The organism is Pseudomonas sp. CFBP 5748, from assembly GCF_053850495.1.
The window spans coordinates 1-106,996 of sequence record NZ_JBSPTN010000018.1; the positions used below are offsets into that span (position 1 = coordinate 1).

Genomic DNA, 106,996 nt, shown 5'->3' on the forward strand with positions numbered 1-106,996 from the left:
GCGGTAGTTCAGTCGGTTAGAATACCGGCCTGTCACGCCGGGGGTCGCGGGTTCGAGTCCCGTCCGCTGCGCCATATCTGCTTCGAGGCCCACTGAACGCCTTGAAGCTAAGAAGAAGGCTGAAAAGCTATCTTCTAGTCGATAGCAAAGACCCTGGTCGAAAGACCGGGGTTTTTTGTTTTCGGGATTTGAAAGATTGGAACAAGCCTGTGGCGAGGGGATTTAGCGAAACGTCGCACCGCCCCGCAGGGCTGCGAAGCAGCCCTTTGATGATGTGTGGTTCTCAGAACCCCAATTTATCCCGCAACCCGTAATACCAAGCCCCCATCGCCGCAAACGGCGTACGCAACAACTGACCGCCGGGGAAGGGGTAGTGGGGCAGGTCCGCAAACGCATCAAAACGCTCAGCCTGACCACGCAGCGCCTCAGCCAGCACCTTGCCCGCCAGATGCGTATACGTCACGCCATGGCCGCTGCAGCCCTGGGAATAATAAATGTTATCCCCCAGTCGCCCGACCTGCGGAAGACGCGACAGCGTCAGCAGGAAATTTCCAGTCCAGGCGTAATCGATCTTCACATCCTTGAGCTGCGGGAATGCCTTGAGCATCTTCGGCCGAATGATCGCCTCAATATTCGCCGGATCCCTCGCGCCATACACCACGCCGCCACCGAAAATCAGGCGCTTGTCACCCGTCAACCGGTAGTAATCGAGCAAGTAGTTGCAATCTTCAACACAATAATCCTGAGGCAACAGGCTGCGAGCTAGCTCCTCTCCCAACGGTTCGGTAGCAATCACCTGGGTGCCGCAAGGCATGGACTTGGCCGCCAGCTCCGGCACCAGATTTCCCAAGTAGGCATTGCCGGCCACGATAATGAACTTGGCCCTGACCTTGCCCTGCGGCGTATGCACAACCGGACTGGCACCGCGCTCGATGCGCACCGCCGGCGACTGTTCATAAATCACCCCGCCAAGGGACTCCACAGCAGCTGCTTCGCCCAATGCCAGATTAAGCGGATGAATATGCCCACCGCTCATATCGAGCATCCCGCCTACATACTCATCACAAGCCACCACCTCGCGAATACGCCGCTGATCCAGCAACTCCAACTGGGTATGCCCGAAACGCTCCCATAGACGCTTCTGCGACTCCAGATGGCCCATTTGCTTGGCAGTGATGGCCGCGAATACACCGCCGTCTTTCAAATCACACTGAATCTGATACTTCGCCACCCGCTCGCGAATAATCCGCCCACCCTCGAACGCCATGTCGCCCAACAACTGCGCCTGTTGAGGGCCAACGCTACGCTCGATCACATCAATGTCGCGGCTGTAGCTATTAACGATCTGCCCGCCATTGCGACCCGAAGCCCCAAAGCCCACCTTCGCCGCCTCAAGCACCGTCACCTTGAAACCGTTCTCCAGCAAAAACAACGCAGAGGACAGGCCGGTGTAACCAGCGCCGATCACGCAAACATCTGTCTCGACGTCATCCTGCAGGGCAGGGCGCGGAGGGACCGGGTTGGCTGACGCGGCGTAATAAGACTCTGGATACGGTGTGTTCGCCATTCTGCAACCTCTGTTTTATATTTTTTACGAATGCGCCGATCCTACCCGAGATAAAAATAAGCCGCCAGCCACCGCAAAATCTTCGTCGCATTGGCGAAATTAAATATTTTGCATATTCATAGGGTTAGGTGAAAAAAAGGTGTTGACACCCCTCCGGAATTCCGTAGAATGCCGCCTCACAGCAGGCACGTAGCTCAGTTGGTTAGAGCACCACCTTGACATGGTGGGGGTCGTTGGTTCGAGTCCAATCGCGCCTACCAAACAAAATCCGCTCTGCTGGGCGGTCTAGAAGGGCTCACCGAAAGGTGGGCCCTTTTTTGTTGGCGCACATAAGGACATGGTCATGCGGGTTGTCACTTCCGTAACTTTTCTTTCTATAGCACTTGCTGGTTGCTCTGGAATACCTTCAGTTCCATACGAGGAGCCTGCTCAATCAGAGGGAATGGCGCGTGTTCGCGTTATCACGAACTCCGATGTGTATGGAGACAGCATCGTCGGCAGTTGTGCTCCTGCTACACGCCATAAGATGGCTGAAGCCGGACGTTTCGGGTCGGATGGTACGGCGAGCATCAACTATCCGCAGTATCCCCTGAAGTCGGCGAGCATTGGCATACCGAAAAGAGTTTGGCCCAGTCTTATCCAGTACATCCCTGCAATTCGGATGGGGGAAGGGGCTTACAAAGAGGTCGTAACCGAGTATCGCGTTAGGGCGGATCTGCCATTCCAAATTGCAACCCTGGGCGCGACCATTGCGGGCAACGGCAGCTCTTACCGGACCTGTGGTGGCCAGGCGTTCGTTTACAAGCTGGAACCAGGGAAAGACTACGAAGCAGTGGTAGGGGTGGATGGCAGACCAAGCAAAGATGGCGAGCCAGCGCTAATTTGCATGTTGGCGGTTCTCGAACTTACCACTTTGCCTGGCACTTCGATTGTGATTCCCCAAAAGCTGACGCATGCTGCGCCTCCGCAGGCGGTCTGCAAAAACTAATAAGCACAGCCCGTCATCGAGCGGGTTTTGCGTCTAGCAGAAACGAGAAAGCCCCGACTTAGGTCGGGGCTTTTGCGTTGCGGCGGATAAAGATAGGGCGACCTCAGGTTGTGGGCGAACACGTCCTGAAGCCACCAGATCGTAGAACCGGCCTGCAAGCCAGCCAAGGCCCTCCGCTGCGCGAGCGAGCAGGGGGCGGTACCGTGGTTCTCCTTTCAGAAGGAAAACGGGGATAGGTCACGATTATTAGATGGGCCGATTACAAGTGAGCTCAAATCGTGGTCTGTCCCCAGCTTCTGTGGCCTTACTTGTCGCTTTTACGGATAAGCGTGGACTCGAAGCGGTGGGTTCCTTTGATGAACGTTATTTGCTTAAGCGTCCCGTCTTCGTTGATAGCAATCACGTTCGGTGTCTTGGACTTATGATAGGGGTGGTCATAGAGGTCGGGCTTATTGCTGTAGGCGAAGGCGGTAAAGTGAAGACCGTCGCTTTTCCAACTAACACCGTTGAACAGGTAGACCCAGTTCTCGCTGTTTGATTGATAGAGATATGCGTCGCTGCCTTTGTCCCTACGGACCTCAAGCTGGACATCCCCTTGCTCATTTGCCCACTGGCCGATGTATCGGTTCAGGTCGGTGTGTGGAGGTACAGTAGGCGCGGGAACGAAATCCTTCACTTGGTACGGAGACTTCCTGGCCTCTTCGGCAGCGTCTACTACGTACGAAGCGCACAATGGGGCGATTTTTTGCACCTTCTGATAGCTAAAGATCAGGGGGTAGCCTGACAGCGTCATGCTCAGGCGCATAGCAGTCGGCGTCAGCGAAAGAATCTCAAGATCGAAGGTATCGTTCGGCGACTCGATATGGATCGACTTACCGTCATGAGCAAGGGTGTACTTGGATACTTCAACCTCCCCTTGGACGTTTGGCTCGGTGCAGTTAAATGAATGCAATGCCACTGTTCCATCTGGTAGATATTCCGCTACGTTGGCGATGCCGTTGCGTAGGGGCGCCATTGCCCAGGCTCCTAGAAGAGCCGTGTGGTCGGCTTTCGCCGATGAACCGGCCGCAGGATCTGATGCTTGCATTGCATGAGCGCCCAAGGACAGGGCGGCGAAAATCAAGGGGTAAAGCTTCTTCACTGAGTACTCTTCCATAGTGGCGTAAAAGACGTTCCTGGGCCGAAACGCACACCCCATTTTGCATGAGTTGTACGCTTGAAAAGCGGGGCCGTTCGATGTTCGGTTTTCCACTGTGTCGGTAGAGCCAATGTCATCTTTAGTCTCGACAGCAGGCCCGGTAAGCGTATCGGTAATGAGGTGGCCTGATTACAGGCGAACTGAAGAAAACGGGGACAGACCACAATTATGAGACGGACCGATTAGAAGGGCCAAAAATTGTGGTCTGTCCCCGGTTTCCCATGAAGGCCAATGTGGTGGTCATCCAAGCGCTCGAGGCGCAGATCGCCGAGCTAGACGCGCGACTGCTTCAACAGGCCAAGCTACGACCTGAATATTTGTTGCTAAAAACGATGCCAGGCGTGGGTGAAGTACTGGCAACGATCATCATGTTGGAAACCGGTGACATAGACCGTTTTGCAGAGGTCGGCAACTTCGCCTCTTACGCTCGCTGCGTAAGAAGTGCGCATTACTCCAACGGAAAAAAGAAAGGTGAAGGCAACGCAAAAAATGGCAACGCTTACCTCATTTGGGCTTTCATTGAAGCAGCCAATTTTGCCCGGCGTTTCAGTGACGATGCCAAACGATTTTTCGAGAAAAAGAAAGCCAAGACAAACAGCGTGGTCGCGACCAAAGCACTGGCTCATAAATTGGCGCGTGCGAGCTACCACATACTTAAGGAGAAACAGCCTTTTGACGCTAAACGCTGTTTCGCCTGAAGGGCGAGTTAGGTGATGGCCGGCCAACCAAAAGGGGACTGGGCATGAACCACGAAATCCGAGTGGCGCCCGACCATCACCGCCTGAGTGTGTTGTAACCGGGTCGTCCGCCAAGTGAGCCAGTTGAGACTGGACGTGCGTGCCACGCGCGAGCCACAGTTCTGCGACACGTTTTGGACACATTGGCGGCACCAACGTTTCTCTGGGGCAGTTCACTGCCAGGGCGGTGCGTGCTGTATCGCTACCGCTTGATCCAAATGGGTGTCTGGCACGACTCGGTCGTAGCCATTGATGAGGAAACGGGGACGACAGGTTCAACCAGGCAGGTTGAGATAAAGGGGAACCCTACAGTTAAAAGCTGCAGGGCGAGTTGGCTTTTAGCCTTGACTTGAGACCGGCTAATGGGCGTCCCCTTTTCCCAGCGAAGTGCCTGCCATCTCCAGCGCCGGCGGCGTGGTTCATGGAAGAACAAGAGCCCAACTTGCCCCTGCGCATGCTCAACGAATTGTCGCCATCACGAGTGATGGCGATCAAGGATTGATCGCTCTGGCGGTGCGCCAAGCCTATGTAAAAGAAGAGTCCGCGACAAAGTAAAAGAGCGGCCAGCCTAGGTGCGTCAACATCCATGCTGGCCACCGAACGACAAATTATCCCTGGAAGCCCCGCAAAGTTGATCTCTGCATACAGTAGAGGACAATAATCCATTGATAGTTGATTGCAATCATTACTCTTCTATTTCATATCCAAACTTCATGATTACTGATAAAGTTGTGCCGCCGCCGGCTGTAGGTGTTTGTGGTTGCCAAACAATATTCCCGTCTGGGTTTTCTGGCTTATTATCATCGCTTGAGCTAGGGATGCACGTATTTTCCGCCCCTGCTGCCCAAGGTACATTCCAGGATACTTTTACCCATCTGTCATCTTGGCCATAAATGGAATAAGTAATAGAGCCCTCCGTACCAGAGGACGTATTATCCCTGCCTTGAGCGACTAAGACTTGAATTGTTGTTTTGGGCGGGACTTGAGCTACAGGGCCAGTATCGACTCTTCCCCAGTCGAAGCTTATGTCTTTATAAATGAGAGTTTTAGTTTTGGAATCATTAACAATAGTTAGGTAGAATTTTTCAGATGCGCCCATGATAAAAATCTCCAATTGCATCAGAGTGAAGTACTGTTGTTTTCTATTGCTCGCTGCCAAAAGATGATAATGGTTATGAAGTCATGATGGGTTTCTCCTCCCTGGAGATAATATTTAATGATAGTGCTGCAATCCTTTTGCAGTTATCATTTTTCCTTTAGCAAATAACAACCTGTTGCGCCGCCTGAGGAATTGCATTTGTAGGCGTATGCCTCTGGTTCTGACGGCCATACATTTGAATGTAAGGGCGTCATTCAAATTGTTTGGAAGATTAACTAATTGTATTTCGGATGATTTATGATCAAGAAAGCCATCCCGGAAATCGGAGAAGGCGTTTGCTTGCGTTGGTTTTTGTCTGGAGGTTGTTGTGTGGGCAGGAGGTCAAAATAGCAGTCAAGGGTATTGGCAATGCGCTTGAGGCGAATTTTCTTGCGAAAGACATATGCTTGCTCCTTTTGATAGGCTTTTGGATTATGGTGACAATCCACAAACGGGGTGATTAACCAACCTCGTTTTTTTTTGTAACCATCCAAACTTTGCCAGTATTGCTCCATTCAAACTTTGTCCAGAATGACTCCATTTTATTTACGCTACATTCTGGGCTTTTCAACAGTCTTCATGACTATAGATCCGAATAATTGACTGTCAAAGCTGGTGGGTTGAAGCTGGGGAGGGATAAGACGAACGGTAGGACAGTCCTGTCTGGGAGGGGATTGTGTTCGGTCGGCAGGACGCCGTGGAGGGGAAAGCACTGTAGGAATGTCCAACGCTAACTTTCTGATTCTTATAGGGAAATCTTGCTGTTTTGACGCTGGATCTGGGTGTTTTCATTTTTTCAATAGGTTATGTCTTCTCCCCGAAATTCCTGGATCTGTCCGAATTTCACTGCTTCAAGCTCCCGACACCCCCTGGACGCATACTCTCGCACCGCTGGCGTTCGAAAGGACGTAGGTCACCATATGATGGCAATTGGGTGGCATTATTAGGTCTCACCTAAGGAGAGACGCATGCAATTTTTACAAAAGGAAAAACGCCATTACTTGACTGACGAATTCATAGGCACGGACGAGGGGTGCGGCATATTCATACCGGCCAACAAAGCGCTCTATGGCTTTGTGCGAGAGAATCCCAGTCATACAGATCACGCGCAGGTGGCTTCAAAGGCGCTGATCATTGGCCGCAGCCTGGCTGCATCGGTCGAGCGCCGCAAAAAGGGCGACGAGGACGACGAGGATGGTTATGAAGGCTCCACGGGAGGCTTTTATGAGCGGTTGGCTAAATCTATTTGCAGCTCGGATGTAGGTTTGGAAGCGTCCTTTCTCCCGGCGGGGGAGCGGCTTGCTGGATCTGTCTGTACGGCGGTGAACAAAGTGCATTCCCGGCTCTGCGAGGCCATCAGTGCCGTCACTAATAAGGACGCGAGCAGCTTCGCTTCGAAGTATCTGCACTTCCATTTTCCGACTCTGTTTCCAATGGTTGATTCGCGAGCCAGGGAGGCGCTGAAGTGGATCGCGAATGAGGAGGGGCTGGTTTTCGCGCCGACCACGGCGGGTATGTCAAAAAACTATGCGACTTACATAGACTTCTACATACGCGTTCGTAGTCTGTTCGAAGAAGAACTTGGCCGGGAAATCAGCCTTAGGCAGATGGATAATATTCTGCTTAATCGCTACGACAACTGGGTTTAGTTACCACTTAAAACCCGCTTCGGCGGGTTTTTTGAGAAAGCAAGAGAACGGGTTTACCGTTGCGGTCCCTTAAGTGCGGAAGGCCGTTTTTATCGGAGCATCTGAAGCGCTAAGGTCGTCTTGTGGGGCTCTGTCTCGTAGTGGCGAAGTAATGGTGCTAAATTCTGCGCATTTCAGGTGTGCGCTCGTCTGGCTCGGCGGGAATCTCTACTCTGTCTCAACCCATTTTATGGATATGGAAATTCAATGAAAAAAACCAAGCTCTCGATTTCGCTGTCTAGCGCCGTTGCCATTTTGATGCTGAGCGGATGCGCTGCCTCTGTGAAAAGCGGTGGAACTGAAATGCTGGTCATCCAGGAGTCAGCCAAGCAGAACCTGGTCGTGAATCTCCAAGGAAACAGCAAGGTTCAACAAAACGAGGACTGGCCTCGCTTGAAGCGAGAATGGAGTGACGCTCTACAAGTTGAAGCGACTCGCGCCGGTTACAGCCTTACAGAGGGCCAGACATCAGGCCCTGAGGGTAAAGACGGTGTTGGTATCAAGATCAACGTGACCAATTTCCGTTACCTCACCCCAGGCGCACGCTACGGAGCCGGGGTCATGGTAGGAAATGCATGGGTCAACTCCAGTGCAGATTACTCGGACTTGAAATCAGGCCGCCTGATTGGAACTCGGACGTATGACACGTCGTCGTCTGCTTGGGAGGGCGTCATGTCGGCTATGACCCAAGAACAGGTTCAGGCCATTTCTCAGAAAATCATAAGTGACATCAAGAGCGCAAAAGCCAAGTAGTCGGATCCTGGAGAACCAGCTCCGGTGCCGAGGCTGACGTCGATCTGACGCATGTTGCCGTGAAATTTTCGGAAAACGGGCGGGAAGAAGAGGCCATCGAACTGATGGAGATCGCCGCCAGTTTTCAGGAAGTCGAGGATCGATTTGGTTGCTATGCGAATGATGTCATGAACGGACGAATAAAGCGGGCTGCGGAAGAGCACGGATGACTCAATGGAAAGCACAGGGATTTTGGAGCAAAGCTTGGATCAACTAGCTGTCGGCTAGAAAATAAATCTGTCCCCCTTTTCCAGCGCATTGCGGGCCAAGTCCTATAAGTTAGCGCTCTGTCAGTGATAACCTACGAGTACTTCTATAAATGATATTGGATACCGTTATGAAAAGCTGTTTGAGGACGCTCGGAGCTAGCTTCGCTAACAGCATAGTGATCCCCGCCGCTTGGTTATCGGGGCTTGCGACGATAGGACTCTTGTGGGGCGTGATAGAGTTTTCGCCCGGTAAGCTTACAGTCGAAGGACGTCAGCTCTTCCTGGCTTCTGTTTCTATTTTTTTTCTCGCCATATGGCACTTGATACGGCGCAAGAGACGAGCAAAAGCACTTGTAGCATCCATCAACCTAAAAGAAGGTCTGAGCCTTGACGATACTCAGCTGCTCGGCTATCCAAGCCCCATATTTCTTGCTTTTGACCTCTCCAACAAGAAACTCGCTCAATGCCAAAGCGCCACCGGCGACTATCAAATTCGAGACTTCACGTGGGTAACAGGATGGCAGTGTGAGTGGCAACGGATTGACAGCAGGGTGTCGGGCGGGGTTCTTCAAATAGTCGATGGGGCGGGCATGAGCGTTCCAGCCGACGAGATTCGGCGTAGATTCATAGGATTCTCACTGGTTTTGACGGTTGCCGATACAAGTCATCCTCCCCTCCGTTTTCCAATGAACCGGAGCGCAGCTGAAGGGTGGTGTAGCCGGTGCAATGTATTTTTCAAGTGCTAAACACGAAGCATCACGCCAGAAGATAATTATCTTTAGCAGGGAACCGGGGACAGACCAAGATTATGAGTTCATCTGGAATCAGTGCATCCCACAATCGTGGTCTGTCCCTATCTCCTCATCGTCACTCGCCTTATGGGCCGCGGATGCAGGGAAAACGCGGGCAGGTCTGTTTATCATTGAGATAAAAATGTGGATTGTTTCCTGTTTTGCTACTCGAGTTAAATAAAATCAAAGGATGGAAGGGTAATGAAATTTTCTGTGTTAGGTATTATCTGGCTTCTATCATTCAGCTTGTTTTTTGCCGGGTGCGCATCTTCAGTTTCGTTTCAAACGCCTGCTTCCAGTTCTGGGGAGTTATCTTATCCAGCACCGGATCCTATCGAAGCTGCACAGCGGGTTGAAGTTTTTTCGACAGTGAAGGTCAGCTATGCAACGAACAGAAGAAAAGGTCCGGATGGCGGTCTATTAGCTGAGCTGAATGTGTCCGATGCCCCCCTGTCTTATGGTCAGGAGACCGTTCTGATTCCTCTTGAAAGGGATGTAGGGAGTTTTAAAGATTCGCATAGCTCCACATTTAAAGTGTTAATGAGGTTTGGGGTTGTGGATGATCAGGATGATCCCATTATTACCTTGCTGAATGACAAATCACTAACATTGTCTGAGGCTGACTTCTTTAAGCAGTTCAAGTCAACGAATGCTGTTAAAAGCGGCGATGTATTGCTTTTTGTACATGGCTTTAACGTAAAGTTTGAAGACGCTGTTAAGCGTGCAGCTCAGGTTTCCTATGATATTAATCCTGATTTGCAACCTGTAGTGTTCAGTTGGCCTTCTATTGGGGATCCATTGAAGTACAATCGCGATTTCGGTAGGGCGCTGGACTCCATTGATGACTTCGAAAAATTTATGTTAAAGCTGGTGGCCTCTACGCAGGGAAAGAGAATTCATATCCTGGCGCATAGCATGGGGTCAAAAGTAGTCATTCCTGCACTGGGCAGGCTCTACTCCTCTCATTCAAAGCTATTGGACAAGAAACTGGGTAATATCATACTGGCTGCACCTGACTTTCCCAGGGAGACGTTTATTTTAAAATATAAGGCTGCGTTTAGTAAGTTTGGTCGCGCAACAATTTATATGTCGTCGGAGGATAAGGCGCTCAGAGTTTCCTCTAGCACCTATCTTGCTGATCGAGAAATGCTTGGCTTTAGTGGCTCTGACGGTTTTTTCTTTCCCGGAATTGACTCTGTTGATATAACTCATGCGGGAGGGGTTGATGATCTTCTTGGCCATTCAAAGTATGGTAGTTCGGCTCGTGTACTAGTGGATATGCACGATATGATCGGGAGTAATTTGAGGGCCAACAAAAGAAAAGGTTTTATCGTTGTGCCTCCTTACAAGTATTTTTTTCTACAGCCGTAGTGCTTTTGGGGCCTGGGGGCGTGGGTAGACTACGATGATTAGAAAGTCATAACGTCTAGACCCGCAGAGTCTAAACAGTCCACTGGCTAACGGCGCACCCGAGGCTGCCTGCGTCCCGATTCGTCGGGGCGCAGGCAGAACCCGTTCAACCAATACTCTGTTCCAACAACCACTCACTAAAAGCCCGTACCTCCAGTTGCCGCTCCCGCCCCGGCACACACACCACCGTATACCGAGCACCCACCAAGCGAACCTCAGGCCGATAGCCAACCAGTTCCCCACGCACAACAGCCTCAGCAACCAGCACATTGCTCGCGAGCACCAACCCGTGCCCGGCAATCGCCGCCTGCAGCGCATGTTGTTCCTCGTCATATCGCCGGAACCGCGCATTATCCAGCCAGCCCAAGGTGCCGGCCTTGGCGCACCATGCAGGCCAGTCGACCGCCACCTTTGCGCTGCTCAGCCACGGCACGTCGATCAATTCGATGGGCGAGCCCGCTATGGGCGGTTGCCAACCGGGGCGGCAATAGACGCCAAAATACTCGTCCAGCAACGGCTGCTCGAACAGTTGCGGATCGGGCGTGAACAGGGCGCGGATCGCCAGGTCGATGCTGGCGTCACGCTTCAGGTCCACCACGTCGTTGCTGCTGTGCAGGCTGACGTCGATGTCCGGGTGCAATCGATGAAAATCCCCGAGCCGCGGTATCAGCCACAGGCTGGCGAATGCCAGTGTCGTGCTCACCACCAGGGACTGTGCAGCACACGGCGGCGACAGCACCTGCAGGCCATGTTGGATATCCAGCAGGGCGCGGTGCATGAAAGGTTGAAGGCGCTCGCCGTCGGCGCTCAGGCGCACGTTTTGGCTGGAGCGTTCGAACAGTCGTACGCCAAGGAAGGCTTCAAGGCTTTTGACTTGGTGGGAGATCGCCGCCGGGCTGACATTCAGTTCCTGGGCTGCTGCCTTGAAGCTGCCTAGTCGTGCGGCAGATTCGAAGCCGCGCACGGCGGTGAGAGGCAGTTTGGCGAACATGGGCGAGTAGGTTACTCAGGTTGAGCGTGGCTCAATTTAGCTCAATTGTGCGCGGGCGCTCAACTTGCCACGCTGTGGTCTTCCAATCCAACCCAGGAGCCCACCGATGCAAGGCACGCCCCGTAAAATCCTCCAGGCCATACTCTACGAAGCTGGCGGCGTGCTGTTCGTGGCACCGGCGCTGGCGCTCACTTACGGCCAGGGTATGGGCTATTCAACCTTACTGTCGCTGGTGATTTCTGCTGTCGCGCTGGCCTGGAACATGCTCTTCAACGGCCTGTTCGAGTGGTGGGAACGTCGCCAGCGCAGCCGCCATCGTAATTGGCTGCGACGACTGCTCCACTCCCTGGGATTTGAAGGCGGCTTGACGCTGATTCTTACCCCGGTGATTGGGGCGTGGCTAGGCATCAGCCTGTGGCTGGCACTGGCGACCAACTTGGGGCTGTTTGTGTTTTTCTTCTTTTACTCGCTGGTTTTTCAATGGGGGTTTGATCGAGTGTTTGATGTTCCACTTTCGGCGCAATCTGGTCAGGGGCCTTTATCCAACGCCCCATGAATCAGTTGCATGAGCTGTAATCTTTAATGAAGAACTCTTCGGCTTTCTCCAATCCGGATTCGATCGAGTGCCCTGTTTAACGCATCTAAGGCATCGAGGAGGGCTTTGGCCTCAGCTTCTCGACCATCGCCCCAGAGGCGCTCGGCCATTTTGTTCAGTGCCTGGATAGAGCGCTCGATTTCAGCAGCAGTCGCCGCTTTGGTTTCCTGATGTTTTTTTGGCATCGATTAGCACTTTGTCAGGGCATTGGTTAATGAGCGTCAGCGCGAGTTCACCAGGCGCTCTATTCCTGGCCGGAAGTCGTTACAATTAGGGCCAGCGCGGGCATTCGCAACGCACCGCATTCATTTGATTAAGGAAGCACTACGTGAAACGGAATTTCTCCCTGGCCCTTGTCGTCCTGGCAGCAACGCTCGGTGGCTGCGCCGCCAACACGCCAGCCAATGATCCATCCTTGATTGGTTCATGGAAAGGCCTGCGGGCGGAAAACGGCAAATGCCAGTTCCTATCCTGGAAAAATAACTTCAAGCCCGACGGTCGCTTCACCATCACTTTTTTCCGGGATGCCCAGCAGACCCAGCCGATTCAAACCGAACATGGCACCTGGTCTGCTGCCAATGGCAAGAACGAATTGAGAACCGATGGCGTGCGTTTGCCTGATGTCTACACCTACAAGTTGATCAACGCCGACACGGTGCATTACGTCAATGTGGCGTCAGACCCTTCCGGCGATTGCCAGGAAGATTATGACTTCACTGAGCGCCGCATTCGTGGTTAGACCCATTTGACATGAGATTGCCTTATCGACGACGTTTTTTGTGCAAGAGACATCCACTCGTTGGCCTGAGCCTGTTTGATCTTGCGTGAATAAATGAGGCTGGTAAGGTGGCGCCTCGTTTAAATCAGCATTCTAGAGGGATCTCTTATGCACTCATTTTTCGCCAAGACTTTTGGCGGTCTGACTACCAGCTACTACATCCGTCAGTTTCTTTTTGGGCTGGTGTTCACTGTGATGATTATCTCCCTGGCGGCTAACAGCCCTGGAGGAATCGGCGCGAAGCCTGGGCTGATTGTGTTGGCGATCATCAACACATTGCTGTATCCGTACTCTCGATTCGTCTACGAAAGCGTTGTCGGCTACATCATGGGCAACAATGTTTTTTTCGTGAATGCACTGTTCATGCTGATAGTGAAGGTTTTCACCATGGCGATGTGCTGGTCGTTCGCGATTTTCGTGGCGCCGGTGGGACTGGCGTACCTGTTCTGGCGCAACAGCCGTTCGGCCGTTGAATAGGTCAATCGCTCAACGCGTTTGCAGTTGAAAATGGGTGTGAGCAACGTCTTTTGACGTGCCCGTTTCCTTAACTCCCCCTTTTTCAGTCCCCGGATAAAAATCGTCTGCTGATCAGTTCTACTGCATCCGACGGAGTTATCAGGGCTGTGTCTATGTTGAAGGGGGCGTTATCCCACGCCTCATATTCATGATCCAGCACAGACTTCCAAGTGGGGGGCATCAGCCCGGGAATATCAATTTCCCGGGTTTCTACCCGCCGCTGGTGTTCACGTTTATCAGAGCAAATCACCTGGATATTCACCAATGGAACACCCGCGCGCGTGGCGATTTCGCTCCACGCCTTACGGCTTTCGATGACGGGGTTAACACAGTCAACGATAACCGTGCTGCCGAAACGAAGATTACTCAGGGCAAGCTCATAAGCGACCATGTAGCCGCTGCGTCCCACGTCTTGTGCCAGGGCTCCGGAATTGCGGATAGCCTGCTCAATCGTATCGATTCGCAGGTATACGGCACGTGTTCTGTTGGCAAGATCACTTGCGATAGTCGTTTTTCCGGTCCCCGGAAGGCCGCTGAAGACAACGAGCATCCTATGTCCTTTGGTGAGTGAGTTAACCTAGTCTAGGTGGTTGTCGATTATAGGTTCAGCCGGGTCGCCCATGCGCTGTTCCGCCCGTATACCGATGGCCCTAACGGGTGTGAGGGGCGGTCAGCTTTTTTGTGGGAAACAGGAAGGCTTTGAAACTGCGATTCAGAAACAGAAAGCCCGCACACTCATGACGAGGTGCGGGCTTTTGATTAGCCATGCCTGTAATCAGAAACGCATGCCCTGGAACGGATTCCAGCTTTGTTCGCCTTTCACTTCTTTGAGGTAGTACGAGTAGTTGGCGATGAGCGCATAGGTCATGGAGAAAGCAACACCCAGGCCGGTGCTCAACGGTCTGGGGAAGTCCATGCCCAAGATCGCAAAAATCACACTCAGCACGATATTGATCGTCAGCATGATGCCGAGCAGGGCGAGGTTTTTCTTCCAGAGACCCAGGACGAACAGGTAAATGGGGCCGAAGAAGAACGCAATCACGTTAGCGTTAACCAGCAGTTTTTTCTTGAAACCTGGCAGCTCCTTGATTGCGACCTTGTATCGTGGGTCGCTCGGGGCACCGTAGGTGTCAAAGAAGTTAAAGCGTTCTTGCCATTTGGCACTGTATTTACCGCTGCTTTGCACTTGTTCATTCGTGCTCATTTTTGCTGCTCCTGATATTCCATGAGGTGATGTTTGTTCTTCCGAGATGTCCTGTATTGCTGTTTTTATTAGTTTTTTTGGCGAGCGGATTGTATAGGTTTATTGCAGGGCGGGCTCACGCAGATTTCCTGATGTATTTGCCCGTGCGCTTTATAAGCGGTTACGTGAAAAAATACTGTACTGGCGGCTTAAGCGGTCATCGGATCTGTGACGAGCATCACTCTGTCCTGCGGATTCGGGCGCAAAGACTTCAGGCTGGATAAGGGCAGGCCAGCATGCCAATCCGATGGCCGCCCTTAAACCCTCTGGATCAGCCGTGTAAACTGTGGGCTCAATCAAGGAGTTGTCGAATGTCTTTAGTAAGGATCGCTAGCCTGTCCCTCTTGCTGAGCGCGTGCGGATTTACCGGTAGTGTGCTCGCCAATCAAGTCGTTGAAACCCATCGTCTTGCCGTAACGCTTGTGGCGATGGAGCATCTCTGCAATAAGGCAAACCCGGGATTAAACGGGTCTGTCGAAAATGCCATGGCCAGCGATCCCAGCATAGACGAACCGACCAAGGCTGAAGTCCGAAAAATAAGTTCAGACCCTGCCTACAAAGGCGAAGTCGAATTTATGATGCAGTCCCTCAACAACTCGGGCTTGGCAACGATGGCGCAGGATCTCTGCAAAAGCTACGCGGCCAAGTAGTTCGGCGCCCTTGGCGAGTTTCTTTAGCTATCGTCCATGGGCAAATATTCAAGCCCGGGTGCTGCGCGAATCCTTGTCATTGGTTTTCGCGATCCTGCGCCAGTTCGCATACCGTGGGCCTTTTACACTGCGGCAATATTAGAAGAGGCGATGTCTTGTCGAACGTTGAAACGCATCTGCATGAGTTAAAGCTGCAACACATCGTTGACGGCTTCAGACAGTTAATCCCCATTTCTCTTTTCGTCGTCGTGTTCGGCGTCGCTTTCGGCCTGGCGGCTGCGCAAACCGGCTTGAGTGATACGTCGGCCGTGCTCATGAGCACGCTGGTTTTTGCCGGCGCGTCTCAATTTGCCGCGCTGGATCTGTGGGGGCAGCAAGTCCCCGTCGTTCCGCTGATGATCACGGTCTTCGCCATCAACGCCCGGCATCTGTTGATGGGCGCGACACTTTATCCGTGGCTGCAGGAGTTGCCCGTCGCCAAACGCTACGGTGTCATGCTGGTTGTCTCGGACGCCAACTGGGCCATGGCGATGCAGGCATTCAATCGTGGCAAGCCGGGGCTCGGGATTTTATTCGGCGGCGGCATTGCCCTCTGGGTCACTTGGATCCTGGGTAGTTGGCTGGGGCTTCATTTTGGCAGCGCCATTGAGAACCCGGTCAGCTTCGGGCTCGATATGGTGATGGGCTGTTTCTTGTTGGCGATGGTCGTGGGCGGGAAGAAGAACCTGCGCATGTTCATCATCTGGACCGTGGCGGCCTGCTCATCGCTGTTGGCCTACTGGTATTTGCCGGCGAACAGTCATGTCGTGGTTGGCGCTTTGGCGGGGGGCGCTCTGGGCGCGCTGTGGATGGAGAAACAACAATGAATATTGAAACGGCGGGTTATGGCACGTTGCTCGTCATCTTGATCATGGCCGTCGTGACATTGGCAACTCGGTGGGGCGGTGTTTTCGTGATGTCGTTCGTGCCGATCAACTATCGGGTGCAGCAGTTCATCACGGCCATGTCCGGTTCGGTATTGGTGGCGGTTCTGGTTCCGATGGCCGTTAAAGGTGATAACGGCGCACGGCTGGCTTTGCTGACCACGGCAATCGTCATGTTGCTCCTGAAAAAGCCGCTGCCTGCGATTGCGGCCGGCATACTGGCTGCCGCGTTAGTCAGGCATTTTTAAGGCGTCAAGTCGCCCGCTCACAAGCGGGCGATGAGTTCCAGTCAACATCCGGGTTAAAAGCTCAGGGCCGCGGTCTCCCCAAATGAGTGATCCTGAACCGCAGCCATGAAGTGCAGCGGCATCTGCGGTTTCGCCTCAAGGGGCGGAATTTCGAAACTCCCCACTACTTGACCGTGAAGCGCACTCAGCCGTATCGACTCTTCTTCCTTTGCCTTTGCCATTCTCGCGTGGTTCGCTGCGATTTCGTTGAGAGTTGACACGGTACATCTCCATTGGCTGACTAAGCATTGATAAAATTGCCGCCGCGTCAGAATTACGTCGTTCTTGGCTGCTAACACAGGCCAGTGCAAACCCTAAGCCAGACGTGGCCGCCTATCAGGTGCTACGTTTAACAGGCGACGAGTGGTGGGGCTGCATGTCCATGAACGCCCGGAAAGACGTTCAGCGCCGGCAATGTTTCAACCATGCCTCAACAATAAGTCACTGATAATACAAACTCGGTGAATGCCGCTCAGTCAGCGTCTGTGCCGTAGATCTCAGGCCCGGTTGACGCCTTTCCATGCAATACCACCACGCCAATACCGATTACGCTGGTGGCGAACGCCAGCAGCAGAATCAGCTGCTGTGTTCCCACAGGCGCGGCCAGCACCGCGACCAGCAGGCCCGCCAGTGGTTGCGACAGGTTGTTGAGTAGCGTAATGACGCCAACGGTCTTGCCGAAATCCTGGGGTGGGATGACTTGTTGGCGCAACGTGCGGAAGTAGACGTTGAACATCTTGTCGAAGCCGACGATCAGCAGGAAACCGACGGCATAACCCCATGTGCTCGGGCTGAACGCGGTGATGAAAGCGCCAGCGGCGATCAGCGTATAGGACAGCGCTCCCAGGACTTTCAACGGCAAGCTCACCCGCGCCAGGAAGAACAGAATGAGGATGGTGGTAATCGCCCCGGCCGCCTGTAACCCGGCGTAGTAATCCTTACCGGCGCTGTATTGGCCGATCACCATGGCGGCCGAGGTGGCGAGGGTGACGCCGATGATCAGGTTGACGCCCACCGCCAGGCCGATGATTTTTTTCAGCTCCGCCAGGCGGCGGATGTGGCCGAAGGCGATGCGCAGCGGGTTCAGCCAGACGTCGTGATGCTGCTCGAAGGTTTCCAGCGTGACCGAGCTGGTGCGTTGCCAATAGCCCATGGCCAGGTCCGCCAGCAGGAACAGTCCGGCAATCGCCAGCACCACCCAGTGCCACGCCCACACTTCGAGCATCAATGCGGCGATCAGCGGGCCCAGCACCAACCCGGTCTGGTCGGCTATTTGCGAGTAAGCGAGGGTCTTGGTGTAGGTGTAGTGCTTGAAGATGTAAGGCATCACCACTTCACGCGCCATGATGCCTTGGGTGGTCAACACGCCGCATAGGGCCGAGAGCGCCACGATCCAATAGATACCGCCGAAGACGCCATAGAGCACGACCGCCACGCCGCAGGCGACAGCGCGATAGACCTGGCTGATGTGCAGGATACGAATGGGCGGGAATTTGTCGCACAGCGCGCCGCAGATCGGAAACGATAAATAGCGTGGCAGCGATTCGACGAAAAACGCCAGGCCCGCCCAGGAAACGCTGTTGGTGGTCTGGAAAACAATCAGCGGAACGATGAACAGCAAAATCTGATCGGCCAACCGGGAGAGGAACATCGAGACGAAAAAAGCCAGGTAATCCTTGCGCATGGAACTCCTTGATTGCCGGTTGAAAGTATCGTCCTGTCTGGCAACGACGCACAGCGTGATATGGAACTAATATCACCCATAGTCTCTATATCTTTACAGGGGAACATCCCCTCTTTGAGAGAACTGCCATGTTTAAATCGCGCTCGTTGATTGCTGCAGTGACCTGTTTCGCCCTGGCGGCGGGCCCTGGGATTGTTGTCGCGGACCCGGGCAACGGCAAGGGAAACGCTCAATTCGATCAAGGCCCCGGTCAGGGACAGGGAGGTAAAGGCGGGCAGGGCAACAAGGGGGGAGGGCAAGGCGATCCTGGCAATAAGGGTAACCAGGGTGGCAAGGGCAATCCGTCCGGTGGCGATTGGCACAACGGCCCGAGCATTGATCGTGGCGGCATTATCGGCCTGCTTGGTGGCCATCGTGATTATTGGAGCCCCGGCCCGCCGTTGCCACCGGGTATCCAGAAGAACCTCGCCCGGGGCAAGCCGCTGCCCCCAGGCATTGCCAAGAAGCTCGACGGGCGCCTGTTGGGGCGGTTGCCGCACTACGATGGTTATGAGTGGCGGCAGGCGGGCACCGACCTGATCCTGGTGGCGATCGCCAGCGGCATCATCTATGAAGTGCTCAACGGTGCGTTCGATTGACCCGGTGTTTCAACGAAATGGCAGCCTCTTCGGAGTAGTGCCTCTCAGTTGAGAAACGGAACTTGTGGGAGCGGGCTTGCTCCCACAGTTTTTCCGAGTTGTCTCAGGTATCGCATTCACCACAGGTTTCGTATCAGTTTTCCAGTTGGCGCAGGCGTTTGTACAAGGTATTGCGGCTGACCCCCAGTCGTCGCGCCAGGTGCGAAATATTCCCGCCCACCGCCTGCAACTGGCGGTTCAGATCTTCGACATCGTTCAGGTCCACGGTCAGTGGTTCGGGTGTTTCCACCGGCTCCATTTCAAGGTCGACGAAGAAATCGTCGGGCAGGTGTTCCGGGCGGATCGGTTGTTCCTCGGCCATCGCCAGGGCCACTTGCAATACGCTGCTGACCTGGCGCAGGTTGCCCGGCCACGGATGGCGTTCGAACAGATCCACGACCTCGCGGCTCAAACCGGCCCACTGGGTCGGTTCGCGATGGTGTTCCCAGAGGCGTTTGAACAGGGCCTGCTTGTCGCTGCGTTCGCGCAGCGGTGGCAGTTCCAGGGTCAAGCCGCCGATGCGGTAATACAAGTCTTCGCGGAACCGACCCAACTGCACCTGTTCACGCAGCGAGCGGTTGGTGGCGGAGATGATGCGGATGTCCACCGGGAACAGCTCGGCGCTGCCCACCGGTTGCACGCAACGCTCCTGCAAGACCCGCAACAATCGAGCCTGGGTCGGCAGGGGCATGTCGCCGATCTCGTCGAGAAACAGCGTGCCACGGTCGGCCTTGCGGATCAGGCCGATGCTGCCCTTTTGGTTGGCGCCGGTGAAGGCGCCTTTTTCGTAGCCGAACAATTCCGATTCCACCAACTCGGCGGGAATCGCCGCGCAGTTGACGGCAATGAACGGCTGCTTGCAGCGCGAGCTCGCCTGGTGCAGGGCTTTGACGAACACTTCCTTGCCCACCCCGGTCTCGCCGTGGATCAGCAGCGGAATGTCCTTTTCCAGCAAGCGCTCGGCCTGGCGCACGGCTTTTTCCACGCGGCTGTCACCGAAGTGCAGGGTGTTGAGGCTGATGACGTGGCTGGCGGGGGCAGGCGCGGGTGATGGTTCGGCGAAGACCCGCGCCTTGATCGACACCTGGCTCGGGCGCCTGAGCACGCACTGGAAACGATTGCTTCCGGACGCTTGCAGGGCGAACGGCAGGCCGTCGGGTTGGTTCAGCAGCTCCAGCAACGAGACCTTGAACAGGCTTTCAATGCTGACCCGCGACAGGCTCAGGCCCAGCAGGTTGTCGGCGCGGCGGTTGGCGGAAAGGACCTGGCCGCTCTCATCGAAAATCAGCAGCCCGGCCCATTGGCTGTCGAGGTTGTTCAAGCCGGTGTTGAAGGTCAGTTGGAAGTGTTCACCGCGAAACAGGTTGAGGATCAGCCGGTTTTCCACGGTCTGGCTCATCATCTTGACCATGCCCAGGGTGTGGGACGGCGGCAGGTAGCTGTCGCTGGAGACGTCCAGCACCGCGATGACCTTGCGCTCGGCGTCGAAGATCGGCGCGGCGGAGCCAGTCATGAAACGGTTGGCCTTGAGGAAGTGTTCATCGTGTTCGATGTGCACCGCCTGTTCACAGGCCAGCGCGGTGCCGATGGCGTTGGTGCCGGTGCAGCGCTCCCTCCAGCTCGCTCCGGCGCTGAAGCCATGGGCCAGTTTCGGCTCGATGAAGCGCTGGGTGCCCCAGGAGGTCAGCACCTGGCCCAGGTTGTCGGCCAGCATGATCAGGCAATTGGAGTTGCTCAGGATGTTCTCGTAATACGGCAGGACTTCCTGGTGGGTGGTCTGCACCAACGAATGCTGGCTCTCCAGCAACTGGGCGATGCCTTCGGCGGGCAACTGATCGAAGGCCGGCACGCTCTGATGGTTCAGGCCAAAGGCGCGGCAACGGGACCAGGAGGCCTGGATGATGGCCTCGTGGGACAAGGCAGGAGCAGGTGCGGCCATGGGGCACTCTCGCAGGAGCTGTTTTTATTGTTGTGATCAGTCTCGCACATCCTCCTTGTGCTGGGGCAAGCCTGAATACCACTTCATACACAGACCCTTGTGGGAGCGGGCTTGCTCGCGAAAGCGTTGGATCAGCAGCATTTATGTTGACTGACACACCGCCTTCGCGAGCAAGCCCGCTCCCACAGGATCGCTGCCAGGCTAACCGGAAACGTTCATTCAGTGTTGTTCAAATTTGTTCATTGTCAACCGATGAATTGTTCAGTTGTTCATTCCTGCCTGTTCATTTGTGTTCATCAACGAATGCACTTTTTTGAATAAATAGAGAAAAAATTAATAAAATCAAAGGCTTGTGATTTATGGCACGGCTTTCGCTTTTAGACTCGGGTCGCTTGACTCCAAATAATAAAAAGGCCGAGCCATGTCATTAACGCTTGAGCACATCTGTCGCACCGTCGAAGGCCAGACCTGGATCGACGATGCCAATCTGAGTTTCGAACCCGGATCCTTCAATGTCCTGCTGGGCCGCACGCTGTCCGGCAAGACCAGCCTGATGCGGCTGATGGCCGGACTCGACAAGCCCGACAGCGGTCGCATCCTGATGAACGGCGTCGACGTCACCAAGCGCCCGGTGCGGCTGCGCAACGTGTCGATGGTCTATCAGCAGTTCATCAACTACCCGACCATGACCGTTTTCGAAAACATCGCCTCGCCCCTGCGCCAGGCCGGTGTGTCCGATGAGGTGATCCAGAGCAAGGTGCTGGAAACCGCGAGGATGCTACGGATCGAGAAATTCCTGCAGCGCCATCCGCTGGAATTGTCCGGTGGCCAGCAACAGCGCACAGCCATGGCCCGGGCGCTGGTCAAGGACGCCGAACTGATCCTGTTCGACGAGCCGCTGGTGAACCTGGACTATAAGCTGCGCGAGGAACTTCGCCAGGAAATGCGCGAACTGTTCCAGGCCCGCCACACCATCGCCGTCTACGCCACCACCGAGCCCAACGAAGCGTTGGCGTTGGGCGGCACCACCACGATCCTGCATGAAGGGCGGATCATCCAGAGCGGCAAATCGTCCTCGGTGTATCACCAGCCGCAAACCGTGCTGGCCGCCGAACTGTTTTCCGAACCGCCGATCAATCTCATGCCCGGACGCATTGCCGGCAATGAAGTGAGCTTCGCCAATTTCGTGCACTTCCCGTTGAATGTCGACCTGCGCCCGGTGGGCGAGGGCGAGTTCCGCTTCGGTGTGCGCCCCAGTCATATCTCCCTGGTGCCCAGCAACGATGACGACCTCGAACTGGCGGTGACCGTCGAGGTGGCCGAGATCAGTGGTTCGGAGACGTTCCTGCACGTGCGCAACGAGCATTTCCTGCTGGTGCTGCACTTGCCTGGGGTGCATGAGTACGACGTGGACGCGCCGATCCGCATCTACATTCCGACCCACAAACTGTTTGTTTTCGATGCCCAGGGCAAGCTGGTCCAAGCCCCTGGCCAGCGTATCGCGAGGGTTGCCTGATGGCCGAAATTCGTTTGCAGAACCTCGCCCACAGCTACACCAGCACCCCGGCGGGCCCAGAGGACTACGCGATCCGTGAGATGAACCACATCTGGGAGCAGGGCGGTGCCTATGCACTGCTCGGGCCCTCGGGCTGCGGAAAATCCACTTTGCTCAACATCATTTCCGGATTGCTCAGCCCCTCCGAAGGCCAGGTGATGTTCGACAGCACTGTCGTCAACGACCTGACTCCGGAGCGGCGCAACATTGCCCAGGTGTTCCAGTTCCCGGTGGTGTACGACACCATGACGGTGTTCGACAACCTGGCGTTCCCGCTGCGCAACCAGGGCATGGCCGAGGCGAAGATTCACACCAAGGTGCAGGAAATTGCCGAGGTCCTGGACCTGCAGAGCCTGCTGGACAAAAAGGCCCGCAACCTTACCGCCGATGAAAAGCAGAAAGTCTCCATGGGCCGTGGGCTGGTGCGCGACGACGTGTCGGCGATCCTGTTCGACGAACCGCTGACGGTGATCGACCCGCACTTGAAATGGAAACTGCGGCGCAAGCTCAAGCAGATCCACGAGCAGTTCAACATCACCATGGTCTACGTCACCCACGACCAGTTGGAGGCGTCCACCTTCGCCGACAAGATCGCGGTGATGTATGGCGGCCAGATCGTGCAGTTCGGCACGCCTCGGGATCTGTTCGAGCGCCCGAGCCACACCTTCGTCGGTTACTTCATCGGCAGCCCGGGAATGAACCTGATCGAGGTCACGGCGCAGCCCGGAGGCGTTGGCTTCGGCTCGACTCATTTGCCCCTGTCCTCGACCTTGCAACAGCGCATTGTCGAGGCTCAAGGCAAGAGCCTGAAGGTCGGGATTCGTCCGGAGTTCGTCCACGTCTGGGACGGGCCTTACGACGATGCGATGCGCGCCGATGTGGTCCACGTCGAGGACTTGGGCACCTACAAGATCCTGACCCTCAACCTCGATGGCGCGCCGCTGAAAGTGCGCCTGGCCGAAGACAAGCCGGTGCCCGAAGGCACGGCGTACATCAGTTTCCCGGCCCAATGGCTGATGGTTTATGCCGATGAATACTTGCTGGAACCATTGAGCGAGGTGCAGCCATGAACAAGGTGCAGAACAACAAGGCCTGGTGGCTGGTGTTGCCGGTGTTCCTGCTGGTGGCGTTCAGCGCCGTGATCCCGATGATGACCGTGGTCAACTATTCGGTGCAGGACATCTTCGACCAGTCCAGCCGCTACTTCGTCGGCGCCGACTGGTACCGGCAAGTGCTGCTGGACCCACGGCTGCACGATTCGCTGTTGCGCCAGTTCATCTACTCGGCGTGTGTGCTGCTGATTGAAATTCCCCTGGGCATCGCCATCGCCCTGACCATGCCGACCAAGGGTAAATGGTCGTCGCTGGTGTTGATCATCCTGGCGATTCCGTTGCTGATTCCGTGGAACGTGGTGGGTACCATCTGGCAGATTTTCGGTCGCGCCGACATCGGGTTGATGGGCTCGACGCTCAACGCCATGGGCATCAGCTACAACTATGCGGCCAACACCATGGACGCTTGGGTCACGGTGCTGGTGATGGACGTCTGGCACTGGACTTCGCTGGTCGCGCTGCTGTGCTATTCGGGGCTGCGGGCGATTCCGGATGTGTACTACCAGGCTGCGCGGATCGACCGGGCGTCCAACTGGGCAGTGTTCCGGCACATCCAGTTGCCGAAGATGAAGAGCGTGCTGCTGATCGCAGTGATGCTGCGCTTCATGGACAGCTTCATGATCTACACCGAGCCGTTCGTGCTGACGGGCGGCGGGCCGGGTAACGCCACCACGTTCCTGAGCCAGACCCTGACGCAGATGGCCATCGGTCAATTCGACCTGGGCCCGGCGGCGGCGTTTTCCCTGGTGTACTTCCTGATCATTCTGTTGGTGTCGTGGCTGTTCTACACCGCCATGACTCACTCCGACGCCAACCGTTGAGGCCCGCGCCATGAGCAAGAGAAAGCTGATACCACTGCTGATCTACATCCTGTTCCTGCTGGTGCCCATCTACTGGCTGCTGAACATGTCGTTCAAGAGCAACACCGAGATCCTCGGCAGCCTGACCCTGTGGCCCCACGATTTCACTTTCCAGAACTATAAGGTGATCTTCACCGACCCAAGCTGGTACACCGGTTACCTGAACTCGCTGTACTACGTGAGCCTGAACACGGTGATTTCCCTGGGCGTGGCGCTGCCGGCGGCCTATGCGTTTTCCCGCTACCGGTTTTTGGGGGACAAGCACCTGTTCTTCTGGTTGCTCACCAACCGCATGGCGCCTCCGGCGGTGTTCCTGCTGCCGTTCTTCCAGCTGTATTCGTCCATCGGGCTGTTCGACACCCATATTGCCGTGGCCTTGGCCCATTGCCTGTTCAACGTACCGCTGGCGGTGTGGATCCTCGAAGGCTTCATGTCGGGGGTGCCGAAAGAAATTGACGAGACCGCCTACATTGACGGCTACAGTTTCCCCAAGTTCTTCGCCAAGATCTTCATTCCGTTGATTGGCTCGGGCATCGGTGTCACGGCGTTCTTCTGCTTCATGTTTTCCTGGGTCGAATTGCTGCTGGCGCGCACGTTGACGTCGGTCAATGCCAAGCCGATCGCGGCGGTCATGACCCGTACCGTGTCGGCCTCCGGTATCGATTGGGGCGTGCTGGCGGCGGCGGGGGTGTTGACCATCCTGCCGGGCATGCTGGTGATCTGGTTCGTTCGCAACCACGTGGCCAAGGGCTTTGCCCTGGGCCGGGTCTGAGGAGTCGATGATGGAATGGATGAATTGGACCGCCCCCACGGCGGTGTTCTTTGGGGTCATTGCCTTGCTGCTGGCAGGCATGACCACGTGGGAACTGCGTTCGCCGAGTATCCCTCGGCGGGGTTTCCTGCCGATTGCCACCACCCGTGGCGATCGGTTGTTTATCGGTCTTCTCGGTAGCGCCTATCTGCATCTGCTGGTAGTTGGCGTTACCGACTGGAGCATCTGGATAGCGTTCGCGTTGTCCTTGGTGTGGCTGTTGGCAGTGATGCGGTGGGGCTAAGTGGTCTGTGTGGCTAATTCGAGTACTCAAATTAACCGTACAGGCCACGTCGAAGGTTCGACGACCAGGCTCTTAAACCCAAACAGGAGGTCTCTATGTTCGATAAAAACAATAAGCTGCGACATAGCGTTTCATTGGCAGCCGTGCTGGCACTCAGCGGGTTGAGTGCTTCGGCCTGGGCCGACGCCTATGAAGACGCCGCTAAAAAATGGATCGGCAGTGAATTCAAGCCGTCAACCCTGACAGCCGATCAACAGCTCGAAGAACTCAAGTGGTTCATCAAGGCGTCCCAGCCGTTTCGCGGCATGAAAATCAACGTGGTGTCGGAAACCATCGCCACCCACGAATATGAATCCAAGGTGCTGGCCAAGGCTTTCAGCGAAATCACCGGGATCCAGCTGACCCACGACCTGCTGCAGGAAGGCGACGTGGTGGAGAAGCTGCAGACCCAGATGCAGTCGGATAAAAATATCTATGACGGCTGGGTCAACGACTCGGACCTGATTGGCACGCACTTTCGCTACGGCAAGACTGAATCGATCACCGACCTGATGGCCAACGAAGGCAAGGACTTCACTTCGCCGACACTGGACCTCAAGGATTTTATCGGTACATCGTTCACCACTGCGCCGGATGGCAAGCTCTATCAACTGCCTGACCAGCAGTTTGCCAACCTGTACTGGTTCCGCGCCGACTGGTTCGAGCGCCCCGAGCTGAAGGCCAAGTTCAAGGAAAAATACGGCTACGAGCTGGGTGTCCCGGTGAACTGGTCAGCCTATGAAGACATCGCCAAATTCTTCTCCGAAGACGTCAAGGAGATTGACGGCAAGCGCGTCTACGGGCACATGGACTACGGCAAGAAAGACCCATCCCTGGGCTGGCGCTTCACCGATGCCTGGTTCTCCATGGCCGGTGGCGGCGACAAAGGATTGCCCAACGGCTTGCCGGTGGATGAGTGGGGCATTCGTGTCGAAGACTGCCATCCGGTTGGTTCCAGCGTGACCCGCGGCGGCGATACCAACGGCCCCGCAGCCGTATTCGCCACCACCAAATACGTGGAGTGGATGAAGAAATACGCGCCACCGGAAGCGGCGGGCATGACCTTCTCCGAATCCGGGCCGGTACCGTCCCAGGGCAACATCGCCCAGCAAATCTTCTGGTACACCGCTTTCACGGCTGACATGACCAAGCCGGGCTTGCCTGTCATGAACGCCGATGGCACGCCGAAATGGCGCATGGCGCCATCGCCGCGCGGTCCATACTGGGAAGAGGGCATGAAGCTGGGCTATCAGGACGTGGGTTCCTGGACCTTCCTCAAGTCCACGCCTGAGAAGCAGCGATTGGCGGCCTGGCTCTACGCGCAGTTCGTGACGTCGAAAACCGTGTCGCTGAAGAAAACCATCGTTGGCCTGACGCCGATTCGTGAGTCGGACATCAATTCCCAGGCCTTGACCGACCTGGCGCCGAAACTCGGTGGCCTGGTGGAGTTCTACCGCAGCCCGGCCCGCGTGCAATGGACCCCGACCGGGACCAACGTGCCGGACTATCCACGGCTTGCACAACTGTGGTGGAGCCACATCGCCGAAGCTGCCAGCGGCGAGAAGACCCCGCAACAGGCGCTCGATGGGTTGGCCAAGGATCAGGACGCGATCATGACCCGTCTGGAACGCTCCAAGGCCCAGGCCACCTGCGCACCGAAAATGAACCCCGAGCGCGACGCGCAATACTGGTTCGACCAACCGGGCGCTCCAAAGCCGAAACTGGCGAACGAGAAGCCTAAAGGCGAAACGGTGAACTACAACGAGCTGCTGAAATCGTGGGAGGCGGCGCGTAAGTAAAACGGCATCTGCAATGAATGAACGGCACCGAAAGGTGCCGTTTTTGTTCCTGCGTTGCAGGTAAACGCAATCCTTGTGGGAGCGAGCTTGCTCGCGAAGACGTCGGCACATCCCACATCGATGCAAACTGACCCACCGCTATCGCGAGCAAGCCCCCACCGGTTTTGTGTGCATTAACCCGCCTTGGCCGCCCCGCCCAGGGGTTGTCCGGCCACGGGCGATGGCTTGGCGGTCATCAAAGCATCCAGCGCCTGCCGGTAGGTTCTGCCCGCCAGGCTCATGCTGTTGTTGTGAGTGGCGCCAGGGACCAGTAACAGACGCTTGGGCTCCTGGGCGGCGTTGTACAGTTGTTCGCTGAAACGCGGCGGTACGTAGCGATCGGCGGAGCCGTGCACCACCAGCAGTGGCATGTTGATCTCGCCGATTTTGTCGATGGAGTCGAACTTCTGCGACAGCAGCCAGCGTACCGGCAAGGACGTGTCCGCCATGGCGGTGGCGACATCGCCCAGGGACGTGAACGTGGATTCGATGATCAGGCCTCGGGCCGGCACGACACTGCCGTTCTTCGCCGCCTTCTGGCCGAGTTCCGCCGCGAGATCCACCGCGACGGCACCCCCCAGGGAATGACCATAGATCAGCCGCCGGGCCGGGTCCGGTTGCAGCACTTCAAGACGCTTCCAGGCGATGCGCGCGTCTTCATAGACGCTGGCTTCCGACGGCAGATCCCCATGACTTTTACCGAAGCCACGGTAGTCGATAGCCAGTACCGAAAAACCCAGGGCCCGCAACTGCTGGATACGAAACAACTGCCCGGTCAGGTTCCAGCGCACCCCATGCAGATACAAAATCGCCGGCGCGTTCTTGCGTTCGGCCGGCCACCACCAGCCGTGGATATTGTCCCTGGCCTTGAAGCTTTTGGGCTTGAGATCGAACTCCTGCACACTGCTCGGCAAGCCACTGAACCAGCGCGCGGTTCCCGGCTCGATCCGAAATACCAGCTCCCGCTCCTTGTGCTGCAACACGCTGCAGCCCACCGGCAGCCCGACCACCATCATGGTCATGATCAGGAAAGCCAACCAGCGCTGCCGAAGGCGGGAGAGTAAAAGTGAAGGCATCGACGCGATTCGCTACTCGAGACTGAAGCTGCTTTTTATCAGATTCGCTCGACGGGTGGAGGGATTTTGGATAGCCGTTGGCGGCTGCCTGGACGTGTGGCGAGGGAGCGAGCCGTCTCGCCACACGATAAATCACTGCACATCCCCATACTCGGCCAGCAGCAACACCGGTGCCATCCCGCCATACGCCACCTTCGGTACTCCGGCCAGACGGCTGTGCAGCACGTGGGTCAGTGAGTTTCCCGGCACCAGGCTGGCATCACCAAAATCCCCATCCAGGTGCAGCGGATGAACGATGACTTCCAGCGAACCGTACTCCGGTGGCGCGGCGTGATGCAGGTCGGCCGGTGTGCAGACGTAGTCGGCCGTGGCTCCGCACAGGTTGCGCAGGCGACGGTTGAGCAGAGTCTTGAAGATGCGCTTGGGCAGGTTCAGGTTCGCTCCCAGGTTGCGCGCCAGTCGAATGGGCACGCCCTGTCGGGCCGCGAAGCGGGCCACCAGTTCGCCGATGGGCCAGATGTTGTGCACGTGTTGATGGGAGTCGAGGTGGCTTGGGCGCAAGCCATGGTCGAGGCAGCACTGCCATTGTGCCTGCAGTTCGTCTTCCACGGCCGCCAAGTCCTTTGCGCCCAGGCGCAGGCGATAGCGCGACAGGTTCAGGTCGAACTCGCCATGGGTGTCGCAAAACGCCGCTCGTGATGCGATCGCCTTGCCCTGCGGCGAGCCGTAACTGAGATTGAAGTGCAGGCCGATGCGCCCGTTGAGCAACGGATGTCGGGCCATTTCACAGGCTTGCTCGAACCCCGGCATGTTGGCCATGGCTGTGGCGGAACTGATCACACCCGCCTCGAAAGCCTGCAGGATCAGCGCATTTTCGCTGAAGCTGAGCCCGAAGTCGTCAGCGTTGACGATCACTTGGCGGGGCATCCTCATTCTCCTGGTGCTTGGGGGTAGATGATGCTGTCGTTGTCGTGGTTTGTCCGGCAGGGCGTTTGCGCAGTAATGGCTTGAGGCTTTTCCACAGGCGCAAGCCGAATCCCAGGAGCAAGCCTGCGGGCTGCCACGAATAGAAACTCCAGCGCCAGTGCTCCAGTTGTCCGGTCATGCGTTCATGCAGTTGATGACTGGAATTCTCCAGGCTGACCCGCGATGCGTCGATCCACCGCCAGTTGTCGTCCAACCCCCAGCGAATCCACTCTTCGAGCAGCACCCGGCCACTGCCCAGGTCGGCATGCTGCGGCACAAATGCCAGGTTGTAGTCGTACAGTCGCCCCTGGTCCAGCAGCCCCAGGCGGTAACTGATGCAGCGACCGTCCAGCTCCAGCATCACCACCCGCACCAGGCCCTCGGCGGCAAGGGCGGTGAAGGCGTGGTTCATCCATTGTCGACGCCTGGGATCGGCGAAGATGCCGACACCTTCTTCGCCTTTCCAACTCACCGCCTCGACTTCGGCAAGGTCGTGCAACAGCAGGCCCATGCTGATGGCATCGGGCGTCACCCGGCGAATCTGGGCACCACAGGCGGCGATGCGCTTGCGCGCCCGGCGCAACTTGTAGCGCGGGTCTCCGGAAATTTCCTGGTGGTCGCTGTCGCTGATCAAATGCACCGGCACCCGGCAACTCAGGCGTCGCTCTCCGGTCGAACTGAGCGCCATCCAGGCGCTGAGGACGCTTCCTTCACCCACCGGTTCGGTGACTTCGTTCAATTGCAGCAGCGCATGGGGCAGGTGCTGACGGATCTGCATCAGCGCCTGGCTCATGCCCTCGGCGTCCAGGCGCACCAACAGGGCAATACGATCGGCCAATGGGTAGCCCAGGTGACGCAACACCCGGAACCGCAGGCCACCGATGCGTTCACGTGCCGATACCAAAGGCAGGCACAGGCACAGCGTCTGGTCTTGCCAGCCCAGCAACACATGCACTTGCTGGTCCGGCAGCAGGGCAAACTCCGCCGCCTGCAGCCAGGCCAGGGTGTTGAAGGGGGTCGCGTCGGGCACCTGGGTTCGCAGCTGTTCATAAGCCGTTATCGGAAAGTCCGCGGCGCCCAGGGAGCGACACCATTGGAATCGGACCGCCATGGACGTCAGGCAGCCGCAGTCGATGTAACCGGCTGAGCCGGTTTACGAAAGCCGTCCAGTACTGAGTCGCGGTAGAACGTGTCGCGGAAAAACCGCCAGCGACCGAACAAACGATAGACGTGGGTGATCTTGCCGCGTTCCTGGAAGCCCATGCGCAGGTGCATTTTGATCGCCGGGATGTTTTGCAAGTCGCAGACATCGACCATCATGTTGCAACCTTTGCCCGCCATGACTTTCCACACCTCCAGCTGCATGTCCGCCGACATCGCGGAGCCCCAGTAGGCACGGATCATCTCGCCGCCGAACTGAAAGTACTCGCCGGGGCTGATCGGGAACGTGCAGCCATAGAAATGGCGGTCGAAATAGTCTCGCATACTGCCCCAGGCGAAACCGACTGTGTCGCCCTGGTCATCCAGGTACATCAAGCCTGTGTAGCCTTCGGCTGCCAGCTCGCGCATGGTTTCGACGCGGTCGCCGAAATGCCGGGCAAAAGCGTCGGCATTGCTGGTCGTGATGAACTCCAGGCGCATCGGTGGGTAGGGTTTGAGGTTATGCGGCGGTAGCGGGGTCCGCACATCGTGCTCCAGCCACACCAGTTCAGAATGGGAAAACAGGTAGCGGCGCAGCAGTTGTTTGAGCACGGCGCGCAGGCCTTTCTTCTGGATGCGATCACGCAGTTTTTGCAGAACGTTCATGGTGCCTCCTGATGGGTGGCAGGTTGGGGAGAAGAGGATGCGGTCCAACTCAGGGCAAACAGGGTTTCCCCGGGCAAGAGAAAACGGATCTGTCCGGCCTCGCAATTGAAGGCGGCGCTTTGGCTGCGGTTGTCGGGGCCGAAATACACCAGCTCGGCGTTCACCTGGGGACAGAACGCGCCATCCAGGCTGACCTGTTGTGGGCGCGTGCTTTTGTTCACGCCCAACAGGGTGCGCCTGGCATCGCTGGCCATGGCCAGCACGTCGACTTCAAAGGCGTCGTTATCCAGGCGCAGTACCTGGTCGAGCCAATGCTGCTGGATGAACTGCTGCGCCAGGCCCACCGGCTTGAGTTCGAAGCGCTGGTTTTCCAGCACGCGGACCATGCCTTTCGGGTACTCCGGCTCGTCGGCGGACTGGAACCAGTTGAGCATGTCCAACAGGCCATCCGCAGAGGCGTTGATCACCACGGAGGTCCACCACAGGGCGGCGTAGTGGGTTTCTTGATCGTAGGGGCTCAGGCTCGAGCCGCTGGATATATTGGTCTGGTCCAGTAGCAAAGCCTTGCGCGGTCGCCCGTTGTTATCCAGGCCCACCAGGTCGGCGGCCCGGCGCACGCTGTTGCGGTAGACCCGGGTAGCCAGCAGATCGCGGATCATCCATTCATGCCAGGCCAGGGCGTCGACCTGGTCGCCGAATTTGGCCAGCAAGCGCTGCGCCCAGTCGATGCCGCGCTTGTCAGCAGCGTTTTCGGCCAAGGGGCCATTGGTGAACCGCGAGCTGGCCGGGATGGCGATGCGCACCCCGGCGCGGGCGTTGGCGGGATTGGCGCGGACCTGGTCGGCCATGCTCTCGAACAGTTGCTGGTAGCTGGCGAAGTCGGCGTAGTTGAGGTTCGGCTCATCGGCGAAGCTGAGGTAGTGCAGGCCTTTGCCGCCCATGGCGCGGGTCGATTGGAGCCAGGCCTGCAAGCCACTCATGCTGATCCGGTCGGCTCGCAGGTCGGCCTGGCGTTGGCTGCCGGCCAGCAGGGTGATGTCCCGGGTGATGCCGAAGCGGTCCTGGTACAGGCGCCGGAAACGATCTTCGTAGTCCGGTTTGCCGGCGGTGATATCCACCAGGCTGTAATAAGTCGCCGCCTGGGGTTTGAGCGCCTCGATGACGGCGTAACTGGACGGCGGCGGCATGACGTAGGGCAGGGAAATCCCCAGTTTGGGTGTCGGTCCGAGGACATTGTTGACAAGGGTCAGGCGGACCTGCCCTGGGTCCTGGCGCAGCGGTTGCAGTTGCGCCGGGGTCTGGGCGAACAGGTTCGCGGTGCCGTCCAGCCAGAACGCGACCTTGCCATTGCCCTGCAAATGCAGGCGCCAGATTTGCTCGACGTTGGCGACGGGCAGGGCCACTTGATCGAATTGCCAATAGGCACGGTACGGTTTGAGGGCCAGCGTTAGCTCTTTGTTGTCGCCCACGCGTCGGGCTTGCAGGCCGCGCACGCCGCCGTGGAACTTGCCCGCCAACACCGCCTGTTCACCGGGCTGCACTTTGAAATACAACTCATCACCGTCGTGGGCTTCGGCACTGAAGTGCACCTTGGCCGGGGAGAACAGGGCCCGGGTGCGGGCATCGTGCTCGATGGCGTAGCGGCGGAAGCTGTAGCCGGGAATCTCCAGTCGATAACTGGCGGCCCCAGGTAGCAACGGCCATTGCTGCTCGCCACGTTCCTGGTCTGCCTTGATCAAACGCTCACCCACCAGGTGGCCCTGACCGTTGAGCAGGTACAGGTGTTCTGTATTGGCGTCGGCCTGCCAGGCCGGCACCCAGCGCACGGTCAGGCTGTCCGGCCGGTCGGTCTGCAGGTACAGGCTGCCGTCGCGGATACCGGTCCAGGCCATGGACGCGCCCTGGGCTGAAGATGCCAAAAACCAAAGACACAGGCACGAGGCAATATGTGGGAGCGGGCGTGCTCGCGAAGAGGGTGTCAGATCCAACATCACTGCAAGCTGACCCAGCGCTTTCGCGAGCAAGCCCGCTCCCACAGGGACATCGCTAAACCCTGTGGGAGCGAGTCTGCTCGCGATGGCAGATGGAGGGACGAAAAAACTCATGCCGATTTTCCCATCAGCATCTGGCGCATCGGCAGCAAATCACTGGGCAGGATGATCAGCGTCTGCCACAGCGCCACGCCGCTCAGACGGCAATATATCGTCAGCAGCGCCAGGGTCACGCCCAGGTAGGCAATCGAAGACGCCGCGGCGGCCCCGACGATGCCATAGCGTGGAATCAGGATCAGGTTCAGCGCCAGGTTCAACAATGCGCCCACCCCCATCAGCAGCGACACCGTGCCGGGCCGATCTTTTCCCAGCAGGTCCAGGCGCAGGATGCTCGCATAGCACAGCCCGAACAGCCCCGGCAGCAAGGCGAGCAAGGCCGGGTAAGCCGGCTGGTAGGCAACGCCGAACAAGGTGACGATCAGCCATTCACCGATCAGCGCCATGCCCAGGCAGGCGCCGAGCATCACCGTGGCGGTCAGGCGCAGGGCCAGGGGCGTCAGGCGCTGCATGTCGCGGTCCTGCTGCAGCAGGCGTTTCATCAGCGGCGTGGTCACGGCTTCCGGCACGATCAACAGCAGCTCGGCGGCGGCGCTGGCCATGGCGTAGTGACCCAGTGCCGTGCTGCCCAACAGGGCTCCGATGAACAAGTAATCCGAGCGCAGCATCACCTGCTGGAACAGCAGGTCCGGATGACTGCGGGCGCCGTAGCGCAGCAGCTCGTTCTGACCGGCGCGATCCCATTGCAAGGTGACGTCCTGGCCCCGCCGCAGCCAGACCCAACCGGCCAGCACCACCAGGCTCAGGCCCGCCAGCCAACTGATCAGCGCCGCTTCCAGGGCCGCGTCTTTCCACAACCAGAACAACGCCAGGAACAGCACCAGGGGGGCCAGGGACTCCATCAGGCGCAAGGCATTGAAGGCACCCACGCCGCCGGAAGCGTTGTGCAGCGTCAACAGGCCGCTCTTGAGCACGGTCAACGGCACGGCCAGCAACAGCAACCAGGCCAGCAATCCCAATTGCGTGGTGATGTCCAGTTGCGCGCCGAACTCGCGCGCCAGTGCCACCACCACGATTGTCAGCAACCCGGCCAACAGGCAGCCAAAGACCAGTACCTGGCTGAGCAATAAACCCATCGAACGCTGCTGCGCCGCCTGATAACCCACGGCGGAATTCAGGCCACCGCTGGTGGCGGCGCTGATCAGGTCCGGCAGGGTGCTGAGCAGTGCAAACAACCCGCGCTCACTGGGCCCCAGAATCCGTGCCAGCAATACGTTGCGAAGCAGGCGCAGGCCGATCATCGCCAGGCGCGTGCCCATGCTCAGCAGCAGGTGTTTGAGGTAATGAGCGCGGCTCATGGGTGTGTCCCTCGGCGAATGCGCCAGGCCAGCAATTCAGGATGTTGGGCATTGCGCTGGCTGACGCCGAAGCGCGGCAGGTTCAATGGATCGCCGTCGTGGCGATACAGCCCGGTCTCGGTGCCCAGGCCGAACGCATAACCGTGGGCCGCGACGAACTGGCGCACCCGCTCGTCGTTATCGCCGTTGGGGTAGCAATACACCGGCAGTGGTTGGGCGCAGCCATTTTCCAGGGCGGTCCGGCTGCGGGTCAGTTCTTCGTGCAGGCGCTGGTCATCCAGCCCGGTGAGAATCGCGTGGCTGGCGCCATGGGGACCGAAGCGGATCAGCCCGGAGTCTTCCAGCATGCGCACCTGGGACCAGTTCAGGGCCTGGGGCTGGGAACCGGGCGGGCAGGCTTGGGTGAGGTCGCTCAACACCTGGGGTTCGAGGGTCTTGAGGCTTTGCAGGTAGTGCAGCAGCGACAGGCTGCGGCGCTCGACGTCCAAGTCATCGAGCATCACCGGCAAGGGCTTGCCGACGTGTTGCAAGTGCTCGATCAGCGAATGCCGCGCCACTTGGCCGTGGCTGCCCCACAGGGTTTCGCCGATGCTCTCCCACCAGAAGTGCTGGCGGCTGCCGATGAAATCGGTGGACAGGAAAATACTCGCCGGCACCTGATATTGGCGCAGCAGGGGAAACGCATTCACCGCGTTGTCGCGCCAGCCGTCATCGAAGGTCAGGGCCACCCGCGGACGGTTTGGAACGCTTTCCGGGTCGGCCAGCAACAGGCTCATCAGCGGCACGCATTCGAAGTACCGTTGCAACCAGATCAGCAGGTGCTCGAAGGCTTCAGGTCCCACGCACAGCTCGTTGCGATGGGGCAGTTCGGCTGCCCGGTCGTTGGTCAATACACGGTGCAGCATCAGGATCACGCCGGCGCCACGCAGCGGGCCGCGACCCAGTGAGGTGTTCAGGTAGAGCCAGCCGCCGGTGCGCTTGAAGACCTGTTTGATTGACATCGGCCATTCTCCTTAGCGGTTCTGTTCCGGATTCCATTGGCTGTAGCGTTGGCCGCGCAGGAACTGCCACAGACCGATGCTCATGCCCACCAGTGTTACCAGTACGAATGCGGCCAGGCGAAAGGGCCGGGGCAGGCGATGACCGGCGTCCAGCAATCCGGCCAGCGCCATGGTGTAGCCGAGCAGTTGCCCGGCCAGGCTGAGGCGATAGAACCCATGGTCGTTCCACAGCCACACATTGCTGAGCAACAGCGGTAGCAGCAGCACCGGCGCCAGGCGGCGGATCAATTTGTGGCTGATCAGCCCGATGGCATAGAGCCCGTGACGCAGGGGATTGAGCAGCTCCCGGCGTTGGGCCAGGCTCTGCAGGCCGCCGACCGTGACCCGTTGGCGCCGGCGAAATTGCTTGTCGGCCTCGTCCACGCCCTGGTCGATGACCCGAGCCAGTGGCGCGTAGACGATGGTTTTGCCGGCCGCCGGCGCGCAGGTGCTGAGAAAGAAGTCATCGTTGACCTGCGCCGGGATCGGCTGGAACAGTTCCCGCCGCAGGGCCAGCAGGGCGCCGTCCGCCGAGACCATGCAGTCGGTGCGGCTCTCCATTTGACGCAGCCAGCCTTCGTAATGCCGATACAAGCTGTCGCCCAGGCTCAGGCCCTTGCCCGGCACGGGGATTTCCATGTGCCCGGCGCAGGCGCCGACTTCCGGATCACCCAGTGGCGCCAGCAGGTGTCCGAGGGTATCGACGGCCCATTGGTTGTCGGCATCGGTGAACACCAGGATCTCGCCACAGCTATGGGCCACGCCGGCATTGAGGGCGGCCGCCTTGCCCTGGCGTGGCAGGTCGAGCACGGTGATGCGCGGGTCGATCACCTTGCGCGCGCAGGCCACCGTGTCGTCGGTGGAGCCGTCGCTGGCGAGGATGATTTGCAGCGACTGTGCCCGATAGTCCTGGGCGAGCAAGGTCCGCAGCTTTTCTTCGATGTGCCGCGCCTCGTTGTGGGCGGCAATGACAATGCTGACGTCCATCGGTAATGCACTGCCGTAGCGCCGGATCGGAAACAGTGGCGCCAGCAGGCTCAACATCAAGGGGTAACCGAGGTAGGCGTACACCGGCAGCAACAGGCACGACCAGTAAATGAATTCAGCCACGGGCAGGCCTCCCGACGTTCCAATGACAAAGGTTGAGCAGCAACGCCGCGCCGGTCAGGTGCAGGCGCACCCCATGCAAGGCCCACAATTGCAGGGTCAAACGCGGGTCGCGCCGGCTCTGGCGCACGCTGAGAAACAAGGCCGGCAACGAGCTAACCAGCAACAGCATCAGTGCAAGGTGTGGTTGGCCTTGGAGCAGGGCGAGCAGCGCCAATAAATCCAGCCCCCAGATACCGACGGACAACGCCGGGAAGCGCAGCAGACGCAGGCTCGGGCCGTGGCTGCGCAGCAATTGCACATGACTGCCCTGGCGCCACAGTTCCTTGCTCATCCACTCGCGCCAGCTGCCTTCGAAGCCCCAGTGCAGGGCGATGCTTTCGGTGACCAACAACAATTGCGCACCAGCCTGGCGCAGGCGCAGAGAGAAATCCTTGTCTTCGCCGGTGCGCAGGGTTTCGTCGAAACCACCGACCTGTTCGAACCAGGAGCGGCGCAGCAACAGGTTGGCGCTGGGCAGCCATTGCACCCGGTGCAGCGGGCGCGAGCCCGGGCGTTGGCTGCGACGCTGCCAGGCTTCGGCGAACCATGGCGCCTGCTTGGGGGTGTCCAGGTCCAGGGCCAGTACATCGCCCTGGCTTTGCAACTCCAGCAACAGCTTGAGCCAATCGGCCGGCATTTCGATGTCGGCATCGATGAACGCCAGCCACTCGCCATGGGCGATGGCGGCGCCACGGTTGCGCAGGGCACCGATGTGCACGCCTGGCACGATCAGCACCCGCGCGCCCAGTTCGTTGGCGATGCGCGGGCCATGGTCGTCGGAACCGTTGTCCACCACGATCAACTCGCATTCCAGCTGCGCCTGGCGAGCGGCTTCCCGGGCCGCCAGCAACGTGCGGCCGATGTGTCGAGCCTCGTTGTACATCGGGATCACAATGCTCACACGGCTCATGGACGGGCCTCCTGTGGCGCGGCCTGTTCGGCGTCGTAGCGCAACACGCTGGTGAGGGCGAGCATGATCCAGAGCAACTTATGGTTCGGCGCACTGAGGAACATCAAAAACAGCGTCAGCGACAGGAAGCTCATGCCCAAGTGCGTCAGCAGGTCCGCCTGTACCCAGTCCCGGCGTTGCAACCAGAGCTGGCGGGCGCGTAGCAGGTTGTACAGGCCCAGGCCCAGCATGCCGACGAACATCAGCCCGCCCGGGACGCCAATTTCGCTGAAAATTTCCAAATAGGTGTTGTGGGCCCGGCGATACAGATCCCCCAACTTGCGATTGGCCGAGAACGCCTTGGCGTAGCCGGTGGGCGCGTAGTGCAGCGGGAAAGTCCCGGGGCCTGTGCCCAGCACCGGATGCTCGCGGATCATCTGGCTGCCGACCAGGATGTACGAGGCGCGGCGGCCCAGGGATTCATCCTGGTGGGCGCTGGCGCCGGCGCTGAGGATGCTCAATGACTGGATGCGGGCGACGTAGCCGGCCGGCATCACCGCGATCGCCAGGGGGATCACAATCGCCAGCCCGAGCATGGCAAAGCCCAGGTGCCGCGGCCGGATACGCGGCAGCTGCGCGCGGTAGTGATACAAGCCGATCATCAGGCTGAGCATCAACACCACCAGGCCCGAGCGCGATTCGGTCTTGGTCATGCCGCCCAGCAGCAGGATGAAACAGCCGCCCCAGAACAACCGGTGCAGCAGGGTCTGGCCTCGTATCACCAGCAGCAACGCCAGCGGCACGGTAAAGGCAATCAGCAGGGCAAAGGAGTTCGGGTCTTCCAGCAGGCCGGACGCACGGCCCTGGTCCTGGTATTTGGCCGAGAACATCGCCAGTACGCAGGTGGTGGTGACGCTCAATGTCACCAGGCGGCAGAACAGGTCCAGATTCAATTCGCGACCGATCAGCAGGGTGATCACGAACAGAATCAGGCCCACCGCCAGTTCGCGAAAGTGCGTGGTGGACAGGCCGAAGTTTTCCGACAGCATCAGGCTCAGGCCGTAGAGCAGCATGAAGCCGATCAGCGGACGCCAGATGTTGCTGCGCAAGCGTGCACCAGGGATCTGGTGCAAGGCCAACTGCAGCATCAGAATCAGAATCAGCGCCACGCCGAAGAATTTGCTTCCGGAAAATGCGTTCTCCTTGAACAGGCCTTCGAACGGCACCAGCGCGGCAATGCCCAGCAAGCCCCAGCTGGGCTTGCGGTACAGCGCGGCGACGCCCACCAGGCCCAGCACCGCCCCCGGCGCCAGGAACGGATAAGGGCTGGCCAGTAATGCCAGGCACACCAGGCCCAGCAGACTGACGATCGAAAGCGGGACAATCATGGACGAGCCTCCCGTGCCGTGCGGATGTAAAGCTGCGACCAGCGTTCGGCCAGCGTTCGCAGGTCGTAGCGGTCCCGTTGGGTGCGACGCGCGTTGTCGGCCAGGATCCGCGCCAGAGGCGGTTCGCTGAACAGTGTTTCGATCTGCTGGGCCAGTTCGGCGCTGTCAGCCGGGGTGGCGAGCAGGCCGTTATGGCGGTCCTGCAGCACGTCGGGAATGCCGCCGACGCCGAACGCCACTACCGGCACGCCGGCCTGCATGGCTTCGAGCAGAATCATCGGCGTGCCTTCGGTGCGCGAGCTGATCACCAGGGCGTCGAGACGACTCCACCAGGCGTTCATGTCGGTCTGGTACCCCGGCAGCTCGATGCGCGTCGGCAACCCGGCTTCGGTGATGCGCTTGAGTAGGGCCTGGCGTTCCGGACCGTCGCCGAGCATCACCGCATGCAGCGATGCGTGCCGTTGGCACAGCGGGATCATGGCGTCGAGGAACAGGTCCGGACCCTTCTCGCTGCTCAAACGGCCGACGTAGCCGACCCGCCAGCGCTGCCCGTCGTCGCGATGGGCCAGCGGTGCGTTGACCGCAGGCAGGCCGTTGGGGATCACGTCGAGCTTTTCCGCCCGCACGCTGGCCTGGCGGTGTAGCGCGGCGATGCTTTCGGCCACGCAGACCACCCGCTTGACCGAGGCGGTGCGGCACAGTTGCAAACTCAACCACGTGTAGAAACGCTGCTTGGGGCTGCGGGGCGTGAAGCCATGCTGGGTAATCACCAGCGGCAGGCGCAGCAGCGTCGCCGCCGCCCAGCCGAACAGCAGCCCCTTGAAGTTGTGGGTGTTGAGCAGCGGACGCTCATCCCGGCGTTGGCGCAAGTGCTGCAGCAGCTCGGGCCAACTGGCGCAATGGCGGCAATCGACCCCGGCCTGGCGAAAGCGCGTGATCAAGGTCGGCGGCGCCGCCAGGAACAGCACCTGGTGCTGCCCGGGCGTGGCCAGGCAATGATCGAGCAACATCCGCTCGGCCCCGTAGAAGCCGCCGCTGTCGAGCAAGTGAATGATCGACAGGGGGCTGCTGTGGTGGGTCGGGCCGAACGGCGCGTTCAATTTCGCACCCAATGGACAAGGCTGGGCAGGCTCCAGTTGCGATGCGGGTTGACCTGGTCGGGGGACTGCTCGTTGATCACCAACAGCACGGGCACATCCAGTTGTTGGGTGATTTGTGCCGGATGCTTGAAGCGATGGTCGAAGAATTCACGCACGTAGACCAGGGCAATCGCCAGCAGCATGCCGCTGAACAGGCCGAACGCGATAATCAGCATCGGCTTGGGAAATGCCGCTGCGGTCGGTTCGAACGGTGGGCTCAGGATCCGGGCGTTGGACAGGTCGTTGTCCAGCGAGCGGGCGGTGCTGCTTTCGGCGAACCGTTGGGCATAGGTGGAGAACGCCGCGTGCAGGGCATTGATCTCGGTGTCCATCTGCCGCAGCTTGCTCTGGGTTTCCTGCAACTGATGGATGCGTTCCTTGAACGCCGCGATGCGCTCGACCTTCTGGTTGATCACCGAGCTGACAACCGCCAGGTCGGTGGTGCGTTCCTGGATCCGGTTGTTCACCACTTTCAGGAACTGCTGGCGGGTCCGCACGATCTGCTCCCTAGCCAGCAGCATCGGCTCGCTGCCGGCCTGGAAGATCGCCAGGTCATTCATGTAGCGGCTGACCTGGCTGGTCAGTTGCTCGCCCAGTTGTCTGATTTCCCGGTCTTCGAAGGCAATGTTGTCCACGGTGGTGGTGAAGGTGAACGGGAAGGTGTAGTCGTTGAACCGCGAGCTGTTCGCCGCCGCCAGGCTGGTCTTGAGGTAGTCGAGCCAGCGCCGGCTTTGCAGCAGGCGATCCTGGTACAGGTTCAGGGCCTGCTCTTCGGTATTGATTGCGTTCAGGCGGAAGGTGATTTCTTCCTTGGGGTCGGATGAGCCGACGCCTTCAAGCAGCGTCAGCCGGTTACCTTCCAGACCGTCGAGGCGAGTCTGGTACTGGCTCTTTTTCTGTTCATAGAAGGCTTGCGGCAGCTCGATCGATTGCAGGTCCTGGCGGCTGGAGAGGTAGTTCTGCAGCAGTTGCGCCACGAACCGGGTGCCCTGGGCCGGGTCGCCAAAGCTGTAGACGATGGAGATGACGTTGGAGCCGGGCAGGGTCTCGATCTTCAGGTTCTCGATGGCTTCGTCGGTCAGCGTATCGAGCATCGTGTCGCGCACCGGATCGACCTCCAGCCCCAGGCCATCGCGCAGCGGGTTGATGACGTATTCGCGCAGCGGTGTTGTGAGGTAACGCTTGAGCGGTTCGCTTACCCACTTGTTGAAGATGCCCGGACTGGGCGTGTACTCGCCCTGGTCGCGCAGGGTGGCGATGGTCTGCCGGATCAGCGCGGGCGAGCGCAGGATATTGCTCTCGGTTTCCATGTCCGCCAGCGACGGTGGAATGAAGGTGGCGTTTTCCTGGTTCAGCGACGTGGTGGCGTCGCCCTGGGAGAGTTTTTTCGACTGTACGATGACCTGGGCGGTGATATCGAAGCTCTGCTTGAGCATCAACGGCAGCACCAGGGCGATCACGGCGAAGATCAGGAATACACGCTTCACCCACTGCTTGTTGGCGAAGAAGATCCTGAAGAACTCATGCAAATAGTTTTCCTTGGGGTTCATGATCGATCACCTGAATTTCAGTTGTCGCTGCCTTTGTTGTCGACGCGGTAGCCGAAGCTGAACCCCACGCCCTGGAACAGCACCACGTCGGCCAGTTGCCTGGCCAGTTCGCCGGCGCTGGCGAGTTTGGTCTTGGGCACGAAGAGCATGTCTTCGGGTTGCAGGTAGGCAATTTGCGACGCGTCACCGCTCAGGGCCTTTTCCACGTCGTAGTGGCGGGCTTCGACCTGGTTGCCGGTGCGGCGCATGATCACCACCGAGTCGAGCCGTGCCTTGACGTTCGTGCCCCGGGCCAATGTCAGGGCCTCGAGCACCGAGATCGGCCGGCGGATTGGGTACGACCCTGGCTGGGCCACTTCACCGAGGACGTAGATCTCGTTGCCAGCGGTGGACTTGAGCAGCACATCGACGGTCATGCGCCCCGGCAGCTTGGCGTAGCGTTCGTTGAGGAAGGTTTCCAGCTGATTGACGGTCATGCCTTGCAGCGGCACGGAACCGATTTCCGGGAAGCTCGCGTAACCATCCCTGCCCACGGTGATTTCCCGGCTCATGCCGGTGCCCGGGTGGGTCAAGGTGTTCCTCAGGTTCGTCTCGCCGGCCAGGGGGCTGGTTACCAGCACGGTCAACTGGTTGCGATTGGGCTGGAACAGCATTTTCTGGTCATAGGCACGCTGTACCGCCAGGCGGGCTTCGTCGGTGGTCAGGCCGGCGACTTTCACCGAGGTGTTGGCCCCCGGCAGTTCGATACTGCCGTCGGGCATCACCTGTTGCGTGCCGTTGAGCTGGCTGGCGGCGGTGAAGTTCAGGGCCACCTGGTCGCCTGGCTGCACCCGATAGGCCTGGGAGCCGGTGGTACTGATGTGAAAAATCACATCCAGCACGTCCTGGGGCCGCAGGGTCTGTTCGACCTTGGGCATGTCGGTGGCCTGGGCGTTGGCCGGCGCGGCCGTGAGGATCTGCACCGGCATCGAGCGGGTATCGGAGGTGCTGGAGCAACCGGCAAGCGGCAGCAACAGCAGGACAAGCATTCTGGCGTTCATCTCGTCATCCTTTTGCAGGCTTACAGGTTGTTGTAGAGCCACTTGGGCATGTAGTACTTGCGGCGGTTGAACACGCTGCCCACCACTTTCGCACCGGCCTGGGACAAGCGTTGGCGGGCGGCCTGGGCCACTTCCCAACGGGTGTCCTCACTGCGAACCACCAGCACTACGCCGTCCACCTGGGTACTCATGACCAGGGTGTCGCTGGCCGAATACACCGCGTCGGCGTCGATCACCACAAAGCGGTACTGCGCCGCCAGTTGCTTGAACAACGGGCGCAGTTGCTCGGGGTTCAGGCGTTCGGCATTGCGGCCCAGGCGGCCGTGGGGCAGCACGTCGAAGGGCAGGCTGGACGTCTGCACCACGCAGTCCTGCAACAAGGGGGGGGTGAGGCTGTTGAACAGCAGGTCGCTGAAGCCGCGCTCTTTGTGCAACGACAGTTGCTGGCTGAGGTTGTGCGGCGACTGGCTGGCGTCCACCAGCAACACGCGGCCACTGCTCATCTGCGCCAGTTGAGCGGCCAGTGCCATGGCGCTGGTGCTGGTTCCGGTACCGGTGTTGGCGGCCGTCAGAAGCAGGATCCGCAGGGATGGGTCGAGCACGGTCGAGGTCAGGTTGGTCTCGCTCGGGCTTGCTATGGTCAGGATATTCGTCGAACCGTCCATTTAACTCGCTCCGTGGCCGCTGAAAACTTTGAAGGGGGTAATCATCAGGATCTTCAAATCCAACAACAGGCTTTGTTCAGCGATGTAGCTGAGGTCCAATTCCACGCGCTGGTCGAAGTCGATATTGCTGCGCCCGGAGATCTGCCACAGGCCGGTCAGGCCGGGGTAAATGCTCAGGCGCACAAGATGGTTGTCCTTGTAGCGATAGGCGTTGAACGAGGTCGGCCGCGGGCCCACCAGGCGCATGTCGCCGGTCACCACATTGATCAGGTTCGGCAGTTCGTCGAGGCTGCTTCGTCGCAGGAACCGGCCGATGGGGGTGATGCGTGGATCGTTGTCGATCTTGAAGTCGATCGCGTCGACGCCGTGTTTGTTGAGGTGGCGCAGCGACTCCTTGAGGGCTTCGGCATCGGCGACCATGGTGCGGAACTTGTACATGCCGAAGACGCGGCCGCGATAGCCGGTGCGTTTCTGCACGAACAGCACGGGCCCCGGGCTGGAGAACTTGATCAGCAGTGCCAGGCCCAGCAGCAGCGGGCAGAGCAGCAGCAGAATCGCCAGTGCGCCGAGGCAGGCCACTACTCGATTGGTGCGCGAGACTGTCCAGGGTCGACCGCCGTCGCGACCGGTCAACCAGCCACGGCCTTGGCGGTGGATGGCGGCGTCCAGGCGCCTGCGGTGCTCGGGGTCGACGCGCTTGTCGCCCCCACGAGTGCTGACAGGGATGCCTTGTTCATGTCGGGTCATAAGCTCCTCCGCTTAAGTTCAGCCGCAAGCGGCGTGTGGGCGATAGGCAGTGCGTAGTAATCGAGAAACCAGTCGATGAAGCGTCCCAGGCCATCGTCCAGTTCAACGCGCGGCTGGAAACCGGTGGCCCGGGCCAGGTCGCTGGCATCGGCGCAGGTGTTGAGCACATCCCCCGGTTGCAGGGGCAGCAGTTCGATGCGGGCGGTTTGGCCCAGGTGCTTTTCCAACAGCGCCACATAGGTGCGCAGTGCCACCGGGTGCTGCCCGCCGATGTTGTAGATCCGCCAAGGTGCCGGGCTGGTGGCCGGGTCCGGTTGTTCGCGGTCCCAGTGCGGCGTTGCCTGGGGCGGGCGTTCGATCAGGCGGGCGATGCTCTCGATGATGTCGTCGATGTAGGTGAAGTCGCGCTGGTGCTCGCCGTGGTTGAACAGCTGCAACACACGACCCTCGGCGATGGCGCGGGCGAACTGGATCGGCGACATGTCCGGCCGGCCCCAAGGGCCATACACGGTAAAAAAACGCAGGCCGGTGCACGGGATGCCGAACAGATGGCTGTAACTGTGGGCCATCAATTCGTTGGCTTTTTTGCTTGCCGCGTACAGCGACAGCGGATGATCCACGTTGTCCTGGACCGAATAAGGCGTGCGCTGGTTGGCGCCGTACACGGAGCTTGAGGAGGCATAGATCAGGTGCTTGACCGGATGCCGGCGGCAGCTTTCCAGGATGTTCAGGAACCCTGTGAGGTTGCTGTCGACATAGGCCCGCGGATTTTCCAGGGAGTAGCGAACACCGGCCTGGGCGGCGAGGTGAATCACCACGTCGGGGCGGTGCAACTGGAACAGGGCATCGATCGCCGGCGCGTCGGTCAGGTCCACCCGCGCGAGGGGGAATTCACCCACCTGGTCCTTCACCCAGGCCACACGGTCGTGCTTGAGCTGCGGGTCGTAGTAGCCGTTGAAATTATCCAGGCCGCACACGCTATGGCCGTCGCGCAGCAGGCGCAGCACACAATGGGCGCCGATGAAGCCGGCCGCGCCGGTCACCAGGATATTCACGCTTGCGGCCCTTGCGCTGGCAGGGTGTGCCGCAGCCCGATGCCGCGATACAGCAGCCCGGCGGCGGCCAGGTGTTCGGGGTTGTACAGGTTGCGTCCATCGATGATGATCCGGGCGCGCAGCTTGCTGGCCAGCAGGTCGAAGTCCACCACGCGGAAATTTTTCCACTCGGTGCAGATCACCAATGCGTCGGCATCCTCCAGGGTGTCATCGCGGGTCGCGCACAGGTTCAGGTCTTTGCGATAGCCGTAGAGACGGCGGCATTCGGACATGGCTTCCGGGTCGTAGGCCTGGACCCGGGCGCCTTCGCGCCACAGCGCTTCCATCAGGTAACGGCTGGGCGCTTCGCGCATGTCATCGGTATTGGGTTTGAACGCCAAGCCCCAGATGGCAATCGACTTGCCGGCCAGGCCGTCGGGGAATTGCTTGGCCAGTTTCTCGAAAAGGATGTGGCGCTGGCTGTCATTGACGTCGGTGACACTGCGCAGCAGGCGCAGCGGCATGCCGCTCTGTTCGGCGGTGTGCAGCAGGGCGCGCAGGTCCTTGGGAAAGCACGAGCCACCGAAGCCGCAGCCAGGGTAGATGAAGTGATAACCGATGCGCGGGTCCGAGCCGATGCCTTTGCGCACCGCTTCGATGTCGGCGCCCAAGCGTTCGGTGAGGTTGGCCAGTTCGTTCATGAAACTGATGCGGGTGGCGAGCATGGCATTGGCGGCGTACTTGGTCAGTTCGGCGCTGCGGTTGTCCATGAACATCAGTTTTTCGTGGTTGCGGCAAAAGGGCGCGTAGAGCTCTGTCATCTGGTCGCGGGCCAGCGGGTCGGCGGTGCCGACGATGATCCGGTCCGGGCGCATGCAGTCGGCCAGGGCGCTGCCTTCCTTGAGAAATTCGGGATTGGAGACCACGCGCACGGCAAGCTTTTTCAGGCCCCGACGATCCAGGACCTGGCGCGCGCACTCGGCCACTTTGTCGGCCGTGCCTACCGGTACCGTGGACTTGATGATCAGGGTGCGATCGCTGTCCATGAAATCGGCGATTTGCCGGGTGACGCCCAGTACATGGCTGAGGTCGGCGGAGCCGTCTTCATCGGCGGGCGTGCCGACGGCGATGAAAATCAGTTCGCCATGGTTGACCGCATCGCTGGCTTGGGAACTGAACGACAAACGCCCGGCCTTGATGGTGTCTTCGAGCAACCCGGACAGCCCCGGCTCGCTAATGGTCGGTACCGCTTGTTGTAGCTGCCGGATCTTGTTTGGGTCGATGTCGATGCACAAGACCCGGTGTCCGACGTCGGCTAACGCAGCGGCCTGGATCAGCCCCACATACCCTGTACCAAATACGCTCACGTCCATTTTTGGCGTGCCTCGCAAACCGAATGATGTAACTCGGATGAAACTGTTTAGAGGGGTATAGCGCAGCTTCATAAAATCGTGTCAGCAAAATGACAGTTGTCAGTGTTGGCAAAACTAGAAAGAACCGGGCCTTTTGATATCAAGTCCTTGACTGACTTAGAAAAGTGCCGGTTTTAAAGGGCTATATGGACGTTTTAGAATGCGATGAACGGTCGTAATCCATAGTTTTTTCAGTTTTTTGTTAGGTAAAGGTGTCATTTTTGGGGTAACTTTTTTTTGACGCGTTCTTCGGGTGTCGCCTTTCTTGCGCTTTGAAAACCTGCTGCTAGTGTGCAGAAAGCGAACCCCTCCCTAACGTCGCGATAGCGTCGAGATCGACATGGCCCGATACCTCAAGGAACTGTTGCTGGTGCTGTACCTGGTGCGGGGGTACGCCGACTACCTTGACCGTGTAGGGGCGCTGGGTTTGGGTTTCGCCACGCTGTTGTACGGCGCGATGTTCGTGGTATTGGTGGTGGCTTTGTGGATGAGCGCGTACATCCGCCAAACCCTGGTGCGGCACCTGTTCGCGCTGGTGATGTTTGCTTCGGCGGTGTTTTTCGAGGTGTACGCCCGGGTCACCGACAGCTACCTGACCTACAGTCAGTTTGTGTCGCTGGTGTATTCCGGCGGCTTTATCCAGGAGGCGGTCTATCAGTACCGCGAGGTGATCATCAGTGCCGGGCTCGGTGGCCTGTTGTTACTGTTGGGCATCGGTCTCAAGCCTCGCCGTCGGCTGCCAGTGCCGGTTTATTTGCCCATCGCCGCGCCGTTGGTGGGCGTACTGTTGCTCAGCGGCGTGTTGTTCGTGCGGGCGGGTGAGGGCGCACGCGGGTTGCCGGTGATGTACACGCCGCTGGCCTATCTGAACCTGTTCACCTACGAGGCTCTGCACAACACGGTTGGCCCTCGTGAACCGGTGCGCATCGCGCGGCTAACTGCTGCCATCGAGCACGACATTGTACTGATCATCGATGAAAGCATTTCCGGCAACTACCTCGACATCAACACCCCGTTCGGCGTGTACACCGGCCTGAAGACGCCACCCATGGGCGTGGAAATTTTCAATTTCGGTTACGCGGCCTCCATCGCCAATTGCAGCGCCGACACGAATGTCACCCTGCGTTACGGCGGTACTCGCGACGATTACATCCGCATCAACAGTACCCTGCCGTCGATCTGGCAGTACGCCAAAAAGGCCGGGTTGCGTACCGTCTACATCGACGCTCAACGCACCGGTGGCAACCTGCAGAACCTGATGACTGATCTTGAGAAACAGGACATCGACGAATTCGTCCAATTCGACCAGGTCAGCGTGCGCGACCGTGACATGGCGGCGGCGGCGAAGTTGATCGAGCTGCTGGGCGACGACCGTGCCGAACTGGTGGTGATGAATAAGGTGGGCGCGCATTTTCCCGTACATGACAAATACCCCGACGACTTCATGAGCTACCGCCCGGCCTTGCCGCGAGGGCAGTTCCAGGAAGTGGCCGACACCGGCGAGCGCGACGGCTTCAATGGCCAGAAGGATGACTGGATGTTGTACCGCAACGCCTACCAGAACACGTTGCTGTGGAACGTCGGCGAGTTTTTCAAGCGAGTCTTCCAACAGGCCGATTTGAGTCGTGCGGTGTTGATCTACACCTCCGATCACGGCCAGGACCTGCATGAGCGCGGCAATCCGGGGCTCAACACCCATTGCGGCGGCGATCCGGTGGCGGAGGAAGGGCTCGTGCCGCTGGTGGTGATAGAGGGCGCGCAGTCGCACACGCTGGATTGGCGGCGTGCCTGGGCGCAGAACAAGGACCGCTCCAGCCACTACAACATCTTCCCGACACTGTTGCAGTTGATGGGCTACGAACCGACCGGGATTGAAGCCAATTATGGCAAGTCCCTGAGCCAGCCGACCGAAGACGCCTTCACCTTCAACTACCGCTTCAATGCACGGCTGGGGGCGATGCCCGAATGGAAACACATCGACCTGAACCACATCGTCACACCGGGGCCGACACAGGCACAGATGGCGGCGGGGCAGTGATCCCTGTGGGACCGGACTCGGCCTCCCACACGGATTCTCGGGCTTTCACAAATCTCCTCCCTCAGTTTTTTCCGGGTCGTACACAGATAATGCATGCGCCACAACTCCCCGTGGCTGCTATCTCGTCGTGGCGATTGGCCCGGGGTGGGCGGGGTCGTGCAGCAGTGAAAAGCCTCGGTCGCGTAGCGTGCGGCCAATGAAGCGTGAGCCCACATCATTCAAGTGTGCGTCATCGCGGTACAGCAACTGCCCGTCAATGATCGGGCTGCACAGCCCCGCCGGGCAGATCACTTGATTGGGGTCGATAAAGCGCACCTGGGTCAGCCGGGCGCGTATGCCTTCCCAGTAAGGCGCCGTGATATCCAGCGGTGCCGAGCATGGGCGATCGCTACCGAACATCAGGCGACGTACCGGGCAGGTCGCGGCCTTATCGATGTTCTGGTTGCTGAGAATCACAATGACCTGGCCAGTGTTGTCCGCCACGGCCTTGATACTTGCTTCGACAATCGCCCCGGCCGCCGTGTCCTTGGGCCAAGCCCCGGCCAATACGACGTAAGGATAGTGGTGTTGATTGATCAGCTCGAACACCCGTTTGTTGCGTCCCGCGCAACGGGCACCATACGCCGTCGATACCTCGGCGGTGTAGCCGAAGATCGGTGGGCAGGCATCCAGGGTGTAGTCCATCAGCCTGATGCCGTCGGGGGCGGCCAGGATGTCGACCATGCCGGTGAAGTGATTGGCGAACGAGTCGCCGACCATGATCCCGTCAAGTTGCTCCTTGCGCGCCCCGAGCCGGCACTTGGGATTGGGGTCGCTGCCGTAGCGCGCATTGGGCATGTGGCAGTCGCTGCGAAGCTTGTTCGGTTCCACCAGGGTCATGGCTTCCAGCGTCGACACTTCAGGCGCAAAGCGCTGCGGGAAGCCATTCAATTGCAGGCTCAACGCCGCCAACACGGCGAGCCCCAGGGTGGGAGTCATGAATCGCTGAGTGAGCACGCGGGAAAACGGCAACTGCACGCCGGAGCGTCGGAAGGGGATCTCGACATAACGCCAGGACCACCAGGACAGCGAAATCGACACCACCAACAGCGCTGTCCCTACGGTAAGCGTCATGGCGATGCCCAGGTAATTCAGGTAGGCAATCAACGGCCAATGCCAGAGATAAAGCGAATAGGAAATCAGGCCGATGAACACCATGGGCCGGTTGGTCAGCAGGCGGGAACGAACGCTACCGCTGCCGGCCAGAATCAGCAGTGCCGCGCCCAGGCAAGGCATCAGCGCATTGAGGCCTGGGAAAGGCGCGTCCGGGCTCAGGGCGAACAACGAAAAACCGATCAGCCCGGCCCCGACCAGAGCAGACCCCTGGGCCGCTCGCTGACCAAGCGAACATGGTCGATAGAGATAAATACCCAGCGCGCCGCCCAGCATCAATTCGAAAAAGCGCGTGGGCAGCAGATAGTAGGAGGCGGTGGCAAAGACGTTCGTGGCGTACTCGGAAAGCCCTATCGCCGCAACAATGCCAACCCCCAGCACGGCCAATACATAACGTGGCGCCAGCCGATACAGCGCCAGAATGAGCAGCGGCCAGATCACATAGAACTGTTCTTCGATACCCAGTGACCAGGTATGCAGCAACGGGGCTTCGCTGGCGTCCGCCGCGAAATAGTTTCCGTACTTCACCCAAATGTAGATGTTCGAGACGCCCAGCAGAGAGAGCAGCGCGCTGACGTTGAGTCGGGTCAGGTCGGCCGGGGAAAGAATGAAGGCCCCAGCGATCACGCTCGCCAGCGATACCGTCGCCAATGCGGGCACGATGCGGTTGATTCGCCGTTGGTAAAAACGCTTCAGTGAAAAGGTGTTCTGCCTGATCTCGGAAAACACCTGGGAGGTGATGAGAAAGCCCGAGATGACGAAGAAAATATCGACCCCGACGAACCCGCCTGGGAGCAGGCCGGGATTGAGGTGATGGATGAGCACGGCGATTACCGCAACAGCGCGAAGCCCGTCGATATCGAGGCGATACTGGGTGTGAGGCATGTCGGCGATCGTCCTTGAGAAGGAGGCAATCCAGGGTCGTCATATTTGTGACGATTACGCCGACAGCATTAAACGGCGGGTATTAGTTATTGATTGATAGCCGAAAATTTACCCGACACAAGTAAGTGGATCCAATAAGGTTGGGCAAGTGACAAACGGTAGGGGGCGGTTGCCCAGGTTCATCCCTTGGTGGGCCGGCACTTAACTCCGCTATCCTGAGCCTCACGTTTATCCATCGAGCCTTTTCATGCTTGAAGTGCGCGAAGTGTTTAAAAGCTACGTCACCCCCCAGGGCCCGTTGCCGGTGTTGCAAGGCATCGATCTCACGCTGGCCCCCGGCAGTAGCCTGGCGCTGATGGGGGAGTCCGGCAGCGGCAAGAGCACTTTGCTGCACTTGGTCGCCGGGCTGGACAAGGTCGATCGCGGCAGCATTCGCAGTGGCGAGTATCGGCTCGACGCAATGAGCGAAAGCCAGCTGGCGAACTGGCGACGCAGCGAAATCGGCCTGGTGTTCCAGCAGTTCAACCTCATCAGCAGCTTGCCGGTGGAGGATAATCTGGCTTTCCAGGCGCGCCTGTGTGGCCGCCATGACCCTGTCTGGCAGGCTCATCTGGTGCAGCGGCTCCGGCTCAAGGATTTGCTGCGGCGTTACCCGGAACAGCTTTCCGGTGGGCAGCAGCAACGGGTGGCGCTGGGCCGGGCGCTGGCCTCGCGACCGCCCCTGTTGCTCGCCGACGAACCCACCGGCAGCCTCGACGAAGCCACCAGCGACGAGGTGTTGCAACTGTTGCTGGAACTGTTGGATGGCAGCCCCACCAGCTTGCTGATGGTCACTCACAGCCCCCGGGTGGCGGCCCGTCTGGCCCGGCGCGTGGTCTTGCAGCGCGGCCGTCTGGCCCAGGTGGCCCAGGGGTGATGATTTTTCGCCAGACCCTCAAGGCGCTGCTCAGCCATTGGCGCCAGCATCCGGTGCAGTTTTTCAGCGTGTTGACCGGGCTCTGGCTCGCCACCAGTTTGCTCACCGGTGTGCAGGCGCTGAACAGTCAGGCCCGGGACAGCTACGCACGGGCCAGTCAGCTCATCGGCGGCGAACCCCAGGCCAGCCTCAGTGCGCCCGGCGGCGGCACCTTCCCTCAGCAATGGTTTGTCGATCTGCGGCGCCAGGGTTGGCCGGTGTCACCGGTGTTGCAGGCGCGAGTCATGCTCAAGGGCCACGAAGACCAGCGCCTGCAACTGATGGGCATTGACCCGGTATCGCTGCCTCCCGGGGCGGCGCTGGCGGGGCAGGCGCGGGAGATAACCGAACGGGTGGCGTTTTTCACGGACCCTGGCCACACCTGGGTCGCTGCGCAGACCTTGCAAGCCTTGGGGCTGGGGGAGGGCGACCGGCCTCGGACGGTGGATGGGCAATTGCTGCCGCCACTGCATGTCCAGGTGGACATGGCGCCGGGCATGCTGTTGATGGACATCGGTTTTGCCCAGCAGGTCCTCGGGTTGCCGGAGCAGCTGTCACGGCTGTTGCTGCCCACCACGTTCAGTGCGGCGTTACCGGAGGCGTTCAACGGTCGGCTGCAACTCAAGCACGCCGATGAAGAAAACAACCTGTCGCGCCTGACCGAAAGCTTTCACCTGAACCTCGACGCCCTGGGATTTCTATCCTTCGTGGTGGGACTGTTCATTGTCCACGCCGCCATCGGCCTGGCCCTGGAACAACGCCGCAGCCTGCTGCGAACCCTGCGGGCCTGTGGCGTCAGTGCGCGGGTGCTGATCACCAGCCTGGCCCTTGAGCTGGGCGCGCTGGCCTTGCTCGGAGGGATCGCCGGGGTGCTCAGCGGCTATTGGCTGGCGAGCCTGTTGTTGCCCGATGTCGCGGCGAGCCTGCGGGGTTTGTACGGCGCTGAAGTGGCCGGGCATCTGAATCTCAGCCCGTGGTGGTGGCTCAGCGGCGTCGGCCTGAGCCTGCTTGGTGCGCTGCTGGCCGGCGCCGACAGTTTGCTGCGCGCCGCGCGCCTGCCGTTGCTGGCGCTGGCCAATCCCCAGGCCTGGCATCAGGCCCATGCGCGATGGCTGCGGCGTCAGGGTTGGGTGGCGACATTCGCGGCGTTGATCGCCGTGTCGGCATTGATCTGGGGTGACAGCCTGGCCAGCGGTTTTGTCCTGATGACCACCTTGTTGCTGGGCGCGGCGCTGGCCTTGCCGGTGTTGCTCAATCGCGCGCTGAACCTGCTGTTGCGCCGCAGCCGTTCGGTACTTGGGCAGTGGTTTCTCGCCGATTGCCGCCAGCAACTGCCGACGCTGAGCCTGGCGCTGATGGCGTTGCTGCTGGCGCTGGCGGCGAACATCGGTGCCGGCAGCATGACCGCAGGCTTTCGCCAGACCTTCAGCAACTGGCTCGAACAACGACTGAGCGCCGAGCTGTACATCAATCCGCAAACCCCCGCCCAGGCGGGCGAGCTGCACGCCTGGCTCAAGCAGCAACCGGCGGTTACGGCGGTCGTTCCCATCTGGCAGGTATCGGTCCCGTTGCAGGGCTGGCCGACGGATATCCACGGCATCATCGATCATCCCCACTATCGCCAGCATTGGCCGCTGCTGGAGTCGGCCAGCGACAAGCCTTGGGAGCAACTCGCCGCTGCCGACACGCTGATGCTCAGTGAACAACTGGCCCGACGCCTCAAGGTGAGCATTGGCGATCAGTTGACCCTCCCGACGCCGCAGGGGCCGTGGGCGCTACGCGTCGTTGGGGTTTATGCCGACTACGGCAATCCCAAGGGCCATGTGCTGGTCAACGTTGATCACTTATTGGCGCACTGGCCGCAACTGACGCCAAACCGTTTCAACCTGCGCATCGAACCGTCCGCGATCCCGGCGCTGCTGACGGCGTTGCAAGGTCGGTTCAGCCTGGATGACAGCCGTATCGTCGATCAGGCCCGGCTCAAGGGCTGGTCGACCCAAGTGTTCGAGCGCACCTTTGCCGCCACCGCTGCCCTCAACAGTCTGACCCTGGCGGTGGCCGGAGTGGCGTTGTTCATCAGTCTCTTGACCCAGAGCCAGAGTCGCCTCGGCCAGTTGGCGCCACTGTGGGCGTTGGGGGTGACGCGACGGCAGTTGATGTTGCTCAACCTCGGCCAGACCTGGCTGCTGGCGCTATTGACCCTGATGCTGGCCTTGCCCCTGGGCATCGCCCTGGCCTGGTGCCTGGATGCGGTGATCAATGTGCAGGCCTTCGGCTGGCGCCTGCCGTTGCAGGTATTCCCGTTGCAACTGGCGCAGTTGCTGGCCTTGGCGATGCTCGCCACGCTACTGGCATCGGCCTGGCCGCTGTATGCGTTGTACCGCACGCAGCCGGCGGATTTGCTGAGAACCTTTGCCCATGAAGATTAAAGTCGGCCTGATGTTGCTGGTGTTGCTCAGCGGCTGCGGTGAACCGTTACCGGAGAAGGGCTTTGCCGGCCTGGGCGATCAGGCTGCCGCGTTCACGCCAGTGGTGCCGGGGCGGGTGTTCAGTTTCCCGGCTGACCACGGCATTCATGAGGGTTTTCGCATCGAGTGGTGGTACGTCACCGCCAATCTCAAGGATGCCCAGGGCCGCGATTTCGGTGTGCAATGGACGCTGTTTCGCAGCGCCTTGAACGCCGCGCCCCAGGCCAACGGCTGGCGCAACCAGACGATCTGGCTCGGTCACGCGGCGGTCACTTCTGCCGCCGTCCATCATGCCGCCGAGCGCTACGCTCGGGGTGGTGTGGGGCAGGCCGGGGTGCAGACGACACCCTTCGAGGCCTGGATCGACGACTGGCGCTTTGGCACTCAAGCGTCAGGCGCCGACCCTCTGGCGGATATGCAACTGACGGCCCGAGACCCGCGCTTCAGTTATGCGTTGCGGCTCACTTCGGCCCGCCCGCTGGTGTTGCAGGGGGATCAGGGTTTCAGCCAGAAATCCGAACAGGGTCAGGCGTCGTACTACTACAGCCAGCCGTTTTTCCAGGCCAGTGGCGAATTGGAAATTGACGGCCAGCGCTATCAGGTCAACGGTCCGGCCTGGCTTGACCGCGAGTGGAGCAGCCAGCCCCTGACGGCCAACCAGACTGGATGGGACTGGTTTTCCCTGCACCTGAACAGCGGTGAACACGTGATGCTCTATCGTATGCGCCACAAGGACGGAGCGCCGTACCTGACGGGCACCTGGATCGATCCCCAGGGCCGGGCGCAGACCCTGCACGCCGGGGAAATCAGCCTCGTGCCGCTGGACACCGCCAAGGTCGCCGGGCATTCGATGCCGGTGCGCTGGTCGCTGAAGATTCCCGGCAAGCAGCTCGACGTCACCACCCAGGCCTTGAACCCCAACGCCTGGATGAACCTGCGCATTCCCTATTGGGAGGGGCCGGTGCAACTGAGTGGCAGCCACGGCGGTAATGGCTACCTGGAAATGACCGGCTACTGATAATCGCCGGAACTCCCCGCGAACCTCGACCCTCATACTTTATGAATGCCTCGCTGGAGTCCGTCATGAGCGATGACCTCAAACTTTCGTCGCTGACTTACCGGCTGCAGCCGCCCGATGCCTGATTCCAGGCTTGGAATTCCAAGGAGTTCGCCATGAAGCACAGCCCTGATCAAACGCCGCAGAACCCGGACGAGCCAGGGATGCCCGGTGAAGTGGAGCGGGACAACGACGCCCTGCGCCCAAACGATCCGGCCAAGCGCAAACAGCAGCAAGGGGACCCTGAAGCGGGAGACACCGACGCGCAAAAAACCGGGCGGCGTGGTTGAGGCCAGATGCACCGTCCGGCATTAAAAAAATTTCAATGGCTGTTAAGTTGCTGTGAGGCATGTTGCATGCCTCGGCTGATAACTTTTGTACTTGTCTATTAATGTTGTATAGCTGTTTGTACAGTTTTATATACATCGGAATGTGCCCAAAACCGTGGCGAGGGAGCCTGCTCCCGCTTGGTCGCGTAGCGGTCGCTCTGTTTTTGGGCTGCTTCGCACCCCAGCGGGAGCAAGCTCCCTCGCCACGGGATACCCTTCACACCCCATCAAATGTAACTGCACGAACGAGTGAGTGTTGATCAGTCGTCGATAGTTACAATTGAAGATGAAAAATTATTTAAAGCGCGACGCGGAAATATTTTGAAAGTTCCACTATTATTGTGCCCGTTCGCCCAGTGTCAGGCTCTTTACCAGTGCATGGAATGCCGAGGCCGTCGCACTGGGCGAACACCCTCTCGGAGTCAATCGTTACCGTTCACTTCAATGCACATCGGCCAGCAGACCTGGCCGGTGCATTGACGGCTGCGCGGACTTAACCGGCGACCGGTACACGCCAGTCATCGGAGCCCATCGTGCCGCAGACTTCGTGATTCCAGGTGATCTTGCGATATGAGAAGTGCACGTCTTCCAGATGGGTGAAATGTGCGTTTACCGGGTCCTGGCAGTTGAACATGTAGTCCTTGATTTCAACAATGATCGCGTCGAACAGCGTGGTGGTGAAGTAGTGTTCCTGAGTGCCAGCCGCCGAAGTCCGGAGCCAATGAATCACAATTTCCTCCAGGCGTTCACCGCTGGTGAGGGCGCCCTGCAGCAGAGGCGTGGCCTTGTCGAACACTTTGGTGATGATGAGGGGGTGATGCACGCGTTGGCCGGTTGGCTGGCCGGATTGAGGATCGCGCGGGACGGTCACCTGATGCTGGAAACCTTGCACCATGATTTTGTCTTCACGACCTTCCTGATAAATATTGCCAACCGAGTCGGCCGTAAACGCGCCAGCAGTGATCAGACCTTGTTTGATGCCTTTGATGATCATATACGCGGGGGTAGCCAATGGGACGCTCTCCTTCCTGGATAACTTAGGGGCCTGGGACGGTTGTTGTCCCGAGGTGCCCTGACGGTTATCAAGAGCCATGCCATTTTAGGAAAAGCAAATTAGATCAATGAGTTATGTTTTGTCTTCATGAGCCATTACCTCGAACCGAGGGAAATGCGCGTAAGGCGCCGTCCAGTGCCGCGCACCTTCCTGCGCTTTGGGGCTGACGCTGCAGCCCCTCAGGTAAAACGAGTTGATTATCGAGCTTCACGAGCAGGTTCGTAGTGCAATCTCTTTCACAGTCGCCCTTCGGCTTGTTCCTGCACGCCCAAGGCAGCCCTGCATTCCTCAATGGAGCGCTGTTGGATCTGCGCATACAGCCCCAACTCATCGATGGTCGCTCGCCCCAGCGCCTCTTCAAACGCCTGGCGATTGGACTGCCCGGCGTAGTGACTCTGGGCGGCATCGCCGAGGTTCGACTGGAAGATGCCGGCGGCGCTGACCGGCAGGAAGTCTTCGTACACCAACGGTTCGGCACGCAGGTATTGCTGCTCCAGCAAGCGTTCCAACGAGGCCGTTTGCTCAAGGGTGCCCTTGGCGGCAAGGCCTTTTTGCGTCACGAAATAACGGAAGTATGCCAGTGCCTGTCGACGCAGTTCATCGTGGGTGTCAGGGAATTGGGCAAAGTGTTCGCTCATCAGCGCGTTGTAGCGCTCGGCGTTGGCTTCATTGGGGAATGCCCCCAGTGCATCCCGCGCCGCGTTCAGCAATTGGTCATAGAGCGCGCGACCCTTGGGCGTGAGCGCTGCGCCCCGTTGCTCGATTTCGCCAAAGCGGGCGCTGTGGCTGCCTTGGGATTGCGCCTGGTCGGTGAAGCTGACGGGCTCGTCGAGCGCCTTGAAACTGGTCTGGCGCAGCAGGATCGGGCAATGACGGCGGGGTGGGCCTTCGATCACTGCTTTGGGCGTGATGCCGTGCACGGGCATCTGCGCCTGGACGATGTCGATGTCCAGGGTGCGTGGCGTCAGGTGATTGATGTGCGGCCCCTTGAAGGCCACCACGTCGGCGATCAGACGATGTTGGGCGCTCAACTGCCGGTACTGCTCGGCCGTGACAGTGGCGCTGTGGTGCCAGCGAAACGTCTCCAGGGCCTGGAGGACGAAATCCTCGGACTGGGGCTCCGTCAAGCCGCCCTGGCGTTCGGCGAGATCGATGAGCTGAAGGGCGGTGGGGGTGAAGATCTGGCGCTTATCCAGCACCGATTCGGCAAAGGCCCGAAGTTCGGTGTTTTCGATCAGTTCCAGGCGCAGCAGCGAGGTGAACACTCGGAACGGGCTGACCTGCAAGGCACTTTCATGCACGGCGCGAAATGCCGTGGAATGCACCGGCACCCCGGCCGGCGTGAGGTCGTAGTAACCCACCGGCTGCATGCCCATGACCGCGAACAATCGTCCGAGGGTGGCCAGTTCCGCGGCAGTGCCGACGCGGATCGCGCCGTGGCGTTCCAGGTCCAGGCGCTGGAGCTCACCAGTGCTGCGCAGGTGTTCGGCCAGTTGTGGGTCTTTGCCCAGCACCTGGGCATTGGTTTGCTCCACCAGATTCATCAACGCGCCGTAGAGCGGCACCTCGTCGCGGTACATGTCGGACATCGCTTTGGAAAAGCGTTGGCGGATCAGGTCGGGACTGACGAAGCTCATGGTGAGAGTTCCTGGTTTGGGCTGTGGGAAAGTTGAACGAAAGATCGCAGCCTTCGCCAGCGTCGACAAACGAAGAATCTTCAGGACTTCATTCTGTCAGGGACTGACCCTCCCACCTGATCCAATGCCATGTGGCGAGGCATCCGCTCACTGCCCCAGTCCCTTGAGAAACTCCTGATACAGCGCTGCCGTTTTCCCGGGTTTTTCAATCATGGGCAGATGACCGACCCCGTCCCAGATTTCCACCCGCAAATCCGCGAGGCCCTTGCTCCACACGGGCACGCTGCTGACGTCGATCACCCGGTCCTGGCGACCCCAGAGCAACAGCGAGGGCGCGCGGATGTCGGCCAGGCGTGGCTCCATCGAGGGGCTGGCGCGAAAGTCGGCGTAGATCTCCGCCAGTTCTTCGCGATGTTGCACGTAGCGCTCGGCCACCGCCGCCATCACCATGACCGGAACCCAGGGCGGCGAGGCCATGGTCATTGCGTAGAACGGCGCGAACTCCTCCCGCGAGTGCACCAGGGATGGGTTGCGGCCGGCGGCCAGTTGGCGATCCATGTCGCTGGGTTGGGGCGAAGTGACGCCAGCCGGATCGAGCAGCGCCAGGGTCAGCACCCGTTCAGGCGAAGTGGCCGCCAGCCATGCCGCGAGATGCCCGCCCATGGAGTTGCCGATCACATGGACTTTGTCCAGGCCGCAGGCGTCGAGCAACTCGATCACCCGCCGGGCCTGGGTCGGGATGTCATAGCCGCCGCCGGCCTTGAAGCCGGTTTCGCCATGACCGGCCAGGTCGGGAATCACCACCCGATAGGCACCGACAAAATGCCGGGCTACGCGCAGCCAGAGGTCTTTGTCGCCGCTGTAGCCATGGAGCATCAGGATGCTGCCGGCAGCTTCATAAGGCCCGCCTTGCCAGGTCGATACGGTCATTTCGCTGATCGGTACGTTGATTTTGCGCAACCGATAGAGGCGTGCTTCCAGGGCCATGCTCATGTCGTACAACACCTGGCCAATGGCTGGATACGTCAACCAGCTCCAGGCGATAAACACGGCAAGAATTATCCACAACACCAGCATATTTTGCCCTCCATGGGTCACGACAGAATGTGATCGTCCAGCCTGAACCGACGGGTCAGGCGGTGATAAGTGAAGCTGAAGCCGGGGAACATCGCGATGACATGGCCGCTTTTACTCTGATACCAGCTATGGCATCCGCCGGATTTCCATACGGTGCGCTGCATTTCCCGATGGATCATCTCGGTGTAGCGTTGTTCGGCCGCCGACTGTACTTCAATGCTACGCAGGTTTCGCCGGTTCAGGGTGCGGATACAGTCCAGGATGTAATTCATCTGCGACTCTATGATGAACAGTGCCGAGGTGTGGCCGATGCCGGTGTTGGGCCCGGTCACGATAAACAGGTTGGGGAAGTCCGGCAGGCTGGTGCCCAGGTAGGCGCGGGGGTACTGGGCCCAGGCGTCACGAAGCCGGGTACCATTCTTGCCGGTCACGGGATAGGAAATCACCCCATCGGTGGCATCAAAGCCTGTGGACCAGACGATCAGGTCCAGCTCGATGTGCTGGCCGTCCCGGGTGATGATGCCGGTTTCATCGAGGGCGGCGATGCCTTGCTCCTGGCCATGCACGCTGACATTGGCCCGGCACAGGGCCGGGTACAGCGTATTGGACAGGATGACGCGCTTGCAGCCGATCAGGTAATCCGGGGTCAAGCGGCGCCGCAGGGTTGGGTCCGGTACTTGGCACTCCAGCAGCCTCAAGGCTTGGCGCTGGACCATGCGAACCGCCGACCGTGAGTACTTGAAGGCAATCACCCGGGCTTCGAATTGCCAGTAGATCGACCAGCGCAACAGGGTGTGCAGTGGTGCCTGGCGCAGCAACCAGCGCTCGAAGCGATTGAAGGTGTGGTCGCGGCGGCGCAGCACCCAGTGAGGCGTGCGCTGGAACACATGCAGGTGCTCGACTTCCGCGGCAATGGCCGGGATCACCTGGGCGGCACTGGCCCCACTGCCGACAATAGCGACACGTTTATGACGGTAGTCGTAGGCGTGGTCCCAATGATTGGTGTGAAACGTCTTGCCCTTGAAGCGTTCCCGACCTTCGAACGGTGGGATCACCGGCTGACTGAGGGGCCCCGTGGCATTGATCAGGAACTGCGCCCGGTAGAGGCCCTTGGCGGTATGGACAAGCCATTGCCTGGTCTGGTCATCCCATTCCACTCGCTCGACATTCGACCCCAGTTGCACCTTGTCCCGCAACTTGAAGCGCTCGATCACGTGTTGGGTGTAGCGATGCAGTTCCTCTTGTTCGGCAAACATCCGGCTCCAGTCGTAGCTGGCAAAGGACAGCGAATACAAGGGTGACGGCACGTCCACCGCTGCGCCGGGGTAGGTGTTCTGGCACCAGGTGCCGCCGAAAAAATCCCGGCGCTCAAGCAGCAGGAAATCCTCGATGCCTTCCTTGAGCAGATTGACCGCTGCGCACTGGCCCCCGAACCCGCTGCCGATGATCAATACCTGATAACTGCCCATGGACCTCCTTTCTGATCGTTTGCGGATCGCCCTAGTCATGTATAGCCAAAATCAGCGCCGAGCCCTGCATTTGGCAGAGAATAAATACCCCTTCATCAGTAGTGGCTATTTGATGCTGCCCTGATAGACTCCAGGCATCCCCTCCCAGAAAGACTTGGGAAACCCGCGATGCAGAGGTCTCTATGCAAAAAACGGGACGAAAGGGACGCACGCTCGCCAGGAGGCTTTATATATCTCGCATCCTGGGCCTGACGCTGGGGTTGGTGTTGGTGAGTGCTGCCCTCCATCCCCTCGAGCCGGCGCCGTGGGTCTGGGGATTCATGTTGTTCAACGGGTTGCTCTGGCCACACTTGTCCTATTGGTGGGCCCGGCATTGCAGGGCGCCGTACCACGCAGAACACCTCAATTTACTGATCGATGCGTTGCTCGGCGGCTTCTGGGTCGCGGCGATGCAGTTCAATCCGCTGCCTGCGGCAGTCACGTTGGCGATGATGGCGATGAACAACGTCGCCATTGGCGGCCTGCGTTTCCTGCTCATTGGGGCGGTGGCTCAAGCGGTGGGCATTGTCGTCGGCGAAATGATCTTCCCGCTGACCAGCGTGCCCATGACCAGCCCGGCGCAGCTCTACGCCTGTTTGCCGCTGCTGTGCCTGTACCCGATGGCGCTGGGTTGGTTCTGCTATCGCCAGGCCTACGCCCTGGGCCGGCAAAAGCGCGATTTGCTGGCCCTGAGTCGCACCGACAGCCTGACCGGGTTGCTCAACCACGGTGCCTGGAAGGACCGCCTCAACGAGGAGTTCCAGCGTTGCCTGCGCCACCCAAAAGACGGGGCAGCGCGTGGCGCAATTGCGCTGATCGACATCGATCATTTCAAAGCCATCAATGACACCTATGGCCATGTGGCTGGCGACATCGTGCTGCGCCAGCTCGGCAAGATGCTCAAGCAGAACCTGCGCACCGCCGATGTGGCCGGGCGTTATGGCGGTGATGAGTTCTGTGTGATTCTGCCGGACCTGACGCTTTACAACGCCGTACAGGCCATGGACGGTTTGCGCGAGCGCTTTGCGACGCTCAGCTACGAACAGAACCCGGCGCTGAAGGTGAGCCTGAGCATTGGCTTGGCGGCCTTCAACCCGGACTATGGCGATGCCACCCATTGGCTCAATGACGCCGATCAGGCACTTTACGAGGCCAAGACCGGCGGGCGCAATCGGGTTACTTGTTACCGGAATCGGCAGGTGTTGGAGGAATCGGTCATTTCCCTTTGAGAGGTTAGGCGGGCGTCTGCGGCCTAGAGCCTTGGACCATAGTCGGGTAGGGTTGCCTGAGCACTCTCCCGATACGGAACAAGGATGAATCATGACGATTACTGCTCTTCGCTCCCGTCTGGCCGTCAGTCTCGGCCTGAGCCTGGCCCTCGGCGCCTTCGCCCCGGTTGCTTTCGCGCAGCCCCACCCACAAGTTCTGAGCGACGCCGAACAGTACAAAGGCGAGGCCCTGAAACTGCTGGAACGGCTGGTGAACATCGACTCCGGCTCCGGGTATGTGCCGGGGTTGACCCAGGTCGGTGACATTGCCATCGAAGAATTACAGAAGTTGGGCGCCACCATTGAAAAGGTGCCCAACTCGGACGGCACCCAGCACATCCTGGCGACCCTCAAAGGCACCGGTAAGGCGAAGATCCTGCTGATGGCACACATGGACACGGTGTTCAAGGAAGGCTCGGCCGCCGAGCGCCCCTTCCATATCAAGGACGGCCGGGCTTATGGCCCGGGAGTGATGGACGATAAGGGTGGCATCGTCGCTGGGATCTATGCGTTGAAGGTGCTCAAGAACCTGGACTTCAAGAATTACGCGCAGATTACTTTCCTGCTCGACGCCAGCGAAGAAACCGGCTCGGATGTCGCCACCGACCTGATCAAGAAAACCGCCAAGGCCCATGATGTGACCCTCAACCTTGAACCGGGTCGCCCGGCGGACGGCCTGGTGGTCTGGCGCAAGGGCAGTGCCACGGCGCTGGTGGAGGTCAAGGGCAAGGCGTCCCACGCCGGGGTCGCGCCGGAACTGGGGCGCAACGCGGCGATGGAAGCGGCGCACCAGATCCTGCAACTGGGCAAGCTGGGCGATGCGGAAAAGAAAACCACCATCAACTTCACCGTGCTCAAGGCCGGTGACCGGACCAACGTGATCCCCGACCAAGCCAGCGCCAAGGCCGACGTGCGGGCGGCGGTACCGGAAGAGTTCGACCGCATCGAAAAAGACCTGGCCCGCGTGTCGCAAGACAAACTGATCGCCGACACTGAAGTCACCACCAGCCTCAAGCGCGGCCTGCCGCCGATGCCGCAAACGGCGGAATCGGATCGTTTGATGGCCATGGCCCAAGGCATCTATGGCGAACTGGGGCGCAAACTCACTGAAGAGGGCAGCGGCGGCGCGGCGGATGCCAGCCTCTCAGCCGGCGTCGGCACACCGACGCTGGATGGCTTTGGTATTGTCGGTGGCAACATTCATACGCCTGAGGAATACGCGGAAGTTGAGAGCGTGGTGCCGAGGATTTATCTGTTGTCGCGGATGATCATGGAGTTGGCGGGGCGGTAATAGTGAGCCTGGCACAAACCAAACCCGTTGTGGGAGCAAGGCTTGCCCGCGATGAAGGCGATGCGGTCTCTTGAGGAACCGAGGCGTCTGCATCGCGAGCAAGCTTTGCTCCCACAGGCCTCTGGTGTTCTCCAGAGGCCAGTTTCATTTTGTGAGTCGGCTAGCGCGGCTCGACGTTATCCAGCGCCCGGTTCGCCAATAATCCGCCCAGTTCGATCAACTGCTGGATGCCCAGGGCCACGTGCCGCCTGGAACCTTCCAGGTCGAAGGCCAGGTCGTTGACCATGGCATTGGCCGAGGCCAGGGTTTCGCTGAGGTTGGCGAGCAGGGATTCGGTGTCGATGCCGTTGACCACCGTGAACAGTTGGCTGGGGTCGGCTTCGGCTTGCGTGGGTTTGGGCTTGAGGTAGAAGTCGAGGGCGCGGTCGGCGGCTTCGTCGAGTTTTTTGGAATGGCTTTTTTGGCGTGAGGAAGTCGGATCGGTGTCCGGCGGGTTGGGAGTTGCTTTGAACATAGTTGAAGCTCCGATGCACTTGAAAAGGAGCCATCACCTGCTCGCTACCAAACGAATTGGGTGGTGGCCATACGAAGGTTGGTAGACCGGGCATCGGAGCCGGCGCCTCCGAAGAGACCCTGCGCATGGCCACCAAAAAGCGCAGTGCATGACTGCACTTGCAGAGGTGACGCTATGCACCGACAACCCGGGCTACCAAACCCGATCGCTGATTCGTCAGCGACCGGAAAACGATAAAGCCCGACCCCAAGGCGCACAAGCCGGCGGATTCTGGCGTAGTTGTAGGCAACGGCGCAAGGCGAGGCAGCTTGGTCCTACACCGAAATTAACAGGATAAACATCAAGCCTTTGTGGCGAGGGGATTTATCCCCTCGCCACAAAGGCCGCGCAGGCTTTCGACTGTTAGTAAACCCAAACCTCCACCCGCCGATTCCTGACCCTGCCTTCATCCTCACTGTTGGCCGCCACCGGCATCAATGCCCCAAACCCCCGTACCTCCCGCAGCGCCACGCCGTATTTGACCAGCTCACGGCGCACCGCCATGGCCCGCAATTTGGACAACAGATCCGCGCGCGCCGGGTCGTCCTTGGCGTCGCCAAACCCCACCAGGGTCACGCGCCGGTCGAGCTTGCCATGTTGCTTTATATAGTCGAGTACCCGGCCCAGGTCTTGATGGGCCTTATTGTCGAGGTTGGCGCTGCCTTCTTCGAAGCGAAAATTCACGCTCAGGCGTTGGGCATGGCGGCTCAGGGCCTGATACCCCTCCGGCATCAGCGCATTCGGCGTGACGGCCATGGCCTGGACGGTTTGGGCGATGAACCCATTGGCCGCGACGATGGCCTGTCCCTGGTCGCTTTGGGTGAATTCAACCAGCGCCTCGGCCCACGGGTTGGTTTGTTGAGGGGGCAGGTAAAAGAACAGCCTGCGGGACAAGGGATAATCCTCGGTGGCGATCAGATTGTTCAACGGCAACATGGGCTGGGAAGCGCCGTCGACAATCGCCAAGGCCTTGGCCTGGCGCACGTAAGGCAAACCGATGAAGCCAATGCCTTGCGGGTCCTGACTGACGGCGTCGGACAACTGTTCGCTGGATTCGAAGCGCCGCGCTGAAGGATCCAGCCGTTTGCCCTGTCGGCTAAGGACCAGTTCCTTGAAGGTATCGTAGGTGCCGGACTGTTCGTCCCGGGCGTAGAGATGAATGGGGCCGCCGACGCTGCCGACCGCTTCCCAGGTTTTCGCCTCGCCGCTGAATATTCGCGCCAGTTGTACGGTATCGAGCTGACGCAACGGGTTCTGTGGATGAAGAATAATCGCCAGGCCATCGATGGCGATGACCTGCTCGGCGGTGGGACTTTTCAGATCACCGAGGGAAGATAATTCCTTCAGCTCGCTGTCCTTGATCGGCCGGGAAGAGGCGGCCAGGTCGGCGCTGTCTTGCTTGAGGGCGGCGAACCCGGTGCTGGAACCGTGGGCGGCAATGTCGATTTCCACCCGTCGGCCGTCAGCGGTCTGGCCGATAATCCGCTGTTCGTTGTCCCGACCGGTGATTTCGGCGCTGACCTTGAGCAACCCTTGCTCGACCATCAAGCCCTTGACCAAGGCCGGTCCCAGTGCCGCGCCGATGGTATTGGAGCCCTGAAGGCGCAGGGCTGGACCGTGTTCGGGAACCGGCAAGCCGCTGGCCCAGACTGCGAGCGGCAGCCAGAGGCCGATGAAAAAAACAACGCGCAGCCGCATGCCGGCACCTTCTGAACCTTGGGAAGTGCCGGAAGATTAAGTCAATCAGGTTACTGAAAGGTGACAGGGTTGCGACTTGTCAGGCGTAGCACAGTGGTGCGGGAGCGGTGTGTTGTGGGAGCAAAGCTTGCTCGCGATACAGGCGACCCGATTTAACGGCGGGACCGTGTCATCGTTCATCGCGAGCAAGCTTTGCTCCCACAGGCTCGCTCCCACAGGGGGATGCCTCGGGTTCAGCTCAATTCCAACCAGATCGGCGCATGGTCCGAAGGTTTTTCCATGCCCCGCAGCTCATAGTCCACACCGGCATCCTTGACCCGTGGCAGCAGGCCATGGGAGGTGAGGATCAGGTCGATGCGCAGGCCGCGCTTGGGCTCGTCCTCGAAACCGCGACTGCGGTAGTCGAACCAGCTGAAGCGGTCGGTGACGTCCGGGTTCAGGTGGCGAAAGCTGTCCACCAGGCCCCAGTTTTTCAGGCGGGCCATCCACTCGCGCTCTTCCGGCAGGAAGCTGCATTTACCGGTTTTCAGCCAGCGCTTCATGTTGTCCGGGCCGATGCCGATGTCGCAGTCTTGCGGGGAAATGTTCACATCCCCCATCACCACCACTGGCTGGTCGTTGCTGAAGCGGCTTTCCAGCAGTTGCTGCAAGTCGCTGTAGAAACGTTCCTTGGCCGGGAATTTGGTCGGGTGGTCGCGGCTTTCACCTTGTGGGAAATAACCGTTCATGATCGTCACCGGCACGCCGTTGGCATCGGCGAAGGTGCCCCAGATGAAGCGCCGCTGGGCGTCTTCGTCGTCGCCCTCGAAGCCTTTGTACAGGCTCAACGGTGCCTGACGGGAGAGCAGGGCGACACCGTAGTGGCCCTTTTGCCCGTGGTAATGCACGTGGTAACCCAGGGCCTGAACCTCGGCCAGGGGGAACTGTTCGTCGTGGACCTTGGTTTCCTGCAGGCCGATCACGTCCGGCTGGTGCTTCTCGATCAGCGCCGCCAGCTGATGGGGACGGGCGCGCAGCCCATTGATGTTGAAGGAGACGATCTTCATGGTCGGCTGTCCTGGCAAAACTGCGATGCTAGCTGACATGTCGGAAGGGGGCCAGCGTGGCAGTAGGACAAATGCGCTGCTAATGTCCTTTGCATGTAGGAACGATCACGAGCCTATTGGGTTCGTACTCAATAAGAGCGGGGCCTTACCGAGCCTCGCCCAGGAGATCTGCCGTCATGCCCGAAACCGCCACCGCCATCGCCGACATCCATATGCTCGACAGCGGTTACTCCCGCGAAGCCCGTTCATTGCTGTATCAGGCTTATCGCCATGAGCCGACCTTCAGCTTCCTGTTCGAGTCCGAACGTCCCGGTTATGAACATCGGGTACGGGCCACGGTGCGCGAGTTGGTCAAACAGCACTTTCTCCAGGATCTGCCGGCCATCGGCTTGCTGGTCAACGATCGTCTGATCGGTATCGCCCTGATCGCCCCACCGCAGCGGCGCCTGGGCATCACCGAAAGCTGGGCCTGGCGTCTGCGCATGGTGTTGAGCACTGGTTTTCGCTGCACCCGGCGCTATTTGGACTACCACGCGGCGGTGGCGGCCTGCCTGCCGTCGGATGCGGTCCATGTGTTGCCACTGTTGGGGGTTCATCCACAGTTTCAAGGCCAGCACTTTGGCGAACAGTTGCTCGAAGCGGTGCATAACTGGTGTGCGGTGGACGAAAACTCCCAAGGCGTCGTGCTAGACACCGGCAACCCACGTTACCTGGAGTTTTATAAACGCCAGGGTTATGAGGAAATCGGTGAGATTGCGGTAGGACCCGTCCGTGAACACGTGTTCTTTCATGCCAACCCCCAAGTGCTGCAAAGCGCAACCGCATAATCGGCCGAACTTTTGGGAAATGTCTGGCTCTATCAGGCTTCCAAGCTCGTGATAGCATCCGCGCCATGAATTTCCCAGGACGAATGACCAGTGGCGCGCTCTTGCTGTCCCTCAGCTGCGCGGCGCTGGCACAAAGTGAATTGGATGTACGCGTCAAGCCGTCCAACGACGAACTCAAAGCCAACGTAGAAGGTTACATCGGCGGTGTGGGTGATCGTGACGAAGAAGCCTTGCTGCGCTTCAGTCGTGGCGCCGAGGAACAGGCGCGCAAAGCCGCCCAGGCCCTGGGTTATTACCAGCCGCAGATCGACAGCGAGGTCAAGGGCGGCAAGGTGCCGCGCCTGGTGCTGACCATCGACCCCGGCGAGCCTGTGCACTTGCGCAATGTTACCGTGCGCATCGACGGCCCGGCGGCATCGCTCAAAGCCTTTCGCGTCCCCGACAACGCGGGCCTCAAGCCTGGCGCGGTGCTCAACCACGGCCGTTACGAAGACGCCAAGCGGCAGATCCAGAACCAGGCATCGCGTTACGGTTTTTTCAGCGGGCGCTTCGTCAGCCAGAAGCTGCTGGTGGATCCCCAGGCTGGCGTCGCCGATATCGAGCTCATCTATGACAGCGGCCCGCGCTATGCCTTGGGCCCGGTGAGCTTCGAAGGGGACACGCCGTTCGACGAAGAGCTGCTGCAGCGCATGGTGCCGTTCAAGGCCGGGACTGCGTACGACTCCGAACTCATTGCCGAGCTCAACCAGGCCCTGCAATCGAGCGGTTATTTCGAAGGCGTGCGGGTCGATGCAGCGCCCACTGCCGCTACCGGTAACGTGATCCCGGTGGCGGTCAAGCTCGACACCCGCAAGCCACGCACCATGGGTTTGGGCTTGGGGTTCTCCACCGACGTCGGCCCACGGGCCAAGGCCAATTGGACGCGCCACTGGGTCAACGCCCAGGGCCACAGTTATGGCTGGGAGACAGAAGTGTCGGCGCCCCGGCAGAACGTCGGCCTGTGGTACGACGTGCCGTTGGATCCGCCACTGACCGACAAGCTGCGCTACGCCGGCGGCTATCAATATGAAGAACTGGCCGACACCGACAGTCTCAGCAAACTGTTGACCGTGGGCCCTGAATGGCACAGCAAGTTGCCCAGCGGCTGGCAGCGGGTGGTGTCGCTCAAGTGGCAGCACGAAGAGTATCGCCTCGGCGACGATTCAGGCCTGAGCACGTTGCTGATGCCGGGTGTCAGCTATTCCTACCTGCGCAGCGACAACCGCATCGACCCGCACAACGGCTACCGCCTGCAGTTCGACACCAAGGTTGCCAAGGAAGGGCTCGGCTCGGACAACAACCTTTTATACGGCACGGCCATGGTCAAGGGCCTGACCACGGTGTTCGACAAGCATCGCCTTTTGGCCCGAGCCCAGGTCGGTGGCAGCGCCACCAATGGCTATAAATCGATCCCGCCGTCCTTGCGTTTTTTCGCCGGTGGCGACCAGAGCGTGCGCGGTTACGACTACCAGAGCCTGTCGCCGGAAAACTCCGAGGGCGATCGCATCGGCGGGCGCTACATGGTGGCCGGCAGCCTCGAATATCAATATTCCGTCGCTGAGAAATGGCGGCTGGCGACCTTCGTCGACCAGGGCAATTCCTTTAACAGCCTTGAGCTGCCGAGCCTCAAGACCGGCGTGGGCGTTGGCGTGCGCTGGGTGTCGCCGGTCGGCCCGATCCGCCTCGACCTGGCCCATGCGCTGGACGACGAGGGCGGTATTCGCTTGCACTTTTCCATGGGGCCCGAGTTGTGAATCGTGGTGTGAAGATAACGCTGTTGGCACTCGCTGGGTTGCTGGCGTTGGTATTGCTGGCCTTGAGCGCCATGCTGGGCACTCAATCGGGCAGCCGCTGGGCCCTCGGCCTGGTACCGGGGCTGAGCGTAGAAAATTTCCAGGGACGGTTGGGTGGGCAGTGGAGTGCTGACCACGTGCTGTGGCAGCAGGACACCCGCAAAGTGGAGCTCGATCAGGTGATATTCGCCTGGTCGCCGCTGTGCCTGACGCGCATGACGCTGTGCATCGAACAGCTCAAGGCGGACAAGGTCAGTCTGCAATTGCCGCCCTCTGCCGACGCGCCCAGTAGCGGTCCGATCAGCCTGCCTGATTTGGACTTGCCGGTGGCCATCGAACTGGGCGACGTACAGGTCGGCAGTCTGTTGTTCAACGGCAGTGAACAGCTCGAGGGCCTGCAACTGGCCGCTCACTGGACGGCCGAGGGCTTGCTGATCGACTCGGTGCAATTGCAGCGCGACGCGCTGAGCCTGAAGCTGTCCGGCCTGCTGAAACCGGGCGGCGACTGGCCGCTGAAGGCTGAAGGCCGCTTGACCTTGCCGGCGCCGGGTGCCACGCCGTGGGCGCTGGACCTGAAAGTCGACGGCGATCTGCTCAAGACCCTCAACCTCAACGCCGACAGCCGCGGCTACCTGCAAGGCCGCTTGGTCGGTGAGCTGCAACCGCTGGCAGACAATCTACCGGCCAAGGTGCGCATCAGCGCCGACGGCTTCAAGGCCAGCGCCGACCTGCCGGATACCCTGTTGCTCAATCAACTGGAACTGACGGGCGAAGGCGATCTGAAAAACGGCTATCAACTGCTCGGCAAGGCGACGCTGCCCGCCGAAAAAGGCCCGGTGGCGCTGCTGCTCCAAGGCAAGGTGGATGCCAGCGGTGCACAGATCGCCGGCCTCGACCTGAATGCCGGCGACCAGCAAAGTCTGAAGCTCACCGGCCAGCTGGATTGGCGCGAAGGCCTGAGCGCCGAAGCGAAAATCGCCTGGTTGGATTTCCCCTGGCATCGTCTCTATCCGCTGATCGACGAACCGCAGGTGACCCTGCGCAGCTTCAACGGTGAGGTGTCGTATACCGACGGTAAATACCTGGGCAATTTCCAGGCTGCATTGGACGGACCCGCCGGGGCCTTTACCCTGGGTAGCCCGTTCAGCGGCGACCTGACGCAAATCCATTTGCCGCAGCTTGAGCTCGCGGCCGGGCAGGGCAAGGCCCAAGGGCATCTGAACCTGCAATTCGCCGACGGCATCGCCTGGGACACGGCGCTGGAGTTGTCGGCCATCAACCCGGCGTACTGGCTCGGCGAACTGCCCGGCACCCTGGCGGGGCCGTTGCGCAGCAAAGGGGCGCTGAAGAACGACAGCCTCAACCTCGATGCGGACCTGGACCTCAAGGGCAAATTGCGTGGTCAGCCGGTGCTGTTCCAGGCCAAGGCCAGCGGCGCCGGCGAGCAGTGGAACCTCAGCGCCCTGGACATCCGCCTGGGGGATAACCGCATCAACGGCACTGGCAGCCTGCAACACAAACTCAGCGGCCAGATCGACATCAAGCTTTCGCGCCTGGCGCAGCTTTGGCCGCAATTGCGCGGCCAGGTCATGGGCCGTATCGAGGTGGCCGGGACACTGAAGGCCCCGCAAGGCAAGCTCGGCCTGCAAGGCACGCAACTGGCGTTCCAGGATAACCGCCTGCAAAGCCTGAACCTGGACGCGACCCTCGACAGTGCGCAACGGGGAAAAGTCGACCTCAAGGCCAGCGGTATCCGCGCTGGCGAAACCGCACTGGGCGTGCTGACGCTTAGCGGGCAGGGCGACATCAAGCAGCAAAAACTCACCCTGGATCTGCAAGGGCCGCAGCTCGACACCACTCTGGCGCTCGATGGCGCCCTCGACCAGGGCAACTGGCGCGGGCGCCTGGCCAGCGGCGAGGTGCAGGCCGGCGGTCAAGCCTGGCGCCTGCAAGCCCCGGCGAAGCTGGAGCGCCTGGCCAATGGCACGCTCAATTTTGGCGCCCACTGTTGGCGTTCCGGCCAGGCCAGCCTGTGTGGCGAAGACCAGCGGTTGATGCCGGAGCCGAAACTGCGTTATCACCTCAAGCAATTTCCCATCGAAAGCCTGGCCCAGTGGATGCCCAAGGATTTTGCCTGGCAGGGGCGGCTCAACGCCGACTTGCAGCTGGATCTGCCGGCCAGTGGCCCGAACGGGCGGATCCTGGTGGACGCCAGCGGCGGTACGTTACAGGTTCGGGATAAGGCGAGTGACAAAGCGCAGTGGCTGGACTTCCCGTACCAGACCCTGACGCTGGACAGTCGCCTGACCCCCAAGCGGATCGACACCAGCCTGAATTTCGTCGGCGCCAAACTTGGCGAGCTGATGCTTCAGGCACAGATCAATCCGATTCCGGCCAGCAAACCGCTGAGCGGCTCGTTTCGCCTGACTGGGCTGGACCTGTCGGTGGCCCGGCCGTTCGTGCCGATGGTGGAAACCCTCACCGGCCATCTGAACGGCAGCGGGACGTTATCCGGTGGTTTGCTCGCGCCCCGGGTCAACGGCAACCTCGTGCTCAGCGACGGCGAAGTGTCCGGCCCGGAGCTGCCCATCAGTCTTGAAGCCTTGCAGATGCGGGCGATGATTACCGGCGAAGCGGTGCAACTCAACGGTGACTGGAGAAGTGGCAAGAACGGGCAGGGCAGCCTGAGCGGTAACATCGGCTGGGGCGAGACCCTGACCATGAACCTGGCCCTCAAGGGCTCGCAACTGCCGGTCACCGTCGAACCCTATGCGGTGCTGGATGTAGCGCCGGACCTCAACATCACGATGCAGGGCGAGCGGCTTTCCATTGCCGGCAAGGTCCTGGTGCCCAAGGGCGAGATCACCATCCGCGAACTGCCACCGTCAACCGTCAAGGTGTCGGATGACACGGTGATCGTCGGCCACCAGACCGAAGAGGGCACCACGCCGATCGCCATGGCGATGGACATCGACGTGATCGTCGGCCAGGAAAAACTCGCGTTTACCGGCTTCGGCCTGACGGCCAACGTAAAGGGGCAGGTACACATCGGTGACAACATGGACACCCGCGGCGAACTCTGGCTCAACGACGGTCGTTATCGGGCCTACGGGCAACGGCTGACAGTGCGTCGGGCGCGGCTGCTGTTCGCCGGGCCCATCGACCAGCCCTACCTGGACATCGAAGCGATCCGCCAGACCGACGACGTGATCGCCGGCATCCGCTTGAGCGGCAGCGCCGAACAGCCGACCACGCAGATCTTCTCGGAACCGGCCATGAGCCAGGAGCAGGCATTGTCTTACCTGGTGCTGGGCCGGCCGTTGAGCTCCACGGGCGAGGACAACAACATGCTCGCCCAGGCAGCGTTGGGCCTGGGGCTGATGGGCAGCTCGGGGGTGACCACCAGCCTGGCCAATAACCTGGGGATCGAGGACTTCCAGCTCGACACCCAGGGCAGCGGCGATACCACCAGCGTGGTGGCCAGCGGCAACCTGTCGGAAAAACTCAGCCTGCGCTACGGCGTCGGCGTGTTCGAACCGGCCAACACCATCGCCCTGCGTTACAAACTCAGCAAGAAGGTCTACCTCGAAGCTGCCAGCGGCGTGGCCAGCTCCCTGGACATCTTCTACAAGCGCGATTTCTAAACCTTCCCCAATTCCCCTGTGGGAGCGGGCTTGCTCGCGAATGCGGTGTATCAGTTAGCGATTTGTTGACTGGCACAGCGCATTCGCGAGCAAGCCCGCTCCCACATTTTGTTACGCGTTCGTCTGGATATGTATAGCAACCTATCTATTTGTTTGACATTTGCTGCCTAAGCAGTAATATCTCGACATACATTCACTGCCTAGGCAGCAAACGGTGGTCAGATGAAGCATTTCACCCCAGACGATTTCCACAATTGCCATCTCGGCATGCTGCTCGGCCGTGCCGCGCTGCTCAAGGACCGGATCATCGACACCCATATGGAGCCGGTCGGTATCACCGCCGCGCAATTCAAGGTGTTGATCATCATGGCCCAGCACGGCATCGACACGCCGGCCGAGCTATGCCGGTACCTGTCCCTGGACAGCGGCTCGATGACGCGGATGCTCGATCGCCTGGAGCAGAAAGGGTTCCTGGTTCGCCAGCGTTCGGCCGAAGACCGCCGACAAGTACGACTGGTGCTGAGCGAAGCCGGCCAGGCCCTTGCCGCTCGCTTGCCGTATATCGGCGCCGACGCCATGAACCAGTTGGCCGGCGCCATCAGCCACGAGGAGCTGCAAACCCTCGAACAAATCCTCAAGAAAATTCTGCTCGCCGCCGGTGATCCCATCACGGTGCTGCGATTGGGGGACAAATGATTCGTAAAGCCTTGTGTACCCGATTGAGCCTGGTGTTGTTGGCCATGAGCCTGGCCGGCTGTGCCAGCTACAGCGGCCTGAAGACCGAAGGCGTTAGTCTGGAGGCCCAGAGCCTCAAGGCCGGACAATCCCTGAACGGTGTCACGCTGTCGCCGGCTTCATGGCCGAAAAGCGACTGGTGGAAAAGCCTCGGCGACCCACAACTCGATGGCCTGATCCGCGAGGCCCTGCGTGATAGCCCGGACATGCAGATCGCCAGCGCCCGAGTGCATCAGGCCAGTGCCGCAGCCTACGCCGCCAATGCGGCGCGCATGCCGACCCTGGATGCCAGCGGCAGTGTCAGCCGTTCGCGCCTGGCCCGCGACCAGGACCCGCAAGGGCAGGGCGGGGCCTACAGCACCCTGCGTTCGCTGAGTGTGGATTTCAATTACAACTTCGACCTCTGGGGTGGCCAGCGCGCCGCCTGGGAAGCTGCCCTGGGCCAGGCCCGCGCCGCCGAAGTCGATCGCCAGGCCGCGCAACTGACCCTGGCCGCCGACGTGGCCCGGGCCTACAGCGACCTCGGCCAGGCCCACATCATCTATGACCTGGCCGCCGAAGACCTCAAGCGCACCCGGCAAATGCTCGACCTGGGCAAGCGCCGCCTCAACGCCGGGATCGACAGCGAGTATCAGTTCCAACAGACCGAAAGCCTGGAAGCCAGCGCCGACGCGAGCCGCATTGATGCAGAGAAACGCCTGCAAAGCGCCAAGATCGCCCTGGCGGTGCTGCTGGGCAAGGGCCCGGATCGCGGTAACGAAATCGCCCGGCCCAACGTGCTGCAAGCCAGCGCGGTCGCCTTGCCGTCGAATCTGCCGGCCGAGTTACTGGGACGGCGTCCGGACCTGGTCGCGGCGCGCTGGCGGGTCGAGGCGGCCGGCAAGGACATCGAGGCCGGCAAGACCAACTTCTACCCCAACCTCAACCTGAGCGCGGCGGCGGGGGTGCAGTCGTTGCTGGGGGACGCGATGTTTGGTTCCGCCAGCCGCTTCTTCAACGTGGCACCGACCGTGTCGCTGCCGATCTTCGATGGCGGCCGCCTGCGGGCGGACCTGGATGCCCGGGACGCTGATTACGACCTGGCGGTGGCGCAATACAACAAGAGCCTGGTCAAGGCCCTTGGGGATGTCAGCGACTCCATTAACCAGTTGCGTGACATCGCCCGGCAGATTGGCGCCCAGCAACATGCCACCGACATCGCCCAGAACTCTTACGACACCGTGGTCCAGCGCTACGGCTCAGGCATCGGTAATTACCTGGACGTGCTGAGCATCGAGCAGCAACTGCTGCAGTCCCAGCGCCAACTGGCGAACCTGAATGCCGAACAGATCGATTTGTCGATCCAGCTGATGCAGGCCCTGGGTGGTGGCTTCCAGGCCGAGACCCTGGCTTCGGCCACGCCGGCCGCCACCCCGCCGAATAACTGATTCGAGGTACTTGTCATGGCTACTGCCGAAACGACTCAATCCGAAAATGCCCAAGACAGCGGCAATCCACGCAAGCGCAAGGTCATGTTGGTGACGCTGGCACTGATCGTCATTCTCTCGTGCCTGGGCGTCTGGGCCTGGCATGAACTGTACGGTCGCTGGAGCGAAAGCACCGACGATGCCTATGTGAACGGCAACGTGGTGGAGATCACGCCGCTGGTCACCGGCACCGTGGTGAGCATCGGCGCCGACGACGGTGATCTGGTGCGTGAAGGCCAGGTGCTGGTGCAGTTCGATCCCAACGATGCCCAGGTCGGGTTGCAAAGTGCCCAGGCCAACCTGGCCCGCACCGTGCGCCAGGTGCGTGGCTTGTACAGCAACGTCGATGGCATGCGCGCGCAGGTCAATGCACAAGAGGCCGAAGTGCAGAAAGCCCAGGAGAACTACAACCGGCGCAAAAATCTCGCGGCCGGCGGGGCGATCTCCCAGGAAGAACTGTCCCACGCCCGGGATGACCTGACCTCGGCGCAGAACGCCCTGGCCAATGCCCGGCAACAGCTCAAGACCACCAGCGCCCTGGTGGATGACACCGTGGTGTCGTCCCATCCCGACGTGCAATCCGCCGCCGCGCAATTGCGCCAGGCCTATCTGGCCAATGCCCGCAGCACCTTGATTGCGCCAGTCACCGGTTACGTCGCCAAGCGCACCGTGCAACTGGGTCAGCGGGTGCAGCCGGGCACGGCGCTGATGGCGGTGATCCCGTTGGATCAGTTGTGGATCGATGCCAATTTCAAGGAAACCCAGTTGCGTGACATGCGCATCGGCCAACCGGTGGACATCGAAACCGACCTTTATGGCAGCGATGTGAAGTACAGCGGCACCATCGACAGCCTCGGCGCCGGGACCGGCAGCGCGTTTGCCTTGCTGCCGGCGCAGAACGCCACCGGCAACTGGATCAAGATCGTCCAGCGGGTGCCAGTGCGCATTCATGTCAACGCCGAAGAGCTGGCCAAACATCCACTGCGGGTGGGCCTCTCGACCCTGGTCAGCGTCAACCTGCACGACCAGAGCGGCCCGGTGCTGGCCCAACAGCCGCCGCAAAAAGCTTCGTTCAGCACTCAGGTCTACGACCGCCAACTGGCCGACGCCGACGCGATGATCACGCGGCTGATCCATGAAAACAGCGCGGTTGCGAGCAAGACCGCCCAGCGCTGATGGATTGTCAGATGGCTGCGACTTGAACCTGTGGGAGCGAGCTTGCTCGCGATGGCGTCGGATCAGCTTGCTCCATTGTTGATTGATACACCGCTATCGCGAGCAAGCTCGCTCCCACACTGCTACCTCTGCTTCATAGGATTTCGCAATGAGCAATAATGCGTCCTTCACGCCGCCCAGCCTGTTGCTCAGCACCATCGGGCTGTCACTGGCGACGTTCATGCAAGTGCTCGACACCACCATTGCCAACGTCGCCTTGCCGACCATTTCCGGCAACCTGGGCGTCAGCTCGGAGCAGGGTACCTGGGTCATCACCTCGTTCGCGGTGAGCAACGCTATCGCATTGCCGCTGACCGGTTGGCTCAGCCGGCGGTTTGGCGAGGTGAAGCTGTTTTTGTGGGCAACCATGCTGTTCGTGCTCGCCTCGTTTCTGTGCGGTATTTCCACCTCGATGCCCGAGCTGATTGGTTTTCGCGTGCTCCAGGGGCTGGTGGCCGGGCCGTTGTACCCGATGACCCAGACCTTGCTGATTGCTGTGTACCCGCCCGCCAGGCGCGGCATGGCCTTGGCGCTGCTGGCGATGGTCACGGTGGTGGCGCCGATTGCCGGACCGATCCTCGGCGGCTGGATCACTGACAGCTACAGTTGGCCGTGGATCTTCTTCATCAACGTGCCCATCGGCGTCTTTGCGGTGATGGTGGTGCGCCAGCAGCTCAAGGCGCGGCCGGTCGTCACCAGCTACCAGCCGATGGACTACGTTGGGCTGATCACCCTGATCATCGGGGTCGGTGCGCTCCAGGTGATCCTCGACAAGGGCAACGACCTGGACTGGTTCGAGTCGAATTTCATCATCATTGGCGCGGTGATTTCGCTGATTGCCCTGGCGGTGTTCGTGATCTGGGAGATGACCGACCGTCATCCGGTGGTCAATCTGCGGCTGTTCGCTTACCGCAACTTCCGCATCGGCACCATCGTGTTGGTGGGGGGGTACGCTGGCTTCTTTGGCATCAACCTGATCCTGCCGCAGTGGTTGCAGACCCAGATGGGCTACACCGCCACCTGGGCCGGGCTGGCGGTGGCGCCCATCGGCATCCTGCCGGTGCTGATGTCGCCCTTCGTCGGCAAATACGCCCACAAGTTCGACCTGCGCCTGCTGGCCGGGCTGGCGTTCCTGGCCATCGGCCTGAGTTGCTTCATGCGCGCCGGATTCACCAACGAAGTGGATTTCCAGCACATCGCCCTGGTGCAATTGTTCATGGGCATCGGCGTGGCGCTGTTTTTCATGCCGACCTTGAGCATCCTGATGTCGGACCTGCCGCCGCACCAAATTGCCGACGGCGCCGGGCTGGCGACGTTCCTGCGGACCCTGGGCGGCAGCTTCGCCGCGTCCCTGACCACCTGGATCTGGATCCGCCGGGCCGACCAGCATCATGCCTACCTGAGCGAAAGCATCAGCACCTTCGAACCGGCCACCCGCGAGGCGCTCAACCAGCTCGGCGGCGCGAGCACACCGGCCTATGCCCAGCTCGACCAGATCCTCACCAGCCAGGCGTACATGCTCTCCACCGTGGATTACTTCACGTTGCTGGGCTGGGCGTTCATGGGCTTGATTGTGCTGGTGTGGCTGGCGAAGCCGCCGTTTGCGGCGAAGGCGGGGCCTGCGTCGGCGGGGCACTGATTCAGAGGTGAATGCAATCCAATGTGGGAGCGGGGCTGTGGGAGCAAGGCTTGCCCGCGATGCGGGCGACACGGTTCAACTGCAAGACCGTGTCATCGTTCATCGCGAGCAAGCTTTGCTCCCACAGGCCTACTCCCACAGGGGACATCTGCGCGCTTCAGTTGCCTGGCAACGCCAACTGCGCATTGCCAAACCCAAACGGCGCCAATGCAAACCCTTGCTCATCCACCTGCAACGCCCAGCCTTGCTTGTCCCAATCCCCCAGCACAATGCGCCGAGCGGCGTGTTCGCCCAGTTGCAGTTTGTGGATGGCGGGGCGGTGGGTATGGCCGTGGATCAGGGTCTTCACGCCGTACTCCTGCATGATCCGCGGGATCTCTTCGGGCGTGACGTCGACGATGTCATTGGCTTTCATCCGCGTTTGCGTGCGGCTTTCGCTGCGCAGTTTGCGCGCCAGTTTCTGGCGGCTGGCCAGCGGCAGGTGGCGCAGGATGAACAGCGTGACCGGGTTGCGCAGCCAGCGCCGCAGCTTCATGTAGCCTTCGTCGCGGGTGCAGAGGCTGTCGCCGTGCATCAGCAGCACCGGTTCGCCGTTGAACTGCACGACACACGGGTCCTTGAGCAGGGTGCAGCCGGCCGCTTTGCAGAAGGCTTGTCCCAGCATGAAGTCACGATTGCCGTGCATCAGGAAAATGGCCGTGCCGCTGTCGCTCAATTCGCGCAGGGCTTGGCAGATGGAACGCTGGAACGGCGTCATGGCATCGTCGCCGATCCAGGCTTCGAAGAAGTCGCCCAGGATGTATAAAGCTTGCGCCGAGCGGGCGCGTGTGGCGATTAAATCCAGAAACGCCCGGGTAATGTCCGGGCGCTCCTCTTCCAGATGCAAATCTGAAATCAGCAGTATCACTCAACGATCTCGGCTTTCTCGATGATCACGTCTTCTGCTGGCACGTCCTGGTGGCCGGCCTTGGAAGTGGTGGAAACGCCTTTGATCTTGTCGACCACGTCGGTGCCTTCAACCACTTTGCCGAATACTGCGTAGCCCCAGCCCTGGGTGGTCTTGCTGCTGTGGTTCAGGAAGCTGTTGTCCGCCACGTTGATGAAGAACTGCGCGGATGCCGAATGCGGCTCCATGGTACGGGCCATGGCGACGCTGTACTTTTCGTTCGGCAGGCCGTTGTCGGCTTCGTTCTGGATGCTTGGGCGCTTGTCTTTCTTTTCTTTCATGCCTGGCTCGAAACCGCCGCCCTGGATCATGAAGTTACCGATGACGCGGTGGAACACGGTGTTTTCGTAGTGGCCGGCCTTGACGTATTCAACGAAGTTGGCAACGGTCAGTGGCGCTTTCTCAGCGTTCAGTTCCAGGACGATGTCGCCGTGGTTGGTGGTCAGTTTGACTTGGGTCATGATCGGTACTCTTTCAAGGAATTCGTGGGTTTTGGGGCTTTGATGCCCGCAACCGGTCTGGCTGCACTGAGCCAGGCTGGGCAGTTTAGCGCGCCAGGCACGAATTTCGAGGCTGTTTTTCATCTGACCGTCGATTAAATTCAATCGTTTACCGGCCTGGCCTGTCAGCGGCTTGACAGCATCGGCTATGATACGGGCTTTGATTTATCAGGCCGCACCCGGCCGCGCACTTGTACGTTCAAGGATCCTATGAGCAAGCCCACTGTCGACCCTACCTCGAATTCCAAGACCGGCCCGGCCGTGCCGGTCAATTTCCTGCGCCCGATCATCCAGGCGGACCTGGACTCGGGTAAGCACACACAGATCGTCACTCGCTTCCCGCCGGAGCCCAACGGCTACCTGCACATCGGCCACGCCAAGTCGATCTGCGTGAACTTCGGCCTGGCCCAGGAGTTCGGCGGTGTCACGCACCTGCGTTTCGACGATACCAACCCGGCCAAGGAAGACCAGGAATACATCGACGCGATCGAAAGCGACGTCAAGTGGCTGGGTTTCGAATGGTCCGGTGAAGTGCGCTACGCCTCGCAGTATTTCGACCAGTTGCACGACTGGGCGGTGGAGCTGATCAAGGCCGGCAACGCCTACGTCTGCGACCTGACCCCCGAGCAGGCCAAGGAATACCGTGGCAGCCTGACCGAGCCGGGCAAGAACAGCCCGTTCCGTGATCGCAGCGTGGAAGAAAACCTGGATCTGTTCGCCCGCATGCGCGCCGGCGAATTCCCGGACGGCGCACGGGTGCTGCGGGCCAAGATCGATATGGCCTCGCCGAACATGAACCTGCGCGACCCGATCATGTACCGCATCCGTCATGCCCATCACCACCAGACCGGTGACAAGTGGTGCATCTACCCCAACTATGACTTCACCCACGGTCAGTCGGACGCCATCGAAGGCATCACCCACTCGATCTGCACCCTGGAGTTCGAAAGCCACCGTCCGTTGTACGAGTGGTTCCTCGAGCACCTGCCAGTGCCGGCCAACCCGCGCCAGTACGAATTCAGCCGCCTGAACCTGAACTACACCATCACCAGCAAGCGCAAGCTCAAGCAACTGGTGGACGAGAAGCACGTCAACGGCTGGGACGACCCGCGCATGTCGACGCTGTCGGGCTTCCGTCGTCGTGGCTACACGCCAAAGTCGATCCGTAATTTCTGCGAGATGGTCGGCACCAACCGTTCCGACGGCGTGGTGGACTTCGGCATGCTGGAATTCAGCATCCGTGACGACCTCGACCACAGCGCCCCGCGCGCCATGTGTGTATTGCGTCCGCTGAAAGTCGTGATCACCAATTACCCGGAAGGCCAGGTCGAGAACCTCGAGCTGGCGCGCCACCCGAAAGAAGACATGGGCGTGCGCGTCCTGCCGTTCGCCCGGGAAATCTACATCGACCGTGAAGACTTCATGGAAGAGCCGCCAAAAGGCTACAAGCGCCTGGAGCCGACCGGCGAAGTGCGCCTGCGCGGCAGCTACGTGATCCGCGCCGACGAAGCGATCAAGGACGCCGATGGCAACATCGTCGAGCTGCGTTGCTCGTACGACCCCGACACCCTGGGCAAGAACCCGGAAGGTCGCAAGGTCAAGGGCGTGATCCACTGGGTGCCGGCCGCCGCCAGCGTCGAGTGCGAAGTGCGCCTGTACGATCGCCTGTTCCGTTCGCCGAACCCGGAGAAGGCCGAAGACAGCGCCAGCTTCCTGGACAACATCAACCCTGACTCCCTGCAAGTACTCACTGGTTGTCGTGCCGAGCCTTCGTTGGGCAACGCACAGCCGGAAGACCGTTTCCAGTTCGAGCGCGAAGGCTACTTCTGCGCGGATATCAAGGACTCGAAACCCGGTGCTCCGGTATTCAACCGTACCGTGACCTTGCGCGATTCCTGGGGTCAGTGATCAAGTCTTAAGGGAAACCCTGTGCTTACGATCTACAACACGCTCACCAAGAGCAAAGAAGTCTTCAAGCCGCTGGATGGCAACAAGGTCCGCATGTACGTCTGCGGGATGACCGTGTACGACTACTGCCACATCGGCCATGGTCGCAGCATGGTCGCCTTCGACCTGGTGACCCGCTGGTTGCGTTTCAGCGGTTATGACCTGACCTACGTGCGCAACATCACCGACATCGAAGACAAGATCATCAACCGTGCCCGGGAAAACGGCGAGCCTTACGATGCGCTGACCGAGCGCATGATCAAGGCCATGCACGAGGATGAGGCGCGCCTCAATATCCTCAAGCCGGACCTGGAACCCCGTGCCACGGACCACATCCCTGGCATGTTGAGCATGATCCAGACCTTGATCGACAAGGGCTATGCCTACGCACCGGGCAATGGCGACGTGTACTACCGCGTCGCCAAGTTCATGGGCTACGGCAAGCTGTCGCGCAAGAAAATCGAAGACCTGCGCATCGGCGCGCGCATCGAAGTCGACGAGTCGAAACAGGACCCGCTGGATTTCGTATTGTGGAAAGCTGCCAAGCCGGGCGAGCCGAGCTGGGAGTCGCCGTGGGGCGCCGGGCGTCCGGGCTGGCACATCGAATGCTCGGTGATGTCGACCTGCTGCCTGGGCGAGACCTTCGACATTCATGGTGGCGGCAGCGACCTGGAGTTCCCACACCACGAAAACGAAATCGCCCAGAGCGAAGCGGCCACCGGCAAGACCTACGCCAATGCGTGGATGCATTGCGGGATGATCCGGATCAACGGCGAGAAGATGTCCAAGTCCTTGAACAACTTCTTCACCATCCGCGACGTGCTGGAGAAGTACCACCCGGAAGTCATTCGTTACCTGCTGGTGTCGAGCCACTACCGCAGCGCCATCAACTACTCGGAAGACAACCTCAAGGACGCCAAGGGCGCCCTGGAGCGTTTCTACCACGCATTGAAAGGCCTGCCGAATGTGCCGGCCGCCGGTGGCGAAGCGTTTGTGGCACGTTTTACCGAGGTGATGAACGACGACTTCGGCACGCCGGAAGCCTGCGCGGTGCTGTTTGAGATGGTGCGCGAGATCAACCGCCTGCGAGAGAGCGATCTCAATGCGGCGGCGGGCCTGGCGGCGCGTCTGAAGGAGCTGGCCAGCGTGCTGGGAGTGTTGCAGCTTGAGGCTGACGAATTCCTGCAAGCCGGTGCCGAAGGCCGTGTGGATGCCGCCGAGGTCGATGCACTGATCCAGGCGCGCCTGACCGCACGGGCCAACAAGGACTGGGCCGAATCCGACCGGATCCGCGACCAGCTCACCGCCATGGGCGTGGTGCTGGAAGATGGCAAGGGTGGCACGACCTGGCGTTTGGCGGACTGAGTTCTTTTAGCGCTGGCAATACCCCTGTGTGAGCGGGCTTGCTCGCGAACGCGGCATATCAGTCACGGCAATGTTGACTATGATGACGCTTTCGCGAGCAGGCCCGCTCCCACTTTTTTGCATTCCAATTCTGGCAATCATTGTTTTATGAGCTAGTACTGTCAGGTCGATTCGACGTTCTCTGACAGGGTTCTTCCATGTTGGCTCATTGGTCTCTGGCGGCAATTCATCTTCTGGCGTTCGCCCTCGGGTTCTGGGCGGTGCTGACGCGCGGCACGGCGTTACGACGCCTGGCGGGCGGTGTGGATGCGGTGCGCAATGTGTTGATCGCGGATAACGTGTGGGGGCTGTCGGCGTTGGTGCTGCTGGTGACCGGTGGGATGCGCGCTTTCGCTGGGTACGAAAAGGGCTCGGATTATTACCTGCACCAACCGCTGTTTCACCTGAAAATGACTTTGTTCCTGCTGATCCTGTTGCTTGAAATCGCGCCGATGATCGCCCTGATCAAATGGCGGATAGCGCTGGGCAAAGGGGCGGCGATCGATCCTTCGAAGGCCGGTCGGTTTGCACGGATCAGCCACATCGAAGCCTTGTTGCTGGTATTGATGGTGATCGCTGCCACAGGAATGGCTCGCGGCGTGAGCCTGGGCTGACCGGCCACGAACACCTGCTTCAACGCCATTAAAACGAAACGTCTGACAGCCATGCTACGAGCCATGCCATTAGGATCGGTTCCATGGGCTGGACGAAAAAATCAAAGGCGGGGTGGAGCAGGGTGAGGCCGGTCGGCCAGAATCTTTAGCCAGCCATTGCGGTGATGCAAACGGGCTGGCTACGGACTACCGCAAGGTTCAGGGAGTCTGCGGTTTGTCGGGGGCGGTAAGACCCGCCTGAATACGTTGATAAATCTCTTCGCGATGCACCGCAACGTTCTTCGGGGCGTTGATGCCGATCCGGACTTGTTGGCCGCTAACGCCCAGAATGGTGATCGTGATGTCGTCACCAATGTTTATGCTTTCACCGACTTTGCGGGTGAGTATCAGCATGGTGTTCTCCTTGATTGCTTTATTAGGGCACCTGATTCAGACAGTGCAGATGTCGGTACTGCTTATAGATTAGTGCTAAGTGTCACAATGTGGGTGCCTCTTTCTGACGCGCAGACGCAGCATTAATTCCCAGGGTGCGACTATACAGAGACGCCGGGCAGGATTCTCGTGTTTTGAGCACTGTTTGCGGCGTTCTTGGTGGGTGTGAGTGCTAAAATCCCTGCCTCATGTCTTCCAGGGGAAACGTTGTGCGTAAATTGGCTTGGGTTATTGCGGTATTGGTGCTGGCAGGATGCGGTGAAGGGCGTGATGTCCAGGCACCGAAGCCCAAACCCGCCGCGACCTCCGCACCGGCAGCCGCTGCTGCGCCACAGTGGGCCGTCGAGGTTCGAGGCGAGACCCCGCAGGCCGTCAGTGACCTGACTGGGTGGCTCATCGAGCACAGTTTCATGTCGAGCGTGGTGCGGGAAAATGGCAAGGATCGGGTCCTGGTCGGTCCTTTCAGCTCCAAGGCTGAGGCCGAGGCCAAGCAAGAACAGGTCACTGCCGCCCTGGTCCGGGCGAAAAAACGCAACATCGAGACGTTGCTGGTGGATTACCCAGCCGCCCAATAATCGGGTAGGACAAAAAGACGCAGGAAGCCTTAAGCCACAAAACCTGTGGGAGCGAGCTTGCTCCCACAGTCGATTTGCGCTGTTCACAACGGTGAGGTCAGCCGCAGGCCTTCATATCCACCGGGCCCACGAACTCGTTCCCGCGTCCCATGACACACGCCACGCTCTGGTTGCGCTGGCGCTCCCAGCTTTCGACCGGGTAGGTCTTGTTCCAGGCTTCATACAGGTGCCGGTCCTGTTTCGAGAGGCGCAGGCCGTATTGTTTGCTCATGTAGAAATACGTCCGGGCGATCATGCCCCGGATGGAGGGGCGAGGCATGACTCTTTTGGCCTTGAAATCCACTTGGGTCAAACAGGAACCGTACTGACCCGTTTGCACTGGCAGCCAGCCAAAACTGAAATTGCTGCGATCGCCATTCACTTCCCCGATGCTCGGCACCAGGTTGTGAAGGTCGGCCTCGGCCCGTTGATAGACCGGGTCGTGGCGGGTGCAGTTTTTGCGCCCGCCTTGTTGCCAACATTGGCGCTGATGCCCGATCTGCCACGCCGGGACGATATGTTCCCATTCGATGCGGGCGGCGCGTTTGGCATTTTTGCGCGGCACATAACCGCAGGCCGCCAGGTTCACGCGGTTGCCGGTGTACTTGCAGCCACAGTAAAACTCGGTGGATTGCGGTGCGTAGAGTTTCCAGGCGACTTTCTTGGCTTCGTTGAAGGTGCGGGGAGCGCCGGCCTGTGCCCCCAGGGCGACGAATACAAGCAATAAAGCAAAACCACGTACGATCATCAGACTCAATCTTCCTTCGGCACAACCCAGAAAACCTGCACGCCACCGTCGTCGCGATAGGCGAGGGTCACGTTGTCGTTCTCGTCGATTTCTTCCAGCAGGCGCTCCCACTCATCCACCGGCTCGTCGGGGAGACGGAAGATCAGGGCAGCCTTGGCTTTTTGTGCGGTAGGGGAGTTGATGATTTTTGAAACGCGCAGGCCGAGTCGCGCATAGGAATCTAAAGGGGTAGTTGCAGCGGAGGGCGTGGCCACAGGATTATCCTTATTAAGCTGTACGGGCATACAGTATTTAACTGTAGGCATTTACGCAACTGCTTAAAATTCAAGAAAATCCTCTGACAGCGCTTTTTCAGTTTTGATGTAGGAGAGGTGACTTTTTTATCGGCGGGTTTAAACAGGCAAGCCAATCGGGGTTCGAGTATGTTGGTCAACCCGGTAGACTGGCTTGCGGAGATAGGCCCACGACGTTGACAAAACCGCGAAGCCTTACCATAGTTCACTCCACGCAAACGTTTGCGCGGCATTCCGTGCAATGATTTGCTCACAATAATCATAAGATCGGAGTGAACCCATGAAGTTGCCATTCGCTGGACGCCTTCTCGCTGTTGCCATGCTCGCGGCCGCATCCGCTGCGCTGCCTTTCTCCTCGGCATTCGCCCAGACCGCTGAAAAACCCAAGGTCGCCCTGGTCATGAAATCCCTGGCCAACGAATTCTTCCTGACCATGGAAGACGGCGCCAAGGCCTATCAGAAGGAACACTCCGCCGATTTCGACCTGATCTCCAACGGGATCAAGGACGAAACCGACACTGCCAACCAGATCCGTATCGTCGAGCAGATGATCGTGTCCAAGGTCGATGCCCTGATCATCGCGCCTGCGGACTCCAAGGCCATGGTGCCGGTGATCAAGAAAGCCGTCGACGCTGGCATCACGGTGATCAACATCGATAACCAGCTCGATCCGGCCGTGGTCAAGAGCAAGAACATCAACGTGCCGTTCGTAGGCCCGGACAACCGCAAGGGCGCGCGCCTGGTCGGTGAGTACCTGGCCAAGCAGCTCAAGGCCGGTGACGAGGTCGGCATCATCGAAGGTGTGTCCACCACCACCAACGCCCAGGCGCGTACTGCGGGCTTCAAGGATGCAATGGAAGCGGCGCAGATCAAGGTCGTCTCCTTGCAATCGGGCGACTGGGAAATCAACAAGGGCAACCAGGTTGCCGCCTCAATGCTCAGCGAATACCCGAACATCAAGGCCCTGCTGGCCGGTAACGACAGCATGGCGGTCGGCGCGGTATCGGCCGTGCGCGCGGCGGGCAAGGCGGGCAAGGTGCAAGTGGTCGGCTACGACAACATCAATGCTATCAAGCCCATGCTCAAGGACGGTCGCGTCCTGGCGACTGCCGACCAGTTCGCCGCCAAGCAAGCGGTATTCGGCATCGAGACGGCCTTGAAGATTCTCAAGGGCGAAAAAGTCGACAACGGTACCAACGGTGTTATCGAAACTCCGGTCGAGCTGGTGACCAAGTAGTTATCCTGGCGACACAACGGCGCTCGCCCACTCGGGCGGGCGTATTGGAGAGTTTTTTATGTCCGTTCCCGACCCGAACGCTGTCCTGTCTGTCAGCGGTATCGGCAAGACCTATGCCCAGCCGGTACTGACCGGCATCGACTTGACGTTGATGCGCGGTGAAGTGCTGGCGCTGACCGGCGAAAATGGCGCCGGTAAAAGCACCTTGTCCAAGATCATCGGTGGGCTGGTGACGCCGACCACCGGGCAGATGCAATTTCTGGGGCAGGAGTACCGTCCTGGCAGCCGTACCCAGGCTGAAGAGCTGGGCGTGCGCATGGTGATGCAGGAGCTCAATTTACTGCCGACCCTGTCCGTGGCGGAAAACCTGTTTCTCGACAACCTGCCCAGCGTCGGTGGCTGGATCAGCCGCAAGCAATTGCGCAAAGCGGCGATCGAGGCCATGGCCCAGGTCGGGCTCGATGCGATCGACCCCGACACCCTGGTGGGTGAGCTGGGTATCGGTCATCAGCAGATGGTTGAAATCGCCCGCAACCTGATCGGCGATTGCCGTGTGCTGATTCTCGACGAGCCGACCGCCATGCTGACGGCCCGGGAAGTCGAAATGCTCTTTGAGCAGATTACTCGCCTGCAGGCTCGGGGCGTGTCGATCATCTACATTTCCCATCGCCTCGAAGAGCTGGCGCAGGTGGCCCAACGCATTGCGGTGCTGCGTGACGGTAACCTGGTCTGCGTAGAGCCGATGGCCAACTACAACAGCGAGCAACTGGTGACCCTGATGGTCGGCCGGGAACTGGGCGAGCACATCGACCTGGGCCCACGCCAGATCGGCGCGCCGGCCCTGACCGTCACAGGCCTGAGCCGTTCGGACAAGGTTCGCGATGTGTCCTTTGAAGTACGCAGTGGTGAGATCTTCGGTATTTCCGGCCTGATCGGGGCAGGGCGCACCGAACTGTTGCGGCTGATCTTCGGCGCCGATGCAGCCGACAGCGGCACCGTCGCGCTGGGTTCGCCGGCCAATGTGGTCAGCATCCGCTCCCCGGCCGATGCGGTGGCCCATGGCATCGCCTTGATTACCGAGGACCGCAAGGGCGAAGGCCTGCTGCTGACGCAATCCATCGCCGCGAACATTGCCCTGGGCAACATGCCGGAAATTTCCAGCGCCGGTTTGGTCAATGGCAGTGAAGAGCTGGCGTTGGCGCAGCGGCAGATCGACGCCATGCGTATCCGCAGTTCCAGTCCGACCCAGTTGGTGTCCGAACTGTCGGGTGGCAACCAACAGAAGGTGGTGATCGGGCGCTGGCTCGAACGCGATTGCTCGGTACTGTTGTTCGATGAGCCAACCCGTGGCATCGACGTCGGCGCCAAATTCGACATTTATGCCCTGCTCGGTGAGTTGACGCGCCAGGGCAAGGCGCTGGTCGTGGTGTCCAGTGACCTGCGGGAGTTGATGCTGATCTGTGACCGCATTGGTGTGTTGTCTGCCGGGCGCCTGATCGACACCTTCGAGCGCGACAGCTGGACCCAGGATGACTTGCTTGCCGCCGCATTCGCCGGCTACCAGAAACGTGATGCGTTGCTCAACGAAGCAGCGCCTAGGGATCTTTCATGAAAACCGCATCTGCCATCGGCAAATCGAGTGGCAACTTCTATGGCCTCGGCACCTACCTGGGCCTGGCCGGCGCCTTGCTGGCCATGGTCGCGCTGTTCTCGGCGCTGAGTAGCCATTTCCTGTCCTATGACACCTTCAGCACCTTGGCCAACCAGATCCCAGACCTCATGGTGCTGGCGGTTGGCATGACCTTCATCCTGATCATCGGCGGCATCGATCTGTCGGTGGGCTCGGTATTGGCGCTGGCGGCATCGACGGTGAGCGTGGCCGTTCTCGGCTGGGGCTGGAGCGTCTGGCCCTCGGCCTTGCTCGGCATGGCCGTGGCGGCGCTGGCGGGGACCGTCACCGGTTCGATTACCGTGGCGTGGCGGATTCCATCGTTCATTGTGTCCCTTGGCGTGCTGGAAATGGCGCGGGGCCTGGCGTACCAGATGACCGGCTCGCGCACGGCCTACATCGGCGACTCCTTCGCCTGGCTGTCCAACCCGATCGCCTTTGGCATTTCTCCCTCGTTCATCATTGCCCTGCTGGTGATCTTCATTGCCCAGGCAGTGCTGACCCGTACCGTGTTCGGTCGCTACCTGATCGGCATCGGCACCAATGAAGAAGCCGTGCGCCTGGCGGGCATCAATCCAAAGCCCTACAAGATCCTGGTATTCAGTCTGATGGGGCTGCTGGCCGGTTTGGCGGCGCTGTTTCAGATTTCCCGCCTGGAGGCGGCGGATCCGAACGCCGGCTCAGGTCTGGAACTGCAAGTGATCGCTGCCGTGGTGATCGGCGGCACCAGCCTGATGGGCGGGCGCGGTTCGGTCATCAGTACCTTCTTTGGCGTGTTGATTATCTCCGTGCTGGCGGCGGGGCTGGCGCAGATCGGCGCCACTGAGCCGACCAAGCGCATCATTACCGGTGCGGTGATCGTGGTGGCGGTCGTGCTCGATACCTATCGCAGCCAGCGCGCCAGTCGGCGGGCTTGAACCATGGCGACGATCAAGGATGTGGCGGCGCTCGCGGGGATTTCCTACACCACCGTGTCTCACGTGGTGAACAAGACCCGGCCGGTCAGTGAAGAGGTGCGGCTCAAGGTCGAGGCGGCCATCGAGCGACTGGACTACGTGCCCAGCGCCGTGGCCCGTTCGCTCAAGGCCAAGACCACGGCGACCATCGGCCTGTTGGTGCCCAACAGCCTCAACCCGTACTTTGCTGAATTGGCCCGGGGGATCGAGGATTACTGTGAGCGCAACGGCTACTGCGTGATCCTGTGCAACTCCGACGACAACCCGGACAAGCAGCGCAGTTACCTGCGGGTGCTGCTGGAAAAACGCATCGACGGCCTGATCGTCGCATCCGCTGGCGGCGATATCGGCCTGGCCGAGGGGTTGGCCAATGTGCGCACGCCCATGGTCATCGTCGACCGCGGGCTCGACGGCGTCGACGCGGACCTGGTGCGCATCGACCATGAGTACGGCGCGTACCTGGCGACCCGGCACCTGCTGGAGCTGGGGCATCGCGACATTGCCTTTATCGGCGGTCCGGCCGAGACCAGTGTGGCGCAAATGCGCCTGGCCGGTTATTGCCGGGCTCTGAAAGAGGCGGGGATCGAATTGCCGGTCGAGCGCATGCTTGAGAGTGATTTCACCAGTACCGGCGGTTACCGCGCCGCCGCCCAGTTGCTTGAACAACAGCCGCCCAGCGCGATTTTTGCGGCCAACGACATGATCGGCATCGGTGTGCTGCGCGCCGCCGCCGAGCGCAACGTGCGCGTGCCCAGCGAATTGTCGGTCATCGGTTTCGATGACATTCAAATGAGCCGTTATGTCTACCCGGCGTTGACCACGGTGGGGCAGTCGATCCTGCACCTCGGCGAGATGGCGGCGGAAGTGCTGCTGCGGCGTATTGCTACGCCGGCAATTGCCACTGAGCAGCGGATCGTGACACCCAGCATTGTCTTGCGAGAGTCGACTGCACCGTTGTCCGGTACATTCGCCCAATACCGCTGAACCGAATTGATGAGTAATGATGTATGCCAGCAAAAGTAGTGGTAATAGGCAGCCTGAACATGGATCTGGTGACCCGGGCGCCGCGTCTGCCCCGGGGCGGTGAAACGCTGATCGGTGAATCGTTCCGCACCATCCCGGGCGGCAAGGGGGCCAACCAGGCCGTGGCTGCCGCGCGCCTGGGGGCGCAGGTGTCCATGGTCGGTTGCGTGGGCAGCGATGCCTACGGCGAACAATTGCGCGGGGCGCTGCTGGCCGAGGGCATCGATTGCCAGGCGGTCAGCGTCGTGGACGGTTCCAGCGGCGTGGCGCTGATCGTCGTCGACGACAACAGCCAGAATGCGATCGTGATCGTCGCCGGCGCCAACGGCGTGCTGACGCCTGAGGTTCTGGACCGTTTCGATGAGGTGCTGCAAAGCGCCGATGTCATCATCTGTCAGCTCGAGGTACCGGACGCCACCGTCGGCCATGCACTCAAGCGCGGCCGCGAGTTAGGCAAAATCGTCATCCTCAACCCGGCGCCGGCCTCCCATGCGTTGCCGGCCGACTGGTACGCCTACGTCGACTACCTGATCCCCAATGAAAGCGAGGCGGCGGTTCTCAGCGGGGGGGCGGTGGACTCTTTGGAAACCGCCGAAGCCGCCGCGACGCATTTGATCGCCGCCGGCGCCGGCAAGGTGATCGTGACCCTGGGCGCCCAGGGTCTGCTGTTCGCCAACGGAGCGAGTTTCGAACACTTCCCGGCGCCGTTGGTCAAGGCGGTGGACACCACGGCGGCGGGGGACACTTTTGTCGGTGGCTTCGCGGCGGCCCTGGCCAACGGCAACAGCCAGGTCGATGCGATTCGTTTCGGCCAGGTCGCCGCAGCGCTGTCGGTCACCCGCGCAGGCGCGCAGCCCTCCATTCCCACCTTGCTGGAAGTACAGGCTTTCAAATCATGAAAAAGACGCCGTTGTTGAATGTGGCACTGTCGCGACTGATCGCCTCTCTTGGCCATGGCGACAAGGTGGTCATCGGTGACGCCGGCTTGCCGGTGCCGCCCGGGGTCGAATTGATCGACCTGGCCCTGACCCGGGGTATTCCCGATTTTGTCAGCACCTTGAACGTGGTGCTCAGTGAAATGCAGGTGGAAAGCCATGTGCTGGCAGAGGAGATTTTCGATAAACAACCCTCGGCCCTGACGACATTGGAGGCACTGCACGCCGAAGGCGCGCTGGGCGCGCGGGAGCGGGTCAGTCACGAACAATTCAAGCATCTTAGTCGTGAAGCCCGGGCGATTATTCGCACCGGAGAATGCTCGCCGTACTGCAACATCGTGTTGATCGCTGGAGTCACGTTCTAACCCTACAACCCTGCACAAGGAATGCGCCATGTACCGCTATGCTCAAAAAATGCATCAACTGTTCCGGAGTCTGCTGCTTTTGTCCTTGATCACCGCTACAAGCGCCCAGGCGGCGGAAAAAATCGACCTGATCATCGACACCGATCCGGGGGCCGATGACGTGGTGGCGCTGCTGTTCGCCCTGGCGTCCCCCGAGGAGTTGCATATCCGCGCGCTGACCACGGTGGCGGGCAATGTGCGCCTGGACAAGACCTCTCGCAATGCTCGCCTGGCGCGGGAGTGGGCGGGGCGCGAAGATGTGCCCGTGTATGCTGGCGCGCCGAAGCCATTGATGCGTACGCCGATCTATGCGGAAAACATCCATGGCAAGGAAGGCCTGTCGGGTGTCACCGTGCACGAGCCGAAGCAGGGGTTGGCCAAGGGCAATGCCGTCAATTACCTGATCGATACCCTCAAGGCCGCCAAGCCCCACAGCATCACCATCGCCATGCTCGGCCCGCAGACCAACCTGGCCCTGGCGCTGATCCAGGAACCGGACATCGCCCAGGGCATCAAGGAAGTGGTGATTATGGGCGGCGCGCACTTCAACGGCGGCAACATCACGCCAGTGGCCGAATTCAATCTGTTCGCCGATCCACAGGCAGCGGAGATCGTCGCGAAAAGTGGCCTGAAGCTGACGTATCTGCCCCTGGACGTGACCCACAAGGTCCTCACCAGCGAAGCGCGCCTGAAGCAGATCGCCGCGCTGAACAACAACGCCAGCAAGCTGGTGGGCGATATCCTCAACGAATACGTCAAGGGCGACATGGAACACTACGGCATGACGGGTGGGCCGGTGCATGACGCGACGGTGATTGCCTACCTGCTCAAGCCGCAATTGTTTACCGGTCGTTCGGTCAACCTGGTGGTGGACAGTCGCGAAGGCCCGACTTTCGGCCAGACCATCGTCGACTGGTACGACGGCCTGAAGGCGCCGAAGAATGCCTTCTGGGTGGAAAACGGTGATGCCCAGGGCTTCTTTGACCTGCTGACCGAGCGTCTGGCGCGCCTCAAGTAACCTGCCTTGCTGCGTGCCCGCAGGCCTCGGTCTGCGGGCGCGTGAGCTTCAGTCCGCAGCGTCAATGGCGCTCGGGTATCGCTCGAATGCCTGCTGGATGAAGTTGCGGGCAACCTCCGTCCCCAGCTCCCTGACCAACAGTTCTATGCCGATGATTGCCAATTCCTCCGGGCTACCCGGGCTGTAGGAACTGTGGCCCTCTGACCACTTGGCATTGATGGTGGCTTCGATGCTGACGGTGCTCATGGCAGGGCTCGCGAGTTGGGAGGTCTGTAGGCTGAGTAAACCATTTTTGCTGCGGGTTGGCACTGCGACTTAGGCATCAAGGGAGGGCTGTGCGACACTTGTTTTTTTGGTTGCCGAAGGAGCCCTGCCGTGCAGATCGATTTGAACGCGCCTGACGGGCTGACCTTGGACGCAGTTCGTCAGTTACTGGCCTCTGCCAGTGATGACGAACACACCCAATTGCGTGTGACCAAGGGGGGGATCGCCTATTTGTCTTCGGGTGTGGTGGGCGGTGTCGACATCGACGGCTTGCTGTTTCGGCTTGAGACGTGGGCCAAAGGTTCGGGGTACGTCGGACGGGTCGCTGCCAGTGACGAGGTCTGGGTCATGCAGATCTACAATGCGCTGAAAGACAACTGGCCGAATCCGCCCTTTGATTACATTGACGTTTATTGAGCGTCGTTCATATTCAGTCACGATTCATGTCTGACCAGGTCGATTGGGGTCAGGCAAACTGCCGGTTTTCTGGATGAGGGCAGGCTGATGGCCATGCGTGTTGAAACCAAGCACTGTTTGGGCTGTCGCACGCTCTCTGTTTATTTATCAAAAAAAGGAGGCTTCATGCCTTGGAAGCTCGTGTCATTGAGTACTTTGCTGGCCGCCGCGTTCTTGAGCGGTTGCAGCAGCACCTCTGAATCGACCCCCGATCCCGTGGCCGCCGAGAGTGGTAGCGGCCGCTGCGAAGCAAAGGCTGCCGAGTTCGCCATCGGTAAACAGGCCTCGCCGCAACTGCTGGAACAGGCCCGCACTCGTGCCGGCGCGCAGATTGCCCGGTTCCTCAAGCCCAACGACATGGTCACGCTCGAATACCGCTCTGATCGCCTGAATCTCAATACCGATGCCAACCTGCTGGTCAATCGGGTGAACTGCGGCTGACGGGCGATTTTCAATCGCCCATAAAAAACCCCGTCACATGGACGGGGTTTTTTTAGTGCGCCGAGAAATTACTCAGGACGAACTTGTGCAGCTTGCATACCCTTTTGGCCTTTCTCAGCCACGAAGGAAACGGTCTGGCCTTCTTTCAGGCTTTTGAAACCGTCGCTTTCGATAGCTTTGAAGTGTACGAACAGGTCGTCACCGCCACCTTGAGGAGTGATGAAGCCGAAGCCTTTTTCATCGTTGAACCATTTAACGGTGCCGGTTTGGCGATTAGACATGGTGTATCTCCAAGAAACATATATTTTCAGTGTACTGTGCTGCTCAGGCCAACTGGGCACACCCGGGTATCATAGTCGAAATGTTCGATTTGGGAGCCCCCCGGACGCGTTGTTTGCCAATCAGTCGTGTTTTCTTTACCACCTTGACCGGCTGAAAGCCCCGGTTTTAAAGGCTTTCAGCCGAAAGTAAAGACGATAAAAAAAGCTGTAAAACCTGAGTAAATCGTACGAAAAAGGGTGTTTTTCGGCTTTTTTATCGGCGCTGAGCCGACTCAAAGACTTCGGTCAGTCATTTTTTTGCGGGTGCGTTGGCCTTGCATTTGGCGATCTGGCCGAGCGCTTTCTCTTGCAGTTGCGGGGTCGCCTTGTTGTCCATCAGCGCCTGGATATCACTCGCCGGGTAGGATTTGATGGCGTCGGCGCCACAGGCACAATGGGCTTTGGCTGCCGCCGCGCCGATCTGGGGCGTTGCCGCCTCGGTGCATTGGGCCATGTATTTCTCGCGCTCGCCTTTGGGCCAGTCGGCGTGGGCGGTCAGCGGCAGCAGCAGGGCGAGGGGGGCGACTACTGCGAACAATGTATTCAGACGCATGCGAGGATGCTCCTTTTGGGTCGATGTCTTGTTATCTGAGGCGTTGAGCTCGGTTCAGTTCAGCACTCTGGCATAAAAACCATGGATTTACGCCCGCTTCAATTCGATCGCGGTGATGACCGTTCATCTGTGCTAGCATGCCGGGCTCGGGTATTTACAGGCTCCGGACAACACGTCCAGGCGGCGGCGAATATTCGAATAACCCTGATTTGAATCCCAGTCACTCTGGTTCGGTTTTCCCGGTTGGCCGCAAGGCTCCTGCCGCTGTAAGGCAGGCGTTCGTCATTGAATGGCCTGGACTGGATCTTGTACTGGCTCATCCCAACCCACGTGACCTTTGGTAGGGGTCACCACTAGGAGAGGAGGCGCCATGCCAACTATTACTCTTCCCGACGGCAGTCAACGTTCATTCGATCACCCGGTTTCCGTAGCCGAGGTCGCCGCATCCATCGGTGCAGGCCTGGCCAAGGCCACCCTGGCCGGCAAGGTCAACGGCAAACTGGTCGACGCCAGTGACGTCATCGACAGCGACGCCACGCTGCAAATCATCACGCCAAAGGATGAAGAGGGGCTGGAGATCATTCGCCACTCTTGTGCGCACCTGGTCGGCCATGCGGTCAAGCAGCTGTATCCGAGCGCGAAGATGGTCATCGGGCCGGTCATCGATGAAGGCTTCTATTACGACATCGCCTTTGAGCGTCCTTTCACCCCGGACGACATGGCCGCTATCGAACAGCGCATGCAGCAGCTGATCGAGAAAGATTACGACGTCATCAAGAAAGTCACCCCACGCGCCGAAGTCATCGAAGTCTTCAAGGCCCGTGGCGAGGACTACAAGCTGCGTCTGGTGGAAGACATGCCGGACGAACAGGCCATGGGCCTGTACTACCACGAAGAATACGTCGACATGTGCCGCGGTCCGCACGTGCCGAACACGCGTTTCCTGAAATCCTTCAAGCTGACCAAGCTGTCCGGCGCCTACTGGCGTGGCGATGCGAAGAACGAACAGTTGCAGCGTGTCTATGGCACCGCCTGGGCCGACAAGAAGCAACTGGCGGCCTACATTCAGCGTATCGAAGAAGCCGAGAAGCGCGATCACCGCAAGATCGGCAAGCGCCTGGGCCTGTTCCACACCCAGGAAGAGTCCCCGGGCATGGTGTTCTGGCACCCGAACGGCTGGACCCTGTACCAGGTGCTCGAGCAGTACATGCGTCAGGTCCAGCGTGAAAACGGCTACCTCGAGATCAAGACGCCGCAAGTGGTGGACCGCAGCCTGTGGGAGAAGTCCGGGCACTGGGCCAACTACGCCGACAACATGTTCACCACCCAGTCGGAAAACCGCGACTACGCCATCAAGCCGATGAACTGCCCTTGCCACGTGCAGGTGTTCAACCAGGGCCTGAAAAGCTACCGCGAGCTGCCGATGCGCCTGGCCGAGTTCGGTGCCTGTCACCGTAACGAGCCGTCCGGTGCGCTGCACGGCATCATGCGTGTGCGTGCGTTTACCCAGGACGATGCGCACATCTTCTGCACCGAAGAGCAGATGCAGGCCGAATCCGCCGCGTTCATCAAGCTGACCATGGATGTCTACCGGGACTTCGGCTTCACCGAAGTCGAAATGAAGCTGTCCACTCGTCCGGAAAAACGCGTTGGCTCCGACGAGCTGTGGGATCGCGCCGAAGCAGCGCTGGCCGCTGCCCTCGATAGCGCGGGCCTTGCGTACGACCTGCAGCCGGGCGAGGGGGCTTTCTACGGTCCGAAGATCGAGTTCTCGCTGAAAGATTGCCTTGGTCGCGTGTGGCAGTGTGGTACCCTGCAGCTCGATTTTAACCTGCCGATCCGTCTGGGCGCCGAATACGTGTCCGAAGACAACAGCCGCAAGCACCCGGTCATGCTTCACCGCGCGATCCTCGGTTCCTTTGAGCGTTTTGTCGGGATTCTGATCGAACACTACGAGGGTGCGTTCCCTGCGTGGCTGGCACCGACCCAGGCAGTGATCATGAATATCACTGATAAACAGGCAGATTTTGCCGCTGAAGTCGAAAAAACTCTCAATCAAAGCGGATTTCGTGCCAAGTCCGACTTGAGAAATGAAAAGATCGGCTTTAAAATCCGCGAGCATACTTTGCTCAAGGTTCCCTTTCTCTTGGTTATCGGAGATCGGGAGGTCGAGATGCAGACTGTCGCTGTGCGTACTCGTGAAGGTGCTGACCTGGGCTCGATGCCCGTCGCCGAATTCGCTGAGTTCCTCGCGCAAGCGGTTTCCCGGCGTGGTCGCCCAGATTTGGAGTAATTATTATTAAGCGTGAAATGAGACAAGATAAACGAGCTGCACCGAAAGCCCCGATCAACGAGAATATCTCGGCACGCGAGGTTCGGTTAATTGGCGCTGACGGCGAGCAGATTGGCATCGTCTCGATTGATGAAGCGCTTCGTATTGCTGAAGAAGCCAAGCTTGATCTGGTAGAAATTTCCGCAGACGCAGTCCCACCGGTTTGCCGGGTGATGGACTACGGCAAGTCGATCTTCGAAAAGAAGAAACAAGTTGCTGCGGCGAAGAAAAACCAGAAGCAGATTCAGGTAAAAGAAATCAAGTTTCGTCCAGGGACGGAGGAAGGGGATTACCAGGTAAAACTGCGCAACCTGGTACGTTTCCTGAGTGATGGGGACAGGGCCAAGGTATCCTTGCGATTCCGCGGCCGTGAGATGGCCCACCAGGAGCTGGGGATGGAACTCCTCAAGCGGGTTGAACAAGACCTGCTCGAGTACGGTTCGGTCGAACAGCATCCTAAGATGGAAGGACGCCAGCTGATCATGGTCATCGCCCCGAAAAAGAAGAAGTAATCACCAGGGCACGGCAGGCCTTGCGATTATGTTTATCAACTGAATGCGGAGTATCCGAACATGCCAAAGATGAAAACTAAAAGTGGTGCTGCTAAGCGGTTTCTGAAAACTGCTAACGGTATCAAGCACAAGCACGCTTTCAAGAGCCACATCCTGACCAAAATGTCGACCAAGCGTAAGCGTCAACTGCGCGGTAGCAGCTTGCTGCATCCGTCTGACGTGGCAAAAGTCGAGCGCATGCTGCGCCTTCGTTAATTTTTGGATCAAGAATAGAGGAAGTAACTCATGGCTCGTGTAAAGCGTGGCGTCATTGCCCGTAAGCGTCACAAAAAAATTCTGAAACTTGCTAAAGGCTACTACGGCGCGCGTTCCCGCGTATTCCGTGTTGCCAAGCAAGCGGTAATCAAGGCAGGCCAATACGCCTACCGTGACCGTCGTCAGAAAAAACGTCAGTTCCGCGCTCTGTGGATCGCTCGTATCAATGCTGGTGCTCGTGTTAACGGTCTGTCCTACAGCCGTTTCATCGCTGGCCTGAAAAAAGCGTCCATCGAGATCGACCGTAAGGTTCTGGCTGATCTGGCAGTGAACGAAAAAGCGGCGTTTGCTGCGATTGTCGAGAAAGCTAAAGCCACCTTGGCTTAAGTACCCCCGGCAGTCACCGGGGTCCACCTCTGTGGGCCCAGGTGTTAAACGTCATAAATAGGGGAAGAGCCTTAAAGCTCTTCCCCTATTTTGTATCTGGAGTCTGTACATGGAAAACCTGGATGCGCTGGTCTCTCAAGCACTAGAGGCTGTGCAAAGCGCTGAAGATATCAATGCCCTGGAGCAAATCCGGGTTCTTTACCTTGGCAAGAAGGGCGAGTTGACTCAGGTGATGAAGACCCTGGGGAACCTGCCGGCCGAAGAGCGTCCGCAGGTCGGTGCGCTGATCAACGTTGCCAAGGAGCGTGTCACAGAGGTCCTCAATGCGCGCAAGGCGTTGTTCGAGGAGGCGGATCTGGCTGCCAAGCTCGCCGCCGAGTCCATTGACGTGACTCTGCCTGGCCGTGGCCAGACTTCCGGTGGCCTGCATCCGGTGACCCGGACCCTGGAACGCATCGAGCAGTTCTTCACCCACATCGGCTACGGCATTGCCGAAGGCCCTGAGGTCGAAGACGACTATCACAACTTCGAAGCGCTCAACATCCCCGGCCATCACCCGGCCCGGTCGATGCACGACACCTTCTATTTCAATGCGAACATGCTGTTGCGCACCCATACCTCGCCGGTACAGGTCCGCACCATGGAATCGCAGCAGCCGCCGATCCGCATCGTCTGCCCAGGCCGTGTGTACCGTAGCGACTCCGATATCACCCACTCGCCGATGTTCCACCAGGTCGAAGGCCTGCTGGTTGATCGCGACATCAATTTCGCCGACCTGAAAGGCACTATCGAAGAGTTCCTGCGGGTGTTCTTCGAAAAAGAACTGGCGGTGCGTTTCCGTCCTTCGTACTTCCCGTTCACCGAGCCATCCGCTGAAGTCGACATGGAATGCGTGATGTGCAGCGGTAAAGGCTGCCGCGTCTGCAAACAGACTGGCTGGCTGGAAGTCATGGGCTGCGGCATGGTTCACCCGAACGTGCTGCGTATGTCCGGGATCGATCCGGAAGAATTCTCCGGCTTTGCTTTCGGCATGGGCGTCGAGCGCCTGGCCATGCTGCGTTACGGTGTGAATGACTTGCGCCTGTTCTTCGACAACGACTTGCGGTTCCTTGCGCAATTTCGCTAGGTCGCAGCCGGTAACGAATCTATTAGGAGAGCAGGATGAAATTCAGTGAACAATGGCTGCGCGGCTGGGTAAGCCCGCAGGTAAGCCGGGACGAGCTGGTTGCTCGCCTGTCGATGGCCGGTCTTGAGGTCGATAGCGTGACGCCGGCCGCCGGTGAATTCAGTGGTGTGGTCGTGGGCGAGGTGCTGAGCACCGAGCAGCACCCGGATGCTGACAAACTGCGGGTCTGCCAGGTCAGCAATGGCACGGAAACCTTCCAGGTAGTCTGCGGCGCGCCGAACGTGCGCCCGGGCCTGAAGATCCCGTTCGCCATGATCGGTGCCGAACTGCCGGGCGACTTCAAGATCAAGAAAGCCAAACTGCGTGGCGTTGAATCTAACGGCATGTTGTGCTCCCAGGCCGAACTGCAGATTGGCGAAGGCAACGATGGCCTGATGGAGCTTCCGGCTGACGCGCCGGTGGGCCAGGACATTCGCGAGTATCTGGGCCTGGACGATGCGAGCATCGAGGTCGATTTGACGCCGAACCGTGGCGACTGCCTGTCCCTGGCTGGTCTGGCCCGTGAAGTCGGCGCGCTGTATGCCGCCCCGGTGACACGACCTGTGGTCATGACCGTGCCGGCCGTGCACGAAGAAGTACGCTCGGTGGAAGTCCTTGCGCCGGCCGCGTGCCCGCGTTACCTGGGGCGCGTGATCCGTAACGTCGACCTGTCGAAGCCGACGCCGCTGTGGATGGTCGAGCGCCTGCGTCGCGCCGACGTGCGCAGCATCGACGCGGCCGTCGACATCACCAACTACGTGATGCTCGAGCTGGGTCAGCCGCTGCATGCGTTCGATCTCGCCGAAATCAACGGCGGCATCCGCGTGCGTATGGCTGAAGAGGGCGAGAAGCTGGTCCTGCTCGACGGCCAGGAAGTGACCTTGCGCAGCGATACATTGGTGATTGCCGACCATTCTCGTGCCCTGGCGATTGCCGGCGTGATGGGTGGCGAGCACAGCGGCGTCTCCACGACGACCCGTGATGTGTTCCTGGAAAGCGCGTTCTTCGACCAGATTGCGGTCGCTGGAAAGGCCCGCTCCTATGGCCTGCACACCGATGCTTCGCACCGCTATGAGCGTGGCGTGGACTGGCAACTGGCCCGTGAAGCCATGGAGCGTGCCACTGGCCTGCTGCTGGAGATCACTGGTGGCGAAGCTGGCCCGATCATCGAAACCGTCAGCGAACAGCACCTGCCCAAGATTGCACCGATCACCCTGCGTGCCCAGCGCATCTCCCAGATGCTCGGCATGGAAATGGACGCCGCCGAAGTCGAGCGCCTGCTCAGTGCCCTGGGCCTGAACATCAGCGCTGATGGAGCAGGGCAGTGGCGTGTCGAAGTACCAAGCCATCGCTTCGATATCAGCCTGGAAGTCGACCTGATCGAAGAACTGGCCCGCCTGTACGGCTACAACCGCCTGCCGGTTCGCTACCCGCAAGCTCGCCTGGCCCCACAGGCCAAGGCTGAAGCCCGTAGCGACCTGCCGGAACTGCGCCGCCTGCTGGTGGCTCGTGGGTATCAGGAAGCGATCACCTACAGCTTCATCGATCCGCGTCAGTTCGAACTGTTCAGCCCGGGTGTCGAGCCGCTGTTGCTGGCCAACCCGATCTCCAACGACATGGCGGCCATGCGCTCGTCCCTGTGGCCGGGCCTGGTCAAGTCGCTGCAGCACAACCTGAACCGCCAGCAGGATCGCGTGCGTCTGTTCGAAAGCGGCCTGCGCTTCGTTGGTCAGTTGGAAGGCTTGAAACAAGAGCCGATGCTGGCCGGTGTCGTTTGCGGCAGTCGTCTACCGGAAGGCTGGGCGCAAGGTCGCGATGTCGTCGATTTCTTCGACGTCAAGGCCGACGTGGAAGCGGTGCTGGGCTTCGCCGGCGCACTCGACGCGTTCACTTTCGTACCGGGCAAGCATCCGGCGTTGCACCCGGGGCAGACCGCACGCATCGAGCGAGACGGGCGCGAAGTCGGCTATGTGGGCGCGATTCACCCTGAACTGTCGAAAACCCTGGGCCTTGATCGTCCAGTCTTCGTCTTTGAGCTGGTCCTGGCCGAAGTGGCGCTGGGGAAAATGCCGAAATTCCAGGAGTTATCGCGCTTTCCTGAAGTGCGACGTGACCTGGCGTTGCTGGCTGATCGCGACGTTGCTTCCAGCGCTGTACTGGACGTAATCCGTGAAAATGCAGGCGAATGGCTCACGGACCTCAGGCTATTTGACGTGTATCAGGGTAAAGGCATTGATCCGCATAGAAAAAGCCTTGCAGTCGGCTTGACCTGGCAGCATCCATCGCGCACTCTTAATGACGATGAGGTGAATACCGCAACGCAGAACATCCTCACCTCGCTCGAAAACAGGTTGAACGCCACGTTAAGGAAGTGACGTATGGGGGCTCTGACGAAAGCTGAGATGGCGGAACGTCTGTATGAGGAGCTGGGCCTGAATAAACGGGAGGCCAAAGAATTGGTCGAACTGTTTTTTGAAGAAATCAGGCACGCTCTGGAAGACAACGAACAGGTCAAATTGTCCGGTTTCGGCAACTTCGACCTGCGGGACAAACGCCAGCGGCCTGGCCGCAATCCGAAAACGGGAGAAGAAATCCCGATCACGGCTCGCCGTGTGGTCACCTTTCGTCCAGGGCAGAAGTTGAAGGCCCGAGTTGAGGCTTATGCTGGAACCAAGTCATAACGACGAACTACCCGTCATCCCGGGCAAACGCTACTTCACCATTGGTGAAGTCAGCGAGCTGTGTGCAGTAAAACCGCACGTGCTGCGCTATTGGGAGCAGGAGTTTCCTCAACTCAACCCGGTCAAGCGCCGCGGAAACCGCCGGTATTATCAGCGCCAAGACGTGCTGATGATCCGGCAGATCCGCGCGCTGCTTTATGATCAGGGGTTCACCATCGGCGGCGCACGCCTGCGCCTCTCCGGTGATGAAGCCAAAGACGACACAACCCAGTACAAACAGATGATCCGCCAGATGATCGCCGAGCTTGAAGATGTGCTGGTGGTGCTCAAGAAATAAATTTCTGCTTTTAAATCTTCCAGTTTTCAAAAGCTTGCGATATATTCCTGAGCGTTCCGTTGAGAAGCGGAACAAGATTCACGCCTAGTCGGGGCGTAGCGCAGTCCGGTAGCGCACTAGCATGGGGTGCTAGGGGTCGAGTGTTCGAATCACTCCGTCCCGACCATATAATTCAAAGGGTCGCGAGATTTTATCTCGCGACCCTTTTTTGTTTTTGGTCGTTTTTACCCTACAAAACGACTGGCTCTGGGTGGAATCTTCAGCTAATACCAAGGCCATGGCGCAAAAAGACAACCTCGCTGTGTCTTGGTCGCTCCAACAGAAGGGGCGCCCTAAAGAGCCTTTTCCGGCGCCGGTTGGTCATTGGGGTGGGCGATGATTGTTTTGAGCTCTGTGCTCATGGGGAATTTGAGATTCAAGCCTCTGGGAGGGATGGGCTGAGTAAACCATTTATCGTAGATGGCGTTGATTTCGCCCGAGGCGAAAAGTGACTTGATCGAGTCATCCACGATCTTTTTGAGATCAGGATCCCCCCGACGCATTGTGCAGCCATAGATTTCGTTGGATTGCGGGGTGCCGGTCACCACCCAATCTTCCGGTTTTTTTGCCTTGGCCATCTCGCCCGCCAGCAATGCGTCGTCCTGCATAAACGCAATGGCGCGGCCGGATTCGAGCATTTGATAAGACTCGCCAATGTCTTTGGCAGAGATGACGTTCATGTTCATCTTTTTCTCGGCATTCATGACCTTGAGCATTCGCTCGGCCGTGCTGCCAGCAGTCGTCACTACGTTCTTGCCTTGGAGATCCTGGAAATCTTTGTAAACCGAATCCTTCCTGACCAACAGGCGGGTGCTGGCTTCAAAAATACCGATCGAAAAGTCGACCTGCCGGGCTCTCTCGGCGGTATTGGTTGTGGAGCCGCACTCCAGATCCACAGTGCCGTTTTGCACCAGCGGGATTCGCGTCTGTGAGGTCACCAGGTTGTATCGTACGTTCAGCTTGGGCATACCGAGTTCTTGCTTGATCGCCTCGACAATCTTTAATTGAATGTCATGGGAGTAGCCCATCGGCTGACCGGATCCGTCGGCAATGTAAGAGAAAGGAATGGACGAGTCTCGGTGGCCCAGGGTGATGGTCCCCGAGGTCTTGATTTTCTCGAGCGTGCCGGTGGGTTCGGCAGCCATGAGTGGGGTACTGCTTAAGGCCACAGTCAGGGTAATACCCAGGATTGCAGGAAAGGTACGCATCAAAAAACTCCTCATAAGGGTGAGGCGAGTTTTTTCGGACTCGCTCATCTTTGGCTCGGCGAGAGGTCTCGCGAGGCTTGGCGACTTGATTGTTGTTAGTAACGGTCCAGCCAGACGGTCTGCGCATTACAGAATTCGCGCACACCGAAATGCGACAGCTCACGGCCAAACCCGCTTTTCTTTACGCCGCCGAAAGTGACGCGTGGGTCGGTTGCGCAATAGCCGTTGATAAACACGCCTCCGGTTTCCAGTTCGCCGGCCAGCTTCTGGGCCAGTTCGACATTGCGTGTGTAGAGGGTCGAGGCGAGCCCGAATTCACTGTCATTGGCCAGTTCCAGTGCATGTACGGTGTCCCGCGCAGTGATGATCGATGCCACGGGTCCAAACAATTCCTGTTTGAATGAGGTCATCTGGTCGGTGACATCTCCGAACACCGTAGGCTCGTAGAAGTTGCCAGGCCCTTCAGCCTTTCTGCCGCCCAACAACAAGGTCGCGCCTTCTTCCAGGGTGTCCCGGACCTGACGATCCAGTTCATCGCGCAGATCAAAGCGGGCCATGGGTCCGATGTAAGTGTCTGTGGCCAGTGGATCGCCCATGACCAACTTGCGGGTAGATTCGACAAACTTGCGGGTAAACTCCTCGACAACGCCTTGCTCGACAATCAGGCGTTTGGCCGCCGCGCAGACTTGTCCGGTGTTTTGGTAGCGGCCAATCACAGCGGCTTTGACGGCTTCGTCCAGGTCGGCGTCGTTGAGCACAATGAATGGATCTGAGCCACCCAGTTCCAACACGCACTTCTTCAAGGCTGCACCCGCCTGAGCGCCAATAGCCATGCCAGCTCGAACACTGCCAGTGAGCGTCACTGCGGCGATACGAGGATCTGCTATCGCAGTGGAGACGCCGTCGGGCGTGACATTGATGACTTCGAACACACCTTCTGCAAAGCCGCCACGCTTGAACGCGTCTTGCAGCAGATAGGCGCATCCCATCACGTTCGGCGCATGTTTGAGGACGTAGGTATTGCCGGCAATCAACGCCGGAACGGCGCCGCGAAGCACCTGCCAGATGGGGAAGTTCCACGGCATCACTGCGAGAATCGGGCCCAGTGGACGATATTCAATTCGTGCCTTGCCGCCCTCAACCTGCGTGGGTTCGGCGGCCAACATGGCGGGGCCGTGTTCGGCGTACCACTCGCAAAGCTGTGCACATTTTTCAATTTCACCGCGCGCCTGCATGGTGGGCTTGCCCATCTCCAGGGTGATCATGTTCGCCATTGTTACAGCGTTGTCGCGTAGTGCCTGAGCCAAAGCGATCAACGACTGCGAGCGATCTTCTACGGGTTTTCGTCGCCAGACCGAGAACCCGGCAGTGGCACGCGACAGTGCCGCCTCCAGTGCCGACTCGGATTCGAATGGGTAGTGGCCGATCTGTTCGCCATTGGCGGGGTTGATCGAAATGGCATGGGTAAGGCTGGAAACATTAGTCATGACACCGTCCTGCGAGGTGGGAATGAATGCGCAGCGTCGAAGCAAACTGCCGCTGCCGAGTCAGGTAGCGCGTGCCAGAATGGAGCGCGCTCGACCGATGACCGGTGCGTCGACCATTTGCCCATCCAGCACGAAGACGCCGCCACCTGAGCTGGCGGCTTCGATAATGCGTTGCGCCCAGCGCAATTCTTCAGGGCTTGGTTTTAACGCCTGATGGATGATTGCCACCTGGCTCGGATGGATGCACAACGCGCCACCAAACCCCATGTCGCGGGCAAACTGAACGGTGCTGTGCAGGCCGACGGTGTCCTGTATGGAAGGGAACACGCCATCCAGCGCCGGAGCGAGGCCAGCCACTCGAGTTGCGAGCAGTACTGCGTATCGAGCGTGACTCAGGATCTCTTCGGCGGCATGGCTGCCGGTGGTCAAGTTCAGGTCCAAGCCAAGATCAAGGCTTCCGAATGACAGGCGCTCAACGCCCTGGGCCTGGGCAATCGCTTGGAGTTCGGCCAGGCCCTTGGCGCTTTCGATGATGGGCCAGATCGGCTTTTGGGTATTGGCAGCCGTGAGGACGTGCTCCGCGCTTTCTGCTTTGGGCAGCAAAACGCCGATCACGCCGGTGTGTCGTCGACAGAGCTCCAGATCTGCTACGTGAGCCCAGTGGTCCGGGGCATTCACTCGCACCAGAATCGGGGCGTCCGGATGGTCACTCAAGAAACGCTCCAGGTTATCCCTGGCCTGTTCCTTGAGGTTTTCCTGCACGGCATCTTCCAGATCAACAATGACCCGGTCCGCACCGGTAGCGATGGCTTTGGGTATGCGCTCTGGACGAGTGGCCGGCACAAACAGGGCGGAGCGAACAATGGACGTATTCATGGCGTTTCTCCTGCGCTGAACTCGACTTCGCCGATCTGCGCTGTACCGTCCTGATTGCCTGCCCAGAGCTGTGCCTTGCCGCTATCTATCAGGCGTCCGCCGACTTCAAAAGGGTGAGGAGAAATCAAAGGCCGGACGCCACGGAAGGTGAAGCGCATCAAGCGCGCGTTCGGGTGCGCTTTGGTAAAGGCACGCAGATTCAGGGTGGCGATCAAAGGACCATGCACCACCAATCCCGGGTAACCTTCGGTCTCGGTGACGTATGGCCAGTCATAGTGAATACGATGGCCATTGAAGGTGACGGCGGAGTAGCGGAACAGTAGGGTCGCGGAGGGCTCGATCCGTGCCTGCCATTGGCCTTCAGGGAGTGCTTCGGTGCCGCTCAGTTTGGGCGCAGTGGGCTCCCGATAGACGATGTCTTGCTCATCTTGAAGAACGCGTTTGCCGTCCTGGAAATACTCATGGCGTACCGTGACAAACAACAAGGACCCCGTGCGACCGTGCTTCTCTTCGACGTTGAGAATGGTTGATACACAGGTCACGTCAGCCTCCACCTTCAATGGCTGGTAAAACTCAAGTCGACTACCCGCCCACATACGATTGCGGTTATGGGCCGGCGGCAAAAAGCCCCCAAGCGCTGGGTGGCCATCCGGTCCCAGTTCGCAGGCGTCCACCGGCTCCTGAAAAAATGCCCAGTGCCACAGGGGCGGCAGTGGCTCTCCAGGTTGTGGTGCCGGCTCGCCCAACGTCGCGGCAATGCGTCTGACCAGAGTGAAACTGATCCGGTCCTGGCTTTCCTGACGTCGTCCAATCCAGGCGGAAAAATCGGAACTGCTGTTCATGTCGTTCGCTCCAATCGGTCAGTGATCAGGCCAGGGCGGCCATTTCTGGAATCACTTCAAAAAGATCCGCCACTAGCCCGTAATCAGCCACCTGGAAGATCGGCGCCTCTTCGTCCTTGTTGATCGCAACGATCACTTTGGAGTCTTTCATGCCGGCCAG

The 106,996-nt window shown here is 59.7% G+C and carries 102 protein-coding genes, 2 tRNA genes and 1 pseudogene; 56 read left to right on the top strand and 49 right to left on the bottom strand.

The window, feature by feature from the left end:
- Positions 1-283 precede the first annotated feature (283 nt).
- Entirely contained in the window at positions 284-1,567 is a 1,284-nt protein-coding gene (locus ACWNZ1_RS27030; protein WP_135846287.1) for an NAD(P)/FAD-dependent oxidoreductase, read from the bottom strand.
- A gap of 183 nt (positions 1,568-1,750) precedes the next feature.
- On the opposite strand from ACWNZ1_RS27030, the gene ACWNZ1_RS27035 reads away from it, so the two are divergent.
- Positions 1,751-1,827 (top strand) — tRNA-Val (locus ACWNZ1_RS27035).
- Positions 1,828-1,910: 83 nt separating this feature from the next.
- Positions 1,911-2,555: a hypothetical protein gene (locus ACWNZ1_RS27040; RefSeq protein ID WP_135846286.1), complete on the top strand. Its 645-nt coding sequence runs from the start codon at positions 1,911-1,913 to the stop codon at positions 2,553-2,555.
- 304 nt (positions 2,556-2,859) lie between these two features.
- Here the strand turns inward: ACWNZ1_RS27040 and ACWNZ1_RS27045 are convergent, their stop codons facing one another.
- Positions 2,860-3,696 (bottom strand): hypothetical protein, encoded by an 837-nt coding sequence (locus ACWNZ1_RS27045; protein ID WP_238346663.1) that lies wholly within the window; start codon positions 3,694-3,696, stop codon positions 2,860-2,862.
- A gap of 278 nt (positions 3,697-3,974) precedes the next feature.
- Here ACWNZ1_RS27045 and ACWNZ1_RS27050 point away from each other — a divergent pair, with 278 nt between their 5' ends.
- The gene (locus tag ACWNZ1_RS27050; RefSeq protein WP_456027983.1) at positions 3,975-4,451 is read left to right on the top strand and encodes a transposase; all 477 of its coding nucleotides are present in this window, start codon (positions 3,975-3,977) and stop codon (positions 4,449-4,451) included.
- A 724-nt stretch (positions 4,452-5,175) separates the two neighbouring features.
- Here ACWNZ1_RS27050 and ACWNZ1_RS27055 read toward each other — a convergent pair.
- On the bottom strand, positions 5,176-5,589 hold the full coding sequence (locus ACWNZ1_RS27055) for an aegerolysin family protein (protein ID WP_256453460.1): 414 nt from the start codon (positions 5,587-5,589) through the stop codon (positions 5,176-5,178).
- Between the two features lie 275 nt (positions 5,590-5,864).
- Positions 5,865-6,143 (bottom strand): hypothetical protein, encoded by a 279-nt coding sequence (locus ACWNZ1_RS27060; RefSeq protein WP_256453459.1) that lies wholly within the window; start codon positions 6,141-6,143, stop codon positions 5,865-5,867.
- A 453-nt stretch (positions 6,144-6,596) separates the two neighbouring features.
- Here ACWNZ1_RS27060 and ACWNZ1_RS27065 point away from each other — a divergent pair, with 453 nt between their 5' ends.
- From ACWNZ1_RS27065 to ACWNZ1_RS27080, 4 genes are all read left to right on the top strand, one after another.
- Positions 6,597-7,277: a hypothetical protein gene (locus ACWNZ1_RS27065; RefSeq protein ID WP_256453458.1), complete on the top strand. Its 681-nt coding sequence runs from the start codon at positions 6,597-6,599 to the stop codon at positions 7,275-7,277.
- Between the two features lie 246 nt (positions 7,278-7,523).
- Entirely contained in the window at positions 7,524-8,069 is a 546-nt protein-coding gene (locus ACWNZ1_RS27070; RefSeq protein ID WP_256453457.1) for a hypothetical protein, read from the top strand.
- 59 nt (positions 8,070-8,128) lie between these two features.
- On the top strand, positions 8,129-8,278 hold the full coding sequence (locus ACWNZ1_RS27075; RefSeq protein ID WP_265072235.1) for a hypothetical protein: 150 nt from the start codon (positions 8,129-8,131) through the stop codon (positions 8,276-8,278).
- Between the two features lie 1,031 nt (positions 8,279-9,309).
- On the top strand, positions 9,310-10,479 hold the full coding sequence (locus ACWNZ1_RS27080; RefSeq protein WP_280944222.1) for an alpha/beta hydrolase: 1,170 nt from the start codon (positions 9,310-9,312) through the stop codon (positions 10,477-10,479).
- Positions 10,480-10,624: 145 nt separating this feature from the next.
- Here the strand turns inward: ACWNZ1_RS27080 and ACWNZ1_RS27085 are convergent, their stop codons facing one another.
- Positions 10,625-11,509: a LysR substrate-binding domain-containing protein gene (locus tag ACWNZ1_RS27085; protein WP_256453455.1), complete on the bottom strand. Its 885-nt coding sequence runs from the start codon at positions 11,507-11,509 to the stop codon at positions 10,625-10,627.
- A 106-nt stretch (positions 11,510-11,615) separates the two neighbouring features.
- Here ACWNZ1_RS27085 and ACWNZ1_RS27090 point away from each other — a divergent pair, with 106 nt between their 5' ends.
- Complete coding sequence (locus ACWNZ1_RS27090) at positions 11,616-12,065, top strand: PACE efflux transporter (protein ID WP_265072227.1); 450 nt, start codon at positions 11,616-11,618, stop codon at positions 12,063-12,065.
- 23 nt (positions 12,066-12,088) lie between these two features.
- Here ACWNZ1_RS27090 and ACWNZ1_RS27095 read toward each other — a convergent pair whose 3' ends face one another.
- On the bottom strand, positions 12,089-12,289 hold the full coding sequence (locus ACWNZ1_RS27095) for a hypothetical protein (RefSeq protein WP_135846276.1): 201 nt from the start codon (positions 12,287-12,289) through the stop codon (positions 12,089-12,091).
- 143 nt (positions 12,290-12,432) lie between these two features.
- Between ACWNZ1_RS27095 and ACWNZ1_RS27100 the strand changes: the two genes are divergently transcribed.
- Together ACWNZ1_RS27100 and ACWNZ1_RS27105 are read left to right on the top strand one after the other, a co-directional pair.
- Entirely contained in the window at positions 12,433-12,843 is a 411-nt protein-coding gene (locus ACWNZ1_RS27100; protein WP_265072226.1) for a hypothetical protein, read from the top strand.
- A 147-nt stretch (positions 12,844-12,990) separates the two neighbouring features.
- On the top strand, positions 12,991-13,359 hold the full coding sequence (locus tag ACWNZ1_RS27105) for a hypothetical protein (RefSeq protein ID WP_256453454.1): 369 nt from the start codon (positions 12,991-12,993) through the stop codon (positions 13,357-13,359).
- Positions 13,360-13,441: 82 nt separating this feature from the next.
- On the opposite strand, the gene ACWNZ1_RS27110 is transcribed toward ACWNZ1_RS27105, so the two are convergent.
- Together ACWNZ1_RS27110 and ACWNZ1_RS27115 are read right to left on the bottom strand one after the other, a co-directional pair.
- A complete protein-coding gene (locus ACWNZ1_RS27110; RefSeq protein ID WP_265072225.1) occupies positions 13,442-13,948 on the bottom strand; it encodes an AAA family ATPase in 507 nt (168 codons plus the stop codon).
- 225 nt (positions 13,949-14,173) lie between these two features.
- A complete protein-coding gene (locus ACWNZ1_RS27115; RefSeq protein ID WP_135846272.1) occupies positions 14,174-14,602 on the bottom strand; it encodes a DUF2628 domain-containing protein in 429 nt (142 codons plus the stop codon).
- A 350-nt stretch (positions 14,603-14,952) separates the two neighbouring features.
- Between ACWNZ1_RS27115 and ACWNZ1_RS27120 the strand changes: the two genes are divergently transcribed.
- From ACWNZ1_RS27120 to ACWNZ1_RS27130, 3 genes are all read left to right on the top strand, one after another.
- Complete coding sequence (locus ACWNZ1_RS27120) at positions 14,953-15,291, top strand: hypothetical protein (RefSeq protein WP_280944221.1); 339 nt, start codon at positions 14,953-14,955, stop codon at positions 15,289-15,291.
- Positions 15,292-15,446: 155 nt separating this feature from the next.
- A complete protein-coding gene (locus ACWNZ1_RS27125; protein ID WP_456027984.1) occupies positions 15,447-16,157 on the top strand; it encodes an AzlC family ABC transporter permease in 711 nt (236 codons plus the stop codon).
- Positions 16,154-16,462 (top strand): AzlD family protein, encoded by a 309-nt coding sequence (locus tag ACWNZ1_RS27130; RefSeq protein ID WP_135846269.1) that lies wholly within the window; start codon positions 16,154-16,156, stop codon positions 16,460-16,462. Before ACWNZ1_RS27125 ends, ACWNZ1_RS27130 begins: the two co-directional genes overlap by 4 nt.
- Before the next feature lie 53 nt (positions 16,463-16,515).
- Here ACWNZ1_RS27130 and ACWNZ1_RS27135 read toward each other — a convergent pair whose 3' ends face one another.
- Together ACWNZ1_RS27135 and ACWNZ1_RS27140 are read right to left on the bottom strand one after the other, a co-directional pair.
- Positions 16,516-16,722 (bottom strand): hypothetical protein, encoded by a 207-nt coding sequence (locus ACWNZ1_RS27135; RefSeq protein ID WP_135846268.1) that lies wholly within the window; start codon positions 16,720-16,722, stop codon positions 16,516-16,518.
- Positions 16,723-16,973: 251 nt separating this feature from the next.
- The gene (locus ACWNZ1_RS27140; RefSeq protein ID WP_265072224.1) at positions 16,974-18,185 is read right to left on the bottom strand and encodes an MFS transporter; all 1,212 of its coding nucleotides are present in this window, start codon (positions 18,183-18,185) and stop codon (positions 16,974-16,976) included.
- Positions 18,186-18,313: 128 nt separating this feature from the next.
- Here ACWNZ1_RS27140 and ACWNZ1_RS27145 point away from each other — a divergent pair, with 128 nt between their 5' ends.
- Complete coding sequence (locus ACWNZ1_RS27145) at positions 18,314-18,823, top strand: anti-virulence regulator CigR family protein (RefSeq protein WP_280944220.1); 510 nt, start codon at positions 18,314-18,316, stop codon at positions 18,821-18,823.
- 133 nt (positions 18,824-18,956) lie between these two features.
- Here the strand turns inward: ACWNZ1_RS27145 and ACWNZ1_RS27150 are convergent, their stop codons facing one another.
- Complete coding sequence (locus ACWNZ1_RS27150) at positions 18,957-20,801, bottom strand: sigma-54-dependent Fis family transcriptional regulator (RefSeq protein WP_135846265.1); 1,845 nt, start codon at positions 20,799-20,801, stop codon at positions 18,957-18,959.
- Between the two features lie 421 nt (positions 20,802-21,222).
- Between ACWNZ1_RS27150 and ACWNZ1_RS27155 the strand changes: the two genes are divergently transcribed.
- The 6 genes from ACWNZ1_RS27155 to ACWNZ1_RS27180 all read left to right on the top strand — a co-directional run bounded on the left by ACWNZ1_RS27155 (position 21,223) and on the right by ACWNZ1_RS27180 (position 27,221).
- Complete coding sequence (locus tag ACWNZ1_RS27155; protein ID WP_135846264.1) at positions 21,223-22,317, top strand: ABC transporter ATP-binding protein; 1,095 nt, start codon at positions 21,223-21,225, stop codon at positions 22,315-22,317.
- Positions 22,317-23,426 (top strand): ABC transporter ATP-binding protein, encoded by a 1,110-nt coding sequence (locus ACWNZ1_RS27160; protein ID WP_135846263.1) that lies wholly within the window; start codon positions 22,317-22,319, stop codon positions 23,424-23,426. Before ACWNZ1_RS27155 ends, ACWNZ1_RS27160 begins: the two co-directional genes overlap by 1 nt.
- Positions 23,423-24,289: a carbohydrate ABC transporter permease gene (locus ACWNZ1_RS27165; RefSeq protein ID WP_135846262.1), complete on the top strand. Its 867-nt coding sequence runs from the start codon at positions 23,423-23,425 to the stop codon at positions 24,287-24,289. Before ACWNZ1_RS27160 ends, ACWNZ1_RS27165 begins: the two co-directional genes overlap by 4 nt.
- Before the next feature lie 10 nt (positions 24,290-24,299).
- Positions 24,300-25,100 (top strand): carbohydrate ABC transporter permease, encoded by an 801-nt coding sequence (locus ACWNZ1_RS27170; protein ID WP_135846261.1) that lies wholly within the window; start codon positions 24,300-24,302, stop codon positions 25,098-25,100.
- Between the two features lie 10 nt (positions 25,101-25,110).
- Complete coding sequence (locus tag ACWNZ1_RS27175; protein WP_135846260.1) at positions 25,111-25,383, top strand: DUF2160 domain-containing protein; 273 nt, start codon at positions 25,111-25,113, stop codon at positions 25,381-25,383.
- A 95-nt stretch (positions 25,384-25,478) separates the two neighbouring features.
- Entirely contained in the window at positions 25,479-27,221 is a 1,743-nt protein-coding gene (locus ACWNZ1_RS27180; protein ID WP_135846259.1) for an ABC transporter substrate-binding protein, read from the top strand.
- 173 nt (positions 27,222-27,394) lie between these two features.
- On the opposite strand, the gene ACWNZ1_RS27185 is transcribed toward ACWNZ1_RS27180, so the two are convergent.
- The 17 genes from ACWNZ1_RS27185 to ACWNZ1_RS27265 form a co-directional block, all read right to left on the bottom strand.
- Positions 27,395-28,336 carry an alpha/beta hydrolase gene (locus ACWNZ1_RS27185; RefSeq protein ID WP_256453450.1) on the bottom strand — a complete coding sequence of 314 codons (942 nt, stop codon included), beginning with the start codon at positions 28,334-28,336 and terminating at the stop codon, positions 27,395-27,397.
- Between the two features lie 132 nt (positions 28,337-28,468).
- Positions 28,469-29,263 carry a ChbG/HpnK family deacetylase gene (locus ACWNZ1_RS27190; RefSeq protein ID WP_135846257.1) on the bottom strand — a complete coding sequence of 265 codons (795 nt, stop codon included), beginning with the start codon at positions 29,261-29,263 and terminating at the stop codon, positions 28,469-28,471.
- On the bottom strand, positions 29,235-30,413 hold the full coding sequence (locus ACWNZ1_RS27195) for a GNAT family N-acetyltransferase (RefSeq protein WP_280944219.1): 1,179 nt from the start codon (positions 30,411-30,413) through the stop codon (positions 29,235-29,237). The genes ACWNZ1_RS27190 and ACWNZ1_RS27195 overlap by 29 nt, the downstream gene beginning before the upstream one ends.
- Positions 30,414-30,418: 5 nt before the next feature.
- Positions 30,419-31,108 (bottom strand): GNAT family N-acetyltransferase, encoded by a 690-nt coding sequence (locus tag ACWNZ1_RS27200; protein ID WP_135846255.1) that lies wholly within the window; start codon positions 31,106-31,108, stop codon positions 30,419-30,421.
- Positions 31,105-33,000 carry a hypothetical protein gene (locus ACWNZ1_RS27205; protein ID WP_456027985.1) on the bottom strand — a complete coding sequence of 632 codons (1,896 nt, stop codon included), beginning with the start codon at positions 32,998-33,000 and terminating at the stop codon, positions 31,105-31,107. The genes ACWNZ1_RS27200 and ACWNZ1_RS27205 overlap by 4 nt, the downstream gene beginning before the upstream one ends.
- Before the next feature lie 209 nt (positions 33,001-33,209).
- A complete protein-coding gene (locus tag ACWNZ1_RS27210; protein WP_135846253.1) occupies positions 33,210-34,514 on the bottom strand; it encodes a lipopolysaccharide biosynthesis protein in 1,305 nt (434 codons plus the stop codon).
- Positions 34,511-35,515 carry a polysaccharide deacetylase family protein gene (locus ACWNZ1_RS27215; RefSeq protein ID WP_135846252.1) on the bottom strand — a complete coding sequence of 335 codons (1,005 nt, stop codon included), beginning with the start codon at positions 35,513-35,515 and terminating at the stop codon, positions 34,511-34,513. The genes ACWNZ1_RS27210 and ACWNZ1_RS27215 overlap by 4 nt, the downstream gene beginning before the upstream one ends.
- 12 nt (positions 35,516-35,527) lie before the next feature.
- Positions 35,528-36,664 carry a glycosyltransferase family 2 protein gene (locus ACWNZ1_RS27220; protein ID WP_135846251.1) on the bottom strand — a complete coding sequence of 379 codons (1,137 nt, stop codon included), beginning with the start codon at positions 36,662-36,664 and terminating at the stop codon, positions 35,528-35,530.
- Complete coding sequence (locus ACWNZ1_RS27225; protein WP_135846250.1) at positions 36,657-37,613, bottom strand: glycosyltransferase; 957 nt, start codon at positions 37,611-37,613, stop codon at positions 36,657-36,659. Before ACWNZ1_RS27225 ends, ACWNZ1_RS27220 begins: the two co-directional genes overlap by 8 nt.
- Positions 37,610-38,980 (bottom strand): O-antigen ligase family protein, encoded by a 1,371-nt coding sequence (locus ACWNZ1_RS27230; protein ID WP_135846249.1) that lies wholly within the window; start codon positions 38,978-38,980, stop codon positions 37,610-37,612. The genes ACWNZ1_RS27225 and ACWNZ1_RS27230 overlap by 4 nt, the downstream gene beginning before the upstream one ends.
- Positions 38,977-40,080: a glycosyltransferase family 4 protein gene (locus tag ACWNZ1_RS27235; protein ID WP_280944215.1), complete on the bottom strand. Its 1,104-nt coding sequence runs from the start codon at positions 40,078-40,080 to the stop codon at positions 38,977-38,979. The genes ACWNZ1_RS27230 and ACWNZ1_RS27235 overlap by 4 nt, the downstream gene beginning before the upstream one ends.
- A complete protein-coding gene (locus ACWNZ1_RS27240; RefSeq protein WP_135846247.1) occupies positions 40,077-41,669 on the bottom strand; it encodes a GumC family protein in 1,593 nt (530 codons plus the stop codon). The genes ACWNZ1_RS27235 and ACWNZ1_RS27240 overlap by 4 nt, the downstream gene beginning before the upstream one ends.
- A 17-nt stretch (positions 41,670-41,686) precedes the next feature.
- A complete protein-coding gene (locus tag ACWNZ1_RS27245) occupies positions 41,687-42,709 on the bottom strand; it encodes a polysaccharide biosynthesis/export family protein (RefSeq protein WP_135846246.1) in 1,023 nt (340 codons plus the stop codon).
- Positions 42,710-42,729: 20 nt separating this feature from the next.
- Positions 42,730-43,374 (bottom strand): CpsD/CapB family tyrosine-protein kinase, encoded by a 645-nt coding sequence (locus ACWNZ1_RS27250; protein ID WP_135846245.1) that lies wholly within the window; start codon positions 43,372-43,374, stop codon positions 42,730-42,732.
- On the bottom strand, positions 43,375-44,121 hold the full coding sequence (locus ACWNZ1_RS27255) for a sugar transferase (RefSeq protein WP_135846244.1): 747 nt from the start codon (positions 44,119-44,121) through the stop codon (positions 43,375-43,377).
- On the bottom strand, positions 44,118-45,176 hold the full coding sequence (locus ACWNZ1_RS27260; protein ID WP_135846243.1) for an NAD-dependent epimerase: 1,059 nt from the start codon (positions 45,174-45,176) through the stop codon (positions 44,118-44,120). The genes ACWNZ1_RS27255 and ACWNZ1_RS27260 overlap by 4 nt, the downstream gene beginning before the upstream one ends.
- Positions 45,173-46,528, bottom strand: coding sequence for a UDP-glucose dehydrogenase family protein (locus ACWNZ1_RS27265; protein WP_135846242.1), 1,356 nt, complete (start codon positions 46,526-46,528; stop codon positions 45,173-45,175). The genes ACWNZ1_RS27260 and ACWNZ1_RS27265 overlap by 4 nt, the downstream gene beginning before the upstream one ends.
- Positions 46,529-46,907: 379 nt before the next feature.
- Between ACWNZ1_RS27265 and ACWNZ1_RS27270 the strand changes: the two genes are divergently transcribed.
- Positions 46,908-48,605: a sulfatase-like hydrolase/transferase gene (locus tag ACWNZ1_RS27270; protein ID WP_456027986.1), complete on the top strand. Its 1,698-nt coding sequence runs from the start codon at positions 46,908-46,910 to the stop codon at positions 48,603-48,605.
- Positions 48,606-48,722: 117 nt separating this feature from the next.
- Here ACWNZ1_RS27270 and ACWNZ1_RS27275 read toward each other — a convergent pair whose 3' ends face one another.
- A complete protein-coding gene (locus tag ACWNZ1_RS27275) occupies positions 48,723-50,642 on the bottom strand; it encodes an acyltransferase family protein (RefSeq protein ID WP_456027987.1) in 1,920 nt (639 codons plus the stop codon).
- Between the two features lie 247 nt (positions 50,643-50,889).
- On the opposite strand from ACWNZ1_RS27275, the gene ACWNZ1_RS27280 reads away from it, so the two are divergent.
- The 4 genes from ACWNZ1_RS27280 to ACWNZ1_RS27295 all read left to right on the top strand — a co-directional run bounded on the left by ACWNZ1_RS27280 (position 50,890) and on the right by ACWNZ1_RS27295 (position 55,412).
- Entirely contained in the window at positions 50,890-51,558 is a 669-nt protein-coding gene (locus ACWNZ1_RS27280) for an ABC transporter ATP-binding protein (RefSeq protein ID WP_265072220.1), read from the top strand.
- Entirely contained in the window at positions 51,555-54,026 is a 2,472-nt protein-coding gene (locus ACWNZ1_RS27285) for an ABC transporter permease (RefSeq protein ID WP_456027988.1), read from the top strand. The genes ACWNZ1_RS27280 and ACWNZ1_RS27285 overlap by 4 nt, the downstream gene beginning before the upstream one ends.
- The gene (locus tag ACWNZ1_RS27290) at positions 54,016-55,083 is read left to right on the top strand and encodes a lipocalin-like domain-containing protein (protein WP_256453445.1); all 1,068 of its coding nucleotides are present in this window, start codon (positions 54,016-54,018) and stop codon (positions 55,081-55,083) included. Before ACWNZ1_RS27285 ends, ACWNZ1_RS27290 begins: the two co-directional genes overlap by 11 nt.
- A 155-nt stretch (positions 55,084-55,238) precedes the next feature.
- Entirely contained in the window at positions 55,239-55,412 is a 174-nt protein-coding gene (locus ACWNZ1_RS27295) for a hypothetical protein (RefSeq protein WP_178084269.1), read from the top strand.
- A 532-nt stretch (positions 55,413-55,944) separates the two neighbouring features.
- Here the strand turns inward: ACWNZ1_RS27295 and ACWNZ1_RS27300 are convergent.
- The 4 genes from ACWNZ1_RS27300 to ACWNZ1_RS27315 form a co-directional block, all read right to left on the bottom strand.
- Entirely contained in the window at positions 55,945-56,463 is a 519-nt protein-coding gene (locus ACWNZ1_RS27300) for an Hcp family type VI secretion system effector (protein WP_135846236.1), read from the bottom strand.
- Between the two features lie 278 nt (positions 56,464-56,741).
- Entirely contained in the window at positions 56,742-58,142 is a 1,401-nt protein-coding gene (hglS, locus tag ACWNZ1_RS27305; RefSeq protein WP_456027989.1) for a 2-oxoadipate dioxygenase/decarboxylase HglS, read from the bottom strand.
- Positions 58,143-58,289: 147 nt separating this feature from the next.
- Positions 58,290-59,219: an alpha/beta fold hydrolase gene (locus ACWNZ1_RS27310; RefSeq protein WP_456027990.1), complete on the bottom strand. Its 930-nt coding sequence runs from the start codon at positions 59,217-59,219 to the stop codon at positions 58,290-58,292.
- Between the two features lie 17 nt (positions 59,220-59,236).
- Positions 59,237-60,688 carry a flavin-containing monooxygenase gene (locus ACWNZ1_RS27315; protein ID WP_280944212.1) on the bottom strand — a complete coding sequence of 484 codons (1,452 nt, stop codon included), beginning with the start codon at positions 60,686-60,688 and terminating at the stop codon, positions 59,237-59,239.
- Between the two features lie 182 nt (positions 60,689-60,870).
- Between ACWNZ1_RS27315 and ACWNZ1_RS27320 the strand changes: the two genes are divergently transcribed.
- Together ACWNZ1_RS27320 and ACWNZ1_RS27325 are read left to right on the top strand one after the other, a co-directional pair.
- Positions 60,871-61,956, top strand: a complete 1,086-nt coding sequence (locus ACWNZ1_RS27320) for a diguanylate cyclase (RefSeq protein WP_265072218.1) — start codon at positions 60,871-60,873, stop codon at positions 61,954-61,956.
- Positions 61,957-62,047: 91 nt separating this feature from the next.
- Positions 62,048-63,286, top strand: a complete 1,239-nt coding sequence (locus ACWNZ1_RS27325; protein WP_135846231.1) for a M20/M25/M40 family metallo-hydrolase — start codon at positions 62,048-62,050, stop codon at positions 63,284-63,286.
- A gap of 160 nt (positions 63,287-63,446) precedes the next feature.
- Here ACWNZ1_RS27325 and ACWNZ1_RS27330 read toward each other — a convergent pair whose 3' ends face one another.
- The 3 genes from ACWNZ1_RS27330 to xthA form a co-directional block, all read right to left on the bottom strand.
- Positions 63,447-63,800: a DUF6124 family protein gene (locus ACWNZ1_RS27330; RefSeq protein WP_135846230.1), complete on the bottom strand. Its 354-nt coding sequence runs from the start codon at positions 63,798-63,800 to the stop codon at positions 63,447-63,449.
- Positions 63,801-64,202: 402 nt separating this feature from the next.
- The gene (locus ACWNZ1_RS27335; protein WP_135846229.1) at positions 64,203-65,537 is read right to left on the bottom strand and encodes a substrate-binding domain-containing protein; all 1,335 of its coding nucleotides are present in this window, start codon (positions 65,535-65,537) and stop codon (positions 64,203-64,205) included.
- A gap of 233 nt (positions 65,538-65,770) precedes the next feature.
- The gene (xthA, locus tag ACWNZ1_RS27340) at positions 65,771-66,583 is read right to left on the bottom strand and encodes an exodeoxyribonuclease III (RefSeq protein ID WP_135846228.1); all 813 of its coding nucleotides are present in this window, start codon (positions 66,581-66,583) and stop codon (positions 65,771-65,773) included.
- A 176-nt stretch (positions 66,584-66,759) separates the two neighbouring features.
- Here xthA and ACWNZ1_RS27345 point away from each other — a divergent pair, with 176 nt between their 5' ends.
- The 7 genes from ACWNZ1_RS27345 (at position 66,760) to ACWNZ1_RS27375 (ending at position 77,941) form a co-directional block, all read left to right on the top strand.
- Positions 66,760-67,410 (top strand): GNAT family N-acetyltransferase, encoded by a 651-nt coding sequence (locus tag ACWNZ1_RS27345; RefSeq protein WP_025212895.1) that lies wholly within the window; start codon positions 66,760-66,762, stop codon positions 67,408-67,410.
- Positions 67,411-67,475: 65 nt separating this feature from the next.
- Positions 67,476-69,203 carry an autotransporter assembly complex protein TamA gene (locus ACWNZ1_RS27350; RefSeq protein WP_256453440.1) on the top strand — a complete coding sequence of 576 codons (1,728 nt, stop codon included), beginning with the start codon at positions 67,476-67,478 and terminating at the stop codon, positions 69,201-69,203.
- Positions 69,200-72,886 (top strand): translocation/assembly module TamB domain-containing protein, encoded by a 3,687-nt coding sequence (locus ACWNZ1_RS27355; RefSeq protein WP_456027991.1) that lies wholly within the window; start codon positions 69,200-69,202, stop codon positions 72,884-72,886. Before ACWNZ1_RS27350 ends, ACWNZ1_RS27355 begins: the two co-directional genes overlap by 4 nt.
- Before the next feature lie 222 nt (positions 72,887-73,108).
- Positions 73,109-73,582, top strand: coding sequence for a MarR family winged helix-turn-helix transcriptional regulator (locus tag ACWNZ1_RS27360; RefSeq protein ID WP_135846225.1), 474 nt, complete (start codon positions 73,109-73,111; stop codon positions 73,580-73,582).
- Complete coding sequence (locus ACWNZ1_RS27365; RefSeq protein WP_456027992.1) at positions 73,579-75,048, top strand: efflux transporter outer membrane subunit; 1,470 nt, start codon at positions 73,579-73,581, stop codon at positions 75,046-75,048. Before ACWNZ1_RS27360 ends, ACWNZ1_RS27365 begins: the two co-directional genes overlap by 4 nt.
- Before the next feature lie 15 nt (positions 75,049-75,063).
- The gene (locus tag ACWNZ1_RS27370) at positions 75,064-76,263 is read left to right on the top strand and encodes an HlyD family efflux transporter periplasmic adaptor subunit (protein ID WP_135846223.1); all 1,200 of its coding nucleotides are present in this window, start codon (positions 75,064-75,066) and stop codon (positions 76,261-76,263) included.
- A 148-nt stretch (positions 76,264-76,411) separates the two neighbouring features.
- On the top strand, positions 76,412-77,941 hold the full coding sequence (locus ACWNZ1_RS27375) for a DHA2 family efflux MFS transporter permease subunit (protein ID WP_256453437.1): 1,530 nt from the start codon (positions 76,412-76,414) through the stop codon (positions 77,939-77,941).
- 157 nt (positions 77,942-78,098) lie between these two features.
- On the opposite strand, the gene ACWNZ1_RS27380 is transcribed toward ACWNZ1_RS27375, so the two are convergent.
- Both ACWNZ1_RS27380 and ACWNZ1_RS27385 read right to left on the bottom strand, forming a co-directional pair.
- Positions 78,099-78,848, bottom strand: a complete 750-nt coding sequence (locus ACWNZ1_RS27380) for a UDP-2,3-diacylglucosamine diphosphatase (protein ID WP_256453436.1) — start codon at positions 78,846-78,848, stop codon at positions 78,099-78,101.
- Positions 78,845-79,348 carry a peptidylprolyl isomerase gene (locus tag ACWNZ1_RS27385; RefSeq protein ID WP_135846220.1) on the bottom strand — a complete coding sequence of 168 codons (504 nt, stop codon included), beginning with the start codon at positions 79,346-79,348 and terminating at the stop codon, positions 78,845-78,847. The genes ACWNZ1_RS27380 and ACWNZ1_RS27385 overlap by 4 nt, the downstream gene beginning before the upstream one ends.
- 249 nt (positions 79,349-79,597) lie before the next feature.
- Between ACWNZ1_RS27385 and ACWNZ1_RS27390 the strand changes: the two genes are divergently transcribed.
- The 3 genes from ACWNZ1_RS27390 (at position 79,598) to ACWNZ1_RS27400 (ending at position 83,352) form a co-directional block, all read left to right on the top strand.
- Positions 79,598-81,295 (top strand): glutamine--tRNA ligase/YqeY domain fusion protein, encoded by a 1,698-nt coding sequence (locus tag ACWNZ1_RS27390; RefSeq protein WP_135846219.1) that lies wholly within the window; start codon positions 79,598-79,600, stop codon positions 81,293-81,295.
- Between the two features lie 21 nt (positions 81,296-81,316).
- A complete protein-coding gene (cysS, locus tag ACWNZ1_RS27395) occupies positions 81,317-82,699 on the top strand; it encodes a cysteine--tRNA ligase (protein ID WP_135846218.1) in 1,383 nt (460 codons plus the stop codon).
- Between the two features lie 197 nt (positions 82,700-82,896).
- Positions 82,897-83,352 (top strand): DUF2214 family protein, encoded by a 456-nt coding sequence (locus ACWNZ1_RS27400; protein WP_256453434.1) that lies wholly within the window; start codon positions 82,897-82,899, stop codon positions 83,350-83,352.
- A gap of 198 nt (positions 83,353-83,550) precedes the next feature.
- On the opposite strand, the gene csrA is transcribed toward ACWNZ1_RS27400, so the two are convergent.
- Complete coding sequence (gene csrA, locus ACWNZ1_RS27405; RefSeq protein ID WP_003179932.1) at positions 83,551-83,745, bottom strand: carbon storage regulator CsrA; 195 nt, start codon at positions 83,743-83,745, stop codon at positions 83,551-83,553.
- Between the two features lie 248 nt (positions 83,746-83,993).
- Here csrA and ACWNZ1_RS27410 point away from each other — a divergent pair, with 248 nt between their 5' ends.
- Positions 83,994-84,359 (top strand): SPOR domain-containing protein, encoded by a 366-nt coding sequence (locus ACWNZ1_RS27410; protein WP_135846216.1) that lies wholly within the window; start codon positions 83,994-83,996, stop codon positions 84,357-84,359.
- A 97-nt stretch (positions 84,360-84,456) separates the two neighbouring features.
- Here ACWNZ1_RS27410 and ACWNZ1_RS27415 read toward each other — a convergent pair whose 3' ends face one another.
- Together ACWNZ1_RS27415 and ACWNZ1_RS27420 are read right to left on the bottom strand one after the other, a co-directional pair.
- On the bottom strand, positions 84,457-85,146 hold the full coding sequence (locus ACWNZ1_RS27415; RefSeq protein WP_135846215.1) for an endonuclease: 690 nt from the start codon (positions 85,144-85,146) through the stop codon (positions 84,457-84,459).
- A gap of 5 nt (positions 85,147-85,151) precedes the next feature.
- Positions 85,152-85,451 carry a DUF1654 domain-containing protein gene (locus tag ACWNZ1_RS27420; RefSeq protein WP_135846214.1) on the bottom strand — a complete coding sequence of 100 codons (300 nt, stop codon included), beginning with the start codon at positions 85,449-85,451 and terminating at the stop codon, positions 85,152-85,154.
- Between the two features lie 268 nt (positions 85,452-85,719).
- Here ACWNZ1_RS27420 and ACWNZ1_RS27425 point away from each other — a divergent pair, with 268 nt between their 5' ends.
- The 7 genes from ACWNZ1_RS27425 to ACWNZ1_RS27455 are packed head-to-tail and all read left to right on the top strand — an operon-like array spanning position 85,720 to position 92,681.
- The gene (locus tag ACWNZ1_RS27425) at positions 85,720-86,676 is read left to right on the top strand and encodes a sugar ABC transporter substrate-binding protein (RefSeq protein ID WP_135846213.1); all 957 of its coding nucleotides are present in this window, start codon (positions 85,720-85,722) and stop codon (positions 86,674-86,676) included.
- 58 nt (positions 86,677-86,734) lie between these two features.
- Positions 86,735-88,288, top strand: coding sequence for a sugar ABC transporter ATP-binding protein (locus ACWNZ1_RS27430; protein WP_135846212.1), 1,554 nt, complete (start codon positions 86,735-86,737; stop codon positions 88,286-88,288).
- Positions 88,285-89,262 (top strand): ABC transporter permease, encoded by a 978-nt coding sequence (locus ACWNZ1_RS27435; RefSeq protein WP_256453432.1) that lies wholly within the window; start codon positions 88,285-88,287, stop codon positions 89,260-89,262. Before ACWNZ1_RS27430 ends, ACWNZ1_RS27435 begins: the two co-directional genes overlap by 4 nt.
- Before the next feature lie 3 nt (positions 89,263-89,265).
- Complete coding sequence (locus ACWNZ1_RS27440; RefSeq protein ID WP_135846210.1) at positions 89,266-90,285, top strand: LacI family DNA-binding transcriptional regulator; 1,020 nt, start codon at positions 89,266-89,268, stop codon at positions 90,283-90,285.
- Positions 90,286-90,308: 23 nt separating this feature from the next.
- Positions 90,309-91,223 (top strand): ribokinase, encoded by a 915-nt coding sequence (gene rbsK, locus ACWNZ1_RS27445; protein WP_456027993.1) that lies wholly within the window; start codon positions 90,309-90,311, stop codon positions 91,221-91,223.
- Positions 91,220-91,624 (top strand): D-ribose pyranase, encoded by a 405-nt coding sequence (rbsD, locus tag ACWNZ1_RS27450; protein WP_135846208.1) that lies wholly within the window; start codon positions 91,220-91,222, stop codon positions 91,622-91,624. Before rbsK ends, rbsD begins: the two co-directional genes overlap by 4 nt.
- 28 nt (positions 91,625-91,652) lie before the next feature.
- Positions 91,653-92,681 carry a nucleoside hydrolase gene (locus tag ACWNZ1_RS27455; protein ID WP_135846207.1) on the top strand — a complete coding sequence of 343 codons (1,029 nt, stop codon included), beginning with the start codon at positions 91,653-91,655 and terminating at the stop codon, positions 92,679-92,681.
- A 48-nt stretch (positions 92,682-92,729) separates the two neighbouring features.
- On the opposite strand, the gene ACWNZ1_RS27460 is transcribed toward ACWNZ1_RS27455, so the two are convergent.
- Positions 92,730-92,927 (bottom strand): hypothetical protein, encoded by a 198-nt coding sequence (locus ACWNZ1_RS27460; RefSeq protein WP_135846206.1) that lies wholly within the window; start codon positions 92,925-92,927, stop codon positions 92,730-92,732.
- Positions 92,928-93,056: 129 nt separating this feature from the next.
- Here ACWNZ1_RS27460 and ACWNZ1_RS27465 point away from each other — a divergent pair, with 129 nt between their 5' ends.
- Both ACWNZ1_RS27465 and ACWNZ1_RS27470 read left to right on the top strand, forming a co-directional pair.
- On the top strand, positions 93,057-93,362 hold the full coding sequence (locus tag ACWNZ1_RS27465) for a hypothetical protein (RefSeq protein WP_135846205.1): 306 nt from the start codon (positions 93,057-93,059) through the stop codon (positions 93,360-93,362).
- 165 nt (positions 93,363-93,527) lie between these two features.
- Positions 93,528-93,842, top strand: a complete 315-nt coding sequence (locus tag ACWNZ1_RS27470; RefSeq protein ID WP_135846204.1) for an I78 family peptidase inhibitor — start codon at positions 93,528-93,530, stop codon at positions 93,840-93,842.
- A 68-nt stretch (positions 93,843-93,910) separates the two neighbouring features.
- On the opposite strand, the gene ACWNZ1_RS27475 is transcribed toward ACWNZ1_RS27470, so the two are convergent.
- Positions 93,911-94,123, bottom strand: a complete 213-nt coding sequence (locus ACWNZ1_RS27475) for a cold-shock protein (RefSeq protein ID WP_003179963.1) — start codon at positions 94,121-94,123, stop codon at positions 93,911-93,913.
- A gap of 289 nt (positions 94,124-94,412) precedes the next feature.
- Positions 94,413-94,715: a hypothetical protein gene (locus tag ACWNZ1_RS27480; RefSeq protein WP_135846203.1), complete on the bottom strand. Its 303-nt coding sequence runs from the start codon at positions 94,713-94,715 to the stop codon at positions 94,413-94,415.
- A 370-nt stretch (positions 94,716-95,085) separates the two neighbouring features.
- On the opposite strand from ACWNZ1_RS27480, the gene thrS reads away from it, so the two are divergent.
- From thrS to ACWNZ1_RS27525, 9 genes are all read left to right on the top strand, one after another.
- Entirely contained in the window at positions 95,086-97,008 is a 1,923-nt protein-coding gene (thrS, locus tag ACWNZ1_RS27485) for a threonine--tRNA ligase (RefSeq protein ID WP_014337550.1), read from the top strand.
- Positions 97,008-97,559, top strand: coding sequence for a translation initiation factor IF-3 (infC, locus tag ACWNZ1_RS27490; protein ID WP_178084319.1), 552 nt, complete (start codon positions 97,008-97,010; stop codon positions 97,557-97,559). Before thrS ends, infC begins: the two co-directional genes overlap by 1 nt.
- A gap of 60 nt (positions 97,560-97,619) precedes the next feature.
- Positions 97,620-97,814, top strand: coding sequence for a 50S ribosomal protein L35 (gene rpmI, locus ACWNZ1_RS27495; protein ID WP_002553160.1), 195 nt, complete (start codon positions 97,620-97,622; stop codon positions 97,812-97,814).
- Positions 97,815-97,844: 30 nt separating this feature from the next.
- Positions 97,845-98,201, top strand: a complete 357-nt coding sequence (gene rplT, locus ACWNZ1_RS27500; RefSeq protein ID WP_002553161.1) for a 50S ribosomal protein L20 — start codon at positions 97,845-97,847, stop codon at positions 98,199-98,201.
- 109 nt (positions 98,202-98,310) lie between these two features.
- A complete protein-coding gene (gene pheS, locus ACWNZ1_RS27505; RefSeq protein ID WP_135846201.1) occupies positions 98,311-99,327 on the top strand; it encodes a phenylalanine--tRNA ligase subunit alpha in 1,017 nt (338 codons plus the stop codon).
- A 35-nt stretch (positions 99,328-99,362) separates the two neighbouring features.
- A complete protein-coding gene (pheT, locus tag ACWNZ1_RS27510) occupies positions 99,363-101,741 on the top strand; it encodes a phenylalanine--tRNA ligase subunit beta (protein ID WP_135846200.1) in 2,379 nt (792 codons plus the stop codon).
- Between the two features lie 3 nt (positions 101,742-101,744).
- Positions 101,745-102,047 (top strand): integration host factor subunit alpha, encoded by a 303-nt coding sequence (gene ihfA, locus ACWNZ1_RS27515; protein ID WP_002553164.1) that lies wholly within the window; start codon positions 101,745-101,747, stop codon positions 102,045-102,047.
- Positions 102,028-102,384, top strand: a complete 357-nt coding sequence (locus ACWNZ1_RS27520; RefSeq protein WP_003179985.1) for a MerR family transcriptional regulator — start codon at positions 102,028-102,030, stop codon at positions 102,382-102,384. Before ihfA ends, ACWNZ1_RS27520 begins: the two co-directional genes overlap by 20 nt.
- 89 nt (positions 102,385-102,473) lie before the next feature.
- A tRNA-Pro gene (locus tag ACWNZ1_RS27525) sits at positions 102,474-102,550 on the top strand.
- 166 nt (positions 102,551-102,716) lie between these two features.
- Here the strand turns inward: ACWNZ1_RS27525 and ACWNZ1_RS27530 are convergent.
- From ACWNZ1_RS27530 to ACWNZ1_RS27550, 5 genes and pseudogenes are all read right to left on the bottom strand, one after another.
- Positions 102,717-103,631 (bottom strand): transporter substrate-binding domain-containing protein, encoded by a 915-nt coding sequence (locus tag ACWNZ1_RS27530; RefSeq protein WP_135846179.1) that lies wholly within the window; start codon positions 103,629-103,631, stop codon positions 102,717-102,719.
- A 95-nt stretch (positions 103,632-103,726) separates the two neighbouring features.
- A complete protein-coding gene (locus ACWNZ1_RS27535) occupies positions 103,727-105,118 on the bottom strand; it encodes an aldehyde dehydrogenase family protein (RefSeq protein WP_135846178.1) in 1,392 nt (463 codons plus the stop codon).
- A gap of 60 nt (positions 105,119-105,178) precedes the next feature.
- The gene (locus tag ACWNZ1_RS27540; protein WP_135846177.1) at positions 105,179-105,994 is read right to left on the bottom strand and encodes an HpcH/HpaI aldolase/citrate lyase family protein; all 816 of its coding nucleotides are present in this window, start codon (positions 105,992-105,994) and stop codon (positions 105,179-105,181) included.
- Positions 105,991-106,836: an FAS1-like dehydratase domain-containing protein gene (locus ACWNZ1_RS27545; protein ID WP_135846176.1), complete on the bottom strand. Its 846-nt coding sequence runs from the start codon at positions 106,834-106,836 to the stop codon at positions 105,991-105,993. The genes ACWNZ1_RS27540 and ACWNZ1_RS27545 overlap by 4 nt, the downstream gene beginning before the upstream one ends.
- A 25-nt stretch (positions 106,837-106,861) precedes the next feature.
- Positions 106,862-106,996, bottom strand: a pseudogene (locus ACWNZ1_RS27550) (electron transfer flavoprotein subunit alpha/FixB family protein); the annotation flags it as partial.

Excerpts from the sequence above, each read along its gene's own strand:
- ACWNZ1_RS27030 (WP_135846287.1), bottom strand. The coding sequence starts at position 1,567 with ATGGCGAACACACCGTATCCAGAGTCTTATTACGCCGCGTCAGCCAAC.
- ACWNZ1_RS27040 (WP_135846286.1), top strand. The coding sequence starts at position 1,911 with ATGCGGGTTGTCACTTCCGTAACTTTTCTTTCTATAGCACTTGCTGGT.
- ACWNZ1_RS27050 (WP_456027983.1), top strand. The coding sequence starts at position 3,975 with ATGAAGGCCAATGTGGTGGTCATCCAAGCGCTCGAGGCGCAGATCGCC.
- ACWNZ1_RS27055 (WP_256453460.1), bottom strand. The coding sequence starts at position 5,589 with ATGGGCGCATCTGAAAAATTCTACCTAACTATTGTTAATGATTCCAAA.
- ACWNZ1_RS27060 (WP_256453459.1), bottom strand. The coding sequence starts at position 6,143 with ATGGAGCAATACTGGCAAAGTTTGGATGGTTACAAAAAAAAACGAGGT.
- ACWNZ1_RS27065 (WP_256453458.1), top strand. The coding sequence starts at position 6,597 with ATGCAATTTTTACAAAAGGAAAAACGCCATTACTTGACTGACGAATTC.
- ACWNZ1_RS27070 (WP_256453457.1), top strand. The coding sequence starts at position 7,524 with ATGAAAAAAACCAAGCTCTCGATTTCGCTGTCTAGCGCCGTTGCCATT.
- ACWNZ1_RS27080 (WP_280944222.1), top strand. The coding sequence starts at position 9,310 with ATGAAATTTTCTGTGTTAGGTATTATCTGGCTTCTATCATTCAGCTTG.
- ACWNZ1_RS27085 (WP_256453455.1), bottom strand. The coding sequence starts at position 11,509 with ATGTTCGCCAAACTGCCTCTCACCGCCGTGCGCGGCTTCGAATCTGCC.
- ACWNZ1_RS27090 (WP_265072227.1), top strand. The coding sequence starts at position 11,616 with ATGCAAGGCACGCCCCGTAAAATCCTCCAGGCCATACTCTACGAAGCT.
- ACWNZ1_RS27095 (WP_135846276.1), bottom strand. The coding sequence starts at position 12,289 with ATGCCAAAAAAACATCAGGAAACCAAAGCGGCGACTGCTGCTGAAATC.
- ACWNZ1_RS27105 (WP_256453454.1), top strand. The coding sequence starts at position 12,991 with ATGCACTCATTTTTCGCCAAGACTTTTGGCGGTCTGACTACCAGCTAC.
- ACWNZ1_RS27110 (WP_265072225.1), bottom strand. The coding sequence starts at position 13,948 with ATGCTCGTTGTCTTCAGCGGCCTTCCGGGGACCGGAAAAACGACTATC.
- ACWNZ1_RS27115 (WP_135846272.1), bottom strand. The coding sequence starts at position 14,602 with ATGAGCACGAATGAACAAGTGCAAAGCAGCGGTAAATACAGTGCCAAA.
- ACWNZ1_RS27120 (WP_280944221.1), top strand. The coding sequence starts at position 14,953 with ATGTCTTTAGTAAGGATCGCTAGCCTGTCCCTCTTGCTGAGCGCGTGC.
- ACWNZ1_RS27130 (WP_135846269.1), top strand. The coding sequence starts at position 16,154 with ATGAATATTGAAACGGCGGGTTATGGCACGTTGCTCGTCATCTTGATC.
- ACWNZ1_RS27140 (WP_265072224.1), bottom strand. The coding sequence starts at position 18,185 with ATGCGCAAGGATTACCTGGCTTTTTTCGTCTCGATGTTCCTCTCCCGG.
- ACWNZ1_RS27145 (WP_280944220.1), top strand. The coding sequence starts at position 18,314 with ATGTTTAAATCGCGCTCGTTGATTGCTGCAGTGACCTGTTTCGCCCTG.
- ACWNZ1_RS27150 (WP_135846265.1), bottom strand. The coding sequence starts at position 20,801 with ATGGCCGCACCTGCTCCTGCCTTGTCCCACGAGGCCATCATCCAGGCC.
- ACWNZ1_RS27155 (WP_135846264.1), top strand. The coding sequence starts at position 21,223 with ATGTCATTAACGCTTGAGCACATCTGTCGCACCGTCGAAGGCCAGACC.
- ACWNZ1_RS27160 (WP_135846263.1), top strand. The coding sequence starts at position 22,317 with ATGGCCGAAATTCGTTTGCAGAACCTCGCCCACAGCTACACCAGCACC.
- ACWNZ1_RS27165 (WP_135846262.1), top strand. The coding sequence starts at position 23,423 with ATGAACAAGGTGCAGAACAACAAGGCCTGGTGGCTGGTGTTGCCGGTG.
- ACWNZ1_RS27170 (WP_135846261.1), top strand. The coding sequence starts at position 24,300 with ATGAGCAAGAGAAAGCTGATACCACTGCTGATCTACATCCTGTTCCTG.
- ACWNZ1_RS27175 (WP_135846260.1), top strand. The coding sequence starts at position 25,111 with ATGGAATGGATGAATTGGACCGCCCCCACGGCGGTGTTCTTTGGGGTC.
- ACWNZ1_RS27180 (WP_135846259.1), top strand. The coding sequence starts at position 25,479 with ATGTTCGATAAAAACAATAAGCTGCGACATAGCGTTTCATTGGCAGCC.
- ACWNZ1_RS27185 (WP_256453450.1), bottom strand. The coding sequence starts at position 28,336 with ATGCCTTCACTTTTACTCTCCCGCCTTCGGCAGCGCTGGTTGGCTTTC.
- ACWNZ1_RS27190 (WP_135846257.1), bottom strand. The coding sequence starts at position 29,263 with ATGCCCCGCCAAGTGATCGTCAACGCTGACGACTTCGGGCTCAGCTTC.
- ACWNZ1_RS27195 (WP_280944219.1), bottom strand. The coding sequence starts at position 30,413 with ATGGCGGTCCGATTCCAATGGTGTCGCTCCCTGGGCGCCGCGGACTTT.
- ACWNZ1_RS27200 (WP_135846255.1), bottom strand. The coding sequence starts at position 31,108 with ATGAACGTTCTGCAAAAACTGCGTGATCGCATCCAGAAGAAAGGCCTG.
- ACWNZ1_RS27205 (WP_456027985.1), bottom strand. The coding sequence starts at position 33,000 with ATGGCCTGGACCGGTATCCGCGACGGCAGCCTGTACCTGCAGACCGAC.
- ACWNZ1_RS27210 (WP_135846253.1), bottom strand. The coding sequence starts at position 34,514 with ATGAGCCGCGCTCATTACCTCAAACACCTGCTGCTGAGCATGGGCACG.
- ACWNZ1_RS27215 (WP_135846252.1), bottom strand. The coding sequence starts at position 35,515 with ATGTCAATCAAACAGGTCTTCAAGCGCACCGGCGGCTGGCTCTACCTG.
- ACWNZ1_RS27225 (WP_135846250.1), bottom strand. The coding sequence starts at position 37,613 with ATGAGCCGTGTGAGCATTGTGATCCCGATGTACAACGAGGCTCGACAC.
- ACWNZ1_RS27230 (WP_135846249.1), bottom strand. The coding sequence starts at position 38,980 with ATGATTGTCCCGCTTTCGATCGTCAGTCTGCTGGGCCTGGTGTGCCTG.
- ACWNZ1_RS27240 (WP_135846247.1), bottom strand. The coding sequence starts at position 41,669 with ATGAACCCCAAGGAAAACTATTTGCATGAGTTCTTCAGGATCTTCTTC.
- ACWNZ1_RS27245 (WP_135846246.1), bottom strand. The coding sequence starts at position 42,709 with ATGAACGCCAGAATGCTTGTCCTGCTGTTGCTGCCGCTTGCCGGTTGC.
- ACWNZ1_RS27250 (WP_135846245.1), bottom strand. The coding sequence starts at position 43,374 with ATGGACGGTTCGACGAATATCCTGACCATAGCAAGCCCGAGCGAGACC.
- ACWNZ1_RS27255 (WP_135846244.1), bottom strand. The coding sequence starts at position 44,121 with ATGACCCGACATGAACAAGGCATCCCTGTCAGCACTCGTGGGGGCGAC.
- ACWNZ1_RS27265 (WP_135846242.1), bottom strand. The coding sequence starts at position 46,528 with ATGGACGTGAGCGTATTTGGTACAGGGTATGTGGGGCTGATCCAGGCC.
- ACWNZ1_RS27270 (WP_456027986.1), top strand. The coding sequence starts at position 46,908 with ATGGCCCGATACCTCAAGGAACTGTTGCTGGTGCTGTACCTGGTGCGG.
- ACWNZ1_RS27275 (WP_456027987.1), bottom strand. The coding sequence starts at position 50,642 with ATGCCTCACACCCAGTATCGCCTCGATATCGACGGGCTTCGCGCTGTT.
- ACWNZ1_RS27280 (WP_265072220.1), top strand. The coding sequence starts at position 50,890 with ATGCTTGAAGTGCGCGAAGTGTTTAAAAGCTACGTCACCCCCCAGGGC.
- ACWNZ1_RS27290 (WP_256453445.1), top strand. The coding sequence starts at position 54,016 with ATGAAGATTAAAGTCGGCCTGATGTTGCTGGTGTTGCTCAGCGGCTGC.
- ACWNZ1_RS27295 (WP_178084269.1), top strand. The coding sequence starts at position 55,239 with ATGAAGCACAGCCCTGATCAAACGCCGCAGAACCCGGACGAGCCAGGG.
- hglS (WP_456027989.1), bottom strand. The coding sequence starts at position 58,142 with ATGAGCTTCGTCAGTCCCGACCTGATCCGCCAACGCTTTTCCAAAGCG.
- ACWNZ1_RS27310 (WP_456027990.1), bottom strand. The coding sequence starts at position 59,219 with ATGCTGGTGTTGTGGATAATTCTTGCCGTGTTTATCGCCTGGAGCTGG.
- ACWNZ1_RS27315 (WP_280944212.1), bottom strand. The coding sequence starts at position 60,688 with ATGGGCAGTTATCAGGTATTGATCATCGGCAGCGGGTTCGGGGGCCAG.
- ACWNZ1_RS27320 (WP_265072218.1), top strand. The coding sequence starts at position 60,871 with ATGCAAAAAACGGGACGAAAGGGACGCACGCTCGCCAGGAGGCTTTAT.
- ACWNZ1_RS27325 (WP_135846231.1), top strand. The coding sequence starts at position 62,048 with ATGACGATTACTGCTCTTCGCTCCCGTCTGGCCGTCAGTCTCGGCCTG.
- ACWNZ1_RS27330 (WP_135846230.1), bottom strand. The coding sequence starts at position 63,800 with ATGTTCAAAGCAACTCCCAACCCGCCGGACACCGATCCGACTTCCTCA.
- ACWNZ1_RS27335 (WP_135846229.1), bottom strand. The coding sequence starts at position 65,537 with ATGCGGCTGCGCGTTGTTTTTTTCATCGGCCTCTGGCTGCCGCTCGCA.
- xthA (WP_135846228.1), bottom strand. The coding sequence starts at position 66,583 with ATGAAGATCGTCTCCTTCAACATCAATGGGCTGCGCGCCCGTCCCCAT.
- ACWNZ1_RS27345 (WP_025212895.1), top strand. The coding sequence starts at position 66,760 with ATGCCCGAAACCGCCACCGCCATCGCCGACATCCATATGCTCGACAGC.
- ACWNZ1_RS27350 (WP_256453440.1), top strand. The coding sequence starts at position 67,476 with ATGAATTTCCCAGGACGAATGACCAGTGGCGCGCTCTTGCTGTCCCTC.
- ACWNZ1_RS27360 (WP_135846225.1), top strand. The coding sequence starts at position 73,109 with ATGAAGCATTTCACCCCAGACGATTTCCACAATTGCCATCTCGGCATG.
- ACWNZ1_RS27365 (WP_456027992.1), top strand. The coding sequence starts at position 73,579 with ATGATTCGTAAAGCCTTGTGTACCCGATTGAGCCTGGTGTTGTTGGCC.
- ACWNZ1_RS27370 (WP_135846223.1), top strand. The coding sequence starts at position 75,064 with ATGGCTACTGCCGAAACGACTCAATCCGAAAATGCCCAAGACAGCGGC.
- ACWNZ1_RS27375 (WP_256453437.1), top strand. The coding sequence starts at position 76,412 with ATGAGCAATAATGCGTCCTTCACGCCGCCCAGCCTGTTGCTCAGCACC.
- ACWNZ1_RS27385 (WP_135846220.1), bottom strand. The coding sequence starts at position 79,348 with ATGACCCAAGTCAAACTGACCACCAACCACGGCGACATCGTCCTGGAA.
- ACWNZ1_RS27390 (WP_135846219.1), top strand. The coding sequence starts at position 79,598 with ATGAGCAAGCCCACTGTCGACCCTACCTCGAATTCCAAGACCGGCCCG.
- ACWNZ1_RS27400 (WP_256453434.1), top strand. The coding sequence starts at position 82,897 with ATGTTGGCTCATTGGTCTCTGGCGGCAATTCATCTTCTGGCGTTCGCC.
- csrA (WP_003179932.1), bottom strand. The coding sequence starts at position 83,745 with ATGCTGATACTCACCCGCAAAGTCGGTGAAAGCATAAACATTGGTGAC.
- ACWNZ1_RS27415 (WP_135846215.1), bottom strand. The coding sequence starts at position 85,146 with ATGATCGTACGTGGTTTTGCTTTATTGCTTGTATTCGTCGCCCTGGGG.
- ACWNZ1_RS27420 (WP_135846214.1), bottom strand. The coding sequence starts at position 85,451 with ATGCCTACAGTTAAATACTGTATGCCCGTACAGCTTAATAAGGATAAT.
- ACWNZ1_RS27425 (WP_135846213.1), top strand. The coding sequence starts at position 85,720 with ATGAAGTTGCCATTCGCTGGACGCCTTCTCGCTGTTGCCATGCTCGCG.
- ACWNZ1_RS27430 (WP_135846212.1), top strand. The coding sequence starts at position 86,735 with ATGTCCGTTCCCGACCCGAACGCTGTCCTGTCTGTCAGCGGTATCGGC.
- ACWNZ1_RS27435 (WP_256453432.1), top strand. The coding sequence starts at position 88,285 with ATGAAAACCGCATCTGCCATCGGCAAATCGAGTGGCAACTTCTATGGC.
- ACWNZ1_RS27440 (WP_135846210.1), top strand. The coding sequence starts at position 89,266 with ATGGCGACGATCAAGGATGTGGCGGCGCTCGCGGGGATTTCCTACACC.
- rbsK (WP_456027993.1), top strand. The coding sequence starts at position 90,309 with ATGCCAGCAAAAGTAGTGGTAATAGGCAGCCTGAACATGGATCTGGTG.
- rbsD (WP_135846208.1), top strand. The coding sequence starts at position 91,220 with ATGAAAAAGACGCCGTTGTTGAATGTGGCACTGTCGCGACTGATCGCC.
- ACWNZ1_RS27455 (WP_135846207.1), top strand. The coding sequence starts at position 91,653 with ATGTACCGCTATGCTCAAAAAATGCATCAACTGTTCCGGAGTCTGCTG.
- ACWNZ1_RS27460 (WP_135846206.1), bottom strand. The coding sequence starts at position 92,927 with ATGAGCACCGTCAGCATCGAAGCCACCATCAATGCCAAGTGGTCAGAG.
- ACWNZ1_RS27470 (WP_135846204.1), top strand. The coding sequence starts at position 93,528 with ATGCCTTGGAAGCTCGTGTCATTGAGTACTTTGCTGGCCGCCGCGTTC.
- ACWNZ1_RS27475 (WP_003179963.1), bottom strand. The coding sequence starts at position 94,123 with ATGTCTAATCGCCAAACCGGCACCGTTAAATGGTTCAACGATGAAAAA.
- ACWNZ1_RS27480 (WP_135846203.1), bottom strand. The coding sequence starts at position 94,715 with ATGCGTCTGAATACATTGTTCGCAGTAGTCGCCCCCCTCGCCCTGCTG.
- thrS (WP_014337550.1), top strand. The coding sequence starts at position 95,086 with ATGCCAACTATTACTCTTCCCGACGGCAGTCAACGTTCATTCGATCAC.
- rpmI (WP_002553160.1), top strand. The coding sequence starts at position 97,620 with ATGCCAAAGATGAAAACTAAAAGTGGTGCTGCTAAGCGGTTTCTGAAA.
- rplT (WP_002553161.1), top strand. The coding sequence starts at position 97,845 with ATGGCTCGTGTAAAGCGTGGCGTCATTGCCCGTAAGCGTCACAAAAAA.
- pheS (WP_135846201.1), top strand. The coding sequence starts at position 98,311 with ATGGAAAACCTGGATGCGCTGGTCTCTCAAGCACTAGAGGCTGTGCAA.
- pheT (WP_135846200.1), top strand. The coding sequence starts at position 99,363 with ATGAAATTCAGTGAACAATGGCTGCGCGGCTGGGTAAGCCCGCAGGTA.
- ihfA (WP_002553164.1), top strand. The coding sequence starts at position 101,745 with ATGGGGGCTCTGACGAAAGCTGAGATGGCGGAACGTCTGTATGAGGAG.
- ACWNZ1_RS27520 (WP_003179985.1), top strand. The coding sequence starts at position 102,028 with ATGCTGGAACCAAGTCATAACGACGAACTACCCGTCATCCCGGGCAAA.
- ACWNZ1_RS27530 (WP_135846179.1), bottom strand. The coding sequence starts at position 103,631 with ATGCGTACCTTTCCTGCAATCCTGGGTATTACCCTGACTGTGGCCTTA.
- ACWNZ1_RS27535 (WP_135846178.1), bottom strand. The coding sequence starts at position 105,118 with ATGACTAATGTTTCCAGCCTTACCCATGCCATTTCGATCAACCCCGCC.
- ACWNZ1_RS27540 (WP_135846177.1), bottom strand. The coding sequence starts at position 105,994 with ATGAATACGTCCATTGTTCGCTCCGCCCTGTTTGTGCCGGCCACTCGT.
- ACWNZ1_RS27545 (WP_135846176.1), bottom strand. The coding sequence starts at position 106,836 with ATGAACAGCAGTTCCGATTTTTCCGCCTGGATTGGACGACGTCAGGAA.